The sequence below is a fragment of the Streptomyces sp. NPDC052114 genome, from assembly GCF_040680155.1.
Classification (GTDB): domain Bacteria; phylum Actinomycetota; class Actinomycetes; order Streptomycetales; family Streptomycetaceae; genus Streptomyces.
The window spans coordinates 13,137-128,479 of the sequence record NZ_JBFAWC010000004.1 but is presented as its reverse complement, the minus strand read 5'-3'; the positions used below and the strand labels follow the sequence as shown (position 1 = coordinate 128,479).

Here is a 115,343-nt window from a genome sequence, read left to right as displayed (position 1 = left end):
CGACGACAGCGCTGACGGTTCGCTGGACCGGACGGTGTTCACGCAGGCCGGTCTGTTCGCGGTCGAGGTGGCGCTGTTCCGTCTGGCGGAGTCCTTCGGTGTGCGCCCCGATTTCGTGGCGGGGCATTCGATCGGTGAGATCGTGGCCGCGCATGTGGCGGGTGTGTTCTCCCTGGAGGACGCGGCTCGCCTGGTGGCGGCGCGTGGCCGGTTGATGCAGGCGCTGCCCGAGGGCGGCGCGATGGTGGCCGTACAGGCCTCCGAGGACGAAGTGCGTCCGCTGTTGGCCGAGTTCGACGGCCGGGTGGACATCGCGGCGGTCAACGGGCCGACGTCCGTGGTGGTCTCGGGCGAGGAGGACGCCGCGCTGGCGGTGGCGGACCGGCTGCGCGGGCTGGGCCGCAAGACGAAGCGCCTGGTCGTTTCGCATGCGTTCCACTCGCCGTGCATGGAGCCGATGCTGGCCGAGTTCCGGGCCATCGCGGAGACGATGACGTTCGGCGCGCCGGAGATTCCGGTGGTGTCGAACCTGACCGGTGCGGTCGCGTCGGCGGGTGAGTTGGGTTCGGCGGAGTACTGGGTACGCCATGTCCGCGAGGCCGTGCGTTTCGCCGATGGCGTGGCGTCGCTGACCGGGCAGGGTGTGTCGGTGTTCGTCGAGCTGGGCCCGGACGGTGTGCTCAGCGCGATGGGCGCGGAGACGGCTCCGGAGTCGGCGTTCGTTCCGGTGCTGCGCAACGGCCGCCCCGAGGCTGCCTCGTTCGTGACCGGCCTGGCGCGTGCCTGGGTCCATGGCGCCGCTGTGGACTGGTCGGCGTTCTTCGACGGCACGAACGCCACCCGCGTCGAGCTGCCCACGTACGCCTTCCAGCGCGAGCGCTACTGGCTGGACGCACCGGCCGCTCTCGTCGGTTCGACCGCCGCCACCGGTCTCGGGCTCGGCTCCGCCGAACACCCGCTGCTCGGCGCGGCCGTGGAGCTGGCGGGCGCGGACGGCCTGCTGCTGACCGGCCGGCTCTCCTTGCAGACGCATCCCTGGCTCGCCGACCACGCCGTCGCGGGCGCCGTGCTCTTCCCCGGCACCGCCTTCGTGGAGCTGGCCATCCGCGCCGGTGACCAGGTGGGCTGCGACACGGTCGAGGAGCTGACGCTCCAGGCGCCGCTGATCCTGCCCGAGCGCGGTGGTGTCCAACTGCAGCTCTCGGTGGGGGAGCCCGACGACTCCGGCCGCCGCTCGCTGACCGTCTACTCCCGCGCGGGCGACGCCACCGCCGACGAGCCGTGGACCTGCCACGCCATGGGCGTGCTCGCCGTCGGCGGCCGTACCGAGGCCGCGGCCGGCGGGGACGGCCTCGCCGCCCTCACCGGTGCATGGCCGCCGCCCGGCGCGGTCGCCGTGGACGTCGCGGACCTGTACGAGCGCTTCGAGTCCGCGGGCTACGGCTACGGCCCGGTCTTCCAGGGGGTACGGGCGGCGTGGCGGCGCGGTGACGAGGTCTTCACCGAGGTCGCGCTCGACCAGGACCACCGCGAGGAGGCGGCGCGCTTCGGGGTGCACCCGGCGCTGCTGGACGCGGCGCTGCACGGGGTGCGTCTCGGCGACTTCTTCTCCGACGAGCAGGCACGGCTGCCGTTCGCGTGGCGCGGGGTGTCGCTCAGCGCGGCGGGCGCCTCGATGATTCGGGTCAGGCTGGCCCCGGCGGGCGCGGACACCCTCGCGGTGGCCGTCGCCGACGCCACCGGGCGGCCGGTGGCCGAGGTCGAGTCGCTGGTCTGCATGCCCGTGGACCGCGCGCAGCTCGCCGCGGGCCCGGGCGACCGGGAGCACGACGCGCTGTTCCGCGTCGACTGGACGGCCGTGCCCGCCGCGACCGCGGACGGCGCCACCGGGACGGCCCCGGACGCCGCAGGCATCGCCGGATGGGCGCTCCTCGGCACGGACGACGAGACGATCGGCGCCGACGCCGACGGCTCCCGTACTCCCGAGGCCCCGGCCGCAGACGGTTCCGCCCCGGCAGCCGTTGCCGCCGCCTTCGGTGCCTCCGCCGTCCACGCCGACCTCGGCGCGGCCCTCGACTCCGGCGCCGTCGTCCCTCCGCTCGTCGTGGCCCTCTGCCCGTCGGCCCCGGCCGGCGCGGAGCTGACCGAGGCCGCGCGGGCGGCCACCCACCGGGCCCTTGACCTGGTCCACGCCTGGCTCGCCGACGACCGCTTCGCCGGGTCCCGTCTTGCCGTGGTCACCCGCGGCGCGGTGTCCACCGGTACCGACGAGGACGTGACCGGTCTCGCCGACGCCCCGGTGTGGGGCCTGCTGCGGGCCGCGCAGACCGAGAACCCCGACCGCTTCCTGTTGCTCGACCTCGACGGTACGGACGCCTCCGATCAGGCGCTCCCGGCCGCGCTGGCCTGGGCCGTGGCCCAGGACGAGACGCAGCTGGCGCTGCGTTCGGGCGAGGCACGGGTGCCGCGGATGGCGCGGCTCGCCCAGGGCGACGGGGCGCTGACCCCGCCCGCGGGCGCCTCGGCCTGGCGCCTTGAGGTGCCCACCAAGGGGTCGTTCGCCAACCTCGAACTGCTGGAGAGCCCGGAGGCGGCCGCCCCGCCGGCCCCGGGGCAGGTCAGGGTGCAGGTCCGCGCGGCCGGCATGAACTTCCGCGACGTGGTCCTCGCCCTCGGCGTCGTCCCCGACCAGGAGGTCATGGGCAACGAGGCCGCCGGCGTGGTGATCGACGTCGGCGAAGGCGTCACCGACCTGGCGCCCGGCGACCGCGTGATGGGCGTGTTCTCCGGCGCCTTCGGGCCCGTGGCCGTCACCGACCGGCGGATGCTGGCCCCGATGCCCGACGGCTGGTCCTTCGTCCAGGCCGCCTCCGTGCCTGTGGTCTTCCTCACGGCGTACTACGGACTGCGGGACCTGGCCGGGCTGCGTCCGGGCGAGCGGGTCCTGGTGCACAACGCGGCGGGCGGCGTCGGCATGGCCGCCGTCCAACTGGCCCGCCACTGGGGCGCCGAGGTCTTCGGCACCGCCAGCGAGGGCAAGTGGCACGCGCTGCGCGCCTCCGGCCTGGACGACGCGCGCATCGCCTCCTCCCGGACCCTGGACTTCGAGGACCGCTTCCTCACGGCCACGGACCAGCAGGGCATGGACGTCGTCCTGGACGCGCTGGCCGGCGAGTTCGTCGACGCCTCGCTGCGGCTGCTGCCGCGCGGCGGCCGGTTCCTGGAGATGGGCAAGACCGACAAGCGTGACCCCGAGGAGGTCGCTGCGGCGTACTCCGGCGTCGCCTACCAGGCGTTCGACCTGGGCGAGGCCGGGCTCGACCGCACCCAGGAGATGCTCGTCGAGCTCCTCGGACTCTTCGAGCAGGGCGTGCTGAAGCCGCTTCCGGTGGCCACCTGGGACATCCGGCGGGCACCGGAGGCGTTCCGGTTCCTCAGCCAGGCCAAGCACATCGGCAAGGTCGTCCTCACCGTGCCCGCTCCGCTCGCCGGCGCGGGCGCGGGCACCAGGGGTACGGAGACCGGGGCCGCGGCCACCGGCTCCGGCACGGTCCTCGTCACCGGGGCGACCGGCACCCTCGGCCGACTCGTCGCCCGGCACCTCGTCGAGGAGCACGGCGCACGGCGGCTGCTCCTCGTCAGCCGCCGCGGCCCGGACGCCGAGGGCGCGGCGGAGCTGACGGCCGAGCTGGCCGCGCTCGGCGCGTCGGCGGACGTCGTCGCCTGTGACGTCGCCGACCGGAACGCGGTGGCGGACCTGCTGGCCGCCGTTCCCGCCGCGCATCCGCTGACGGCCGTCGTGCACACCGCCGGCGTCCTGGACGACGGCATGGTCTCCGCGCTCACCCCCGAGCGCGTCGACCGGGTCCTGCGCCCGAAGGTCGACGCCGCCTGGAACCTGCACGAGCTGACCCGCGACCTGGACCTGTCGGCCTTCGTCCTCTTCTCCTCCGTCTCCGGCGCGCTGGGCAACGCCGGACAGGGCAACTACGCGGCCGCCAACGTCTTCCTGGACGCACTCGCCGCCGCCCGCCGCGCCCAGGGCCTGCCGGCCACCTCGCTGGCCTGGGGCTTCTGGGAGCAGCGCAGTGCCATGACCGGTGAGCTCGCCGAGGCCGACCTGGCGCGCATGGCGCGCTCCGGCCTGGTCGCACTCTCCTCCTCGGAGGGCCTGGCGCTGTTCGACACGGCCGTCGCCACCGACGAGCCGATGCTGCTGCCGGTACGGCTGGACACGGCCGTCCTGCGCAACGCGCCCGGCCCGGTGCCCGCGCTCCTGCGCGGCCTGGTGCGCGCCCCTGTGCGCCGTGCCCGAGCCGCCGAGAGCCCCACCGGCGCGGCCGGCTCCACCGGTCTCGCCCAGCAGATCGCCGGACGCCCGGAGAACGAGCGGCTCGGCGTCCTCTCCGAGTTCGTGCGCGGCCATGTCGCGACCGTCCTCGGACACGGCTCGGCGGGCGCCGTCGACGAGAACCGCGCCTTCCGCGAGCTGGGCTTCGACTCGCTGACCTCGGTCGAGCTGCGGAACCGGCTGAACGCGGCCACCGGCCTCCGGCTGCCCGCGACGCTGGTCTTCGACCACCCGACGCCCGCCGCCCTGGCCCGCCACCTGCTCGACGAACTCCTCGGCGCGCAGCCGGACTCCACGACCGCGCCCACGACGACGGCCACCGCACACACCGACGACCCGATCGCGATCGTGGGCATGAGCTGCCGCTACCCCGGCGACGCCGGGACCCCCGAGGAGCTGTGGCAGCTGCTGGTCTCCGGCGGCGACGGCATCAGCGCCTTCCCCACCGACCGCGGCTGGGACATCGAGGACCTCTACGACCCGGACCCGGACCGGCCCGGCACCTCGTACGTCCGCACCGGCGGATTCCTGCGCGACGCCGCCGAGTTCGACCCGGCGTTCTTCGGGATATCGCCGCGCGAGGCGCTGGCGATGGACCCGCAGCAGCGGCTGCTCCTCGAAACCTCCTGGGAGGCCTTCGAGCGCGCCGGGATCGACCCCGCCACCGTCCGCGGCAGCCAGGCGGGCGTCTTCGCCGGCGCGGCGGCCCAGGGCTACGCGTTCGGCATGCAACAGGCCGTCGAAGGCAGCGAGGGCTACTACCTCACCGGCAGCACCACCGCCGCCATCTCCGGACGCGTCGCCTACACGCTGGGCCTGGAGGGCCCGGCGGTCACCGTCGACACCGCGTGCTCGTCGTCGCTGGTCGCGCTGCACCTGGCGGTGCAGGCGCTGCGAGGCGGCGAGTGCTCGCTGGCCCTCGCCGGTGGCGTCGCCGTGATGGCCACGCCCACGGTGTTCGTCGAGTTCAGCCGTCAGCGCGGCCTCGCCGCCGACGGCCACTGCAAGGCGTTCTCCGACGCCGCGGACGGCACGGCCTGGGGCGAGGGCGTCGGCATGCTGCTCCTGGAGCGGCTCTCGGACGCGCGGCGCAACGGTCACCCGGTGCTCGCCGTGATCAAGGGTTCCGCCGTGAACCAGGACGGCGCGAGCAACGGCCTGACGGCGCCGAACGGTCCGTCGCAGCAGCGCGTCATCCGCGCGGCGCTGGCGAACGCGGGCGTTGCCGCCGCTGAGGTCGACGCGGTGGAGGCGCACGGCACGGGTACGACGCTCGGTGACCCGATCGAGGCCCAGGCGCTGTTGGCCACGTACGGCCAGGGGCGGCCGGAGGACCGCCCGCTGCTGCTCGGCTCGCTGAAGTCGAACATCGGTCACACGCAGACCGCCGCCGGTGTGGCCGGCGTGATCAAGATGGTGGAGGCGCTCCGACACGGGGTGCTGCCGCGGACCCTGCACGTCGACGAGCCGTCCTCGAAGGTGGACTGGACCGCGGGCGCGGTGGAGTTGCTGACCGAGCAGCGGGAGTGGCCGGAGACCGGCCGTCCGCGCCGGGCGGGCGTCTCGTCCTTCGGCGTCAGCGGCACCAACGCCCACCTGATCCTGGAGCAGGCGCCCGAGCCGGAGGCCGCGGCAGCGTCCGACGACGCCGCCGAGCCCGCTGTCCCGGCCAACCCGCCGATGGTGCCGTGGGTGCTTTCGGCGCGCGGCGCTGAGGCGCTTCGCGGCCAGGCGGAGCGGCTGCTCTCTCACGTCGAGGGCAACGCCGTGCCGTCGATGACTGATCTCGGCTGGTCGTTGGTTTCCGAGCGGGCGGTGTTCGAGCACCGCGCGGTTGTCCTGGGCGCCGACCAGGACGAACTCACCGACACCCTCAGGGAGTTGGCCTCGGGCGAGTCGGCCGCGCTTCTCGCCACGGGACACGTGGCGGGCACTGGCCGTACTGCGGTGGTGTTCTCGGGTCAGGGCAGTCAGCGGGTTGGTATGGGGCGTGAGTTGTATGCCACGTATCCCGTTTTCGCGCAGGCCTTCGATGAGGCGTGTGCGGTGCTGGACCGTGAGCTGGCCGGGCATGTGTCGCGGTCGGTGCGGGAGGTGGTCTTCGGCGACAGCGCTGACGGTTCGCTGGATCGGACGGTGTTCACGCAGGCGGGTCTGTTCGCGGTCGAGGTGGCGCTGTTCCGTCTGGCGGAGTCGTTCGGTGTGCGGCCGGACTTTGTGGCGGGTCATTCGATCGGTGAGATCGTGGCTGCGCATGTGGCGGGTGTGTTTTCGCTGGAGGATGCGGCTCGTCTGGTGGCGGCTCGGGGTCGTTTGATGCAGGCGCTGCCTGAGGGTGGTGCGATGGTGGCGGTGCAGGCTTCCGAGGAGGAAGTGCGTCCGCTGTTGGCCGAGTTCGTGGGCCGGGTGGACGTCGCGGCGGTGAACGGGCCGACGTCCGTGGTGGTCTCGGGTGATGAGGATGCGGCGCTGGCGGTGGCGGACCGGCTGCGCGGGCTGGGCCGTAAGACGAAGCGCCTGGTGGTTTCGCATGCGTTCCATTCGCCGTGCATGGAGCCGATGCTGGACGACTTCCGGGCCATCACCGAATCCCTCACGTTCGCGGCTCCGCAGATTCCCGTCGTCTCGAATCTGACGGGTTCGGTCGCCTCGGCGGGTGAGTTGGGTTCGCCGGAGTACTGGGTCCGGCACGTCCGTGAGGCGGTGCGCTTCGCGGACGGCGTGGCGTCGCTGACTACCCAGGGTGTGTCGGTGTTCGTCGAGCTGGGCCCGGACGGCGTGTTGAGTGCGATGGGCGCGGAGACGGCTCCGGAGTCGGCGTTCGTGCCCGTGCTGCGCAACGGCCGCCCCGAGGCTGCCTCGTTCGTGTCGGGTCTGGCGCGTGCCTGGGTGCACGGCGCCGACGTGGACTGGTCGGCGTTCTTCGACGGTACGGGCGCGGCCCGCGTCGAGTTGCCGACGTATGCCTTCCAGCGCCAGCGCTACTGGCTCGACACCACGGGCAGCGCGACAGGTTCGGTCTCTGGTCTCGGGCTGGGTTCTGCCGAACACCCGTTGCTGGGTGCGGCGGTGGAGCTGCCGGACTCCGAGGGTGTGGTGTTCACGGGTCGGTTGTCGCTGCGTACGCACGCCTGGCTGGCGGATCACGCGGTGGCGGGAACCGTCCTGCTGCCCGGCACCGCCTTCGTGGAGCTGGCCATCCGCGCGGGCGACGAGGTCGGTTGCGACACGGTGGAGGAGCTGACGCTCCAGGCGCCGCTGGCGCTCCCCGAAGAGGGCGGCGTACAGCTGCGGTTGACCGTCGCCGCGCCCGACGACAGCGGTCGTCGTACCGTCAGCGTCCACTCGCGGCGGGAGGACACCTCCGCGGACCAGGCATGGACTTGCCATGCGACGGGCGTGCTGACGGCGGACGGGGCGCGGAACTCCGTCTCGGATTCGGCCGTGCAGGAATTCGCGGTGTGGCCTCCGGTTGATGCGGTGGCTGTGCCGGTTGATGGTTTGTACGAGGGCTTCGTGGCGGCTGGTTATGGCTACGGGCCGGTGTTCCAGGGGCTGCGTGCTGCGTGGCGGCGTGGGGACGAGGTCTTCGCCGAGGTCGCGTTGCCGGAGGAGGAGCACGAGGAGGCGGGCCGGTTCGGGCTGCACCCGGCGCTCCTCGACGCCGCCCTGCACGGCATCCGCCTGGGTGCGTTCTTCGCGGACGACGACCAGGTACGGCTGCCGTTCAGCTGGAACGGCGTATCGCTGTCGGCATCGGGCGCCTCGGTGCTGCGCGTGGCGCTCGCCCCGGCCGGCGCGGACGCCGTGTCGGTGACGGTCGCGGACGGCACCGGCGCCCCGGTCGCGGCCGTGGAGTCGCTCGTCGTACGGGCCGTCGACGCCGACCAGCTCACCCGCGCGGCACAGGCCGGTGTCCGGCACGACGCGCTCTTCCGGCTCGCCTGGCCGCCGCTGACCGCCGACTCGTCCGGCTCCGCCGACCTGGCGGGCGCGGGCGACTGGGCCGTGCTCGGAACGGCCGACGCGCTGTCCCGTCACGGGATCGGGGACGCGATCACCGCGGGCGGCGCGACGTACCCGGATGTGAGCGCGCTGGGTGACGCCGTCGAGTCGGGCGACGTGCCCGTGCCGTCCGCCGTACTCGTCCCCCTCCCCGTCGGCAGTGGCCAGGAGCCCGAGGGCGCGGCCCTGCCGGAGTCGGTGCGGGAAGCCTTGGGGCAGGCCCTCACCCTCGTAGGGAACTGGCTGGCTGACCAGCGGCTCACCGGAGCACGCCTGGTGCTGGTGACCCGCGGCGCCGTGTCGACGGACCTTCAGGACGACGTGGCGGACCTGGCCACGGCCCCCGTGTGGGGACTGCTGCGCGCGGCGCAGTCGGAGAACCCCGGCCGGTTCGTGCTGCTCGACACCGACGGCACCGAGCTGAGCCGTGACGTGCTGGCGCGCGTACTCGGCTCGGAGGAGCCGCAGTCGGCCCTGCGCGGCGGCGAGCCGCACACCCCCCGCCTGGAGCGGGCCGACGCGGCGAAGGACGCTCCGCGACCGGGCTCTTCGCTGGGCCTGTCGGACGGCCGGGGCACGGTACTGCTGACCGGCGGCACCGGAACGCTGGGCCGCCTGTTCGCCCGGCACCTGGTCACCGAGCACGGGGTACGGCAGCTGCTGCTGGTCAGCCGTCGCGGTGGGCAGGCCGACGGTGCGGCCGAGTCGGTGGCGGAGCTCGCCGAACTGGGCGCCTCGGCGCGCGTGGTGGCCTGCGACGTGTCGGACAGTGAGGCGCTGGCCGCGCTGCTCGCGGACATCCCCGCCGAGCACCCGCTGTCGGCCGTGGTGCACACCGCGGGCATCGTGGACGACGGGCTCGTCTCGGCCCTGACCCCGGACCGTGTCGCGGCGGTGCTGCGTCCCAAGGTGGACGCGGCCTGGAACCTGCACGAGCTGACCCGCGACCTGGACCTGTCCGCCTTCGTGCTGTTCTCCTCCGCTTCCGGCGCGCTGGGCAGTGCCGGGCAGGGCAACTACGCGGCGGCCAACGTCTTCCTCGACGCCCTCGCCCGGCGGCGCCGCGCCGACGGACTGCCCGCCACCTCCCTGGCCTGGGGCTTCTGGGCCGAGCGCAGTGGCGTGACCGGCCACCTGAGCGAGGCCGACCTGGCGCGCGTGGCGCGTTCCGGTCTGGTGCCGCTGGCCTCCGACGAGGGCCTCGCCCTGTTCGATGCCGCGCTCGGCACGGACGAGGCGCTGCTGCTGCCGGTACGCCTGGACCTGGCCGCGCTGCGTGCCGCGGCCGGACCCGTGCCCGCGGTGCTGCGCCGACTCGTACGCGGTCCCGTGGCCCGCACCACCGCGCGCAGCGGTGAGGCGGCCGGGCTGGCACAGCGCCTTGCGGGACTGGGCGAGGCCGAGCGGCTCGAGGCGGTGTCGGAGCTGGTGCGCGGCCATGTGGCGGGCGTGCTCGGCCACGGCTCCGCGGCCGCGGTGGCGGACGACCGGGCGTTCAAGGAGCTGGGCTTCGACTCCCTGACCTCCGTGGAGCTGCGGAACCGGCTCAATGAGGCGACGGGGCTGCGGCTCTCCGCCACCCTCGTCTTCGACTACCCGACCCCCGACGCGCTCGCCCGGCACCTGCTCACCGAGCTGCTGGACGACGGCCGGGCGAACACCGCAGCCGTCGCGACCACTTCGGCCCGGCGGGCGGCGGACGACGACCCCATCGTCATCGTCGGCATGAGCTGCCGCTACCCCGGCGGCGTGCGCTCCCCGGAGGAGCTGTGGGACCTGGTCGCCTCCGGCCGGGACGGGATCTCCGCGTTCCCGGTGGACCGTGGCTGGGGCGAGGACCTGTACGACCCGGACCCGGAGCGGCAGGGCAAGAGCTACACCCGTGAGGGCGGCTTCCTGCACGACGCGGCCGAGTTCGACCCGGCGTTCTTCGGGATATCGCCGCGCGAGGCGCTGGCGATGGACCCGCAGCAGCGGCTGCTCCTGGAGACGAGCTGGGAGGCGTTCGAACGCGCGGGCGTCGACCCCGGCGCCGTACGCGGCACCCAGACGGGCGTCTTCACCGGCGTGATGTACAACGACTACGGCTCGCGGCTGCGGACCGCTCCCGACGGCTTCGAGGGCTACCTCGGCAACGGCAGCGCGGGCAGCGTCGCCTCCGGCCGGGTCGCCTACACCTTCGGTCTGGAGGGCCCGGCAGTCACCGTCGACACGGCGTGCTCGTCGTCGCTGGTGACCCTGCACTTGGCCGCGCAGGCCCTGCGCAACGGCGAGTGCTCGCTGGCGCTCGCCGGCGGCGTCACCGTGATGTCCACGCCGCTGGTGTTCGTGGAGTTCAGCCGCCAGCGCGCGCTCTCCGCGGACGGCCGCTGCAAGGCGTTCTCCGACGCCGCGGACGGCACGGGCTGGGGCGAGGGCGTCGGCATGCTCCTGTTGGAGCGGCTGTCGGACGCGCGCCGCAACGGCCACCCGGTGCTCGCGGTGGTGCGTGGCAGCGCCGTGAACCAGGACGGTGCCAGCAATGGTCTGACGGCGCCGAACGGCCCCTCGCAGCAGCGCGTCATCCGGGCCGCTCTCACCAGCGCAGGGCTTTCGCCGACCGATGTCGACGCGGTGGAGGCGCACGGTACGGGTACGACGCTGGGCGACCCGATCGAGGCGCAGGCGCTGCTGTCGACCTACGGCCAGGGGCGGTCGGAGGACCGTCCGCTGTGGCTGGGCTCGCTGAAGTCGAACATCGGCCACACCCAGGCTGCCGCGGGTGTGGGCGGCGTGATGAAGATGGTGCTGGCGATGCGGCACGGCGTGCTGCCCCGGACCCTGCATGTCGACGAACCGTCGTCGAAGGTGGACTGGTCCGAGGGCGCGGTGGAACTCCTTGCCGAGTCCCGTGAGTGGCCGGAGGCCGAGGGCCGTCCGCGCCGCGCGGGCGTCTCCTCCTTCGGCGTCAGCGGCACCAACGCGCACGTGATCCTGGAGCAGGTCCCGGAGCTGGAGCCGGTGGCCGACCCTGCCGAGGCGGGCGCTCCGGTGGAGCCGGCGACGGTGCCGTGGCTGCTCTCCGCGCGTGGCGCGGAGGCGCTGCGGGACCAGGCCGCACGTCTGCTCTCCCGAGTGGAGTCGGACTCCGAGGTCTCCCCGGTGGACTTGGGCTGGTCGCTGCTCTCCGAGCGCGCCGAGTTCGAGGACCGCGCCGTCGTGACCGGCGACCGGGACGGGCTGCTCGCAGGCCTCAGGTCCCTGGCCCGTGGGGAGAGTGCCCCGGGTGTGGTGACCGGCCCTGCCGGTGGTGCGTCGGCCGGTGCTCGTGGCCGTGTGGTGTTCGTGTTCCCGGGACAGGGCGCGCAATGGGCAGGCATGGGCGTGGAGTTGCTCGATGCTTCCCCGGCCTTCGCCGAGCGGCTTGGCGAGTGTGCGGCGGCTCTGTCGGAGTTCGTGGACTGGTCGCTGGTGGATGTGCTGCGCGGGGTGGAAGGCGCGCCGTCCCTGGACCGGGTGGATGTGGTTCAGCCCGCTTCGTGGGCGGTGATGGTGTCGCTGGCCGAGGTGTGGCGTTCGCTGGGCGTGGAGCCGTCGGCCGTGGTCGGGCACTCGCAGGGAGAGATCGCTGCCGCGTGCGTGGCCGGGGGTCTGTCGCTGCGGGATGGCGCCCGGGTGGTGGCATTGCGCTCGCAGGCCATCGCCGCGGGTCTGGCGGGTCGGGGCGGGATGATGTCGGTGGCGTTGCCGCTGGCCGACGTCGAGTCCCGCCTGGAGAGCTGGACCGGCCGCCTGGAGGTCGCCGCCGTGAACGGCCCGTCCTCCACGGTGGTGGCCGGTGAACCGGATGCCCTGGACGAGCTGCTGGCCGCCTGCGAGGCCGAGGGCGTGCGTGCGCGCAAGGTCCCGGTGGACTACGCCTCGCACACCTCCCACGTGGAGATGATCGAGGACGAACTCGCCCGCGTGCTGGGCGAGATCACTCCGCAGGTGGCCCGTATTCCGTTCTTCTCCTCGGTGGAGGGGGACTGGCTGGGCGAGGGCCTGGTGGACGCCGGGTACTGGTACCGGAACCTGCGTCAGACGGTCCGTTTCGAGGAAGCGATCGGCGCGCTGTCCGGTCAGGGCTTCGGTGCGTTCATCGAGGTGAGTGCCCATCCGGTGCTGACGATGAGCGTGCAGGAGACGCTGGAGCAGCGCGGCGTGGAGCAGACCGTGGCGGTCGGCTCGCTGCGCCGTGACGAAGGCGGCCTGGACCGCTTCCTCACCTCGGCCGCCGAGGCGTGGACGCACGGCGTACGGGTCGACTGGACGCAGCTGTTCGCCGGAACCGGCGCGTCCCGCGTCGAGCTGCCCACGTACGCCTTCCAGCGCCAGCGCTACTGGCTGGAGGAAGCGGCCGAGGCCCGGACCCCTGCCGCAGCCACCGCAGACGCCGCCGTCGACGGGGAGTTCTGGGCCGCGGTGGAGCGCGGTGACCTGGATTCCCTCGCCGGCACGCTGGACGTCGACGCGTCCGACGAGCGGTCCTCGCTGCACGCGGTCCTGCCCGCGCTGTCGTCCTGGCACCGCAGGCGCCGCACCCGCGCGACGCTCGACGGCTGGCGCTACGGCGTCACCTGGCAGCCGCTGTCCGAGCGGCCGGCGGGCGGCGCCGCGACCCTCACAGGGACGTGGCTGCTGGTCACCACGGACGCGACCGACGACGCCGAGTGGGCCGTGGCGGCCGAACGGTCGCTGACCGACGGCGGCGCCACGGTCGTACGGCTCGCCTGGAACCCGGCCGACGCCGGTCGGGCCGAGCTGGCCGAGCGGCTGCGGGCGACGCTGGCGGAGCGCGCGGCGGCCGGTGACGACGTGAGCGGCGTCCTGTCGCTGCTCGCTCTCGACGAAGCACCGCACCCGGCGCACCCCGTCGTTCCCCGCGGTCTGGCCGGCACCCTGCTGCTGGCGCAGGCGCTGGGCGACGTGGAGCTGGAAGCGCCGCTGTGGCTGGCCACGCGGGGCGCGGTGACCATCGGCCGTCCGGGCGGCGCCGCCGTCAGCACGGCACAGGCCCAGCTGTGGGGCCTGGGCCGGATCGTCGGACTGGAGCACCCCCAGCGGTGGGGCGGTCTGATCGACCTGCCGGAGGCGCCCGAGGCGACCGCGCAGGCACGCCTGCGCGCGCTGCTCGCGGGGGCCGCGGCGGGCGACGAGGACCAGCTCGCGCTGCGCGAGTCGGGGCTGTTCGTGCGCAGGCTGGTGCGCGACCCGCTCGGCGACCGGAGCGCGCCCCGGGACTGGAAGCCGCAGGGCACGGTGCTGATCACCGGTGGCACGGGCGCGCTGGGCGGCCAGGTCGCCCGCTGGCTCGCGGCCCGCGGTGCCGAACACCTGGTGCTCACCAGCCGTCGTGGCCCGGACGCGCCGGGCGCGGCCGAGCTGGCGGCCGAGCTCACGGCGGTCGGTACCCGGGTGACGCTGGCGGCGTGCGACGCCGCGGACCGCACCGCGCTGGCCGACCTGCTCGCCGGGCTGAAGTCGGAGGGTTCCCCGGTCCGTTCGGTGATGCACGCGGCGGGCGTGGCCCCGAGCGCGCGCCTGGACGAGACCGACCTGACGGCGCTCGCCGGCGTACTGGAGGCCAAGGTCGCGGGCGCCGCGCACCTGGACGAGCTGCTCGCCGGCGAGGAACTGGACGCCTTCGTGCTCTTCTCCTCGAACTCCGGCGTCTGGGGCGGCGGCGGCCAGGGTGCCTACGCGGCGGCCAACGCCTACCTGGACGCACTGGCCGAACACCGCCGCTCCCGCGGTCTGACCGCCACCTCGGTGGCCTGGGGCGCCTGGGCCGACGGCGGCATGACCACCGACAACGGCGCCGAGGAGCACCTGCGCCGCCTGGGCGTCGTCACGATGGCCCCGGACATGGCCATCGAGGCGCTCCAGCAGGTCCTGGACCACGACGAGACGTTCACCGTGGTCGCCGACGTGGACTGGGCGCGCTTCGTGCCCGGCTTCACCGCCGCCCGGCCGCGTCCGCTGCTGGACGCCCTGCCCGAGGTGCGGGAGCTGCTGCGGGCGGCCGAGGAGGTCACCGCCGGCGGCACCGAGCCGGAATCGTCCCTGACGCGGCGCCTGGCCGGCCTGACCGTGCCGGAACGGCAGTTGGCCCTGCTCGACCTGGTGCGCGCCACCGCCGCCGCCGTGCTGGGGCACACGGGCGGTGACGCGATCGGCCAGGAACAGGCGTTCAAGGAGCTGGGCTTCGACTCGCTGACCTCGGTCGAACTCCGCAACCGGCTCCAGGGCGCCACCGGGCTGCGGCTCCCGGCCGCGCTGGTCTTCGACTACCCCACGCCCACCGCGCTCGCCGACTACCTGCGTACGCACCTGGCGGGCGACGAGGACGGCGCGCCCGGATCCGCCCTGGCGGAACTCGACCGGCTGGAGGCCGCGGTGTTCTCGCTCCTCCCGGACGAGGACGAGGTGCGCTCCACGCTCACCGCGCGGCTCCAGGTGCTGATGTCGAAGCTGGGCGGCGACGAGGCCCGCGACGGCGCGCCGGAAGGCGCCCCCGTCGAGGACCAGCTCCAGTCGGCCACGGACGACGAGATATTCGACTTCATCAACCAGGAGTTCGGAAAGTCCTGAGCCGTCGCCGGGACGCGGCGATCCAGCAGCACAGCAGACAGAGAAGGCACAGCGACATCAGGCGACGGCAGTCGGCGACGACCCCGAAGCAGTAAAGGTCCCAAAGGTCTCACCATGGCGAACGAAGAAAAGCTCCGCGACTATCTGAAGTGGGTCACGGCCGATCTGCACAAGGTCCGGCAGCAGCTGCGGGATCGGGAGGCGGTGGATCGGGAACCGATCGCGATCGTCTCCGTGAGCTGCCGTTTCCCCGGCGGCGCCGATTCTCCGGAGGCGCTGTGGCAGCTCGTCTCCAACGGCACCGACGCCGTCTCGGGCTTCCCCGAAGGACGCGGCTGGGACATCGACGGCCTGTACGACCCGGACCGTGAGTCGGGCCGCAAGGACACCAGCTACGCGAACGAGGGCGGCTTCCTCTACGAGGCGGGCGACTTCGACGCGGCGTTCTTCGGGATATCGCCGCGTGAGGCGCTGGCGATGGACCCGCAGCAGCGGCTGCTGCTCGAGACGGCCTGGGAGGCCGTCGAGCGCGCCGGCATCGACCCGGCCTCGCTCAAGGGCTCGCCCACGGGCGTCTTCGTCGGCGGCACGCCCTCCGGCTACGGCGCCTCACCGGGCCCGGTGCCGGAGGACGTGGCCGGTTACATGCTCACCGGCAGCTCCGGCGCGGTGCTTTCGGGTCGTATCTCGTACTTCCTCGGCCTGGAGGGCCCGGCGGTCACCGTCGACACGGCGTGCTCCTCGTCGCTGGTGGCCCTGCACCAGGCGGCGCACGCGCTGCGCCGCAAGGAGTGCTCGCTGGCCCTGGCCGGCGGCGTCTCGGTGATGTCCACTCCGGTGGCGTTCGTGGAGTTCAGCCGCCAGCGCGGGCTTGCGGCGGACGGCCGGTGCAAGTCCTTCGCCGATGCGGCCGACGGTACGGGCTGGGGCGAGGGCGTCGGCTTCCTGATGCTGGAGCGGCTGTCGGACGCGCGGCGCAACGGTCACCCGGTACTCGCCGTGATCCGGGGCTCCGCCGTGAACCAGGACGGCGCCAGCAACGGCCTGACCGCCCCCAACGGCCCCTCGCAGCAGCGCGTCATCCGCGCCGCCCTCGCCGACGCGCACCTGGCCGCGGCCGAGGTCGACATGGTCGAGGCGCACGGCACGGGTACGACCCTGGGTGACCCGATCGAGGCCGAGGCGCTGTTGGCGACGTACGGTCAGGGGCGGCCGGAGGACCGTCCGCTGTGGCTGGGCTCGCTGAAATCCAACATCGGCCACACCGCGGCCGCCGCGGGCGTCGCGGGCGTCATCAAGGTGGTGCTCGCGATGCGGCACGGCGTGATGCCGAGCACGCTGCACGTGGACGAGCCCTCCGCCGAGATCGACTGGGCCGCGGGCGCGGTCGAGTTGCTGACCCGGCAGCGGCCCTGGCCGGAGACCGGCGAGCCGCGCCGGGCCGGTGTCTCCTCGTTCGGCGTCAGCGGAACCAACGCGCACGTCATCCTCGAACAGGCCCCGGCGGAAGAGGAGCCGGAGCCGACGTCCCAGGAGCCGGCCGCGAGCCCGGAGTCCGGCCCGGACGCCACGCCGGCCGTCGCTCTCCCCGTGCTGCCCTGGGTGGTGTCGGGCCGTGGCCGGACCGCGCTGCGCGCGCAGTCCGAGCGGCTCGTCGACCGACTCGCGGAAAGCCCGGAAACGTCACCGCTCGACCTGGCCTACTCGCTCACCTCGACGCGGGCGGCGCTGGAGCACCGCGCCGTCGTCATCGGCACGGGCGACCGCGACGGCGGTGCCGAACTGCTCGCGGGCGTCCGGGCGCTGGCGCGGGGCGAGTCGGCACCGGGACTGGTGGAGGGCCCCGCCGAGGGTGTCGCCAAGGCCGGTCGTACTGCGGTGGTGTTCTCGGGTCAGGGCAGTCAGCGGGTGGGTATGGGGCGTGAGTTGTATGCCGCGTATCCCGTTTTCGCGCGGGCCTTCGATGAGGCGTGTGCGGTGTTGGACCGTGAGCTGGCCGGGTATGTGTCGCGGTCGGTGCGGGAGGTGGTCTTCGACGACAGCGCTGACGGTGCCGTTGATGGTCTGCTGGATCGGACGGTGTTCACGCAGGCGGGCCTGTTTGCGGTCGAGGTGGCGCTGTTCCGTCTGGCGGAGTCCTTCGGTGTGCGCCCCGACTTCGTGGCCGGTCATTCGATCGGTGAGATCGTGGCCGCGCATGTGGCGGGCGTGTTCTCCCTGGAGGACGCGGCTCGTCTGGTAGCGGCTCGGGGTCGTTTGATGCAGGCGCTGCCCGAGGGCGGCGCGATGTTGGCCGTGCAGGCTTCCGAGGAGGAAGTGCGGCCGCTGTTGGGCGAGTTCGTGGGCCGGGTGGACATTGCGGCGGTGAACGGGCCGACGTCCGTGGTGGTCTCGGGCGAGGAGGACGCCGCGCTGGCGGTGGCGGAGCGGCTGCGGGAGTCGGGCCGGAAGACGAAGCGGTTGGTGGTTTCGCATGCGTTCCACTCGCCGTGCATGGAGCCGATGCTGGCCGAGTTCCGCGCGGTCGCGGAGACGATGACGTTCGCGGCTCCGCGTGTGCCCGTCGTCTCGAATTTGACTGGTGCGGTTGCGTCGGCTGCGGAGTTGGGCTCGCCGGAGTACTGGGTGCGCCATGTCCGTGAGGCGGTGCGCTTTGCCGATGGTGTGGCGTCGCTGACCGCGCAGGGTGTGTCCGTGTTCGTCGAGCTGGGCCCGGACGGCGTGCTCAGCGCGATGGGCGCGGAGACCGCGCCCGACTCGGCGTTCGTCCCGGTGCTGCGCAACGGCCGCCCCGAGGCGGAGACGTTCGTGACCGGCCTGGCGCGTGCCTGGGTGCAGGGCGCGGGTGTGGACTGGTCGGCGTTCTTCGACGGTACGGGCGCGGCCCGCGTCGAGTTGCCGACGTATGCCTTCCAGCGCCAGCGCTACTGGCTCGACACCTCGGGTGTCGCGACCGGTTCGGTCTCTGGTCTCGGGCTGGGTTCTGCCGAGCACCCGTTGCTGGGTGCAGCGGTGGAGCTGCCGGACTCCGAGGGCGTGGTGTTCACGGGTCGGTTGTCGCTGCGTACCCACGCCTGGTTGGCGGATCACGCGGTGGCGGGAACCGTCCTGCTGCCCGGCACTGCCTTCGTGGAGCTGGCCATCCGTGCGGGCGACGAGGTCGGTTGCGACACGGTGGAGGAGCTGACGCTCCAGGCGCCGCTGGTGATGCCCGAAGAGGGCGGCGTACAGCTGCGGTTGACCATCGCCGCGCCCGACGACACCGGTCGTCGTACCGTCAGCGTCCACTCGCGGCGGGAGGACACCTCCGTTGACGAGGTGTGGACCTGCCATGCGACGGGCGTACTCGTGGCCGAGGCGGGTCGGACTTCTGTCCTGGATTCCGCCGATGGTGAGCTCGCGGTGTGGCCTCCGGCTGATGCGGTGGCTGTGCCGGTCGAGGGTCTGTACGACGGGTTCGTGGCGGCTGGTTATGGCTACGGGCCGGTGTTCCAGGGGCTGCGTGCTGCGTGGCGGCGTGGGGACGAGGTCTTTGCTGAGGTTGCGTTGCCGGAGGAGGTGCACGAGGAGGCGGGCCGGTTCGGGCTGCACCCGGCGCTCCTCGACGCCGCCCTGCACGCCGTGGGCCTGGAAGTCATCGACGACGCGGACGGTGTGACGGCACGGCTTCCCTTCGCCTGGCGCGGTGTGTCGCTCCAGGCGGCGGGCGCGACCGCGCTGCGCGTCCGGGTGTCTCCCACGGACGGCGCCGACGGCGTTTCCGTGGTGCTGGCCGACGGCACGGGGCAGACCGTGGCCGCGGTCGACACCCTCGTCATGCGGCCCGTCGACACGACCCAGCTGGGCACCGCGACCAGGCAAGGCGCAGCGTACGACGCGCTGTTCCGGGTCGCCTGGAGCGAGTCCGCCGCCGCTGCCGACGCCGACCGGGCGGTCCACCTCGCGGAAGAGGCCGTATGGGCATTCCTCGGCGACGACCGGCTCGGACTCACGGCGACCCCGGCCACCGCGCCGACGGCCGTGAAGCCCTATGAGGACCTGGCCGCGCTGGAGGACAGCCTCGCCCACGACGGTTCCCTTCCGCAGCTGGTCCTGACCAGCTGCGTGGCCGGGGCCGGGGCCGAGGCCGAGGCCGAGGCGAGCGCGGGGGAGCCGGGAGTCACGGCGACCGCCGCGCGCAGAACGCTGCGTGAGGTCCTTCCTCTGGTGAAGGCCTGGCTGGAGACGGAGCGGTTCACCGAGCTGCCGCTGGTCCTCGTGACACGCGGCGCGGTGTCGACCGGGCCCGACGAGGACGTGACCGACCTGGCGACGGCTCCGGTCTGGGGGCTGCTGCGGTCCGCCCAGACCGAGCACCCGGGCCGGTTCGTGCTGGTCGACACCGACGACAGCGAGGAGTCGCGCGCGGCCCTGCCGGCGGCCCTGTCCTGGGCGCTGGCGCAGGACGAGAGCCAACTCGCGCTGCGCGCGGGCGCGGTACGGGTGCCGCGGGTGGAGGCAGTCACCGTCCCGACTCCGGCCACCACCGAGCCCGGTCCCGACCCGGCGGCGCCCGACGGCTCCGCGGGGGCGTACGGCGGAGACACGGGCACGGTGCTGATCACGGGCGCGACGGGGACGCTGGGCGGCCTGGTCGCGCGGCACCTGGTCGCCGAGCACGGGGTACGGCAGCTGCTGCTGGTCAGCCGTCGCGGTCAGCAGGCCGACGGTGCGGCCGAGTTGGTGGCGGAGCTGGCCGAACTGGGCGCTTCGGCGCGCGCGGTGGCGTGTGACGTGGCGGACCGCGAGGCCCTGGCGGCGCTGCTGGCGGACCTTCCCGCCGAGCACCCGCTGACCGCCGTGGTGCACGCCGCCGGTGTGCTCGACGACGGGTTGATCACGGCACTCACGCCCGATGGCCTGGACCGGGTGCTGCGGCCCAAGCTCGACGCGGCCGTGCACCTGGACGAGTTGACGCGTGACCTCGGCCTGTCCGCCTTCGTGCTCTTCTCCTCCGCCTCTGCCACCTTCGGCAGTGCCGGCCAGGCCAACTACGCCGCGGCCAACGCCTTCCTCGACGCGCTGGCGCACCGTCGCAGGACGCTCGGCCTGCCCGCCGTCTCGCTCGGCTGGGGCTTCTGGGCGGAGGCCAGCGGCATGACCGGGGACCTGGCGCGCGCCGACGTCCGGCGCATGGCACGCGGCGGCATGACCCCGCTGCCCACGGCCAAGGCGCTGGCGCTGCTGGACGCGGCGCAGGGCCTGGGCGAACCGCTCCTGCTGCCCATGCAGTTGGACGGTGCCGCGCTGCGCCGCTCGACCGCCGACGGCTCCGGCACGGTCCCGGTGATGTTGCGCGGGATGGTCCGCACCGGAACCCGGCGCACGGCCGCCGCCGCGGCGCCCGCCGGTGAAGTCGCCCTGGCGCAGCGCCTGGCGGGGCTGCCGGAGGAGGAGCGGGAACGGACCCTGCTGGATCTCGTGCGCGCGCACACCGCCGCCGTACTGGGCCACGGCACCGCAAATGGCGTCGAACCAGGGCGCGGATTCCAGGAAATCGGATTCGACTCCTTGACCGCGGTCGAATTCCGTAATCGAATGAATGTGGCCACCGGACTTCGACTTCCGGCCACGCTCATCTTCGACTACCCCACGCCCGCCGCCGTCGCGAAACACCTCCACGAAGAGGTGCGCGTCGACGGATCCGCGGCCGAGACCACGGTGTCCGAAGAGTTCGAGCGGCTGGAGAAGACGCTCACCGCGCTCGCCGCCCACGAGGGCAAGCGGGTCGAAATCATGGTGCGGATGAAGGATTTCCTCGCGAAGCTGGGCGACGCCGACGGAACGTCCAACGATGCGCACGGCGACAGCGACCTCGACGAGGCCAGCGATGACGAGCTGTTCAGCGCCCTCGAGAACGAGCTGAGGAAGAACTGACCGAATGAACAACGAAGACCGCCGTTTTCGTGGGGGACTGAGCTCGCATGTCTAACGAAGAGAAGCTTCGGTCCTATCTGAAGCTGGCAACGACCGACCTCCGGCAGACGCGCCGCCGACTGGAGGAGCTGGAGGCCAAGGACTCGGAGCCGATCGCGATCGTCGCGATGAGCTGCCGCTATCCGGGCGGCGTGGCGTCCCCCGAGGAGCTGTGGGACCTCATCGCCTCGGGCACCGACGCGGTGTCCCCGTTCCCCGCGGACCGTGGCTGGGACGAGGACCTGTACGACCCGGACCCCGAGCGACAGGGCAGGAGCTACGTACGGGAAGGCGGCTTCCTGCACTCGGCCGCCGAATTCGACCCCGGCTTCTTCGGCATGTCGCCCCGCGAGGCGCTGGCGACCGACCCGCAGCAGCGCCTGCTCCTGGAGACCTCCTGGGAAGCCGTCGAGCGGGCCGGGATCGACCCCACGTCCCTGCGGGGCAGCCGTACGGGCGTCTTCGCCGGTGTGATGTACAACGACTACGCCTCCCGGATGCGCGTCGCGCCCGACGGGTTCGAGGGCCACATAGGCAACGGCAGCGCCGCGAGCGTCGCCTCCGGCCGGGTCTCCTACACGCTCGGTCTGGAGGGCCCGGCGGTCACCGTCGACACGGCGTGCTCGTCGTCGCTGGTGACCCTGCATCTGGCCGCGCAGGCGCTGCGCAACGGCGAGTGCTCGCTGGCGCTCGCCGGCGGCGTCACGGTGATGTCCACCCCCACCGTCTTCGTGGAGTTCAGCCGCATGCGCGGCCTCGCCGTCGACGGCCGCTGCAAGGCGTTCTCCGACGCGGCCGACGGCGCCGCGTGGGCCGAGGGCGCGGGCATGCTGCTGTTGGAGCGCCTGTCGGACGCGCGTCGCAACGGCCACCCCGTACTCGCGATCGTCCGTGGTTCCGCCCTCAACCAGGACGGCGCCAGCAGTGGTCTGACGGCGCCGAACGGTCCTTCGCAGCAGCGTGTGATCCGCGCGGCGTTGGCGAATGCGGGTGTTTCCGCGGCTGACGTGGATGTGGTGGAGGCGCACGGTACGGGTACGACGCTGGGTGACCCGATCGAGGCGCAGGCCCTGCTTTCCACCTACGGCCAGGAACGGTCGGAAGGCCGTCCGCTGTGGCTCGGCTCGCTGAAGTCCAACATCGGTCATACGCAGGCTGCGGCCGGTGTGGCGGGTGTGATGAAGATGGTGCTGGCGATGCGGAACGGGGTGCTGCCCCGGACCCTGCATGTCGACGAACCGTCGTCGAAGGTGGACTGGTCGGCCGGTTCGGTCGAGTTGCTGACGGAGTCGCGTGAGTGGGAGTTGGAGGAGGGGCGTCCGCGTCGTGCGGGTGTGTCGTCCTTCGGTGTGAGTGGCACGAACGCGCACGTGATCCTGGAGCAGGCGCCGGAGACGGAGCCTGAGCCTGAGCCGACGGAGGGGGCTGAGCCCGCGGAGTCTGCGGCGCCTGCTCCCGTCGACCCGGCGGTGCTGCCTTGGGTGCTGTCCGGGCGCGACGGCGCGGCGCTGCGTGGTCAGGCGGCGCGTTTGCTGTCCCGCGTGGAGTCGGATGGCGAGATCTCCCCGGTGGATGTGGGTTGGTCGTTGGCGGCTGGGCGTGCGGGGTTCGAGGACCGTGCGGTGGTGGTTGCCGCTGATCGGGCCGGTCTGGTGTCCGGGCTGGGCGCGCTGGCGCGTGGTGAGGAGGCGCCGGGTGTGATCGCGGGTGTGTCCGCGGGTGTGGGCGACCGGGTGACGTTTGTGTTCCCGGGTCAGGGTGCGCAGTGGGCGGGCATGGGTGTGGAGTTGCTGGATGCTTCCCCGGTGTTCGCCGAGCGTGTGCGTGAGTGTGCGGCGGCTCTGGCGGAGTTCGTGGACTGGTCGTTGGTGGATGTGCTGCGTGGGGTGGAAGGTGCGCCGTCCCTGGATCGTGTCGACGTGGTTCAGCCCGCTTCGTGGGCGGTGATGGTGTCGCTGGCGGAGGTGTGGCGTTCGCTGGGTGTGGAGCCCTCGGCGGTGGTCGGGCACTCGCAGGGTGAGATCGCGGCTGCGTGTGTGGCGGGTGGTCTGTCGTTGCGTGATGGTGCGCGGGTGGTGGCCCTGCGCTCGCAGGCCATTGCGAAGGATCTGGCGGGCCGGGGCGGGATGATGTCGGTGGCGTTGCCGCTGGCCGAGGTGCAGTCCCGCCTGGAGAGCTGGACCGGCCGCCTGGAGATCGCCGCGGTCAACGGCCCGTCGTCCACCGTGGTGGCGGGCGAGCCGGACGCCTTGGACGAACTCCTGGCCGCGTGTGAGGCCGAGGGCGTGCGGGCGCGGAAGGTCCCGGTGGACTACGCCTCGCACACCTCCCACGTGGAGCGGATCGAGGACGAACTGGCCCGCGTCCTGGCGGACATCAGTCCTCAGGCGGCCCGGGTGCCGTTCTACTCGTCGGTGACCGGTCAGCCGCTGGAGACCGCCGGTCTGGACGCGGGCTACTGGTACCGCAATCTGCGTCAGACGGTCCGCTTCGAGGAGACGGTCGGCGCGCTGGCCGACGCCGGCTTCGGCGCGTTCATCGAGGTGAGCGCCCATCCGGTGCTGACGATGAGCGTGCAGGAGACGCTGGAGGCGCGCGGCGTGGAGCAGACCGTGGCGGTCGGCTCGCTCCGCCGCGACGAAGGTGGCCTGGACCGCTTCCTCACCTCGGCCGCCGAGGCGTGGACGCACGGCGTACGCGTCGACTGGACGCAGCTGTTCACCGGAACCGGCGCGTCCCGCGTCGAGCTGCCCACGTACGCCTTCCAGCGCCAGCGCTACTGGCTGGAGAGCCCGGCCGAGGAGCCGGCCCTCTCCCTGCCCGCCGACCGCGTAGACGCCGAGTTCTGGGACGCGGTCGAGCGCGCGGACCTGGACACGCTCGCCGCGACGCTGGACCTTCCGGGCGGAGAGCCGCTGGGCGAGGTCGTTCCCGCGCTCGCGGCCTGGCGTCGGCAGCGTCAGGAGCAGGTGCGGCTCGACGGTTGGCAGTACGGCATCACCTGGCAGCCGCTGAGTCTCGACTCCTCGGCGGCGCTCTCGGGCACTTGGCTGCTCCTGGTGCCCGAGAGCCACACGGGCACCGGCACGGGCACGGGCACGGACTCGGCCGCGCTCGCCGCCGAAGCGCTGTCCGCTCGCGGGGCCCGGGTGGTCACCGTCGAGCTGGACGGGCGCAACCCCGACCGGGAGAGCTGGGGCAAGGCCCTGGCCTCGGCGGTCGAGGACGGCTCGCCGATCGCGGGCGCGGTCTCGCTGCTGGCTCCGGCCTATGCCGATGCCGAGGGCGACGCTGCCGCTGCTCTCGGCACGGCACCCGGGGCGGTCGGCGTTCCGGACGGCGTCGCTGCGGCCCTGGCCCTGGTGCAGGCGATCGGTGACGCCGGAGTCGACGCGCCGCTGTGGTGCGTGACGCGCGGCGCGGTCGCCGTCGACCGCGGCGAGGCCGTGACCGACCCCGTGCAGAACGAGGTCTGGGGTCTGGGCCGGGTGGTCGCGCTGGAGCACCCCGAGCGCTGGGGCGGCCTGATCGACCTCCCGGAGACGCTCGACGCCCGCGCGGCCGAGCGCTTCGCCGCCGTGCTGGCGGCGGAGGGCGCCGAGGACCAGGTGGCGGTGCGTGCCACCGGCGTCTTCGGCCGTCGGCTCGCGCCGGTCGGCGGTGCGGCCGACCCCGTCGCCGACGACGCGGCATGGCAGCCGGGCGGCTCCGGCTCCGTCCTTGTGACCGGCGGCACGGGCGCCCTGGGCGGCCACGTCGCCCGCTGGCTCGCCCGGAACGGCGCCGCGCACCTGATCCTCACCAGCCGTCGTGGCCCGGACGCGCCCGGCGCGGCCGAACTGGCGGCCGAACTGCGGGAGATCGGTGCCGAGGTCACGGTCGCGGCATGCGACGTCGCCGACCGGGACGCGGTGGCCGGCCTGCTCGCCTCGGTCCCCGCCGAACACCCGCTGACCGCGGTGGTGCACACCGCCGGAGTGCTCGACGACGGGGTCATCGACGCACTCACGCCGGAGCGGTTCGCGCGTGTACGGGGCCCGAAGGTGGACGCCGCCGTGCACCTGGACGAACTGACCCGCGAGCTGGACCTCTCCGCGTTCGTCGTCTTCTCCTCCATGTCCGGCACCGTCGGCGCGGCCGGCCAGGCCAACTACGCCGCCGCCAACGCCTTCCTCGACGCGCTGGTGCACCGCCGCCGCGCCCTGGGCCTGCCGGGCACCTCCCTCGCCTGGGGGACCTGGGCGGGCGGTGGCCTCGCCGAGGGGGAGACGCGGGAGAAGTGGACGCACCGCAGCGGACTCGACCCGATGGACCCGCTGGACGCGGTCGCCGTCATGGGCCGGATCCTCGCGCGGGGGGACGCGTTCGCCGTGGTGGCGGACGTGAGCTGGGACCGTTTCGCCCCGTCCTTCGCCGCCGTGCGCCCCTCGCCGCTGCTGCACGGAATCCCGGAGGCCCGCAGGGTCCTTGAGGCCGCCGCGGCCACCGCCACCGCAGGTGGGGAGCCGGGCGCGGGTTCGGGCACGGGCCTGCGGGAGCGGCTGACGGGCCTCCCCGCCGCCGAGCGCAAGCGCGTCGTGAGGGAGTTGATCCTGACGCACGCCGCCGCGGTTCTCGGACACCCCGACACCGCGTCGATCGCGGGAGGGCGCCCCTTCAAGGACCTGGGCTTCGATTCGCTGACCGCGGTGGAACTGCGCAATCGGATCAAGGCCGCGACCGGCCTGCCCCTGCCGCCCACGTTGATCTTCGACTTCCCCACGCCCGCGGACCTGGCGGAGACCGTCCTGACCCGGATCCTCCCGGAGAGCGAGAGCGCGGACGACGCCGGAACGCCGTACGAGACACGGGTGCGCGAGGCCCTGACGTCGATTCCGCTGGCGCGGATCCGCGACGCGGGTCTGCTGGACGTCCTGCTGCAACTCGCCGAATTCCAGGACGAGAACGGGACGGAAGACGAGAACGACCACGAGCCGGTCGACGAGGAGTCGATCGACTCGATGGATGCCGAGAGCTTGCTCCGCATGGCATTCGACAGCACCGATTCCTGAAGCGCCCGAGAACCACCGAGCGCCGAGCGCCAGAAATGTGGAGTTAGTTCCGATGAGTAACACGTCTCCGGAGAAGATCCTCGACGCCCTGCGCGTCTCCCTCAAAGAAACCGAACGGCTGCGCAAGGAGAACCGGAAGCTCGCTGCCGCCTCGCGGGAGCCGATCGCGATCGTGGGAATGGGCTGCCGCTTTCCCGGAGGCGTGCGCACGCCCGAACAGCTGTGGGAGCTCCTGGCCACCGGCACCGACGCGGTCTCGGAATTCCCCGGGGACCGCGGCTGGGGCGAGGACATCTACGACCCGGATCCCGAGCGGCAGGGCAAGAGCTACGTCCGCGAGGGTGCCTTCCTCGACGGGGTCGCCGACTTCGACCCGGCGTTCTTCGGGATATCGCCGCGCGAGGCGCTGGCGATGGACCCGCAGCACCGGCTGCTGCTCGAAACGAGCTGGGAGGCCTTCGAGCGGGCCGGAATCGACCCCTCGTCGCTGAAGGGCAGCCGTACCGGCGTCTTCGCCGGTACGAACGGCCACGACTACGGGGCGCTGCTGCGGGAGACCCCCGAGGGGCTCGAGGGCTACCTGGGTACGGGCCGTTCCGGTGCGGTGCTGTCGGGTCGCGTCTCGTACTTCCTCGGTCTGGAGGGCCCGGCCGTCACGGTGGACACCGCGTGCTCGGCGTCGCTGGTCACCCTGCACCTGGCGGCGCAGGCGCTGCGGGGCGGCGAGTGCTCGCTCGCCCTGGCGGGCGGCGTGACGGTGATGACCACTCCCGGTCTCTTCGTGGAGTTCAGCAGGCAGCGGGTGCTGTCGCCCGACAGCCGCTGCAAGGCGTTCGCCGACGCGGCCAACGGAACCGGCTGGGCCGAGGGCGCGGGCATGGTGCTGCTGGAGCGGCTGTCGGACGCGCGGCGCAACGGTCACCCGGTGCTTGCCGTGATCAAGGGTTCCGCCGTGAACCAGGACGGCGCGAGCAATGGTCTGACGGCGCCGAACGGTCCGTCGCAGCAGCGCGTCATCCGCGCGGCGCTCGCCAACGCGCGCCTCACGTCGGCCGACGTGGACGCGGTGGAGGCGCACGGTACGGGTACGACGCTGGGCGACCCGATCGAGGCGCAGGCGCTGCTGTCGACCTACGGCCAGGGGCGGTCGGAGGACCGTCCGCTGTGGCTGGGCTCGATGAAGTCCAACATCGGTCACACGCAGGCCGCGGCCGGTATCGCCGGTGTGATGAAGATGGTGCTCGCCATGCGGAACGGGGTGCTGCCCCAGACCCTGCATGTCGATGAGCCGTCGTCGAAGGTGGACTGGTCCGAGGGCGCGGTGGAGCTCCTTACCGAGCAGCGGGAGTGGCCCGAGGCCGACCGTCCGCGCCGGGCGGGCGTCTCGTCCTTCGGCGTCAGCGGCACCAACGCACACGTCATCCTCGAACAGGCCCCGGAAGAGGACCCGGAGGCCGAGGCCGAGGCACACGTGTCGGCCGAGCCCGCGACCCCGCCGGCGATCGTGCCGTGGGTGTTGTCGGGTCGTGGTGTGGAGGCTTTGGGGGCTCAGGCCGGGCGGTTGCTCTCGCGTGTTGAGGGTGTTGCGGGGTTGTCGCCGGTGGATGTGGGCTGGTCGTTGGCTTCGGGGCGGGCGGTGTTCGAGCACCGTGCTGTGGTGGTTGGTGAGGGTGTTGAGGGGTTGGTCGCGGGTGCTCGGGCGTTGGCGGGTGGTGGGCTTGCTGCTGGTGTGGTGACGGGGCCTGTGGGTGGTGTGGTTCCTGGTTCGCTGGCGGTGGTGTTCTCGGGTCAGGGCAGTCAGCGGGTTGGTATGGGGCGTGAGTTGTATGCCGCGTATCCCGTTTTCGCGCGGGCCTTTGATGAGGCGTGTGGGGTGCTGGACCGTGAGCTGGCCGGGCATGTGTCGCGGTCGGTGCGGGAGGTGGTCTTCGGCGACAGCGCTGACGGTGCCGTTGATGGTCTGCTGGATCGGACGGTGTTCACGCAGGCGGGCCTGTTTGCGGTCGAGGTGGCGTTGTTCCGTCTGGCGGAGTCGTTCGGTGTGCGGCCGGACTTTGTGGCGGGTCATTCGATCGGTGAGATCGTGGCTGCGCATGTGGCGGGTGTGTTCTCGCTGGAGGACGCGGCTCGTCTGGTGGCTGCGCGTGGCCGGTTGATGCAGGCGCTGCCCGAGGGCGGCGCGATGGTGGCGGTGCAGGCCTCCGAGGAGGAAGTGCGTCCGCTGTTGGCCGAGTTCGACGGCCGGGTGGACATCGCGGCGGTCAACGGGCCGACGTCCGTGGTGGTCTCGGGTGATGAGGACGCTGCGCTGGCGGTGGCGGACCGGCTGCGCGAGTCGGGCCGTAAGACGAAGCGCCTGGTCGTTTCGCATGCGTTCCACTCGCCGTGCATGGAGCCGATGCTGGACGACTTCCGGGCCATCGCCGGATCCCTCACGTTCGCCGCGCCGCAGATTCCCGTCGTCTCGAACCTGACCGGTGCGGTCGCGTCGGCTGCGGAGTTGGGTTCGGCGGAGTACTGGGTCCGGCATGTCCGTGAGGCGGTGCGTTTCGCGGATGGTGTGGCGTCGCTGACGGCGCAGGGTGTGTCGGTGTTCGTCGAGCTGGGCCCCGATGGTGTGCTCAGCGCGATGGGTGCCGAGACGGCGCCGGAGTCGGCGTTCGTTCCGGTGCTGCGCAACGGCCGCCCCGAGGCTGCCTCGTTCGTGTCGGGTCTGGCGCGTGCCTGGGTGCACGGCGCTGCTGTGGACTGGTCGACGATGTTCGACGGTACGGGCGCGGCCCGCGTCGAGTTGCCGACGTATGCCTTCCAGCGCCAGCGCTACTGGCTGGAGGACCACGCCCGTACGGCGGCCGAGCCCGGCTCGGCCCTCGACGGGCCGGCGACGCGCCAAGAGGCTCTGTACGAGACCGCCTGGGTGCCGACCGACAGCGCCGACGTCTCGGCGGACTGGGTGTCCTACGCCGAGTGGCGCGAGCTGAGTGAACAAGGCGAACCGCGCGAGAGCGACGGCGAGATACCGCGTTTCGTCGTGTTCACGCTGGGCGGCGACTCCGAGCCGTCCGAGCTGTCCGTCCCCGAGCGCGTCCACGCCCTCGGTGAGCGAGTCCTGGGCACGCTCCAGGCGTGGCTGTCCGATCCGCGGGCGGCTTCGGCTCAGCTGGTCGTGGCGACCGACGCCCCCGACCTGGTGGCCGAGCCGATCCGCGGCCTGGTGCGCTCCGCGCAATCGGAGAACCCCGGCCGGTTCGTCCTCCTCACCGCCGACCGGCTGGACGAGGAAGCCGTACGCATCGGCCTGGGGGCGGCGGCGGACGAGCCGCAGATCCGGGTCAGCGACGGACGTGCGCACGTCGCGCGTCTCCAGCACGTGGAGATGCCTGCGGACGTACCCACGGACGTACCCACGGAGATGCCCGCGGACGTACCCACGGAGATGTCCACGAAGGAGCCCGCGGAGTCGGCCGCCCGCCTCGACCTGACCGACGGCGTGGTCCTGGTGACCGGTGCCACCGGTGGTCTGGGGCGGCTGGTCACCCGCCATCTGGCCACGGCGCACGGCGTCACCGACATGGTGCTGGTCTCGCGCTCGGGGCCGGACCCCGACTGGTCCGACGAGCTCTCGGCGCTCGGCGTGTCCGTGCGCATGGTCGCCGCCGACGTCGCCGACCGCGCGGCCATGGCGGACCTCGTCGACTCGGTCAGGGATCGGCTGACCGGCGTCGTCCACACGGCCGGAGTCGTCGACGACGGCCTCGTGGCGACCCTCGACCCCCAGCAGTGGCACACCGTGCTGCGCCCCAAGGTGGACGCCGCCTGGCAGCTCCACGAGCTGACGGCCGACCTCGATCTGCGGGCCTTCGTGCTCTTCTCCGCCGCGGCCGGCACCTTCGGTGGCGCGGGCCAGGGCAACTACGCGGCGGGCAACGCCTTCCTCGACGCCCTGGCCGAGCACCGCCGCTCCCAGGGCCTGTCCGCGGTCTCGCTGGCCTGGGGACTGTGGGCCGAACGCCGCGGCATGGGCGGACAGCTCAGCGACACCGACCTCGCCCGGATGGCCCGCGGCGGCGTCCTGCCGCTCTCCGCCGAGCAGGGCCTCGCGCTGTTCGACGCGGCGTTGGCGGTCGACCGCCCCGCCCTGATCCCCGTACGGCTGGACCTCGCCGTGCTGCGCGCGGCGGGCGAAACCCCGGCGCTGCTGCGCGGCCTCTTGCCCGCGCTTCCCGAGAGCGCGGCCTCCGCCTCCTCCGCCGCCGCGGCCGGCCACGACACGGCCGCCCCCGGCTCGGCCCTGGCCGAGCGACTGCGCGAGCTCTCCGAGGCCGACCGGGAGCAGTTCCTCCTGGACCTGGTCCGCGACCACGCGGCCGCGGTGCTCGGCTACGCCACCGCCGACGCGGTGGACAGCCAGCGCTCGTTCAAGGACGTCGGTTTCGACTCCCTGACGGCGGTCGAGCTGCGCAACGGGCTCGTCTCCGCCACCGGCCTCGCCCTGCCCGCGACGCTGGTCTTCGACTACGCGACGCCGGCCGCCCTCGCCCGCCACCTCGGGAGCGAACTCACGGGAGCCGGACAGGAACCCGCGGGGACGGACGCGGGCGGTGCCGCCTTCGCGAACGCCGCGAGCACCGCGACCGACGACGACCCCATCGCCATCGTGGGGATGGGCTGCCGCTTCCCCGGAGGCGCCGACACCCCCGACGCGCTGTGGCAGTTGCTCGCCTCGGGCGGCGACGCCGTCGCGGAGTTCCCCTCGGACCGCGGCTGGGACGTGGAGCGCCTCTACGACGCCGACCCCGACCGCATCGGCAAGAGCTATGTACGCGAGGGCTCCTTCCTGCCGGACGCCTCGGACTTCGACCCCGCCTTCTTCGGGATCGCGCCGCGCGAGGCGCTGGCGATGGACCCGCAGCAGCGGCTGCTGCTCGAAACGGCCTGGGAGGCGGTCGAGCGCGCGGGCGTCGATCCCTGGTCGCTGAAGGGCAGCCGGACCGGTGTCTTCGCGGGCACCAACGGCCAGGACTACGGAGCGCTGCTCCAGCGCGCCCCGAAGGAGTCCGACGGATACCTGGCGACCGGCAGCGCGGCCAGCGTCGTCTCCGGTCGGCTCTCCTACACCTTCGGTTGGGAAGGGCCCGCCGTCTCCGTCGACACGGCCTGCTCGTCGTCCCTGGTCGCGCTGCACCTGGCGGTGCAGGCGCTGCGAGGCGGCGAGTGCTCGCTCGCCCTGGCCGGCGGCGTCACGGTGATGTCCACCCCCGGCCTCTTCGTGGAGTTCAGCCGCCAGCGCGCGCTGTCCCCGGACGGCCGCTGCCGCGCCTTCTCGGACACGGCGGACGGTACGGGCTGGGGCGAGGGCGCGGGCATGCTGCTGTTGGAGCGGCTGTCGGACGCGCGCCGCAACGGTCATCCGGTGCTGGCGGTGGTACGTGGCAGCGCCGTGAACCAGGACGGCGCGAGCAACGGTCTGACCGCGCCCAACGGCCCCTCGCAGCAGCGGGTGATCAGGGCTGCCCTGGCCGACGCGCGGCTCTCCACCACCGACGTGGACGCCGTCGAGGCGCACGGCACCGCGACGACCCTGGGTGACCCGATCGAGGCGCAGGCGCTGCTGGCGACGTACGGCCAGGGCCGCCCCGAGGACCGTCCGCTGTGGCTCGGCTCGGTGAAGTCCAACGTCGGTCATACGCAGGCTGCGGCCGGTGTGGCGGGCGTGATGAAGATGGTGCTCGCGATGCGCCACGGCGTGCTGCCTCAGACCCTGCATGTGGATGAGCCGTCGTCGAAGGTGGACTGGTCGGCTGGCTCGGTGGAGCTGCTGACGGAGTCGCGTGAGTGGGAGTTGGAGGAGGGGCGTCCGCGTCGTGCGGGTGTGTCGTCCTTCGGTGTGAGTGGCACCAACGCGCACGTGATCCTGGAGCAGGCGCCGGAGACGGAGCCTGTGGAGGTTGCCGAGGCCGAGGCGGCAGCTCCGGCGGAGCCGGCGGCGGTGCCGTGGCCGCTCTCCGGCCGTAGCGCGGAGGCCCTGCGCGACCAGGCCTCGCGCCTGCTCTCGCACCTCCAGGCCGCCCCGGCCCTGACCCCGGCCGACGTGGGTTGGTCGCTGGCGTCCGGACGTACGGAGTTCGGCCACCGCGCCACTCTCGTCGCCGAGAACCGCGACGGTCTGATCTCCTGCCTGGAGGCGCTGGCCCGTGGGGAGAGTGCCCCGGGTGTGGTGACCGGTCCTGCCGGTGGTGCGTCGGCCGGTGCTCGTGGCCGTGTGGTGTTCGTGTTCCCGGGTCAGGGTGCGCAGTGGGCGGGCATGGGTGTGGAGTTGCTGGATGCTTCCCCGGTGTTTGCCGAGCGGCTTGGCGAGTGTGCGGCGGCTCTGTCGGAGTTCGTGGACTGGTCGTTGGTGGATGTGCTGCGCGGGGTGGAAGGCGCGCCGTCCCTGGACCGGGTGGATGTGGTTCAGACCGCTTCGTGGGCGGTGATGGTGTCGCTGGCCGAGGTGTGGCGTTCGCTGGGCGTGGAGCCGTCGGCCGTGGTCGGGCACTCGCAGGGCGAGATCGCCGCCGCATGTGTCGCGGGTGGCCTGTCGCTGCGGGATGGCGCCCGGGTGGTCGCCCTGCGCTCGCAGGCCATCGCGAAGGACCTTGCGGGTCGGGGCGGGATGATGTCGGTGGCGTTGCCGCTGGCGGATGTGGAGTCCCGCCTGGAGCGCTGGGCTGACCGTCTGGAGATCGCCGCCGTCAACGGCCCGTCCTCCACCGTGGTGGCCGGTGAGCCCGGCGCCCTGGACGAACTCCTCGCCGCCTGCGAGGCCGAGGGCGTGCGTGCGCGGAAGGTCCCGGTGGACTACGCCTCGCACACCTCCCACGTGGAGCGCATCGAGGACGAACTCGCCCGTGTTCTCAGGGATGTCCGTCCCCAGGCGGCCCGAGTGCCGTTCTACTCGTCGGTGACCGGTCAGCCGCTGGAGACCACTGGTCTGGACGCGGGCTACTGGTACCGCAATCTGCGTCAGACGGTCCGTTTCGAGGAGACGGTCGGCGCGTTGGCCGATGCCGGTTTCGGTGCGTTCATCGAGGTGAGTGCCCATCCGGTGCTGACGATGAGCGTGCAGGAGACGCTGGAGGCGCGCGGCGTGGAGCAGACCGTGGCGGTCGGCTCGCTGCGCCGTGACGAAGGTGGCCTGGACCGTTTCCTCACCTCGGTGGCCGAGGCGTGGACGCACGGCGTACGCGTCGACTGGACGCGCGCGTTCGCCGGAACCGGCGCGTCCCGCGTCGAGCTGCCCACGTACGCCTTCCAGCGCAGCCGCTACTGGCTGGAGGTCGACCCCGCGGCAGCCGGTGATCTCAACGCGGTGGGTCTGCTTCCGACCGAGCACCCGCTGCTCGGCGCGGCGGTCGAGCTGCCCGACTCCGACGAGGTCGTCTTCACCGGTCGTCTCTCGGCGTCGGCACACTCCTGGCTCGCCGAGCTGTCGGTGGGCGAGGACGGGGCCGTACTGGTGCCCGGCACCGCCTTCGTGGAGCTGGCGATCCGTGCCGGTGACGAGGTGGGCAGCCAGGCGCTGGAGGAACTGACGCTCGGCACCCCGCTCGTCCTGCCCGCACAGGGCGCCGTCCAGCTGCGCGTGCGGGTCACCGGGCCGGATGCCGCAGGGCGCCGGGCGGTCAGCGTCTTCGCGCGCCCCGAGCACGCCGACGACGCGGCCCGAGCCGTCTGGACGCGGCACGCCACCGGGGTCCTGGCCGCCGACGCCGCGTCCCCCGCGGCGCACGACGCGTCCACGGCCGGGGACGCCGCCCCGGCGGCCGACGCGACCGCCTGGCCCCCGGCCGGCGCCGTCGCGGTCCCTGCGGGGACGCTGCCCGTCGAGACGACCGGGGCGCTCCAGGCGGTGTGGCGCGGCGACGACGAGGTGTTCGCCGAGGTGGCCCTGCCGGAGGAGCGGGAGGCGGAGGCCGCGGGCTTCGGCCTCCACCCCGCGCTGCTGGACGCCGCGCTCGACGCGGCCCGGTTCGCCGCCCGTGCCGCCTTCGGTGACTCCGAGGACGGCACGCAGGGGGAGTCCGAGGACGGCACGCAGGGGGAGAGCGACGCCGGGCGTGACGTGGAGTCCCTGTGGCTGCCGTCCTCCTGGCGCGGTGTCGCCCTGCACGCCGTCGGCGCCACTTCGCTGCGCGTACGGATCGCGGGAGCCAAGCCCGACGCGCTCGCCGTCACCCTCGCCGATGCCACGGGCGCGCCGGTGGCACGGGTGGAGACGCTGGCGCTGACGCGCCGGGACGTCGCCGGCCTGGTGGCGGAGTCCGGAGCGGTGGCCGAGGCGGGTGAGGGCGTACGGGTCGCCGTGCGCCGCGCTCCGGCCCGGCGGACGGCCGCCGCGGGTGGCGGCGCCCCCGTCGGCCCGGACCTGGCCCGGCGCCTTGCGGGGCTCCCGGCCGCGGAGCGGACCGCCGTCGTCGCCGACCTGGTGCGCGCCGAGACCGCCACGGTCCTGGGGCACACCGCACCGGACACGGTCGAACTGGACCGCGGGTTCTTCGAGTCGGGGTTCAACTCGCTGATGTCGGTGGACCTCCGCAACCGGCTCAGCGTGGCCACCGGACTGCGGCTCCCGACGGCGTTCCTCTTCGAGTACACCGTGCCCTCGGCCGTCGTCTCCTACCTGCTGCGGGAGTTGGCCGAGTCCGGTGCGGCGGACGCGGACGGCGGCGCGGACGGCGCGGGCACCGGGCGTGCCCGGAGCGCCGAACAGGGCGGCGTCACCGCGCTGTTCCGGCAGGCACACGCCGAGGGACGGCACGCCGCGGGCAACGAGCTGATCACGGCCGCGTCGGTGCTGCGTCCGACGTTCGACGCCGCGACCGCCGCCGACCACGTCCCGGCCGCCGTACGGCTTGCGGTCGGGGAGGCCCGTCCCCGGCTGCTCTGCCTGCCGGCGGTCGTGGCCACGGCGGGGCCCCAGCAGTACACGCGCTTCGCCGACCACTTCCGTGGCCGGCGCGACGTGACCGTGCTGCCGCAGCCGGGGTTCCTGCACGGCGAGCACCTTCCCGCCGACATGCCGGCGCTCGCGGAGCTGCACGCCGAGGCCGTGCGCCGGGCCGCCGGCGAGGACCCGTTCGTCCTCGTGGGGCACTCCGCCGGCGGCCAGATCGCGCACGCCGCCACGGCCCGGCTCGAACGTCTCGGACTGCGTCCCGCCGCGCTGGTGCTGCTGGACGTGCCCTGGCCGGAGGACACGGCCGAGGACGAGGTGGCGGCGGCCATGCTCGATGTGGTCTTCGACCGCGAGGCGAAGCTCGGCGGGGACATCATGAACGAGAACCGGCTCACCGCCATGGGCGGGTACCACCGCATCCTCGGCCCCTGGCGGCCGGAGCCCATCGCGACGCCGACCCTGCTGGTGCGTGCCACCGAATCGATGCCGGGTCCGTCCGGGACCACGGCGGACGGCGCGATGCTGCGCGCCACCTGGAAGTTGGACCACGCGGTGCGGGACGTACCCGGAAACCACTTCACCATCGTCGAGGAATGCGCCGGATCGACGGCACGTGCCGTCGAGGAATGGCTCACCGAAACGGTCTGACCGGACCCGACGGCACCCGGCGGCCAGGAAGAACTCGGCCGCCTTGAAACACCTGAAAGAGGAGTACGTCTCAGTGAAGCACCACATCGCGTTCTTCGGCTCGCCCTATCAAGGGCATGTGAACCCCACCCTGTCCGTCGTCGCCGACCTGGTGGAGCGAGGCCACCGGGTGACGTACGTGACCACGGACCAGTACGCCGAACGCGTCGCCGCCACCGGCGCCGAGACCGTGCGCTACACCTCCGTATGGCCCGCGGACCGCGGTGCGCCGGCCGAGATGTCGGCCGACGAGCTGGCCCAGGGGCCGGTGCAGCACCTGCGCGAGAACATCGCGGCGGCGACCGCCGCCGCGGCACAACTCGCCGCGGACCTGCCGGACCTGGTGGTGTACGACGCGCTCATGAACTTCGCGGGCCGCGCGCTCGCCGAGAAGTGGGAGCGCCCGGCGGCCCAGTCGGTGCCGATGTTCGCGTCCAACGAGCACTTCTCCGTGCTCCAGGCGCTCGCCGAGGAGTTCCCGGCCCTCGACCCGCAGCATCCGGCGCTGATCCGGTTCGGCACGGAGCTCGCGGAGTTCCGGCTGGGGCAGGGGCTTTCCGCACCCGGCCCCGGTGACTTCCTCGCCGCGGCCGAGGACCTCAACGTCGTGTTCCTGGCCGAGGAGTTCCAGCCCGCCGCGGACAGCTTCGACGACCGGTACGTGTTCGTCGGCCCCGGCCTGGCCGACCCCGCGACCCAGAAGCCCTGGAGCCCGCCGGCCGACGGCCGGCCCGTGCTGCTGATCGCCCTGGGCACGGTCTTCAACGAGCGCCCCGACTTCTTCCGTGCCTGCGCCGAGGCGTTCGCCGACCTGCCCTGGCACGTGGTGATGGCCACCGGCCACCGGGTCGACCCCGCCGAACTGGGCTCGCTCCCCGACCACTTCGAGGTCCATCGCGAGGTGCCGCAGCAGGCCGTCCTCGAGCACGCACAGGTCTTCGTGACCCATGCCGGGATCCGCGGTGCGATGGAGTCGCTCTACCACGACACCCCGATGGTGGCCGTACCGCAGTCCGTGGAGCTGGACTTCACCGCCCGCAGGATCGCCGAACTGGGCCTGGGGCTGCGGATCGCCCGCACCGAGGTCACCCCCGAGGCGCTGCGCGCCGCCGTCCTGGAGGCCGCCGAGGACCCGGAGATCCGTCGGCGGGTGACGGAGATGGGGCGGCAGGTCCGCGCGGGCGGCGGCGCCCGGCGGGCCGCCGACGCCATCGAGGCGTACCTGGGGCGTGGCTGACATGGCGTCGGACCACTGGGCCGGCCGCACCGTCCTCGTGACCGGTGGGCTCGGCTTCGTCGGCTCCCACTTCGTCGAGGAGCTGCTGGACAGGGGCGCGGAGGTGCTCTGCCTGTACCGGGGCGAGCGGCCCGAGACCCTCGCCGAACTCCCCGACGTCCCGGCGCTGCGGCCGCTGCGCGTGGACCTGCTGGACTACGAGGCGCTGGTCGCCGCCACCGAGGCCGTGCCGCGCATCGACGCCGTCGTCAACTGCGCCACTCTCGACGGCAACATGGAGTTCCTGCTTCAGCAGGCGGGCCGGATGCTGGACGAGAACATGCGCATGCTGTCCCATGTGCTGAACCTCGCCCGGCACCGGCGGATCGCCGATGTGGTGCTGCTCAGTTCGGCCGAGATCTACTCGTACCAGAGCACGTCCCCCGTACGTGAGGACGAGGACCACCGCCGGCACATGCAGTACACGCCGAACGGCTACCGGCTGTCGAAGATGTTCACCGAGGTGCTGGCGGACCTGTACCGCGAGCAGTACGGCATGAAGATCTATACACCGCGCCCGACCAATGTGTATGGTCCCCGTGACGATTTCGGTACGACCACGAATCACGTCATCCCCAACATGCTCGGCAGGCTCGCCTCCGGGCAGGACATCGAGATCTGGGGAGACGGCAGCCAGACCCGGACCTTCATCCACGTGAAGGACCTGGTGCTCGCCGTGTTGAAGATGGTCGAAGACGGCCGGTTCCAGACGCTGAACGTCGGGACCGATGAGTCGGTCTCCATCCTCGACCTCGCCCATCTCGTGGCGGAGGCCGCCGGATGTGACGCCGGCAGGGTCAGGATCGATCCGGACAAGCCCGTCGGGGCGTCCCGGCGCGCACTGGATCTCGACGCCTTCCATTCCCTGGTGGACTTCGCACCGAGATCCCTGAAGGACGGTCTGCGCGAAACCGCGCAGTGGTACCACAAGCACTTGCAGAGGGCGAAATGAAGGTTTCACTGCAGACGTTCGGAACGCGCGGCGACGTGCACCCCTTTGTCGCGCTGGGGGCGGGGCTCCGGGCCCGCGGCCACGACGTCGACCTGGCCACCTCGGTGGACTTCAAGGCCATGGTGGAGGAGGCCGGGCTCAACTTCCGTGAGATACCCGGCAGCGGCGCCGACTACTTCGCCGCGCCCGCGGTCGTGAAGTCCATCCGGAAGAGCCCCTCGTCGATCCGCACCGCGATGGTCATGCCCCGCCCCAGCGTCGACGAGGTCGCCGACTCGCTGGAGCGGATGCACGAGATCGCCCAGGGCTCCGACTTCATGCTCAGCAACCTGATCACCCGCGGCGCCGGCTACGCCGACCCGGGCGTGCCGTGGGGCACCGTCTCGTGGTGGCCCATCACCCCCACCCGGGAGTTCCGCGCCTACAAGACCCCCGACCTGCCGCTGGGCCCGGCCTACACCCGGTTCACCCACGGCATGGCCGCCCAGATGGAATGGGCGTTCAACCGCCCCGCCGTCAACCGGTTCCGCGGCCGCAAGGGGCTCCCCAAGGTGTCCAAGTCGCCGGTCGGCCGACTGGGCCACCAGCAGCCGGTGCTCTACCCGTACAGCCCGCACTTCCTGCCCCCGGCGTCCGACTGGCCCGAGCGCGTCCACGTGACCGGCTACTGGACCTGGCAGCGGCCGGAGCAGCAGCCCCCGGCCGATCTGGTGGACTTCCTCGCCGCCGGCTCGAAGCCGTTCGTGCTGGCGCTGGGCAGCGCCTGGCCGGTGTACGGCGAGGAGACCCTCGCCCTGGTCCGGGAGGCCGTCCGGCACACCCGGCGCCGGCTCGTCGTCATCGGCGGACCCGAGGGCGACCGCACCGACGACGAACTGCGCGTGCGGGAGGTCGACTACGGCTGGCTCTTCCCGCAGGTCGCCGCGGTCATCCACGGCGCGACCTTCGGCACCACCGCGGACGCGCTGCGCTCCGGGGTGCCCCAGGTGACCATCCCCTGCTGGGCCGACGGCCCTTACTGGGCGGCTCGGACCGCCCAGGTCGGAGTGGGCACCAGGCCCATCCCGTTCCAGAAGCTCACCGGGGCGCAGCTGCGCGCCGCACTCGACGAGGTCGTCACCGACCCGGGGTACGCCGAGCGCGCCGCCGAACTCGGTGCCCGGGTGCGCGCCGACCGCGGTGTGGACACCGCCTGCGACCTGATCGAGTCGTGGGTGTCGGACACCACCGCCTGACCCGTCGACCCCTCTCGCGAGCGGCGCCCGCCCTCGCCGGCTGACCGCGGCCGTCCCACGGCGCCCTCGCACGCCCTTTTCCGCACCACTTCTTCCGGCCGGAGCCTTCAGGTTCCACTCCGCATGACCTTGGAGGTTCCCACCCCATGACCACGTACGTCTGGAACTACCTCACCGAGTACGAGAACGAGCGCAAGGACATCCTCGACGCGGTCGAGACGGTCTTCGACTCCGGGCAGCTGGTGCTCGGCGCCAGTGTGCGCGGCTTCGAGGAGGAGTTCGCGGCCTACCACGGCCTCCGCCACTGCGCGGGCGTGGACAACGGCACCAACGCCATCAAGCTGGCGCTGCAGGCCGTCGGCGTCGGCCCCGGTGACGAGGTGATCACGGTGTCCAACACCGCGGCCCCCACCGTCCTCGCCATCGACGGCACCGGCGCCACCCCGGTCTTCGTCGACGTCAGGGCCGAGGACTTCCTGATGGACACCGACCAGGTCGCCGCCGCGATCACCCCCCGCACCAAGGCCCTGCTGCCGGTCCACCTGTACGGGCAGTGCGTCGACATGGCCCCCCTCAAGGCCCTCGCCGAGCAGCACGGGCTGGCGATCGTCGAGGACTGCGCCCAGGCGCACGGCGCCCGTCACCACGGCCGGCTCGCCGGCACCATGGGCGACGTCGCCGCCTTCTCCTTCTACCCCACCAAGGTGCTTGGCGCCTACGGCGACGGCGGCGGTGTCGTCACCGACAGCGAGGAGGTCGACGCCGCCCTGCGCCGACTGCGCTACTACGGCATGGAGAAGGTCTACTACGTCGTCCAGACCCCCGGCCACAACAGCCGCCTGGACGAGGTGCAGGCCGAGATCCTGCGCCGCAAGCTGACCCGCCTCGACGCCTACGTCGACGGCCGGCGCGCCGTCGCACGCCGCTACGAGGAGGGCCTGGGCGACCTCACCGACCTGAAGCTGCCCACCACCAACGACGGCAACGAGCACGTCTATTACGTCTACGTGGTGCGCCACCCCCGGCGCGACGAGATCATCGAGCGCCTCAAGGCGTACGACATCTCGCTGAACATCAGCTACCCGTGGCCGGTGCACACCATGACCGGCTTCGCCCACCTCGGGTACGCCAAGGGATCCCTGCCGGTCACCGAGGCGCTCGCCGAGGAGATCTTCTCCCTGCCCATGTACCCCTCGCTGCCCCTGGACGTCCAGGACAAGGTGATCGCCGCGCTGCGCGACGTCCTGTCCACCCTGTCCTGAACCACCCTCTGAGGAGCAATCTCCGATGAAAGCACTGGTGCTGTCCGGGGGCATGGGCCTCCGCCTGCGGCCCTTCAGCCATTCCCGGCCCAAGCAGCTGATCCCGCTGGCCAACAAGCCCGTCCTGGTCCATGTGATCGAGGAGCTGCGGGCCATGGACGTCACCGACATCGGCATCGTGGTGGGCGACCGTCCGGAGAAGATCGCCGATCTCCTCGGCGACGGCTCCGAACTGGGGGTCGAGCTCACCTACATCCCCCAGGAGGCCCCGTGCGGTCTCGCCCACTGCGTGGCCATCGCCCGGGACTTCCTGGCCGATGACGACTTCGTGATGTACCTGGGGGACAACGTCCTCACCTCGGGCGTCGCGGACATCGCCGCGGAGTTCCGGAACAACCGGCCCGCCGCCGAGCTGGTGGTGCACAAGGTGGCCGACCCGCGGGCGTTCGGCGTCGCCGAGGTCGACGCCGAGGGCCGGGTGCTCAGGCTCGTGGAGAAGCCGGAACACCCCGTCAGCGACCTGGCCGTGGTCGGCGTCTACTTCTTCACGCCCGCCATCCACGAGGCCGTCGCCGCGATCGAGGCCAGCGCCCGCGGCGAACTGGAGATCACCGACGCCATCCAGTGGCTGGTGGCCCAGGGGGAGGAGGTCACCGCCCGTACCTACCAGGGCTTCTGGAAGGACGCCGGGCGGATCGACGACGTGCTGGCGTGCAACCGCGAGCTCCTGGACCGGCTGAAGCCGTCCGTGGCCGGCGAGGTCGACGCCGACAGCGAGCTGATCGGCGCCGTGGTGATCGAGGAGGGCGCGCGGGTCGTGCGCTCCCGGATCGTCGGCCCGGCCGTGGTGGGCGCCGGGGCACTGGTGGAGGACAGCTCCGTCGGCCCGCACACCGCCATCGGCCGCGACTGCCTGCTGAGCGGTGCGGGCGTCAGCGACACGATCGTGCTGGAGGGCGCCAGCCTGCGCGACGTCGGCCCGGTGCACGCCTCCGTCATCGGGCGCGAGGCCAGCGTCGGACGGTCCGCCGCGGCCGACGGCCCGCACCGGCTCATCGTGGGCGACCACAGCCGGATCGAGGTGGCCGCATGAGGATCCTGGTCACCGGGGGTGCCGGATTCATCGGCTCCGCCTACGTCCGCACCCTGCTCGACGGCGGCTACCGCGGCTACGAGCAGGCGCGCGTGACCGTGCTCGACAAGCTCACCTACGCCGGCAACCGCGACAACCTCCCCGCCCGCCACGAGCGGCTGGAGTTCGTCCACGGCGACATCTGCGACCTGCCGCTGCTCCTTGAGCTGCTCCCCGGCCACGACGCCGTGGTGCACTTCGCGGCCGAGTCGCACGTGGACCGCTCCATCGACGACCCGACCGCCTTCATGACGACCAACGTCACCGGCACCCAGGTGCTGCTGGAGGCATGCCTGCGCACGGGCGTGCAGCGAGTGGTGCACATCTCCACCGACGAGGTGTACGGCTCCATCTCCAGCGGCTCGTGGACCGAGCAGTGGCCGCTGGCGCCCAACTCGCCGTACGCGGCGTCCAAGGCGGGCGGCGACCTGATCGCACGGGCCTACTGGCGCACCCACGGTCTGGACGTGTCCATCACCCGCTGCTCCAACAACTACGGGCCGTACCAGCACCCGGAGAAGCTGATACCGCTGTTCGCCACCAACCTGCTCGCGGGCGAGTCGGTGCCGCTGTACGGCGACGGCTCCAACATCCGCGAGTGGCTGCACGTGACCGACCACTGCGCCGCGATCCAGCTGGTCCTCGCCGACGGCCGGGCCGGCGAGGTCTACAACGTCGGCGGCGGCAACGAGCGGACCAACCGGCAGATCGCCGAAGCCCTGTTGGAGCTGTGCGACGCACCCGCGGCGCTGCTGCGGCAGGTCACCGACCGCAAGGGCCACGACCTGCGCTACGCCCTGGACGACAGCAAGATCAGGGAGGAACTCGGGTACGCCCCCGCGGTGTCCTTCGAGAGCGGGCTCGCCGACACCGTGGCGTGGTACCGGGACAACCCCGGCTGGTGGAAGCCCCTGAAGGAGCGGACGGGGGACGCCGTATGACCACGGTGCTCGGGCCCGAGGCGCTGCGCCCGGCCGACGACCCCGCGCTGCCCGGACGGCTCATGGCCTCGGCACGGGCCCGCGACGGTGGGCTGCTGCCGACCGAGGAGTTCGACGCATGGCTCGAAGGGCGGCGCCGGGCACACCCCTTCCGGGTCGAACGCGTGCCGTTCGAGGAAGCCGACGGCTGGAGCTTCGCGCCCGGCACCGGCAGCCTCGTCCACTCCAGCGGCCGCTTCTTCAGCGTCGACGGGCTCCGGGTGGCCTCGGCCGAGGGCCCCTACGAGAAGTGGGACCAGCCCATCATCCGGCAGCCGGAAGTCGGCATCCTGGGCATCCTGGTCAAGGACTTCGGCGGGGTGCCGCACTTCCTGATGCAGGCCAAGATGGAGCCGGGCAATCCGAACCTGCTCCAGCTCTCGCCGACGGTGCAGGCCACGCGCAGCAACTACACGCGGGTGCACCGCGGTTCGGCGGTCCGCTACATCGAGCACTTCGTCGGTCCCGGCCGCGGCCGGGTGATCGCCGATGTGCTCCAGTCGGAGCACGGCGCCTGGTTCTACCACAAGAACAACCGCAACATGCTCGTGGAGACCGACGAGGACGTGCCGCTGGGCGACGACTTCCAGTGGCTCACGCTGGGCCAGCTCAGCGAACTGCTGGGCCGGGACAACGTGGTCAACATGGACGCGCGGACGGTGCTGTCCTGCCTGACCCCCTTCCTGCCCCGCGAGGGGGGCGGCGAGGGAGCGCTGCACCCCAGCCCGGAGCTCCAGAGCTGGTTCACCGGGCAGCGCAGCGACCAGGACATCGAGGTGTCCAGGATCCCGCTGCGCGACACGGAGGGCTGGCATCGCGACGCCGAGCAGATCGCGCGTCCGGACGGCCGCTTCTTCCGCGTGGTGGCCGTCTCGGTCCAGGCCGGGAGCCGCGAGGTGGCGCGCTGGAGCCAGCCGCTGTTCGAGCCAACGGGACCGGGCGTGGTCGCCTTCGTGGTGCGGGAGTTCGGCGGAGTGACGCATGTGCTGATGCGGGCCCGTGCCGAGCCCGGCTTCCGGCAGACGGTGGAGCTGGGGCCGACGGTGCAGTGCGTGCCGGAGAACCACACCGTCGAACCGCCGCTGCTGGACTACGTGCTCGCCGCGGACCGCTCCCGGATCCGCTACGACGCGGTGCACTCGGAGGAGGGCGGACGGTTCCTGAACGCGGTGTCGCGGCACCTGGTGGTCGAGGTGGACGACGACCATCCGGTGCAACCGCCCGCGGACTGCGCGTGGTTCACGATGACGCAGCTGGGCGAGCTGCTCCGGCACGGCAACTACCTGAGTGTGCAGGCACGTACGCTGCTCGCCTGCATGAACACCCTGCCGCGCCGGTAGCTCAGCCGGAGGTGTCGTCCCGGTGCAGCGCACCGTCCCGTTCCGTGTAGCCCTCGCCCGTCTCCGGGCAGCGGAACCTGCCCTCGCCCTGGTCCTCCAGCGGTACTCCGGCGCGTCCGACCCAGCCGATGCGGCGGGCCGGCACTCCGGCGACCAGGGCGTGGTCGGGGACGTCCCGGGTGACCACCGCACCGGCCGCGACGGTGGCCCAGCTGCCGATGGTCACCGGGGCCACGCAGACCGCACGAGCGCCTATGGAGGCACCGTGATGGACCGTCACACCGACGGGCGTCCAGTCCTCGGCACGCTTGTGCCGCCCGTCGGGCGTGACGGCGCGCGGGTGGGTGTCGTTGGTGAACACCGCGGCGGGGCCGATGAATACGCCGTCCGCGACCTGTGCGGGCTCGTAGACCAGGGCGTGGTTCTGGACCTTGCAGTCGTCGCCGAGCGTCACTCCGGGGCCGATGTAGACGCCGCGTCCGATGTTGCAGTTCCGTCCCACCGAGGCGTGCTCGCGGATAGCGGACAGGCCCCATACCGATGTTCCGTCGCCGACCAACGCTTTGCCGTCCACCTCCGCGTCGGGGTGAATGTACGAAGCCAACGTTCCTCCTCAACTCGGGAGCGCCAGAGCGTACCCGCCCATGGTTTGTGATTGACATCACAGGGGGGTGCGGTTTGCTGAGGGGGCTTGTAAATGATCACTGAGGGTAAGGGTGTCACTGTGCTGGTGGGTGTGGAATTCGGGGTGTGGCCGCTCTTGTCGTCGGTGTGTCGGTCACGGTCTGTGGTCGATTTCGTTGCATGGTCGCAGCGGCCGTCGTCCGGGCGTTCGCGCCGCTTCCGTCAGCCCTTGACACGAAGGTCTTACTACTATTTAGCTGGGCGATAGTCGCCGACGTATTCGGGCACGGGGGAACATTTTCTGGAGACGGGGCAGGGGTTTCACTACGGGGTCTGATCCGGCCTTCCGTATGCGTAAAATCCTTTCGTGGTGCCGCGCCGAAGTCTATTTCTCTCTTTCTTCCAAGCGACCGTATCGAAAGGATTCCGGAATGCGGGTTGAGGATGTCTACATCGACTCGATCGGGACGTACCTGCCCACCTGGGTGGCCACTGAGGACGCTCCGGGCATCGGCGAGTACCAGCTCGGCGAGTTCACCGCCGCCGGCCTCGTCGGGACGTATGTCGCCGGTGATGAACCCGCCGTTGACATGGCAGTTCGCGCGGCGCGCAACGCCATCGAGAGGTCGGCGACCGACCTCGCCGCGATCGACGCGCACGTTCACGGCAGCGTCTACTACCAGGTTCCCGAAGGGGCCTACGCGCCTGGTTACATCCTCCGTGAACTGGGCGCCGGCAACATTCCCTCCTTCGACGTCCACCAGGGCTGCAACGGACTCCTGGGTGCCCTCGAGGTGGGAATCGGACAGCTGACCGGTGCGGCCCGCCGGAAGAATGTGCTGCTGACCACCGCGTCGAACTTCACCACCCCGCTCTTCAACCGGTGGAACGACTTCGGCACGTCGTCCATCTACTCCGACGGCGCCGCGGCCGCAGTGGCGAGCAGCACCGGTGGATTCGCGAAGGTGCGCTCCCTGAACTCCGGCACCCTGCATGAGATCGAGAAGTGGCACCGCGGCGACGAATCGCTTCTCCCGCCGCGCGGAGAAGCCGCGAAGCATTTCAACATGGGTGAGCGGTCGCAGCATTTCGTCGACCATGTGATGGATTTCCCGCAGCTTTTCCAGACTTTCTTCAAATTTGATCTGGAAGTCATCAACCAGTCACTTTCCGATGCCGATGTGACCGCTGCCGACATATCCAAGGTCATCACCATCAACGTCGACAGCCGCATGGTCGACCAGGCCCTTCTGCGGCCCCTGGGAATTCCCGCCGAGCGGCTGTGCGCGGAGTACGGGAAGAAGGTCGGCCACTCCGGCGGCGCGGACATCTTCCTGACCCTGGACCACCTGGCCCGGACCGGTGAGCTGCGGCCCGGCGACAACATCCTCATGACCTCCCAGGGCCCCGGCTGGATCTGCTCCGCCACCGTCCTCACGGTCACGGACCTCCCCTCCTGGGGCGAGGCGTGATGGGGACGGAGCACAAGGACGTCGCCGAGACGGTCAAGGCCATCGTCGTCGCCGAGGCCCGCGCCGACCTCGCACCGGCCCAACTGCCCGACGACGAGCCGCTCGACGGCGAGCGGCTGAAGGTCAGCTCCATGGGGCTGCTGGGCATCCTGACGCGGTTGGAGGACGAGTTCGGCGCGGCGATGCCGGACGACCTCTTCACCGGCCGCAGCCTGAAGACGGTTCAGGACCTCGTCGACCTGGTGAACGAGGGTTCCGAGGGGGCCCGATGACCGAGCGCGCCCCCGGCAGCCCGTCCGCCGACGCCGGTGCTCCCGCCCTCGCCGGACCCACCGCCGTGTCCGGGGCTCCGGCCGTGCCCGAACCCGCCGTCCACGCCGAGCTGTTGGACTGCCTTCAGGTCAACCTCGCCCTGCTCGCCGACCGTCACCACGGCGCCGGCACGCACCTCAGGCTGGGCGCGCGGCCGCGCTTCGCGCCCCGTCAGGGAGAGGGCGCCCTGCCGAGCACCGAGCCCACCCTCGCCGAACACCTCGCGGACGCCGAGGACCTGCTGGGCCTGGTGGTCACCGACCACCGCCGGCGCGTGCCCGGAGCGGAACTCGCGTCCGTGACCGAGGCCGTCTACGTGGTCGCCGACGCCTACTACCTGCCCTGGGTGCCGTACCACGGCACCAAGCACGTCGAGCACAGCTTCCTCGTCGGACCCGACGGCGACGGGCTCGCCGTCGAGGACGCGTACCACAACGACACCCAGTGGGGCCGGGCCCGCCCGCAGCGGCTGCGCTACGGACGCGAAGAGCTGGCGGACCTCGTGGACTCCCTGCCCGAGGGCGCCGAAGTGGTGTGGCTCGGTCCCAAGCCGCCGGGCCCCGCGCCCGAACCGGTGGCGCCGGGCGCCGGGGACGCCGCGGACCACGCGCGGCGGTGCGAGGAGTACGTACGGCACTTCACCGAACACCCCGACCGCGTCGAGGCGTTGGACCGCTTCACCCTGGAGACCTGGCTGCTGGCCCGCGCCCGTCGCCTGCACGCGCGGTACCGCTTCGGCGACGCGGAGCTCCCGCCGGCGGTCGCCGAGCACCTGGCCCGCTGGGACGGCGTCGTGGAGCACGCCTACCTGGCCTACCGGCGGGTCGCCCGCGGCCGTGCCGAACCGCCCGAGCTGCTCGCCAGGGCCGCGGACGCGCTCCGCGCCGACGCCGAACTCCTCGCCGCCGCCCCGGGCCCGGCGCCCTCGGCGGGGCTCGGCGACGGCGACGAAGCGCAGGCGCTCCACGCCGCCGTGCGCGCCACCGTCGCCGCCGTCCTCGGCACGACGGCGGAACACCTGCCCGACGACGACCTCACCGCACTGCCGGCGTTCACCTCGCTGCGCATGGTCGAGATCGTCGAGCAGCTGGAGACCGCGTACGAGGTGGAGTTCGCCGCCTCCGACCTGGTGCCCGAAAAGCTGCACCGCCTCGCCGACCTCACCGAACTGGTGCGCCGCGCCCAGCGCGACGCCTAGCCGAAACCTCCCTTGCGAAAGGCGCCAGACCTCCCGTGGACCCGCGATTCATCGAACTGCTCACCCCGTTCCTCCCGTACCTCCATGACCGCCCCCTCACGGACGAGACCCCGCTGCGTACCTACGGCCTCGACTCCATGCAGGCCATCGAGCTGATGTTCGCGGTGGAGGACACCTTCGGCGTCCAGCTGCCGGACGAACTGCTCACCGAGGAGACCTTCAGCACCGCGGGCAAGCTGTGGAACGCCGTCCACTCCGCGACGGGAGAACAGTCCGGTTCGGCGGTGGACGCCTGATGACCGCCGTCGTGTCGGCTCCCCAGGGCGTGCGTCCTGAGCTGGCCGAGGCCGTCGAACAGGTCAGGGCCCTGGCGGAGAAGCACGCGGACGCCACGGACGAGGCGGCCGAGTTCCCGGTCGCCGTCCTGGACGAGCTGCGCACCACCGGACTCCTCGGGCTCATGGTGCCCAAGGAGCACGGCGGACTCGGCGGCAGCCTGGACGACATGCTCGACGTCAGCATGGCCCTCGGCCGGGCCGACATGTCGGTGGCGATGATCTTCTCGATGCACTGCCAGCAGGTGGCGGGCATCGTCGACCACGCCGACGAGCGGCTGGCCGGTGAGCTGCTGCCGCGGATCGCCGCCGGCCGTGCCTACCTCGCGTCGGTGACCACCGAGGCCGGCAAGGGCGGTCACCTGCTGACGGCGGAGGCCGAACTCACCGCGGAGCCGGGCTGGCTGGACATCGACCGGTTCGCGCCGATCGTGACCGGCGGGATGTACGCCGACGGGTTCCTCGTCACCATGCGCAGCCCCGAGTCCCGGTCGCCCAACGAGGTCTCCCTGGTCTACGCGCACCGCGACCAGCTCGACATCAAGCCGTCGGGGGAGTGGAACCCGCTCGGCATGCGGGCCAGCCACAGCACCGCGCTCCACCTCACCGGCCGGGTGCCGGAGCATCAGGTGATCGGCGAGCACGGCCAGTTCCGCCACATCGTCCTCGACACCTTCGGTCCCCTGGCGCACCTGGGCTGGGCGGCGAGCTGGCTGGGCACCGCGAGCGGCGCCCTGTCCCGGGTGCTGCACATGCTGCGCAGCCCCGCCGGGCGCAAGAGCGCCGACCTCGGCTCCGAGCTGCTGCTGACCCGGCTGTCCCGGGCCCGCCAGCGCCTGGACACCGTGCACGCCCTGATGCGGCACACCGCCGCCACGTACCTCCAGGTGCGGGCGGACGGCGACGACCTGTCCCGTCCGCGCTACCAGCTCCAGATCAACGCGCTGAAGATCACCGCGTCGGAGGAGTGCCACCGGGCCGTCGAGGACCTGATCGACGCGGTCGGGCTGCGCCACGGCTACCTCAAGGGCGGCCCCACGGGCCTGGAGCGCTCGCTGCGCGACCTGCGGTCGGCCGCCCTGAACTACAACAACGACCGGCTCCACCAAGCGGGGGGCAAGCTCGCCCTGCTCGACGCGGAGGTCCGCCTTGTCTGACGTGCTCGTCGGGCTGCCAGCCGAGGCCGGAGCCAGGGAGGCCCTCGCCGCCCTGGCCGAGGCGGGCCTGCTCACCGAGCTCTACGGCGAGCGGCCCACCGGCCGGCTCGACCCGCTGACGCTGCGCCGGCTGCTCGCCGCGGCCGACGCCCGCGGCCCTCAGGGGCTGGTCCTGGCGCTGCTGGTGCAGCTGGCCACGGCCGTGCCGCTGCTCGCCGAGAACGCCACCACCCCGCTGGCGGAGCGGACGCTGGCCGAGGCGGCCGACGGCACGACGCTGCTGGCGCTCGCCGCCACCGACGAGGCGGCGGGCTCGGACCTCGCCGGGCTCTCCACCACCGTCGAGCTCGGCGACGGCAGCGGCGACCTGGTCGTGGACGGGACCAAGCGCTGGGTGACCTCCGCGCTGTCCGCCGACTACGCCCTGGTGCTCGCCCGCCACCGCCCCGGACGGCACTTCACCTCCTTCACCTGGGTGCTGGTGCCGCTGGCCGCACCCGGCGTCACCGTGGAAGCAGCCGACACCGCGCTGTTCCAGGGCTCCGGGGTCGGCCATGTCCACTTCTCGCGGGTGACCCTCTCCCGCGACCACCTGCTGGGGCGCCCCGGCCGCGCGCTGGCCATGTTCGCCCGGCACATCTCCGTCGAGCGGCTGGCCTCGGCCGCCTGGGCCATCGCGCTGTGCCGCAGGGTGCTCGCCGACACCGAACGGCGCCTGCGCGCACGGCTGGTGGACGAGGTCCCGCTGAACCGCTCGGCGAGCGTGCGCCAGCGACTGGCCGAGTGCGCCGTCCACATCAGCGCCCTCCACGCACTGTGGACGACCTCGTCCGCCGCGATCGCCACCGACCGCGATGCCACCGCCGCCGCGGTACTGAAGGCCGCCTCGGGCGCCACCGTCGAACGGGTGCTCGCCACCTGCGCCCAACTCCAGGGCGCCGACGGCTTCGGCCGCGGGGGAGTGCAGGAACTCCGCGCGGAGGCAGCCGTCTTCGGCATCGGCGGCGGCACCACGGAGACCGTCCTGGACACGGTCGCCGACCGGCTCGACGCCGTACTGAACGGTCTTGCGCCATGACCGGTACGCCCTCCGAACCCCTCCAGGCCGCCCCCGGCGTCTACGTCGCCACGCAGACGGGCGAGCCCGACCCCGGACTGCTCACCGCGCACGACCGGGCCGGCGCCGCGCGGCTGCCCGCCTGGCGGGCCCGCCACCGTCTGCTCGGCCGGTCCGCCCTGCGCCGCGTGCTGGCCGCGCGGTTCCCCGAGGCCGCCGCCGCGGACGTGGTCCACGGGCACCACGGCAGGCCCGAGCTGGCGGGCTGGCCGCGGATCGGCATCAGCGTCTCCCACGACCAGGACACCGGCGCGGCCTGCGCCGCCCGGGGCCACGCGGTCGGCGTCGACGTCCAGTACCCGCCCGACCGCCTCTCCGACTCCCTGCTGCGCCGCTGCCTGGGCGACCACGCCGCGGCGCTCGACCCGATGCCGCGACGCTCGCGTGCCACCGAGTTCGCCTGGGTGTGGACCGTCCAGGAATCCTGCGTCAAGGCCGCGGGCACCGGGATGTCCGGCCGCCCCTGGACCATCGGGGTGCCCCCCTTCACCCGACGCGGGACCTGGGACGGCTACCGCTGGGTCAGTCTTCGCGAGCAGTCCCCCTTACCACTGAGCTGCGCGTTCGCCGAACTGCCCGCAGCACCAACCCATCAGGAGGCCCCGTGAGCGAGCCCATGGAGCTGAGCTGCTACACCGCGAGCCTGGTGGCCTACCTCGAAGCGGGAAACCCGGGCATCGCCCGGGACCTCGCGGCCGCGGTCCGGCTGTCGGTCCGCGTCGACCCGCCGGAGGGCGGCCTGGCCTTCTCGCACCACACCCGTGTGGACCGCGACGGCGCCGGCCGCGCCCTGGCGTACCGGGGCGCCCCCGACTGGAGCGAGGCGAAGGCCGCGCTGGCAGCCGAGATCGACCGGCACGGCCGGGTCCTGGTCGTCGGCAACACCCGCCACCTGGCCTGGTCCCCCGCCTACGAGCGCGGTGAGACCCCGCACTGGCTGCTGGTGGAGCGCGACGCGGACGGCATGTGGACCGTCCGCGACGACTTCGCGGCCCTGACCCCGCACGGCGAACAGGCCCCCTACTCCGGCCGGTTCGACGACGAGGGGCTGCGCCGCCTGGCCACGCCGTTGGGGGAGATCACCCCCGAGGCCGCCAACCGCGACCGCTACGCACTGGGCCTGCCCGTCGAACTGCCCTCGGCGACCGGCTACCGCTGGCTGGTCCGCACCGACGCGGACGCCGACGCGGACGCCGAGCAGGGCACCTGGGTGCACGGCACGGCCCCCGCGCTGCGCCGCGTCGCCGAGCTGCTGTGCGCGGACGACGCCGCGCTGGCCCGGCACGCGGACGACATATGGACGGCCTCCCGCCACCAGCGGCACCGCCTGGCGCTGCTGCCCACCGCCGGGGACAAGGAGTCCGTGGCCGTGGCCGAGGCCGCCGCCGCATGGGGCGAACTGCCCCGTGCCGTGCGGTTCGCCATCGCGTCCGCCGAGCGCGGCCGTCCCCGGCGCGCCCTGGTCGAGAAGGCGTTCACCGCGGTACTCGACGCGGTCGAGCGCCTGGAGGACACGAAAGGCGGCACCACCCATGACGGCTGACGGCACGCCCCGCCACCTGTACCAGTGGTTCGCCGAGACGGCGCGGCGCCACCCCGACGCGGTCGCCCTGGAGGTGGCGGGCGAGTCCCGCACCTACGCGGACCTCGACGCCCTCTCCGGTCAGCTGGCGGCGGCACTGCTCGCCGCCGCCGGTGCCACCCCGCCGGCCCGCGTGGGCCTGCTGGCCGCCCGTAACCTCACCGCGTACGCGGGCTACCTCGCCGCCCAGCGGATCGGCGCCACGGTGGTGCCCCTCAACCCGGCCTTCCCGGCCGCGCGCAACGCCGCCGTCACCGCCGCGGCGGGGCTCGACCTGGTGCTGGCCCAGCCCGACGGCGCCGATGCCGAACTGCCCGTGCCGGTCTGCGCGCTCGACGCGGCCGACCCGGCGTTCGCGGCCGGGGGCGCCGAGGTGCCCCCGCCGGCCGATCCGGACCCGGCGGACGTCGCGTACATCCTCTTCACCTCCGGATCGACCGGTACGCCCAAGGGCGTGCCGATCCGGCACCGCAACGTCGGCGCCTATCTGGACCATGTGATTCCGCGGTACGGGCTGGGCGTCGGATCCCGCCTTTCGCAGACCTTCGACCTCACCTTCGACCTGTCGGTATTCGACCTCTTCGCGGCCTGGGGCTCGGGCGCCACCCTCGTCGTCCCCGAGGCCAGCGACGTGCTGGCACCGGTCCGGTACGTCAACTGCGCCCGGCTCACCCACTGGTTCTCCGTACCGTCGGTGATCTCCTTCGCGATGCGGCTGCGCGGGCTTGCTCCCGACTCCATGCCGACCCTGCGCTGGAGCCTGTTCTGCGGAGAGCCGCTGACCGCCGCCCAGGCCGCGGCATGGGCCGCGGCCGCCTCCGGCAGCGTGCTGGAGAACCTGTACGGGCCCACCGAACTCACCCTCAGCTGCACCCAGTACCGGCTGCCCGACGGCGCCGGACCCGGGGAGGAGGCGGGGGAGACCGTGCCCATCGGGGACCTCTACCCCGGCCTGGAGCAACTGGTCGTCGACGAGGACGGCCGCCCCGCGGCGGAGGGCGAGCTGTGCGTCCGAGGCGTCCAGCGGTTCCCCGGCTATCTGGCGCCCGAGGACAACGCGGGCCGCTTCCTGCGCTACGACGGTGAGCGGGCCACGGTGGTCGGTGAACCGGCGCCGCCGGACGAGCGGCTCTGGTACCGCACCGGGGACCGGGTCCGTACCGACGAACGCGGCCTGGTCCATCTGGGCCGGCTCGACCAGCAGGTCAAGGTGCGCGGCTACCGGGTCGAACTCGGCGAGATCGAGACGGTGCTGCGCGCCCAGCCCGGGGTGCGCGACGCGGTCGTGGTGGCGATCCCCAAGCCCCGGGGCGACAGCGCTCTCGCCGCCGCCTGCACGGGCGAGGACTGCGACCCCGAGCGGCTGCTCGCGGCGGTGCGCGCCGCCCTGCCCTCGTACATGGTGCCGGACGTGCTCACTCCGCTCGACCGCTTCCCGCTCAACGCCAACGGCAAGATCGACCGCCGGGCCCTCGCCCAGGCCCTCGCGCCGGCGAACGGGGCCGTGCGATGAACGGGGACGGTGCCCCGGTCCTCCCCGGCCCGGCCCTCCAGGAGCCGGTCTCCCGCGAGGACTTCAAGGAGGCCATGACGCGGTTCGCCACCTGCGTGACGGTGGTGACCGCCAGCACGTCGGGCACCCCCGTCGGCTGCACGGTGACCGCCGTGTTCTCCCTCACGGACGACCCGCCCACCATGGCCGTGTCCCTGCGCACCGCGAGCCGGACGCTGCGCGACATCCGCGCCGCCGGGACCTTCGCGGTCAACGTCCTGCCGTGGCACCGGCGGGAGTTGGCGCAGCGGTTCGCCACCGCCGACCCCGCGGTGCGGTTCGACGGCGTCGGCCATGTGCTGCGGGACGGCGCTCCGGTGCTCACCGACGCCGAGGCCGTGGTGGTGTGCCGCACCGCGCAGGAAGTGCCGCTCCTGGACCACACCCTGCTGGTCGGCACGGTGCTGAGCGCCGAGACCGCGGCCGACGGGCAGCCGTTCGTGCTCTACCAGCGGGACGCGCACCGGCTCGGAGCGCACTGACGAAGGCACCCCGACCACCCGTCCCCGCCCCCGACATCCCTTCCCGACACCCTCACAGTGAGAGAGCACGTTGGACAGCCACTCCGATTCGATCCGCCACGACGCCACCGGGGACGCCGGGACGGCACCCGAGGACGGGCTCGTCCACGCCCTGCTGGACGAGGCCGCGGCGGAGGTGCCCGACGCCTCCGCGATCCGGGACGCCAACGGCGCGTGGAGCTACCGGCGGCTGGCCGCCTTCAGCCACGCCTTCGCCGACTGGCTGCGCGCCCACGGCGTGGGCCGGGGCGACCGCGTACTGGTGCAGCTCCCGAGCAGCCGTGAACTGGTCGCCATGTTCTACGGCACGTCCCGCGCCGGCGCGGTCTTCGTCTCGCTCAACCCGGTCATGAAGCCGTTCCACCTCAGGTCGGTCGCGGAGAACGCCGAACCCGCGCTGATCATCGGGGACGAGCGGACGGCGGGACCGCTGCGCGACCTGAAGGCCGCCCCGGTGCACGAACTCGCCGACGTCCTGGCCGACGTCACCCGGCGGTGCGCGGACCTGGAGAGCGCGCAGGGACAGGAGCCGGCCCCGTCGCGGTCGGTGGCCGAGCCCGCGCACCCCGACGACGTGGCCGCCCTGATCTACACGTCCGGTTCCACGGCCGCCCCCAAGGCAGTCGTCAGCCCGCACCGCCAGGTGGTCTTCGCCACCCGGGCCCTGACCCGGGCCCTCGGCTACCGGCGCGACGACGTCGTCTTCTGCCGCTTCCCGCTGTCCTGGGACTACGGCCTCTACAAGGTCCTGATGACGTGCGTGGCCCGCTGTGAGGTCGTGCTGGCCGACGGGGAGTCCGACTTCGTCCTCCTCAAGCGGATGCGCGAGACCGGCGCGACGGTCGTGCCGATCGTCCCCTCCCTGGCCACGATCATCACCCAACTCGCCCGCCGCGACCGCGACGAGCCGCCCCCGGTGCGGATGTTCACCAACACCGGCGCCGCACTGCCCCAGAGCACCATCGACGCGCTGCGCAAGCACTTCCCCGGCGCGCGCGTGGTGCGCCAGTACGGACAGACCGAGGCCAAGCGCATCACCGTGATGCCCCCGGAGCAGGACACGGAGCGCCCCACCGCGGTGGGCCTGCCGCTGCCCGGCACCCGCGTGCTGATCCTCGACCCCGACGGCGCGCCCGTCCCCACCGGGCAGACCGGTGAGATCGTCGCCGAGGGCCCGCACGTGATGAGCGGCTACTGGCGCAACCCCGAGGTCAGCGAGCGCACCTTCCGCACCGACCCGGCCACCGGCGCCCGGCGCCTGCATACGGGCGACTACGGAAGCCTGGACGAGGACGGCTACCTGTACTTCGAGGGCCGCCGCGACGACATGTTCAAGCGCAAGGGCCTGCGGATGTCCACGCTGGAGATCGAGAGCGCCGCCATGGACATCCCCGGCGTCCGGGCCGCCGCCGCGCTCGCGCCCACCGACCGGCACGACCTCGCGCTCTTCGTCGAGGCCGACCTCGACGTCCCCACCATCACCGACGAACTGATCGCGCGCCTGGAGCCGGCGAAGATCCCGGCCGTCGTCCGGGTGCTGTCCGAGTTCCCCTTCACCCTGCACGGCAAGAACGCGCGCCAGGAGCTGGCCGCCCTGCTGGACGGAGAGAACCAGTGAGCGCCCGCACCTCCCTGGAGGAGCTGGCCCGGCACTACGGGACCCCGTGCTACGTCTACGACCTGGACCGGGTCGAGGCGGCACGGCGGGACCTCGCCGCCCAGCTGCCCGAGGGCACCGAGATCTTCTACGCCTTCAAGGCCAACCCCCATGTGGACCTCGTACGCGCCCTGCGCGCCGGACCCGGTCCTGCCTGCAAGGCCGAGATCAGCTCCACCGGCGAGCTGGCGGCGGCACTCGAGGCCGGGTACCCCGCGTCGGACATTCTCTACACCGGCCCCGGCAAGACGCCCGGTGAACTGAACGAGGCGATGGCCGCCGGGGTGCGGATGTACTCCGCCGAGTCCCTCACGGACCTGGAGCACATCGGCGAGGCCGCCACCGCGCACGCGACGGTCGCCGACTGCCTGCTGCGCATCAACAGCGCGACGGCGAGCGCCAGCACCGGGATCCGGATGACCGGCAAGCCCACCCAGTTCGGCATCGACAGCGAGACGCTGGCGTCGACCGCGGACAAGCTGCGCGCGGTCCCTGGCACCTCCGTCGTCGGCCTGCACCTGTTCTCCCAGAGCAACGCCAAGGACGAAGAGGCGCTGATCGGGGAGTTCCGGCACACGCTGGAGGTGGCCGTCCAGGCACAGCACGACCTCGGCGTCCCGCTGCGGCTGCTGGACATCGGCGGTGGCTTCGCCGTGCCGTACGGGCAGCGCGGGGAGCGGGCCGCCTACCCCCGGCTGCGCGCCGCGCTCGAAGCCGCGCTCGACGAGCACTTCCCCCAATGGCGCGACGGCGCGCCCCGGGTGGCCGTGGAGTCCGGCCGCTATCTCGTCGGCGACAGCGGCACCCTGCTCGCCACGGTCAGCAACGTCAAGGTCAGCCGGGGGCGGAAGTTCGTCATCCTCGACGCGGGCATCAACACCTTCGGCGGGATGTCGGGCCTCGGCCGGATCCTTCCCGTCTCCGTGACGGTCGAGGGCCGGAGCACGGACGGGGAGGCGGAGACGGAGAAGGCCAGCCTGGCCGGGCCGCTCTGCACCCCGGGCGACCTGCTGGCCCGAGAGGTCGAGGTGCCCGCCCTGGCCCCCGGGGACGTGGTGGCCGTGCCCAACACCGGTGCCTATGGCCCGACCGCCAGCCTGCTCATGTTCCTGGGCCGGCCCGCCCCCACGGAGGTCGTCGTCCGCGGCGACGAGGTCATATCCGTCTCCCGCATCGAACACGTGCGTACCTATGGGCCGGTGGGGCGCGATGGGTGAGGCGCTCGTACCCCGGGGCGGGGCGCCGGACCGGCGCGACTTCACCGTCGTGGTCACCTCGATGGCCTCCGACGCCCACACCTGGAACCTGGTCTTCCTGCAACTGCTCATCGAGGAGCTCGGGTACCACGTGGTGAACCTCGGCCCGTGCGTCCCCGACGAGCTGCTGCTCGCGGAGGTCCAGGCCATCGACCCGGCGGTGGTGGTCATCAGCAGTGTCAACGGCCACGGCCACCAGGACGGGATGCGGGTGATCCGGCAACTGCGCGACCTGCGGGGGCTGTCCGCCACGCCCGTCGTGATCGGCGGGAAGCTGGGCGTCACCGACGACATGGCGGGCGCCCGCGCCCGCGAGCTGATGGCCGCCGGCTTCGACGCGGTCTTCGAGGACAGCGGCGACCCGGTGGCCGCCCTGCGGAACTTCATCGGCGCGCTGCCCGGAGCGGCGCCCGCCGTCGCGGGGCAGCCGTCGGCCGGTCCGGCACAGCCGGTGCGGGCCGCGGAGCAGACGCCGGCGATCTCAGGACGGGCACGAGGGGTATGACCGCTGATTTCGGTGCGTTCGTACGGGCGAGGGGCGGCAACGGCCGGCTGGTGGTCCAGCCGCGCATGGGGTTCAGTGGCCCGCAGGCGATGCGGGAGGGACTGCTGGCGACCAAGAGGGCCGATGCCGTCACCACCGGCACCATCACCTTGGACGCCCATACGCGCGTCGGTCACCTGGAGGCGGTGCGGACCGCGCTGCGCGAGGGCATCGACCTCAACGGCTACCCGATCGTCAGCCATGATCCGGAGACCACCGCCTGGGTGCTCGCCGACTCCTGGGGCCCCGACTTCCCGGTCCAGATCCGGCACGGCTCGGCCGCGCCGCTGGACATCTTCCGGGCCCTGGCCACGCTGCGGCTCGGCGCCAGTGAAGGGGGACCGGTCTCCTACTGCCTGCCCTACGGACGCACTCCGCTCGCCGAGTCCGTCACCAACTGGCGGGACAGCGTCCGGCTCTTCGCGCAACTGCGGGACAGCGAGGTCGAACCGCACCTGGAGACCTTCGGCGGCTGCATGCTCGGGCAGCTCTGCCCGCCGAGCCAACTGGTCGCCATCAGCGTGCTGGAGGCCCTGTTCTTCCTTCAGCACGGCGTGCGCAGCGTCTCGGTCAGCTACGCGCAGCAGACCCACGCCGAACAGGACAGGGAAGCGGTCGCCGCGCTGCGCCGGCTCTGCGCCGAGCTGCTGCCCACCGACGACTGGCACGTCGTGGTGTACGCCTACATGGGGCTGTATCCGCAGACGGCCGAGGGCGCGTACCGGCTGCTCGGCCTGGCGGCGGAGCTGGCGGTGACCAGCGGCGCCGAACGGCTCATCGTCAAGACGGAGGCCGAGTCGCGCCGCATCCCGACGATCGAGGAGAACGTGCGCGCCCTGGAGCACGCGGGCCGGGCCGCGCGGCACGCCTCGCCCCGCACCCCGGACGTCCCCGCCGACAACCAGACGTACCAGGAGGCGGCGGCCCTGGTCGAGGCGGTCCTGAACCTCGACGGAGACATCGGCAAGGCGCTGCTGCGGGCCTTCCGGTCCGGCTACCTCGACATCCCCTACTGCCTGCACCCCGACAACCGCGGCGAGACCCGCAGCTACATCGACCCCACCGGCCGCCTGCGGTGGGACCGGACCGGATCCCTGCCCATCGGACACCTGGTACGGGGCGAGGGCCCACGCCGGGTGACTTCCACCGGCCTGCTGGCCGACCTCTCCTACGTGAGACGCCGCTTCGACACCGCCCCGCTGGGCCACGAGGCGCCCACGGAGATCTCGCCCTCACGCTGATCCGCCGCGTCAGCCGCGGGCTGGTCTCATCCGGATGAGCCTTGCACGGGGGGAGACAGACGTGGGGGACTTCCGACGGTGGGCTGAAAAGCTGGGACGGGACGGTCAAGGTCAGCGGGATTTCCCCTCTCTCTGGATGTCGCCCTCGGCTCCCGGACTTGACTGACGCTTAGCGGGAACGGACAGCGCGGTACGGCGTGGGTTCGCGCTACCGGGTGGCTGGAATCGGGGTGCGGGACAGGTCTTTCAAAACGCTGGAGGAAGCCAAGACCTGGCTCAGCGCCGCCATCACGGACCAGACGTGTGGAGAGCCCGCCGATCCCATGGCTGGTTCGATCACGCTTGCGGACTATGTGGCGTCTCTCTGGCAGCCGGGTGTGCGTGGTGCCGCCAGCGCTCCGCAGGGAGTGGAGCGGAGCGTGCGGCTGCATACTCTGCCGCGCCTGGGCACCCTTCCGCCTCACCGAGGCGCATCGCCGCTGCGGCAACTCCTCGGCACGGCCGCCACGTTGCCGATTCCGACCGCGTTCTTGATCTGTTCGCATTGCGTATGTCGACCATCGTTCAACGGATCATTTCCGGCCAACATCCAGTCAAAATGCTGACATGTACCTGGTTGAAATGACACGCTCCCCCGCAACACGCTGCACGTACAGCAACACGCTGCACGCCCGCATCGCGTCTTTCTCTGCTTCGGGCGGCCCTCCATGCCTCCCGGGCCCCCACAGATGGAGCACGCGTGACCTCTCACATATCCCGTAAGCGTTCGACGCTCGCGATCGCCACCGCCGTCGCGGCCGGAGCGCTGCTCACCGCCGGCCTGACTACCGGCGCCTCCGCCCAGCCGGACAACGGCACCGAGCCGTCCGGTTCGCCCGTCGCCCTCTCGGCGTCGGCCCGCGCGGACCTTCTCCAGGACGCGAACGCCGACAGATCGGCGACTGCCGAGAAGATCGGCCTGGGCGCCAAGGAGAAGCTCGTCGTCCGTGACGTCGTCAAGGACGCCGACGGCACCACCCACACCCGCTACGAGCGCACCTACGACGGCCTGCCCGTCCTCGGCGGCGACCTCGTCGTGCACACTGCCAAGAGCGGCAAGGTGAAGAGCGTCACCAAGGCGACCGAGGCCACCGTGAAGGTCGCCTCCACGGACGCGAAGCTCGCCGAGTCCTCCGTCGCCAAGTCCGCCGAGTCGACCGCCGCGAAGGCGAAGACCGCCAAGGCCGACGCGCAGTCGCCGCGCAAGGTGATCTGGGCCGCCTCCGGCAAGCCCGTCCTCGCGTACGAGACCGTCGTCACCGGTGTGCAGGAGGACGGTACGCCCAGCAGGCTCCATGTCATCACGGACGCCGCGACGGGCAAGAAGCTGTACGAGTACCAGGCCATCGAGAACGGCACCGGCAACAGCCAGTACAGCGGCAAGGTGACGGTCGGCTCCAAGAAGGGCACGAGCGGCTACGAGCTGACCGACAAGGCCCGAGGCGGCCACCGCACCTTCGACCTGAAGCACGCGGAGAGCGGTGGCGGCAAGCTCTTCAAGGACGCCAACGACGTCTGGGGCAACGGCAAGCCCTCGAACGCGCAGACCGCCGCTGTCGACGCCGCCTACGGTGCCCAGCTCACCTGGGACTACTACAAGGACGTGCACGGCCGCAAGGGCATCAACGGCGACGGCAAGGGCGCGACCTCCCGGGTCCACTACGGCAACGGCTACGTCAACGCCTTCTGGGACGACAGCTGCTTCTGCATGACGTACGGCGACGGCGAGGGCGACAAGAAGCCCCTCACCGAGATCGACGTCGCGGCCCACGAGATGACGCACGGTGTCACCTCGGCGACCGGCAACATGGAGTACAGCGGCGAGTCCGGTGGCCTGAACGAGGCCACCTCCGACATCTTCGCGGCGGCCGTCGAGTTCAAGGCCAAGAACCCCAAGGACGTCGGCGACTACCTCATCGGCGAGAAGATCGACATCAACGGCGACGGCACCCCGCTGCGTTACATGGACAAGCCGAGCAAGGACGGCGACTCCCTGGACAAGTGGAGCGCCAACGCCGGGAACGTCGACGTCCACTACTCCTCGGGCATCGCCAACCACTTCTTCTACCTGCTGTCCGAGGGCAGCGGCAAGAAGCGGATCAATGGCGTCCAGTACAACTCGCCGACCGCCGACGGCTCCAAGGTGCTGGGCATCGGACGCGGCAAGGCCGAGAAGATCTGGTTCAAGGCCCTGACGACGTACTTCACGTCGACCACCGACTACAAGGCGGCCCGTAAGGGCACGCTCAGCGCCGCGAAGGACCTGTACGGCGCGAATTCCACCGAGTACAAGCGCGTGGCCGCTGCCTGGACCGGCGTCAACGTCAAGTAGCCCCCGGTCAGTGACGTAACGGGCGGCGTCCGAAACGGACGCCGCCCGTTACTCCTCGGACTCACATGATCACGAACCGGACATCGGGCAACTTTGCCGAAGCCCTGCAACCGTGGCCGGTGGCTCCCGTCCATGAGCCCGGTGAACGCCCAGCGCTCCCTGGGTGTGAAGAGGTTCTGAACCGTGCTACCTCTGTGTCATCGTTTATGCCCTACGGAACGCCGAGCAGTTCCCTGACGCGTTCCCTCACGCGGAAGGTCAAGATCTGCGGCTCACCTGCTAAAGCCAGTCCCGCCGCTTGAAGATGAAATACAGACTCACGCACACCACAGCCATCAGCAGAATCGCGAACGGATAACCACCCGCCCACTTCAGCTCCGGCATCGTCTCGAAGTTCATCCCATAGATCGTGCCGACCAGCGTCGGTGCGAACAGAATCGCCGCCCAAGAAGAGATCTTCTTGATCTCCTCGTTCTGTTCGAACCCCGCTTCCGCCAACGCCCGCATCTCCGCGTTCTGTTGCTGCGTGACCAGCGTCGCGTTGACCGTGAGGATGTCCGCCAGGGCCTGGCGGAATCCGTCGACTCGTTCGCTGGTGTGGGTGACGTGGTCGGCCACGTCGCGGAGGTAGCGCTGGAGTTCCTCGTCCGTGCCGTATTTCGCGAAGCCTGCCATCAGGGCGTGCAGCATGCCGACCAGGGGGCGGGTGGCGCGTTGGAACTCGACCATTTCGCGGGAGAGTTCGTAGATGCGGCGGGAGACCGCGGGGTCGCCGCCGAAGACCTCGGTCTCGATCTCGTCGATGTCGTTCTGGACGCCGGCGACGACCGGGGCGTAGCCGTCGACCACCGCGTCCAGGATCGCGTACAGCACCGCCTCGGGGCCCAGTTTGAGGAGGTCGGGGGTCTCCTCCATGCGGCGGCGTACCCCGGACAGGTCGGGGGCCGCGCCGTGGCGGACCGTGATGAGGAAGTCGGGGCCCACGAAGACGTGCAGCTCGCCGAAGTCGACCTCCTCGGGTGCGTCGAGGTAGCGCGCGGCGCGCAGGACGACGAAGAGCGTCTTGCCGTAGCGCTCCAGCTTCGGGCGCTGATGGGCCTCCATCGCGTCCTCGACGGCGAGTTCGTGCAGGTCGAACTCGGAGGCCAGGGACAGGAGTTCCTGCTCCGTCGGGCGGGCGAGCCCGATCCACGCCATGCCGTCCGGCTGCTTGCCCAGCTCGCGGTAGGTGTCCGCCAGGGACGCCGGCGTCGCCACCCGCACGCCGTCCCGGTACAGGGCGGCCTCCACGACGCTGTCCGCCTCCTCGCGGTCCGGCGCGGGGGCGCGCGCCTCGTCCTCGGGCGGCGGGGTCACCGGGGGCGGCGTCGCGCGCCGCCACGTGTGCTTCCGCCCGTTCGGTGCGGGACGGGCTCGGCGCTCCGCCATGCTGGCCGCCTTCCATGTCGAAACGTCGTCTCGATCGAATGTTGTCGAACGTTTGTCTAGATGGGCACGGAGCAGGATATACGTCCTAAATGGCCCGAGTGCGGCCGTGGCGCGGCCGAGTTGCGGACCGTACGTGTCCGCGACTCCCGTTACCGTGCCGGACATGACCAAGACGACCAGGGTTCCGGCCGCGGCGGGCGCCGCCCCCGTGCTGGGGACACGTGCCCTCAACCGTGCCACCCTCGACCGGCAGCTCCTCCTGCGCCGTGACCGCGACCTGTCCGTCACGGGCGCCGTCGACCACCTCGTCGGTCTCCAGGCGCAGAACGTCAAGCCGCCCTACTACGCCCTCGCCGCCCGCCTGGAGCACTTCGACCCCGCCGAACTCTCCGCGCTCCTGGACTCCCGCCACCTGGTCCGCATGGTCACCCTGCGCTCCACCATCCATCTGCACACCGCCGCCGACGCCCGCACCCTGCGCACCCTCGCACAGGGCGCGCTGGAGAGTGAACTGGCCCTGTTCCGAAAGGGACTGGCCGGCGTGGACCTCGCGGAGCTCGCCGACCTCGCCCGCGAGGCCGTCGAGGCCGGGCCGCGCACGATGAAGCAGCTGCGCGAGCTCCTCGGCGCCCGGTGGCCGGACGCCGACCCGCAGTCCCTCGGCATCGCGGCCCGGTGCGCGCTGCCGCTCGTCCAGGTAACCCCGCGCGGGCTGTGGCGGCGCAGCGGGCAGGTCGCCCTCACGACGGTCGACACCTGGCTCGGGCCCGATGCCGGACGGCCGCCCGCGCCGGACGCCGGGTCCCTGCCCGCCCTCGACGCCACCGCCCTGCGCTACCTCGCCGCCTTCGGGCCCGCCTCCGTCAAGGACATGCAGACCTGGGCCCGGCGCACCCGGCTGCGCGAGGTCTTCGAGCGGCTCCGGCCCCGGCTGCGTACGTTCCGCGACGAGAACGGCGTCGAGCTCTTCGACCTGCCCGACGCGCCGCGCCCCGACCCGGACACCCCGGCCCCGCCCCGCTTCCTGCCCGAGTACGACAACCTCCTCCTCTCGCACGCCGACCGCGCCCGCGTCGTGCCCGCCGCGTACAAGGGGCGCACGTGGAAGGGGAACATGCCGTACTGCGTCTTCCTCCTCGACGGGTTCCTCGCCGGGGTGTGGAGACTGGTGGAGGACCCGAAGGGCGGGGCGGCCGTGCTCACCATCGAGCCGTTCGGGAAGCCGGGCCGCGCCCAGCGGGACGAGCTGATCTCGGAGGCCGAGCGGATGCTGACGCGGATCGCCGAGACGTCCTCCTCGTACGACATCCGTTTCGGGACCGTCGTCGACGCCTGAGGCGGGCTGCCCCGCCTCACCGGGCTGCCCCCGCCTCACCGGGCGGGGCCGGGCGAGCCGCCCCGCATAGGCTGCCGACCATGGAACTGCGGCAGCTCAGCTACTTCGTGACCGTCGCCGACGAACTGCACTTCGGGCGCGCGGCCGAGCGGCTGCACATCGTCCAGTCCGCCGTCAGCCAGCAGATACGCCGCCTGGAAAGGGAGTTGGGCGCCGACCTCTTCGACCGATCGCCCCGCCATGTGCGGCTCACCGGGGCGGGGGAGCGGCTGCTGCCCGAGGCGCGGGCGGTGCTCGCCGCCGCCGAGCGGGCGCGCGCCGCGGTCGCCCGGCCCGCCGGACTGCGCCTGGCCACGAGCACGGGGCTCGGCGAGCACCTGGACCGGGTCCTCGCGGGCTTCGCCGCGCGGGCGCCCGGTGTGCCGGTGGAGCTGGTGTCGGGCACCGCGCGCGAGCGGCTGGAGGCCGTCGTCGACGGGCGGGTCGACGCCGCGTTCGTCCGCGCGCCGGAGCCCTTCCCCGGCGTACGGATCGTGCCCCTGTGGGACGACCCGCTGGTCGCCGCGCTCCCGGCCGCGCACCCGCTGGCCGCACGGCCCGACGTGGCGCTCGGCGAGCTGGCCGGGCTGCCGCTGACGCTCACCGCGCGGCGCGCCAACCCCGCGCTCGTGGACCTGGTCGTCGGGGCCTGCCGCGACGCGGGGTTCACGCCGGTGCCGGGTCCCGTCGGCGGTTCGCTGCACGACACGCTCGCCACGATCGGGGCGGGGGCCGTGCCGCAGTGGACGGTCGTGTACGCCTCGCACGCGCGGCTGCTGCACAGCCCTCGGGTGGCCTTCCTGCCCTTCCGCGCGCCGGGGCTCGCGCTCGCCACGGGGCTGGCCGTGCGGGACGGCGAACCGGCGGGGGACCTCGCCGACTTCCTCGCCGTCTGCGCCGCCGCCAGGGCTCTCACCAGCGACGATCACGAAAGATGATCGCTGTGGTCGCGGGCTGCTTCTTGGTCGCGGGGCGCGGCTCGGCTGGACTGGGGGCGCACCGAGAGACCGGCGACAGGCCGGGATTCCGGTCCTGATCAAGGGAGTTCGGCCATGCCCGTCGTCACCGTCCAGCAGGGGCCCCGCGACATCGAGCTCAAGCGGGAGCTCGTCAGGCAGATCACCGACGCGTTCGTGGACGCGTACGGGATCCCGGCCGAGACCGTGCACGTCTGGATCCACGAGACACCGGCCGACAGCTGGGGTGTCGCGGGCAGGCTCACCGCCGACAAGTAGCCCTCCGGGCAGGGCCGCCCCGCGGGCGGGGCCGAAGCCGAGGGGCTAAGGCAGCAGTCCCGCCCGCCGCGCCGCCACCACCGCCTCCAGGCGCGTGTGCGCGCCCAGCTTCCGCATCGCCGAGCGCAGATAGCCCTTCACGGTCTCCGGGCGCAGCCCGAGGCGCTCGGCCGCCGCCGCGTTCGTCACGCCCGCGGCGACGCAGGACAGCACGTCGACCTCGCGGGGGGCGAGGGAGACGGGGCGGTCCCGATCGCGCTCGGGGACCGTCACCGCCGACGCCAGCCGGCCGCACACCGCGAGGAGTTCGGCCCGCAGCGCCGGGTCGACGACCCGCGGGGCCAGGGCGCGCAGCGCGCCGTGCGCCTCGCGGACCTGCTCCCACGCCCCGGGGCCCGCCACCGGCTCCCGGGCCGCCGCGAGCAGCGCGCGCACCTCGTCGCGTACGACGAGGGACTGCTCCACGTCCCGCGCCGCGGCCACCGCCGCCGCCAGCGTCCGGTCGCCGAGCGGCTGGGCCGCGCGCAGCGCGCCGTACAGCACCCCGCGCACCCGGCGGCGCACCACGACCGGCACCGCGAGCACCGAGCGCAGGCCCTCGGCCGCCACCGCCGCGTCGTACTCGTGGCTGATGTGCCGCGAGACGTGGTAGTCGGTGACCGCGCACGGCCGGGACAGGGCGACCGCCTTGCCGCCGAGGCCGTTGCCCGAGGAGATCGCGAGGCCGCTCAGGGCGCACGTCCCCGTGCCGCTCAGCTCGCCGATCCGCACCTGGCGCGACCCTTCGAGGAGTCCGCCGAAGGCCACCGGGAGGCCCGTGCCGCGGCGCAGCCGCAGCAGAGCGGCCCGCATCTCCACCGTCTCGCCGCCGTCAGCCGACACGCGCTCGTCCCTTCACCTCGCGATACCCCCGTCCGGGGGTAGTGAGACCCGCATCACGAATTACACGATGTTACGTAGCGTCCGGCAATGTGCGCGGCGGTACGCGCGACCCGGAGTTCGGTGGTCGTGAGTTCGATGGCCGCGGGCGTGGCGGGCGACGGCAAGAGCGGGAATCGAGTAGGGGTGCACATGACGACGACCGGGACGAGTGCCACGGAGCAGTTCCGTACCGCACGGGACTTCCTCCTGCGGCACCGAGAGGACTACGCCGCCGCGTACGAGGGCTTCGCCTGGCCCCGGCCGGAGCGGTTCAACTGGGCGCTCGACTGGTTCGACGTCATCGCCGACGGCAACGAGAGGACCGCGCTGCACATCGTCGAGGAGGACGGCACGGAGGGCCGCTTCTCCTTCGCGCGGCTGTCCGCGCGCTCGAACCGGGCCGCCAACTGGCTGCGCGCGCAGGGCGTCCGGGCCGGCGACCGCATCGTCGTGATGCTCGGTAACCAGGTGGAGCTGTGGGAGCTGGCGCTCGCCGCGATGAAGCTGCGCGCCGTCGTCATCCCGGCGACGCCGCTGCTCGGCCCCGTCGACCTGCGCGACCGCATCGAGCGGGGCCGCGCCCGGCACGTGGTCGTGCGCCCCGAGGACGCCGCGAAGTTCGACGACGTGCCCGGCGCCTACACCCGGATCGTCGTCGGCGGCGGCGACCTCGCGGGCTGGCTCTCCTACGACGGCGTCGACGAGGCCTCCGAGGTCTTCGAGCCCGAGGGGATCACCCTCGCCGACGACCCGCTGATGCTCTACTTCACCTCCGGCACCACCGCGCGCCCCAAGCTCGTCGAGCACACCCATGTGTCGTACCCGGTCGGCCACTTGGCGACGATGTACTGGATCGGGCTCAAGCCCGGCGACGTCCATCTGAACATCTCCTCGCCCGGCTGGGCCAAGCACGCCTGGTCGAACCTCTTCGCCCCGTGGAACGCCGAGGCCACCGTCTTCATCCACAACTACACCCGCTTCGACGCGGGACGGCTGATGGCGGAGATGGACCGCGCCGGGGTGACGTCGTTCTGTGCGCCGCCCACCGTGTGGCGCATGCTCATCCAGGCCGACCTGACCCAGCTGCGCACCCCGCCGCGCGAGGTCGTCGCCGCGGGCGAGCCGCTGAACCCCGAGGTCATCGAGCAGGTGCGGCGCGACTGGGGCGTCACCATCCGCGACGGCTTCGGCCAGACGGAGACCGCCGTGCAGGTCGCCAACTCGCCCGGCCAGCAGCTGAAGCCGGGCTCCATGGGCCGGCCCACGCCCGGTTTCGTCGTCGAGCTGCTCGACCCGGTGACCGGCGCGCCGGGCGCGCCGGAGGGCGAGATCTCCCTCGACCTGGGCGTGAACCCCGTCGGCCTGATGGTCGGCTACCACGGCGACCTGGAGCGCACCGCCGAGGCCATGGCGGGCGGCTACTACCGCACCGGCGACATCGGCTCGCGCGACGCCGACGGCTACATCACGTACGTGGGCCGCGCCGACGACGTCTTCAAGGCCTCCGACTACAAGATCTCCCCGTTCGAGCTGGAGAGCGCCCTCCTGGAGCACGAGGCGGTCGCGGAGGCGGCGGTCGTGCCCGCGCCGGACACGCTGCGGCTCGCCGTGCCGAAGGCGTACGTGGTGCTCGCCGAAGGCTATGAACCGGGCCCGGACACGGCGAAGTTGCTCTTCGAGCACTCGCGCGCGGTGCTCGCCCCCTACAAGCGGCTGCGCCGCATCGAGTTCGGCGCGCTCCCCAAGACGGTGTCGGGCAAGATCCGCCGCATCGAGCTGCGCGAGGCGACCGCCAAGGGCTCCGACGCCGAGTACCGCGAGGAGGACTACCGATGAGCGCCTCACCCGAGACGGTTCCGGCGGGCGCGCCACGAGAAGGGCATGCGGCGGGCGCCTCACGCGAAGGGCTGGTGGCGAGCGGACTGTCGTACGCGCACGGGACGAGCACCACCCCGCTGCTCGGCGACACCATCGGCCGGAACCTCGACCGGGCCGTCGCCGCCTGGCCCGACCGCGACGCCTTGGTCGACGTGCCCACCGGCGCTCGCTGGACGTACGCCGAATTCGACCGGGCCGTACGGCAGTTGGCGCGGGGATTCCTGGGGTCGGGCGTCGCCAAGGGCGACCGCGTGGGGATCTGGGCGGTGAACTGCGCCGAGTGGGTGCTCGTGCAGTACGCCACCGCCCGCATCGGCGCCGTCATGGTGAACATCAACCCGGCCTACCGCGCCCACGAGCTGGAGTTCGTCCTCAAGCAGGCCGGTGTCTCCGTGCTCGTCGCCACCCCGGCCCACAAGAGCAGCGACTACCGCGCGCTCGTCGACGAGGTCCGGCCGCGCTGCCCCGAGCTGCGCGCCGTCCACTACATCGGCGACGGTTCGTGGGACGTGCTCCTGGACGCCGCCAGGGCCGTGGACGACGACGAACTGGGCGCGCGTGAGGCCGAGTTGAGCTGCGACGACCCGGTGAACATCCAGTACACCTCGGGCACCACCGGCTTCCCCAAGGGAGCCACGCTCTCCCACCACAACATCCTCAACAACGGCTACTGGGTGGGCCGCACGGTCGGCTACACCGAGCAGGACCGGGTCTGTCTGCCCGTGCCCTTCTACCACTGCTTCGGCATGGTGATGGGCAACCTCGGTGCCACCTCGCACGGCGCGTGCATCGTCATCCCCGCGCCGTCCTTCGACCCCGTCGCCACGCTGCACGCCGTCGAGCGGGAGCGGTGCACCTCGCTGTACGGCGTGCCGACGATGTTCATCGCGGAGCTGAACCTCGCCGACTTCGCGACGTACGACCTCAGTTCCCTGCGCACCGGCATCATGGCGGGCTCGCCCTGTCCGGTGGAGGTGATGAAGCGGGTCGTCGCCGAGATGCACATGGAGGAGGTCTCCATCTGCTACGGCATGACCGAGACCTCGCCCGTCTCCACGCAGACGCGCCGCGAGGACGACCTGGAGCGCCGCACGGGCACCGTCGGCCGGGTCCTGCCGCACATCGAGGTGAAGATCGTCGACCCGGTGACCGGGGTGACGCTGCCGCGCGGCGCCTCCGGCGAGCTGCGCACCCGCGGCTACAGTGTGATGCTCGGCTACTGGAGCGAGCCCGAGCGCACCGCCGAGGTCATCGACGACGGCCGCTGGATGCACACGGGCGACCTCGCGGTCATGCGGGAGGACGGCTACGTCCAGATCGTCGGCCGCATCAAGGACATGATCATCCGGGGTGGCGAGAACATCTACCCCCGCGAGATCGAGGAGTTCCTCTACGGCCACCCGGGGATCGCGGACGTCCAGGTGGTGGGCGTGCCCGACGAGCGGTACGGAGAGGTGCCGCTCGCCTGCGTGATCCTGCGGGACCCCGGCGACGTACTGACGCTGGAGGACCTCCAGGCCTACTGCAAGGGGCAGTTGGCCCACTACAAGATCCCGGCCGCCCTGCGGATCCTCGAGTCCTTCCCGATGACGGTCTCCGGGAAGGTCCGCAAGATCGAGCTCAGGGAGCGGTTCGGGGCGTGACGTCCCCCGTCAGGGGGCGGCGCATGCACAGGCGGGGCCACCGGTCGAGGCCGAGCTCCGCCTCGTGCGCGCGGATCCTCCGCAGGGCCGGGGTCAGCTCGTCCTCCGCCAGCGGACGGAAGCCGATCCGGGCGTAGTACGGCGCGTTCCACGGGACGTCGGCGAACGTCGTCAGGGTCAGCGCGGTCCGCCCCTCGCCGCGCGCGAGCGTCGCCACGTGCTCGATCAGGGCGCGTCCGACGCCGCGGCGGGCGGCGCGCGGATGGACGGTGACCTGCTCGATGTGCTCGGCGTCCGCGTCCTCGACGGGTTCGCTGACGAGGTAGGCGATCGGCGCGTCGTCCGCGTCGACGGCGACCCACGCCCGGCCCGCCCGCCGGAACCGCTCCAACTCCTCGACCGCCGGCGGCTCGTCGTCCGCGATGGCGGCCATGCCGAGGGCACGGAAGGGTTCGCCCGCGGCGCGCTCGATGTCCTGGAGCACGGGGAGTTCACCGGCGGTGGCGGGGCGGACGCGGGGCGGGGCCGGGCACGTGGGGATCGTGGGCATGGGGCGAGTATGCACGGGCCAAAACCTGTTGTGCGGGGGCGGGTGAGTGGGTGATCGTGGGGCGGCCCGTCCGCGGCTCGACGGGGCGGGCGGCGTGTCCGTCCGCCGGCGGCAGGGGCGGCCCGTCCGCCGAACCCATGAGGTGAGAGTGCACCCGACCGAGCCCGCGACCCCGGAAGCCGACAGAGCGGCCGGACCGCCCGCCGCGGAGGCACCTCCTGTCCCGTCGGCCCCGTCGGCCCCGTCGGCCCCGTCAGCCCCGACCGGTCCGTCGGCCCCGTCAGCCCCGACCGGTCTCGGCCGCGGCATGGTCCTGCTGCTCGCCGTCGTCTGTGGCGTGGCCGTCGGCAACGTCTACTTCCCGCAGGCCCTCATCCCGCTGGTCGCCGACGGGCTGCGGGTCCCGGCCGACACCGCCGCGTTCGTGGTGACGGCGACCCAGTTCGGTTACGCGGCCGGCATCTTCCTGCTCGTCCCGCTCGGCGACCGCGTCCCGCACCGGACGCTCATCGCCACCCTCCTCGCGCTCGCCGGACTCGGCCTGCTCGGCGCGGGCGCCGCGCCGGGCCTGGAGTCCCTCGTCGCCGCGAGCTTCCTCATCGGCGTCACCACCGTGATCGCCCCGATCGTGGCGCCCATGGCGGTGGGCCTCGTCCCCGCGGACCGGCGCGGCGCCGTCACCGGCACGCTGCTGAGCGGCTCGATCGGCGGCATGCTGCTCTCCCGTGCCTTCGGCGGCAGCGTGGGGGAGTGGCTTGGCTGGCGCGCCCCCTACCTGCTGACGGCGGCCGTCGCCCTGGTCATGGCGTGTGTCCTGCTCCGCGCGCTGCCGCGGACGACCGCGCCGACCCGGCAGCGCTACCCCGCGCTCGTCGCCGAGTCCCTGCGGCTGCTGCGCACCGAGCCGGAGCTGCGCCGCTCCGGCTTCTACCAGGCGATGATCTTCGGCGGGTTCTCCGCGCTGTGGACCGGCGTCGCGCTCCTGCTGACCGGCCCCGAGTACGGCCTGGGCGCCTCGGCGGTCGGCGCGCTCGCCCTGGTCAACGCGGGGACCATGCTCTGTACGCCGCTGGCGGGACGCCAGGTGGACCGGCGGGGGCCCGACGCGGTCAACCTCGTCTGCCTGGTCGCGGTCCTCGTGGCGGCGGCGGTCCTCTTCCTCGGGGGCCTCGGCGGGACGCCGGGCATCGTCGCCCTCGCGGTGGGGTCGCTGCTCCTGGACGTGGCGATGCAGGCGGGCTCGGTCGCCAGCCAGGTACGGATCTTCGCGCTGAGCGACGAGGCGCGGGCGCGGCTCAACACGGCGTACATGACGTGCGCCTACGTCGGCGGCGGTGTCGGGTCGTGGCTCGGGGTGCGGGCGTACGGGGCCTTCGGCTGGCCGGGGGTGTGCGGCCTCGTCGCGCTCCTGGCGGCGCTGGCCCTGGCCCGGCACCTGCTGCACCTGCGCGGACGCGCCCCGCGGTAGGGCGGGCGGTCCTTCGCGTGGGCCCCGGTCTCACGCCCCCGTGGCGACCAGCTCGTCCGCCGCGCTGTTGATCGGCTGGGGCGTGCCCGTGAGGTCCATGGTGAACAGCGGCATGGCCAGTGAGTCCGCGCAGGCGCGGGCCTCTGGCGTATAGCCGGAGAGGCTGAAGTAGGCGCAGGTGACGGGGGTGTCGCCGGCGTCGTTCATGGCGGTCAGCCACAGGCACTCGACGTCGCGGAGCGTGGTGGGCCGCAGCGCGGGCTCGACCTGGGCGAGCAGCCCGCGCGCGGCGATGCGGGTGCCCGAGGTGGGGCGTCCGGCGGCGCTGCGGGTGTTGAGGTAGCCGAGCCACCGCAGATAGAGCGCGGCCACGGTCACGGCGTCCCGCGCGTCGCGGATGGTCACCGGCCGGAACGCGGGACGGGGCCGCGGGGCCGTGCGGGGCAGCGGGATGTGGGAGGGGACGGTGGGCCCGTGGGGCTCGCCGTCGCCGGGATCCCCGTCGTCCGGTCCGTGGGCGCCCCGCTCCGTCGCGCCCGTCGTCCCCGCAGCCCCCGTCGGCTCCGTCGCGGAAAGGTCCCCGGCGACCGGCCCCTCGGTACGAGAGACAGGCCCCTCGGCACGGGAGACAGGCCCCTCGGCACGGGCGACCGGCCCCTCCGCGTGGGATTCCCCCGCGACCGACCCTCTCGCCACGACCGGGATCCGCAGGGTCGTCCCGCAGTCGCAGCCCAGCTCCGGCTGGGGCCACTGGCCCTGCCGGCCGCAGGCCCAGCAGCGCACCGTGATCCAGTCGTCCGCCCAGGTCGGGTCGGTCACCGGCACCGGCGCCGCGCCCCGCACCACCGTCGGGGCCACGGGGGCGCCGCACGCACAGGGGAAGCAGGGCGGCGCGTACAGATGCTCGCGTCGGCAGTCCGGACACCGTATCGACACGCCGCTGTCCGCCATGGTCGTCACCGCCCGCCGTACGCCGTCCCGTCGCGCGCCTCGCTCACCGGGGTGCCGTCGACCCCTCGCGCCGTCCTCTCCCATCCTCCACCCAAGGCGTGCCCGGCGGCGGCAAGTTGCGACAACGGCCAGGAGGCGGCCCCACCTCGGCCGGATCCCGGATGTCTCTTGACGGTCTCCGGCGCACCCGCTTACATTGCTTCCATATAGCAGAACAAACTTTCCACAATGCGGAAACTGAAGCTCACCGCGGGGCGCGACGGGAGCCGAAACCGCCAGCCGTACTCGTCGGCCGTCAAGGCCGCCGAAGCTGTCGAAGCCGTTGTCGAAGCAGGAGAACTCCCATGGCACGTATGACCGCTGCCCGCGCGGCAGTCGAGATCCTCAAGCGCGAAGGCGTCGTCAACGCGTTCGGAGTGCCGGGCGCCGCGATCAACCCCTTCTACAAGGCGCTCAAGGAGGGCGGTGGCATCGACCACACCCTCGCCCGCCACGTCGAGGGCGCCTCGCACATGGCCGAGGGCTACACCCGGACCAACCCGGGCAACATCGGTGTCTGCATCGGCACGTCCGGCCCGGCCGGCACCGACATGATCACCGGTCTGTACTCCGCGATCGGCGACTCCATCCCGATCCTCTGCATCACCGGGCAGGCGCCGAGCCACCTGCTCGCCAAGGAGGACTTCCAGGCCGTCGACATCGCGTCGATCGCCAAGCCGGTCACGAAGATGGCCGTCACCGTCCTGGAGGCCGCGCAGGTCCCCGGCGTCTTCCAGCAGGCCTTCCACCTGATGCGCTCGGGCCGTCCGGGCCCGGTCCTCATCGACCTGCCCATCGACGTCCAGCTGGCCGAGATCGAGTTCGACCCGGAGACGTACGAGCCGCTGCCGGTCTACAAGCCGGCCGCGACCCGCGCGCAGATCGAGAAGGCGATCGGCTTCCTCCTGGAGTCCGAGCGTCCGCTGATCATCGCGGGCGGCGGCATCATCAACGCCGACGCCTCCGACCTGCTGGTCGAGTTCGCCGAGATCACCAACACCCCTGTCGTGCCGACCCTGATGGGCTGGGGCACCATCCCCGACGACCACGACCTGAACGCCGGCATGGTGGGCCAGCAGACCGGCCACCGCTACGGCAACGCGACGTTCCTGGAGTCGGACTTCGTCCTCGGCATCGGCAACCGCTGGGCCAACCGTCACACCGGCTACAAGCTGGACGTGTACACCAAGGACCGCAAGTTCGTGCACGTCGACATCGAGCCGACGCAGATCGGCAAGATCTTCGCGCCGGACTACGGCATCGCGTCCGACGCCAAGGCCGCGCTGGAGCTCTTCGTCGAGGTCGCGAAGGAGCTGAAGGCCGCGGGCAAGCTGCCCGACCGTTCGGAGTGGGTCGCCTCGCACCTGGAGCGCAAGTCCACGCTCCAGCGCCGCACGCACTTCGACAACGTGCCGATGAAGCCGCAGCGCGTCTACGAGGAGATGAACAAGGCCTTCGGCCCGGAGACGCGCTACGTCACCACCATCGGCCTCTCGCAGATCGCGGGCGCGCAGATGCTGCACGTCTACAAGCCGCGCCACTGGATCAACTGCGGCCAGGCGGGTCCGCTGGGCTGGACCATCCCGGCCGCGCTCGGCGTCGCGAAGGCCGACCCGGAGACCCCGGTCGTCGCCCTCTCCGGCGACTACGACTTCCAGTTCATGATCGAGGAGCTGGCGGTCGGTGCGCAGCACCGCATCCCGTACGTCCACGTCCTGGTCAACAACGCCTACCTCGGCCTGATCCGCCAGGCCCAGATCGGTCTGGACATCAACTTCCAGGTCAACCTGGAGTTCGAGAACCAGAACAGCCCGGAGCTGGGCGTCTACGGCGTCGACCACGTCAAGGTCGCCGAGGGCCTGGGCTGCAAGGCGATCCGCGTCACCGAGCCCGACGAGCTGCTGCCGGCCTTCGAGCAGGCCAAGAAGCTCGCGGCCGAGCACCGCGTGCCGGTCGTCGTCGAGGCCATCCTGGAGCGCATCACGAACATCGCGATGAGCAAGACGGCCGACATCTCGGACGTCTCGGAGTTCGAGGAGCTGGCCACGGAGCCGGGTCACGCGCCGACGGCGATCCGGCCGCTGAAGGTCTGACGCACGGCTGAACACTGAAGGGGCGGTCCACCCGGCGGGGTGGACCGCCCCTTCGGCGTGCGCGGGCCGCTGCCGTGCCGAGGCGTGTGCCGGTCGCCGCCGTGCTGAGACGCGCACCGGTCTCTCCCGTACCGAGGCGTGCGGCGGTCTCCGCTGTGCTGAAGCGTGCGGCGGTCTCCGCTGTGCTGAGGCGCGCGGCGGCGGTCTCCACCGGGCTGACGCACCCGCACAGGGGGGGCGGCCGCGAGCGGCCGAGCGGCACGGCTCCGTGCGCCTGCTCGCCCTGGCGCGCGAGACCGCCCGGCGCGCGGGGGATGGGGAGGCCGTTCGGCGGCTCCACGGCTCCGTCGCCCGTGCGCAGGGCCCGTATCCTCCGGTGCCCAGGGCCGTACCGCGGCGCACGGGACGGGGGCGGCCGGTTCCCGAGGGCCCGCACGGCAGGCCCGGACGCCCGCACACACACAGAAGAGCGCCGAGCACGGGACCGTCCGTGCTCGGCGCTCTGGCCTGATGGGGATGAACGTGGTTGCCGCCCGACGGCGCGCGACTGGCGGAACATGCATGCGCGCTGCCGGGCGGAGTCTGTGGGACCTCCGGGGCGAGTGGAGGATTCGGCTGGGACCGCGGCGGCCGCGACGGAACCGTCGGTTTCCCTCCCTCAGGTCGAGAGGAGAGCCGTCGGACCTTGACCACCGCACTGGCTCGCGAAGCCGCCGCGGACCCGTGCCTGCCCGCTGTTCCACGGGACCACCCCTCATCCGGGTCCGTGGCGGTGCGGGCTCAGCACCGGTGGGTCGACCTCCCGTCAACCCACCGATGCAGCCTGGGAGTTGCTGCTCGCTCAGTCCTCGCGCAGGGCGCGGACGGCCTCTTCGACGCGCTTGCCGTAGTCGGCGTCGGCGGCGTGGAAGTGGGCGAGGTTCTTCTCGATGACGTCGTCGCGGGAGACCTGCGAGAGGCCGCCGGCGATGTTCGCCACCAGACGCGACTTCTCGTCCTCCGACATCAGGCGGTAGAGCTCGCCCGCCTGGAAGAAGTCGTCGTCCTTGGTGTGGGCCGGGGCCTCGTGCGTACCGGTGTGGCCGTTGACGGCCAGCGGCGCGGACAGCGGCTTGCCGGTCTCGGCGGGGCCGTCGTACGAGTTGGGCTCGTAGTTCTTGCGGTCGCGGCCGTAGGCGTTGGACGCCATCAGACCGTCGCGGCCGTAGTTGTCGGCCTTGGCCGCCTTGGGGGCGTTCACCGCGAGCTGGGTGTGGTTGACGCCCAGGCGGTAGCGGTGCGCGTCCGCGTAGGCGAACAGGCGGCCCTGGAGCATCTTGTCCGGCGAGGGGCCGATGCCCGGCACGAAGTTGTTCGGGGAGAACGCGGCCTGCTCGACCTCGGCGAAGACGTTGTCCGGGTTGCGGTCGAGGACCAGGCGGCCCACGCGCTGCAGCGGGTAGTCCTTGTGCGGCCACACCTTGGTGAGGTCGAACGGGTTGAAGCGGTAGTCCGCCGCGTCCGCCGCCGGCATGATCTGCACGTGCAGGGTCCAGGACGGGTTCACGCCGCGCTCGATGGCCTGGAGCAGGTCCGTCTGGTGCGAGTTCGGGTCCTTGCCCGCGATCTCGGCGCCCTGCTCGGCGGAGAGGCTGCGGATGCCCTGGTTCGTCTTGAAGTGGTACTTGACGAAGAAGGCCTCGCCCTGGGCGTTGGTCCACTGGTAGGTGTGGGAGCCATAGCCGTTCATGTGGCGGTACGAGGCGGGGATGCCGCGGTCGCCCATCAGCCAGGTGATCTGGTGCGTGGCCTCGGGGGCGTGCGCCCAGAAGTCCCAGACGTTGTCCGGCTCCTGCTTGCCCGTGAAGGGGTCGCGCTTCTGGGAGTGGATGAAGTCGGGGAACTTGATCGGGTCCTTGATGAAGAACACCGGGGTGTTGTTGCCGACGAGGTCGTAGTTGCCCTCTTCGGTGTAGAACTTCAGCGCGAAGCCGCGCGGGTCGCGGACGGCGTCCGCACCGCCGAGGTTGTCCGCCACGGTGGAGAAGCGGAGGAAGACCTCGGTGCGCTTGCCGATCTCGCTGAGGAAGTCGGCGTGGGTGAAGCCGGTGACGTCGTCGGTCACCTCGAAGTAGCCGTACGCGCCGGAGCCGCGGGCGTGGACGACGCGCTCCGGGATGCGCTCACGGTTGAAGCGGGCGAGCTTCTCCAGGAGGTGCTGGTCCTGGAGCAGGATCGGGCCACCGACGCCGGCGGTGGCGGAGTTCTGGTTGTCGGCGACGGGGGCGCCGGACTCGGTCGTAAGCACGCGCTTCGACATCGTGACCTTCCGTGCTGTGACTGCTGAGCTGCTGAGGTGTTCGGAGCGTAAGGACCCCTGAACAGCTACGTCAACAGTTTGTTGAAGTTGATGATGTGGTTCCGGGCCGCGGCGACGCCTGGGCGCGACAGGACAGGTGTCAGCGCCGCCGCGGCCCGGAAGACTGGGTGCTCCGGGGCCGGTGAGGCCTTAGAGCTGGGCGCCGGAGAGGCGCTCGACGGCGCGGAGCAGCGCCGAGTGGTCGAGGCCGCCGTCGCCCTGGGTGCGCAGCGAGGCGACCAGCTGGGCGACCACGGCGCCGACGGGCAGGGCGGCACCGACGTTGCGGGCGGCGTCGGTGACGATGCCCATGTCCTTGTGGTGCAGGTCGATCCGGAAGCCGGGCTTGAAGTCCCGGTTCAGGAAGTTGTCCTTCTTGCGGGTCAGCACGGTCGAGCCCGCGAGTCCGCCGTTCAGGACGTCGAGCGCGGCCTGCAGGTCCACACCGGACTTCTCCAGGAAGACCACGGCCTCGGCGCACGCCTGGATGTTCACGGCGACGATCAGCTGGTTGGCGGCCTTCACGGTCTGGCCCGAGCCGTGCGGACCGCACAGCACGATGGTCTTGCCGAGGGCCTCCAGGAGCGGCTTGGCCTCGTCGAAGTCGGCCTGCTCACCGCCGACCATGATGGAGAGCACGGCCTCGATGGCACCGGCCTCGCCGCCGGACACCGGGGCGTCCAGGACGCGGATGCCCTTGTCCTTGGCGGCCTTGGCCAGGTCCACCGAGGTCTGCGGCGTGATCGACGACATGTCGATGAGCAGGGCGCCCGACTTCGCGTTCTCCAGGATGCCGTCGGCACCGTACGCGATGGCCTCGACCTGCGGCGACGCGGGCACCATCGTGACGACGACGTCGGCATCCTTGACGGCTTCGGCGATGGACTTCGCCACGGTGCCGCCGGCGGCGGAGAGCCGGTCCAGCTTGTCCTGCTCCAGGGTGAAGCCGGTGACGGAGTAACCCGCCTTGATCAGGTTCTCGGACATGGGGGAGCCCATGATGCCGAGGCCGATCCACGCGATCTTGGGAAGGTTGCTCATGAGGGTGCCTCTCTAACTGCTTTGGTACGTCGGTGAGTTGGCGCTCAGCGCGCGGCGCGGGCCTCGGCGGGCAGCCAGTCGAAGGCCTCGGCGCTCGGACGGTCGCCCGCCTTGTACTCCAGGCCGACCCAGCCCTCGTAACCGGCCTTCTTGAGCTGGTCGAGAAGGGCCTCGAGGGGGAGTGAGCCGGTGCCGGGGGCGCCGCGGCCGGGGTTGTCGGCGATCTGCACGTGGCCGGTCCTGGCGACGTACTGCTCGATGACCGAGGGGAGGTCCTCGCCGTTCATGGACAGGTGGTAGAGGTCCATGAGGAACTTCGCGTTGCCGAGTCCGGTCGCGGCGTTCACCTTGTCGACGATCTCGATCGCCTTGGGCGCGCTCACGATCGGGCAGAGCGGGGACTCCGGCTTGTTCAGCGCCTCGATCAGGAGGATCGCGCCGACGCGGTCGGCCTCGCGGGCGGCCAGCGTCAGGTTCTCCAGCGCGAGCGCGTCCTGGACGGCCTCGTCGACGCCGTCCACGCGGTTGCCGTACAGCGCGTTCAGGGCCTTGCAGCCGAGCGACTGCGCGAAGTCCGCCGCCACCGAGAGGTTGGCGCGGAACTTCTCGCTCTCCTCGCCGGGGATCGACAGGGCGCCGCGGTCGGGGCCCGGCAGCTGTCCGGCGTAGAAGTTCAGCCCCACCAGCTGGACGCCGGCGTCCTCGATCGCCTTCTTCAGGGCGTCGAGCTCGGACTGCTCGGGGGTGGGGGCGTCGACCCAGGGCCACCACAGCTCGACCGCGGTGAAGCCCGCCTTCGCGGCGGCCGCGGGGCGCTCCAGGAGCGGGAGCTCGGTGAAGAGGATCGACAGGTTCACATTGAAGCGCTGGTCGGAGTATCCCATGGGGCTTCCGCGCTCCTTCCGTATTGCGGAAGTTCATTTCTGTCTGGTGGAAGACTGCCTCCGATCTGCGGAAGCTGTCAAGAGGGGGCTGCCGAAATTTCGCGTGGCCGGGCTAGGTTGGCCGCGTGCGATTGAGAGTGGAGTTCACGACCGAACCCTTCGACCTCGACGAGGCCCCGGCGCATGCGCTCGTCGCCCGCGAGGTCATCCAGGGGGCCCCGCTGGACGCGGTGGACGTAGGACCGTTCGGCAATACGGCGGAGGGTGACGTCGACGCGGTGCTGACCGCCGTCGACGCGATGCTGCGCAAGTCCCTCGGGGCGGGCGCCACCCGGGTCTCGCTGCAGGTCAACGTGATCGGCGAGCCGGGGCGGGCGTCGGAGTCGGGGGAGGGGGATAAGTGACCGGTCTGGGGGACGACCCGTTCGTCACCGCGGTGAAGCCGCTGGTGGACGCCATGGGCGGCGTGATGATGCCGCCGGAGCAGGCGGGGGCCGACGACGTGGTCCTGGCCTGGGAGGGCGAGGACGTGGTGGCCGTGCGGCTGCCGCAGCTCGCCGACTCGCTGGACCACATCCTGCTGGCCCTGGAGCGCAAGCAGGGCCGGCCGCTCGCCGAGCTCGACCGCAAGGCCAAGCAGGAGGTCGTGCGCATATTGGAGGCGCGCGGGGCCTTCTCCGTGCGGCACGGTGTCGAGACTGTGGCAGGGGCCCTAGGGGTCAGCCGCTTCACCGTGTACAACTACCTGAACAGGGAGAACGCCGCGAAGGGCGAATAATCCCCCCTGCCGGGGTACCCCTGAGTCACGCTGCGCAGCCGAGCCGTCACCCGTATTGCCGGGTGGCGGCTTCTTTGTTCAAGTTATTTCAACAAACTGTTGACGCGGTGTTGTTGAAGGTCTTAGCTGTTCCGCAGCCCGTCCAGCACAAGGCCACGGAGGCTCCCGTGACTTCGAGTACGACACCGGGCATCGCCCGGTTCAACGCCTTGGAGGAGGCCGCGGCCACCGCCGCCCTCCACGAGGCATGTGCCTCTTCGGCCTGGGGAAGCAAGCTGCTTGCCCAGCGCCCCTTCACCACCGCCGACGCCCTCTTCGCCGCGAGCGACGCCGCCATGGCCGAGCTCACCGCGGAGGACCTCGCCGAAGCGATGGCGGGGCACCCGCCGATCGGCCGCCCGAAGCCGGGAGACCCGACGTCCGCCCGCGAGCAGCGCGGGATGGCCGGGGCCTCCGAGGAGCTCAAGGCCGAACTGCTCGAACTGAACCTGGCCTACCAGGAGAGGTTCGGACACGTCTTCCTCATCTGCGCGACCGGCGCCACCGCCGAGTTCATGCTCGGCCAGCTCAAGATCCGGATCGAGAACCGGGCGGAGGAGGAGCGGGAGATCGTGCGCGGTGAACTGGGCAAGATCAACCGCATCCGGCTGACCCGTCTCGTAGAAGAAGGAAACGACGCATGAGCACCGACACCACCGCTTCGGTGTCCACCCACATCCTGGACACCAGCCTCGGACGCCCCGCCGAGGGCGTCGCCATCTCGCTGTCGGCCCGCGGTGGCGCCGGCGAGGAGTGGAAGGCGCTCGGCGGCAGCGCGACCGACGCGGACGGGCGCTGCAAGGACCTCCCGGCCCTGCCGGAGGGCACCACCCACGTGCGTCTCGACTTCGAGACCGAGGCGTACTTCCTGACCAAGCAGAACAAGCAAGCCGAGGCGCAGCAGGACGCCCCCGCGAATCGGGACAGCGGTGCGACCGGAGCGTTCTTCCCGGAGGTGGCGATCACGTTCGCCGTCACGCCGGGCGAGCACTACCACGTACCGCTGCTGCTCAACCCGTTCGGCTACTCCGTTTACCGAGGGAGCTAGCAGACATGCCCACCATTCTGGGACAGAACCAGTACGGCAAGGCTGAGAACCGGGTCGTAAAGATCACGCGGGACGGCGACACCCACCACATCAAGGACCTGAACGTCTCCGTCGCCCTCTCCGGCGACCTGGACGACGTCCACTACAACGGCTCGAACGCCAACTGCCTGCCGACGGACACGACGAAGAACACCTGCTTCGCGTTCGCCAAGGAATACGGCATCGAGTCCGCCGAGCAGTACGGCATCCACCTCGCGCGGCACTTCGTCGACAGCCAGCCCTCGATCCACCGGGCGCGCATCCGCATCGAGGAGTACAGCTGGGAGCGCATCGGCGGCTCCGACAGCAACGCCAAGTTCATCGGCGCCGACGAGGTCAAGCACTCCTTCGTCCGCAAGGGTCAGGAGACGCGGCTCGCCCAGATCACCTACGACGGCGAGAACTTCGAGGTCCTCTCGGGTCTGAAGGACCTCACCGTGATGAACTCCACGAACTCCGAGTTCTGGGGCTACATCAAGGACAAGTACACGACCCTCCAAGAGGACTACGACCGCATCCTCGCCACCTCCCTGTCCACCTGGTGGCGGCACAACTGGACCAGCGACGAGCAGCGCATGCCGAGCTGGGAGCGTTCGTACGAGCAGGCCAAGAAGCACATCCTGCACGCCTTCGTGGAGACGTACTCCCTCTCGCTCCAGCAGACGCTGTACCAAATGGGTTCGCGGGTCATCAACAACCGCAGCGAGATCGACGAGATCCGCTTCTCCGCGCCCAACAAGCACCACTTCCGTCAGGACCTCTCCGCCTTCGGACTCGACAACGAGGCCAAGGACGGGGCCGTCTACTACGCCGCCGACCGCCCCTACGGCCTCATCGAGGCCACCATCCTGCGGGACGGCGTCGAGCCGAAGATCCCGGTCGACATGACCAACCTCTGACGCGGGACGCGCGCCCCCGCCCCACCGCAGTGGGCGGGGGCGCGCCACACCGGAGGGAACAGCAATGGCACAGCCTGCATCGGGGCCGGCAGAAGGCCCGTGTTCCACCCCACCGATGAACAGTGACAGTTCCGACGGAGCGTCGACTCCCGGCTGTCACCCGGTGGATGAGAAGCTCCACCCCTCGCGGCTCGTCCCCGCCGCGCTCCAGCACATCGCCGCCATGTACGCGGGTGTCGTCACCCCTCCGCTCATCATCGGACAGGCCTGCGGCCTGGACACCGTGGCCCAGACCCGGCTCATCGCCGCCGGTCTGCTGATCGCCGGTCTCGCCACCATCCTGCAGACCCTCGGCGTCAAGGGCTTCGTCGGCAACCGCCTGCCGTTCGTGAACGCCGCCTCCTCGGCGGGCATCGCGCCCATCCTCGCCATCGCCGAGACCAACGCCAAGGGCGACCAGCTACCGGCGATCTACGGCGCGGTGATGGTCGCGGGTGTCTTCTGCCTCGCCGTCGGACCCTTCTTCGGCAAGCTGCTCCGCTTCTTCCCGCCGCTGGTCACCGGGGTCGTCATCACCCTCATCGGCGTCACGCTGATGCCCGTGCCCGTGAAATGGGCCCAGGGCGGCGACGACACCGACCCGACGTTCGGCGACATGAAGTACCTGGCGCTCGCCGCCTTCACGCTCGTCGTGATCCTCCTCTTCCAGCGCTTCGGACGCGGCTTCCTCAAGCAAGTCGCCCTGCTGGCGGGCATGTTCATCGGTACGCTCGCCGCGATCCCCTTCGGCATGGCGGACTTCACCTCCGTGCAGTCGGCGCCGCTGGCCGCGCTGCCCACGCCGTTCGCCGCGGGCGCGCCCACCTTCCAGCCCGCCGCGATCCTCTCGCTCTGCATCGTGATGCTGGTCCTGATGACCGAGTCGGCCGCCGGCATGCTCGCCCTCGGCGAGATCTGCGACCGCAGGACCGACGGGAAGACCATCACCCGCGGCCTGCGCACCGACGGCATCGCCACCCTGGTGGGCCCCGTCTTCGGTGGCTTCCCGACCTCCGCCTTCGCGCAGAACGTCGGCGTGGTCTCGCTGACCCGCGTCCGCAGCCGTTATGTCGTCGCCGTCGCGGGCGGAGCGCTCATCGTGCTCGGCGCCTTCCCGGTGCTCGGCGCGGTCGTCAACGTGGTCCCCATGCCGGTCCTCGGCGGCGCGGGCATCGTCCTCTTCGGCTCCATCGCGGTCAGCGGCATCCGTACGCTCTCCGAGGCAGGCCTGGACGACAGCTCCAACATCATCCTGGTGGCCGTGTCGCTGGGCGCGGGCATCATCCCGCTCGCCGCACCCACCTTCTACGCGGAGTTCCCCGCCTGGGCGCAGACCGTCCTCGGCTCCGGCATCAGCGCCGGCGCACTCGTCGCGGTCACGCTCAACCTCTTCTTCCACCATCTCGGCACCCGTAGCAGCGTCGAAGCGGCTGCGGCACTCAAATCCTCCTAGGGTCCTGCCGTGCCCAATCGCCACTCACGAAATGAAGGAAGCACCATGGCACCTTCTTCGGCAGACCGCATCGTCATCGAGAACGTCGCCATCGCGACGGTCGACGCCAACGACACCGAGTACGCCTCCGGGTACATCGTCGTCGCGGGCAACAAGATCGAGTCCATCGGCGCGGGCAAGGCGCCCGAGGGCCTGGAGAACGTCGTGCGCCGCGTCGACGGCACCGGCCACCTCGCCACGCCCGGCCTGGTCAACACGCACCACCACTTCTACCAGTGGATCACCCGGGGCCTGGCCACCGACCACAACCTCTTCAACTGGCTGGTGGCGCTGTACCCGACGTGGGCGCGCATCGACGAGCAGATGACGTACGCGGCGGCGCAGGGCTCGCTGGCGATGATGGCCCGCGGCGGTGTCACCACCGCCATGGACCACCACTACGTCTTCCCGCAGGGCTCCGGGGACCTCTCCGGTTCGATCATCCGTGCCGCCTCCGAGATGGGCGTCCGCTTCACCCTGGCCCGCGGCTCGATGGACCGCAGCGAGAAGGACGGCGGCCTGCCGCCGGACTTCGCCGTCGAGACGCTTGAGGGCGCCCTCGCCGCCACCGAGGAGACCGTCAAGAAGCACCACGACGCCTCCTTCGACGCGATGACGCAGGTGGCCGTCGCGCCCTGCTCGCCGTTCTCCGTATCCACCGAACTCATGCAGCAGGGCGCCGAGTTGGCCCGCCGTCTCGGTGTACGCCTGCACACCCACGGCAGCGAGACGGTCGAGGAGGAGAAGTTCTGCCACGAGCTCTTCGGCAAGGGCCCGACCGAGTACTTCGAGTCGACCGGCTGGCTGGGTGAGGACGTGTGGATGGCGCACTGCGTCCACATGAACGACTCCGACATCGCCGCGTTCGCCCGCACCGGCACCGGCGTCGCCCACTGCCCGTCCTCCAACGCCCGACTCGCCGCCGGCATCGCCCGCGTGCCCGACATGCTCAGGGCGGGCGTCCCCGTCGGCCTCGGCGTCGACGGCACCGCCTCCAACGAGTCCGGCGAGCTGCACACCGAGCTGCGCAACGCCCTGCTCATCAACCGTCTCGGTGCCCACCGGGAGGCCGCGCTCAACGCCCGCCAGGCGCTGCGCCTGGGCACCTACGGCGGCGCACAGGTCCTCGGCCGGGCCACGCAGATCGGCTCGCTGGAGGCCGGCAAGCTCGCCGACCTCGTGCTCTGGAAGATCGACGGCATCGGGCACGCCTCGATCGCCGACCCGGTGACCGCGATCGTCTTCGGCGCGGCGGCCCCGGTCACCCTCTCCCTCGTCAACGGCAAGCCGGTCGTCGAGGACGGCCGTCTGCTGCACGCCGACGAGGACGCCATCGCCCGCTCCACGCGGGACGAGGCACAGCGTCTCGCGCGGATCGCCGCCGAGGCCTGACACCTGGAACTCCGGTCGGGGGGGACGGCCCCCGGCCGGACTTGAGCAGCCGAGCGGGCTGCTCAAGTGCCGCCCCGGAACGCGGCCCAAAGCCTCGCGTTCCCGGGGCGGTCAGCACTACCTGGGCGCAACACCACCGGCCACGCCGGTACCTCTCAGCACCACCCACAACTTCACATCGAGCAAGCCCTTGCACCACGCATCACCTCCCAGAAGCGAAAAGTGCCGGCCGCGGGCCGGGACTGGAAAACAACAGGAGGAGCCACAGTGGCCACCAAGCCCAGGTTCACCAAGCAAGGCACCACCCCGGACCCCGAGTCGGACGAGGGATCCATACAGGCCGTACACCCGGTCGACGAGAAACTCCCACCCCTGAAGATGGCCACCACGGGCCTCCAGCACGTGGCCGCCATGTACGCGGGCGTCGTCGCCCCGCCCCTGATCGTCGGCGCGGCCATCGGCCTGTCCGCCAAGGAGCTCACGTTCCTGACCGGCGCCTGTCTGTTCACCGCGGGTCTCGCGACCTTCCTGCAGACCCTCGGCATCTGGAAGATCGGCGCCCGCCTGCCCTTCGTCAACGGCGTCACCTTCGCCGGTGTCGCACCCATGCTCGCGGTCGTCGACTCGACCAAGGACAAGGACGACGCGCTGCCGATCATCTTCGGCGCGGTGATCGTCGCGGGCATCCTCGGCTTCATCGCCGCGCCGTTCTTCTCCAAGATGGTGCGGTTCTTCCCGCCGGTCGTCACCGGCACCGTCATCACCCTCATCGGCATCTCGCTGATGCCGGTCGCCTTCGGCTGGGCCCAGGGGCCCGCGCCGGACGCCGACGACTACGGCTCGACGAAGAACCTCGCCCTGGCCGGCATCACGCTCGTCATCGTGCTGCTGCTGCGCCGCTTCACCACCGGCTTCGTCAAGCAGATCGCGGTCCTGCTCGGCCTGGTCATCGGCACGCTCGTCGCGATCCCCTTCGGCGTCACGGACTTCAGCCCGGTCGGCGACGCGGACATCGTCGGCTTCCCCACGCCGTTCCACTTCGGTGCCCCGCAGTTCGCGGCCGCCGCGATCGTCTCGCTCTGCGTCGTCATGGTCGTCTCCATGACCGAGTCCACCGCGGACATGCTGGCGCTCGGTGAGATCGTGGACCGCCCCGCCGACGAGAAGACGATCGCCGCCGGTCTGCGCGCCGACACCCTCGGCTCGGCGATCAGCCCGATCTTCAACGGCTTCATGTGCAGCGCCTTCGCGCAGAACATCGGTCTCGTCGCGATGACGAAGATCCGCAGCCGCTATGTGGTCGCCGCGGGGGGCGGCTTCCTGGTCCTGATGGGTCTGTGCCCGATGGCCGCCTCGCTGATCGCGGTCGTGCCGCGCCCGGTGCTCGGCGGCGCGGGCGTGGTCCTGTTCGGCTCGGTCGCGGCGAGCGGCATCCAGACGCTGGTCAAGGCGAACCTGGAGCGCGACAACAACGTCCTGATCGTGGCCGTCTCGCTGGCCGTCGGCCTGATCCCGATCGCGGCGCCGGAGTTCTACCACGCGTTCCCGGAGACCGCGAAGATCATCCTCGACTCGGGCATCTCGACGGGCTGCGTGGCGGCCGTGCTCCTGAACCTGGTCTTCAACCACATCGGCAAGGGCCGCGACGACGACGACGTCACGGCGCCGATGGAGCCGGGCGGCGAGATCGCCGAGACGCGGGTGCCGGGGCAGGCGGTCGCGCACTGAGCCGACGGCCCCAGGGCCACCAGGTTGCTCCGGCGGCCTCCCGCACGGTCAGGTTCCGTGCGGGAGGCCGCCCTTCGAGTCTTCGGGGCCCGGCGCTCCTTCGGGGCCCTCAGCCGTCGACGTCCATGGCGTCGCCCTGGCCCGCCGCGCCCCCGCCCCCACGGGGGATGACCTTGATGACCTTGCCGTTCTTGTCGCACAGCTCCGCGCGGAGGATGTGTCCCGGCTGGATGCCCTTCCAGAAGATGACCTCCTGCTGCTGGACGAAGGACGTGGTGCCCAGGGTGTCCACCAGGTCGATGCCGCCGGGCGCGTCGATCACGTAGCGGTAGCCGCTGCCGTCCGGCTGGCGCGCCCAGTCGGGCACGTAGCCGCCGGGGGAGCGGGTGGTGCTGACGAAACCGGTCTTCTGGAGCAGCTTCTGGTAGTGCCGCAGGCTCGCGGGCAGCTTCTCGTTCCAGGGCTTGAACCCGGAGCCGAGGATCTGGTCGGGCGTCCTGCCGTCCCAGCGGTACAGCAGCTCGCTGTCCTTGCGGTAGCGCAGCGGCGGGAGGGGGCGCCCGCCGCCCGCCTTGTCCTCGCGCATCGACTTCACCTTGGCCGGGTCGATGCCGTAGGTGCTCTCGCCGAATCCCGCCGCGGGCTGGGGCGTCGGTGTGGTCGAGCGCGGGTGGGTGTCCCGCTCGGCCATGAACGTGGGGTAGTCGTACTCGTTCGCCTCGGAGTCGTAGCCCCCGTCCGAGATCTCCTCGGCGTCGGAGAAGTCCCGCTTGTCGATGTCCATGGTGTCCCCGTCGGACGCCCGCTGGACAGGGGTCCGACCGGTCGCCGCCCGCTGCACGGCGGGCAGTTCGCCCTGGCCGAGCATCCGGACGACGGCGGCGTTGCCCGCGGTGCTCTGCAGGGCGAGGAGGCGCTGCATCGGGGTGCCGTCTCCCGCCGTGGCTCTGCGGGCGGCGGCTCGTGACGTCGCGGGTTCGGTCGTCCTGGCGTGCTCGTGTTCGCGCAACGGGGGGCTCCTCGGTGACAGAGGCACCCAGTCTTCCCGGTGGGGCCTCTGCCGTGCCAGAAGCGGAAGGGCAGCGTCAGGTGCCCGAACGGGCAGGTGGATGCGCCCGCGGCGGGCGATGCGGGCGGCCCCGAGGTCTTCCGCAGCCGGGGTGCGCTGACGTAACGTCGTGGCGCCGCCGATCGCATGGCGGAAGTTACTTTCCAGTCGGTTACGTCTGCCCTGTTCCGCGTCTCATGAACTCCCACGGAACAGGGGCGACTTCCGGCGTCTCGCAACGGAAGAAGCGCCACCCATGAGTTCTGAAACGAAGTCCGCCGACGCGCGTGCCGGCGCCCCCGAAGTCCACCCGGTCGACGAGGTCCTGCCGCCGGGCCGCATGCTCATGGCGAGCCTCCAGCACGTCGCCTCCATGTACGCCGGCGCCGTCTCCGTCCCGCTCGTCGTCGCCGTCGCGGCGAAGATGTCCCCGGGCGACACGGCCGTGCTCATGGGCGGCAGCCTCCTGATGGCGGGCATCGCGACCCTGCTCCAGACCCTCGGCATCGGCAACTTCATCGGTTCGCGGCTGCCGTTCGTCAACGGCGTCTCGTTCGCGGGCGTCGGCGTGATGCTGACGATCATCGCCACGCAGGGCGGCGTCGAGGCGGGCATGCCGGTCGTCTTCGGCGCGATCATCGTGTCGAGCCTCTTCGGGTTCCTGGTCAGTTCGTACTTCTCGCGCCTGGTCCGCTTCTTCCCGCCGGTCGTCACCGGCTCGGTCATCACCCTGATCGGCGTCTCGCTCATCCCCGTCGCGTACGACTGGATCGTCGACGACTCCACGACCGGGACCCCGGAGCCCAGGAGCATCGGCCTCGCGGGCGCCACCGTCCTGATGATGCTGCTGCTCCAGCGGTTCACGCGCGGCTTCCTGAAGCAGATCAGCATGCTCTTCGCGATGGTCTTCGGCACGCTGCTCGCGATACCGATGGGCCTCGCCGACTTCTCCAAGCTGGACGGCGCCGCCCTGGTCGGCATCCCCTCGCCGCTGCACTTCGGCGCCCCGGAGTTCAACCTCCCCGCGATCATCTCGATGTGCGTCGTCATGCTGGTGATCCTCACCGAGTCGACCGCCGACATGATCGCCCTCGGCAAGATCGTCGAGAAGGACGTCGACGAGAAGACCATCGCCCGCGGGCTGCGCGCCGACGCCCTCGGCTCCGCGCTCAGCCCCCTCTTCAACGCCTTCCACGCCAGCGCGTTCGCGCAGAACATCGGCCTGGTCGTCATCTCCAAGGTGCGCAGCCGCTTCGTCGTCGCGCTGAGCGGCGCGATCCTCGTCCTGATCGGCCTCAGCCCGGCCGCGGCGGCGCTCATCTCCGTCGTCCCGATGCCGGTCCTCGCCGCCGTCAGCCTCTTCCTCTTCGGGTCCATCGCGGTCAGCGGCATCCAGACCCTGCTCCAGGCCGACCTGCACCGCGGCGACAACGCCCTCATCGTGGTCGTCACCCTCGGCGCGGGCCTCGCCCCGGCCCTCTCGGACGGCTTCTACGCCGCGTTCCCGGACTGGGCGCAGATCGTCCTCGGCTCCGGCATCTCGACCGGCTGCATCCTCGCCGTGGCGCTGAACCTGGTCTTCAACCACCTCGGAGCGAAGGCGGGTTCGGCCTCGGGGCCGACGCCCGCGGAGTCGGAGCCCGTGGTCACGCACTGACTCCTCCCGGGCCGGACCGCCCCCGCCCGGCGTGCCACGTCCAGGCGTTGCGCACACTGTGCGCATCTGTGTACGGTGTTCGCAACGCGAGCGCGCCGGGCGCTCCGTCAGGGGAGGAACCATGGCGAGGAACGGGAGTCGGGGTCGGCAGGGCACTCAGGGCGGGGGCCTGTCCGAGGCGCGCCTCGGACAGATGCGCGAGGTGCTCGCCGGGCACGTCGAGTCCGGGGCGATCCCCGGACTCGTCGCACTGGTCGCCCGCCGGGGCGAGGTCCACGTCGAGGCGCTCGGCACCCACGAGGCGGGCGGCGCGGGCACGCCGATGCGCCGCGACACCATCTTCCGCATGGCGTCCGTGACCAAGCCCGTCACGACGGCGGCCGTGATGATCCTCGTCGAGGAGTGCCGGCTGCGGCTCGACGACCCGGTCGACCCCTGGCTCCCCGAGCTCGCGGACCGGCGGGTCCTCAAGCGCCTCGACGGCCCGGTCGACGACACCGTTCCCGCCGAACGGCCCATCACCGTAAGGGACTTGCTCACCTTCACCAACGGCTTCGGCATGGTGGTCGCCGCGCCCGGCACTTACCCGGTCCAGGACCTCATCGCCGAGTCGGGCATCGGGGCCTTCGGCCAGGTGCCGACCTGTGGGCCCGACGAGTGGATGGCGCACCTCGGCAGGCTTCCGCTGATCTGTCAGCCCGGGGAGCGCTGGCTCTACAACACCGGATCCGACGTGCTCGGCGTACTCGTCGCCCGGGTCACGGGCCGGTCGTTCGGGGCGTTCCTCCAGGAGCGCGTCTTCGGCCCGCTGGGCATGCGCGACACCGGCTTCCACGTACCCGCCGACAAACTCCACCGCCTGCCCACGAGTTACGCCCACGACCCGGAGACCGGCGAGCTGGAGGTGTGGGACGAGGCGGCCGGCGGGCGCTACAGCCGGCCCCCGAAGTTCGAGTCGGGCGGCACCGGCCTGGTGTCGACCGTCGACGACTTCAACGCCTTCTACCAGATGCTCCTGAACAAGGGGACGTACGCCGGCGAGAGCATCCTCTCCCGCCCCTCCGTCGAGCTGATGACGATGAATCACCTCACCCCGGAGCAGGCGGCGGAGAAGAACGGCCTGCCCGAGTACTTCGGCGCGCACGGCGGCTTCGGCTTCGGCATGGCGGTCCGCACCCACCGGCGCGACCTCGCGTCCGTCGGCCAGTTCGGCTGGGACGGCGGCCTCGGCACGACCGCGTACGCGGACCCGGCCGAGCAACTCACCGGAATCCTCCTGTCCCAGACGGCGATCGACACCCTCGACACCCCGCGCCTGCACCGGGACTTCTGGACGACGGCGTACCAGGCGATCGACGACCGGGCAGGCGACGATCAGGCGGGCGCGGACCGGCCATGAGGTCGGCCCGTCGGGGTGCGGCACCGATGAATCCGGCGCGCCGCTGCGCCCTGTCGGCGGACGTGACCGATCCGCGACGCCGAGGCGGCCAAGTGCCGGATCTCCGGCACTGAGGCACCGTGGGGGAGGGGCGCGGCAGAGGACAAGGCATCGACGTTGACGTCGGATTCATGCCGGACCCGGACGGGCCCCCGCTGCTGGAATCGGAGTCATGTCCTCGCCCACTCCCTTCCCCACCGCCACCCGCGCCACGGCGGCCCCGCACCTCGACGGCGCGCCCGGCGCCGGGGAGCGGCCGGCTCTCGTCTCCTGGCTCGCCGTCCTCTCCCTCGCCCTCGGGATCTTCTCGATCGTCACCACCGAGATCCTCCCCATCGGCCTCCTCACCCCCATCGGTGACACCTTCGCCACCTCGGACGGCACGTCCGGGCTGATGATGATGCTGCCGGGCCTGCTCGCCGCCGTCGCCGCGCCGGCGGTGACCGTCACCACCGCACGCGTCGACCGGCGCCGCATGCTCGCCCTCCTGATGGCGGTGCTCGCGCTCGCGAACCTCCTCGCCGCCTGGGCGCCCGTGTACGGGGTGATGATGGTCTCCCGCGTCCTCGTCGGCTTCGTCATCGGCGCGTTCTGGTCCATCGGTGTGGGGCTCGCGTCCCGTCTGGTGCCGCCGGAGCAGGTGGGCCGGGCGACCGCCGTGATCTTCTCCGCCGTCCCGCTCGGCTCCGTCCTCGGCGTGCCCGCCGGTACGCTTCTCGCCCAACTGGCAGGCTGGCGCTGGGTGTTCGTCGCGATGGGGCTCCTCACGCTGACGGTCCTCGTCGCGCTCCTCATGACCCTGCCGCCGCTGCCGCCGCAGCAGGTCACCCGGCTCACCGTGCTGCGCGACCTGCTCCGCACGGGCCGCGTCCGGGCCGGGATCGCGGTGACGTTCCTGATCGTGACGGCGCACTTCGGTACGTACACGTACGTCACCCCGTTCCTCGCGGAGGTGACGCACGCGGGCCCCGGGCTCGTCACCGGGTTCCTGCTCGCCTACGGCGGCGCGGGCGTCGTCGGCAACTTCCTCGGGGGCGCGTGGGTCCGGCGCGCGCTGCGGACCACCTTCGCGGTGGCGGCGGCACTCCTCGCCTCGGCGACGCTCCTCCTGCCGCTCCTGGGCACGAGCCGCTCCGCGGCGCTCGTACTGCTCCTGGTCTGGGGCCTCGCGTACGGCGCGGTGCCGGTCTGCTCGCAGACGTGGTTCGCGACCGCCGCGCCGGGCGCCCCCGAGGCGGCGTCCGTCCTGTTCACGTCGTCGTTCCAGGCGACGATGGCCGTCGGTGCGCTGGCGGGCGGCACGGTCGTGGACGCGACGTCGGTCTCCGTGGTCATGGTCCTCGGAGGCATCGCGGCGGTCCTGGCGGCATCGGCGATCGCGGCCGTACGCAAGCCCCTGGACCTCAAGGCGAGTTGAGGCCCCGGAACTCCCGGCCCTCCGGACGGCCCCGCTCCTGCCCCGACCTGATCAGGGCGCGTCGTACCAGGAGTACGCGGCGATCCGCCAGCCCTGCGGGGTGCGGACGAACTGGAAGGTGTGCGTGCCGCCGCCCTCGAAGGGCTCGCCGTCCAGGACGCCGGACTTGCCGTACGTGCCGAACCGCGAGGCGATGTCGCCGACGATGTCGGTGCGTTCGGAGGTCTCCCACTCGCTGAACTCCGCGAGGCGCCCGCCGGACAGCAGTTCCAGGCGGGGCGCGATGAACTCGTCGACGGTGCAGGCGGCGTACCCGGGGCCGGTCCTGCAGATCACGCCGCCCGGCACCAGCAGGTCGCGGACGCGGTCCAGACCGGCGGCCCTGCCGTCCCGTGTGTCGAGGGTGCCGAAGAACTCGGCGGTCAGCGCGTCGATCTCGGCCTTGGACATGCGGGGACAGTAACACCGGTGCCTTCGCGGGCTCCCGGGACACCGGTGCCTCCACGGGCTCCCGGCGCCGCTACCTCCCGCACACCGCAGCCGAGTTGACGGACCCGCCGCCGTTCTCGTCGTCCGTGCCGAGGACGGCGGTCCGGGTGCCGGGCACGCACTCCACCGCCTCGATCTTGTGGCCCTTGAACGTCGCCAGGACATCGGGGGACGTGTCGACGGAGAGCCGCACCCCGCCCGAGCGGCTCACCGACACCTTCCCCGCGTCGAGGACGGCGGAGTCGAAGGGGCCGTCGTCGCCCGCGTCGGATGCCGCGCCGACCAGCAGGCGGCCCGCGTCCGTGACGGAGAGGTCGGAGGCGTGCCGGACGTCCCCGGTCGGGTAGGGCGCGCGGAAGCGGGCGGTCGTGACCGGGCCGAAGTCGGCCTCGCCGTACTTGTTGAAGGAGAAGGGCGCCGCGTGCACCGTCGCGGGGCGGTCCTCGCCCGCGCCGCGGTCGGCCCAGACGGCGGCCATCCTCCCGTGCCGGGAGGTCAGCGCGAAGCTCTCGTAGTCGTCGCCGTCGGCGATCGAGGGGAGCGGGGAGGTGTCGAGGACCTCGGCCTCGGAGCCGGTGACCTTGAGGTGGTAGACGAGGCCGCGGCTGGCGAGCGCCACGTACTCGTCGGGGGCGCCCGGCACCGCCTCGATCGCCTCCAGGTCGACCGGCTCGCCGCCGCCCGCCCAGGCGAGCGGTTCGACCACGGCGGAGCGGCCGGGGCGGTAGGTGAGGTCGGCGACGCGGTTCTGGCCGGGCTTCTTGTTGTCGCGTACGACGAGCGCGTGGGTGGCGCCGCCCGCGCGGGCGGCGAGGGCGAGGCCGCTGATCCCTGAGGTGATGTCGTTCCCGGCCCGCTGCCAGCCGTCGCCGGCCCGTTGCCCGCCGTCCCCGGCCCGCTGTCCGCCCTCGCCCGCCGCGTGCGGGGCCGCCGCGGCGCCCGGGGTGACGAGAGCGGCAAGGACGACGGGGGTCAGCACGGCCGTACGAAGGAACATGGGGGTCTCTCACCTCGGTGCAGGTTGACGCGCGTAGACGGGGAGTTGGCGGGGACCGTATCCGTTTCAACCTGTGAGTGGCAAGAGGTGGGCGCGGGTGCGCGGAGCGCCGACGGCGCTCCGCGCGAGGGAGTCGCCCCGCACCGGGGCGGCGACTACCCGATGTGGTACGGGTCCCCGTAGACCTTCCAGTCCAGCGGGGTGTTGAGGTTGAGATTCCCCTTCTTCAGGAAGACCCGCTGCGCGGTGTCGACCCGGCTGGTGTCCTCGTGCGCCTCCTCCTGCTTCATCGCCCAGACGCGCGCGTCGAGGAAGGCGTTCAGGTACGCCACCTCGTCGCCGCCCTGCGCCGGCGGCTTGGCCGAACGCAGCGCGCGCTTGCGGATGTTGCGGAAGCTGGTGGAGTCGCCGCCGTCGCCGTGCATGACGATCGCGTCGTAGTAGCAGAACTGGCCGAGCACGCCGATGCCGTCCGCCTTGCCCTGCTTGACCGCGGGGTTGAAGTAGACGCGGTCGCGCTCGTCGTTCTGCGCCTTGCGGAACTCCTCGTCGGAGTCGGCGGCCCGCTCCCAGTCGGGCTTGAACGTCGGGTCGAGCCCCTCGTGCGAGTCGGTGCCGTCGACCCGGCGCAGGGCGGGGAGGTACTTGGCGAGGATGTTGCCCGGCTTGCGCTGGGTGTAGAGCTCGACCAGGTCGAGCATGTCGCCGGTGCCGGAACAGAAGCCGATGATGCCCGCGGTGTAGCCGCGGCCGTCGTCGATGTCCTCGCAGTATCGATACTGCTTCTTCCATTCCAGCGAGGAGTTCTCCGCGCTGCAGACGATCTGCATCGCGATCTCCTTCTTCGCCGGGTCGTCGAGCCCGCCGGCCCTGGCCCCGGAGGAGGTCTGGGTCGCGGTGGCGGTCTGTGTGGCGAGGAGCGGTCCGGCCACGGCCGCGGCGCCGATGAAGGCGAGCAGCTTGCGGCGCGAGGTGTGCGGCATGCGCGGGGGTATGTGGGGGGTCTCCACGAGGGCCTCCAGGAGGGGGAGTTCATGGTTCCGCGTTCTGTTAGGAAGGTTTCCTACCAGAGATTCGGCATGACGTATACCCGTCAAGACACAATCCGTCGGCGGCGGGGAATGGCCGGACCTCACCCTGGCCCCCGGCCCCACCCGTCCGTACGCTCCCCTCGCTCACGCAATCCGCTCCAGGCACCCGCAATGCGTTCCACGCACCACAGGCACTTCTCCCACCCCCCTCCTCCGTCATGGATCGGAGAATCATGGCTGGTGCACTGCTGCTGAGCGGCGCCGTCGCGGCGCTGTTCGGAACGACTCTCCCCGCGCACGACGCGACCGCGATCCTGCAGCCTCCCCCTGACAAGATCGTGATCGAGGTCGCCACGGTGAACGGCTCCGGCTGCCCCCTGGGCACCGCCGCCGTCGCCGTCTCCGAGGACAACACGGCGTTCACGGTCACCTACAGCGACTACATCGCCAAGACGGGCGGCGGCGCGGACCCCACCGCGTTCCGCAGGAACTGCCAGCTCAACCTCATCGTCCACGTCCCCCAGGGCTTCACGTACGCGATCGCCAGCGCGGACTACCGCGGCTACGCCTCCCTCCAGCAGGGCGCCAAGGGCACGGAGAAGGCGTCGTACTACTTCCAGGGCTCGCCCAACACGGCCTCGATCAGCCATGAGTTCAAGGGCACCTACAACGACAACTGGCAGGCCACCGACACCACGGACTGGGCCCAGCTGGTCTGGGCGCCGTGCGGGGTGCGGCGCAACTTCAACATCAACACGGAGCTTCGGCTCGACGCGGGGACCTCGGATCCCGCGAAGACGAGCTTCATGACGATGGACTCGACGGACGGCGACATCAGCACCGTCTACCACCTCGCGTGGAAGGAGTGCCCGCGCGCCTGAATGAGGGGCGGCGCCCCCTCGCCCCGCACGGGGCAGGGGGCGCCGCGCCTCCTGGCTAGAGGGCGCTCAACCTGGTCCGCACCTGCCCGGCGATCGCGTGCACGTCCCCCGTCGGGCGGGTCGCGAGCCGTCCGGGATCACGGATCCACCGGTCCTCCATCGCGAACCAGTCGATCTTCCCGGGCTCGCGGCCCTCCGCGAGGGCGGCCCGCAGCTCCTTGAAGTACCGCTCCCAGCGCAGCCGGTAGAGTCCGCCGACCAGCCCCGCCCACTCGCGGTTGGCGTAGTCGCGCAGCCCGGCGTCCGCGCCGGACCGGTTGCCCCACACGGTCACCAACGACAGCTGGTCGTAGGCCAGTTGTTCCTTCTCCCGCTCGTCCGCGCCCCAGGCCCTCGCGTCGGCGACCCAGCGCCCCAGCAGATGCCGCGCGTCGGTGGCGACGAGGCGTTCGAGCAGGTCCATCAGGCCGAGCCAGTCGCGGGTGAGCCGGTCGAAGAGCGGTACGTCCTTCTTCTCGTACGCGTCCTTGACGCGCGGCAGCAGGACGCGGCTGCGGTTGGAGATGGCCTGACGGGCGACGTCGAGGAGATCGCGCCGGTAGGCGGACGAGCCCCGCAAGTCCGCCCGCACGGCCAGCAGTTCACCGAGCGCGGGTTCGAACTCGGCCGCGTCGTACCGCAGCTTCTTCGGTGACCAGGCGGCGGCCGAGGTCACCGCGAGGTCGGGCCGCGCCCCGAACAGCCCGTCGGCGCCCTCGGCCCACTCGTCGGCACGGGTGGTGCCGTAGGCGGTACGGCGCAGGACGTCCCAGGCCGCGGCGGCATGCGGATCGGCGCCCCCGTACCGGGCCACGGCCCACTCGGCGAACCACGCCTTCAGGTCCAGGTCGCCGACGCGCCAGGCGAGCTCCGAGAAGAGGGCGAAGGCGGCGGGGTTGTTGTCGGCGGCCTCCGGCATGAGCGAGATGCCGCTCAGCGCGCTGCCCTCCTTCGTGCGCCAGGCCTCGAACAGCGCGGCCCAGTCAGGGGTGTTGGCGCCGAGCGTGGTGTGGCCGCCGAAGTTCCAGATGGAGCCGAAGGTGTACGGGGTGGAGCCCCAGTCGGACTCGCGGTCGGTGACGTCCGGGAAGCGGTCGGAGAGCCCGTCGACGACGAGCATCCTTTCCTTGTCCACGGCATCGGTGATGGCCTTGGGCGGGTTGTGCTGCCAGCCGAGGATGACCCAGGTCGCGCCCGGATGGGCGGTGCGCAGAGCCTTCTCTACCCCCTTGGCGGCGTCGCCGACGGGGACGTCACCGGGCTTTCCGCCCTCGTGGAGCAGGTCCATCTTGTACATCGTGGACGGTCCGAACAGGGCGTCCTGGGCGCGGTAGAACGCGCCGGCCACGCGCGCGAAGTGGCCGGTGCGCGGATCCAGCCAGTCCGGTCGCGCGAACCCCACCCAGTCGCCCTGCGGGACGGTTCTCGCGCCCGGGTTCCGCTCCTCGAAGCCGGGCGGCACGGTGCCGAAGTAGCCGGGCAGGACCGGCGTCATGCCCAGCTCCCGCAGCCGGTCGCAGATGCGGCGGCCGAGGCGGGCGCGGGCGTCGAGGAGGCGGCGCGACACGGGGTGGGGGAAGCCGGACATGTTCTGCAGGAGCCACCAGGGCTGGTGGGCGGGGGCGGGAATCCACGCCCGCAGCTCCTCGTCCGAGTACCCGAACTCCTGGAAGGCGCGGTGGTAGACGGCGTCGGCGCCCGCGTAGACGAGGACCTCGTTGTAGCCGTGGAGCGCGAGGACGTCGATCTCGCGCTGCCAGTAGTCCCAGTCGTGATACGCGCCGGTGTAGCCGTCGTTGGTGTCGTTGAGGACGAAGCGGTGCGGGGTGTTGGCGCGGCCGGTGAGGGGTTCGGCGGGGGCGGGGAGGAGGTCGGGCAGGTCGACGCAGCTGCCGGCCCAGGTGAGGGTGGCGTGGGTGACGGTCTTCAGGTAGTGCCGCAGGCCCGTGAGGTGGGTGGCGGGGCTGGTCGCGGTGATCGTGAGGTGTCCCCGGCGGCCGGTGACCTCGAAGAAATCCAGGTTGTCGCCCCGGGGCGGGGCGGTGTGGAAGGTGAGCTGGTCGCCGTGGTGAGGGAGGAGGCGCCGGGCGGCGTCGTACGCGGGCCGCTCGCGCGGGGCGTTGGCGGTGGCGTTGGCGGGGGTGCCGGTTCCGGTGCCGGTGCAGGCTGCGGCGGTGCCGGCGAGGCCGGTGAGGAAGGTGCGGCGGGGCAGTGGCATGCGGGCTCCGTTGTTCGGAGTGGGGGCGCGGGTGCGGGAATCTCTTCCCCCGTGTGGCCCGTCCTGCAACCGGGCCCGTGCCCGTGCCTTGACCACGCCGGGGCGGCTGCCTGCTTCATCGCTGCCCGGCCCCGGGGTTCTTCCCCGCCTGCGCGAGGGCGGGGGCCACCTTCATCGCGGCCCGGCCCCGGGTGCCCCGAACGGGGCGGGTGCCACCTTTGCCGCTGCCCGGCACGGTCCGCTTCCCGGCGCTCCGCGCCGGGTCTTCCCCACCCACCCGCCCGTTTACCCCGCACCGCCCTGCGGGACCGGCTGCGCCGGGGCTGGAGCCACACTTCCCGCTGCCCAGCACCGGGGGCTGTGCCCACCCGTTCCGCCCTGCGGAACGCCTGCCCACAGCGGGGACGGCTGGTTCGCCACCGCGCCGCTGCCCACAGCGGGAGCGGCAGGGGCCCGCCCACCGCAGCACCGGCACAACGGCCCCCACCGGCCGGCAGGCGCACGCGCTCCCGAGGGGACGTGGGGGTATGTGCGAACGGAGCACCGAGCACACGCTGGCGTCTTTGTCCGTTGGGCGGGGCGTAGGGATGGCGAGTACGCACATACCCCCGCGGCCCCGCCCCACAGGCGGACAACAGGCGCAGACCGCCAAGGCGCAGACGCCCACGCACCCGCGCCCAGGACGGGCGGCAGGCGGCCCCGTCCAAGGGCGCCCCGCCAGACCCCGGACCCCTACGACTCCGTCGAGCCCGGCTTCCATTCCTCTGCCAAGAGGCCCAGCAGGACCTCGTCCAGGAACTCGCCCATCACCCACGCCGAGGACCGCAGTACGCCCTCGCGGACGAACCCGTTGCGTTCCGCCGAGCGCAGCATCGCCGTGTTGTCCGCCAGCGTCTCGATCTGCAGCCGCCGCAGGCCCCGCACCACGAAGCCGTAGGTGCACAGCGCCCCGACCACATCCGTGCCGTACCCCTTGCCCCGGGCACTCGGCAGCAGCCCGAGGCCGATGTGCGCGCACCGGTTGTGGGTGTCGATGCCCCACAGCGTCGCGGTGCCGACGAGGGTCCCGCCCTCCAGCTCCACCACGGAGAACGGAACGCTGCCCTGCTGCGTCTCGTCCACCACGAGACGAGGGTCCTTCGTGCCGGGCGGAATCGGCCGCCACGGCCCGCCCTCGGCCCGTGCCGCGTTGACCACGTCGTTGTAGAGCTCGGTCCGCAGGATCGGGACGTCGTCCTCGTGCCGGGCCCTGAGCCCGACCTTGCCGCCTTTAAGCATGCGAGCTTCCTATCCGACCGCCCCGACCTGCGGCAACCCCATTTCCACCGACCCCGCGAGCGCGTCGGTCAGCCACAGATACGTCGTGCCGACCGTCACCGCGGACCCGCCCGCCTCGGCGGCCAGCCGCCAGTACCGCCGCATGCGGGGCGAGCGGTCCACCGCCACGTACTCCGCCAGCCGCCCCCGGAACCCCGCCGTGTCCCGAGCGCCCCGCACCGACGCGTGCGCCGCCACGAACGCGTCGAGGGCGGGACCCGCACCGGGCGCCCCGCCCGCCCGCACCAACGGCTCCGCCAGCGCGCACGCCTCGCCGATTCCGGCCACCAACTCGTCCTCGTCCAGCAGCAGATGACCATGGGTACGCGCCCGGTCCAGGAGACCGCGCGCCAACGCACGGTCCCCGGCCAGCGCGAACAGTTCGGCGAACGCCACGACGTGCCGAGGCGAAGGGTCCGTCGGCGGGTCCGGCACGGCGATGGACACGAACGCGCGGAGCATCGCCTCGGACACCGGGGCCACCATCGTGCGGCGCCAGAAGTCGACGAGCGCGTCGTGCGCGGCGGTGCCGTTCTCCACGGCGGCCAGGAGGTCGAGGCGCGCGTCCCGTTCGGCGGGGCCCGCAGCCTCCTCGACGGCGCGCAACGAGGCGCGGCGCCAGGCCAGTTCGGCGATCCGGGCATCGAGCGAGGACCGCTCGGCCGCGACGGCCTCGCCCACGGAACGCTCGCCGTCGAGTACGTCCCGTACGGCGGACAGCCCGAGGCCCAGCCGGCGCAGCCGCCTCACCAGCATGAGCCGCTCGACGGCCGCCGGGCCGAACCTGCGGTGCCCGCCCGTGCTGCGCACCGAGCCGACGACGCCCTCGTCGCAGTAGAAGCGGATGGTCCGCACCGGCAGACCGGTCAGCCGCGCCAGGTCACCGATCCCGAGCGTCTCAGCGAGCAACGGACGCAACCTCCACCAGCGCAACCTCCGCCAACGCAACGCCCACCAATGCAATGCCCCAAGGGGACTTGAATCTCCAGTGGACTGGAGTTCCTACCGTACCGACGTCACCCCGCGAGAGGAGCTTCACCATGGCGATGGCAACGAGAACGACACCGACACCGACACCGGACACCGCCCGCCTCCTGGAGGGACTTCGGGAGCAGACCGGCGGACTTGCCGACACGGTCGTCGGCCAGGACCCGGACACCCCGGTCCCCACCTGCCCGGACTGGCCGCTGCGCACGCTCGTGGGACACGTCGGCCAGGAACACCGCTGGGCGGCCGACATCCTGCGCAGCCGGGGGCAGTTGCCGGTCCCTGACCCGTGGGAGGCGGACCCCGGTGCCCCCGACACCTGGGCCGCCTGGCTGCGCGAGGGCGCCGACGAACTGATCGATGCGGTAAGGGACATCGGCGCGGACACCGCTCTCGACACGTTCCTCGGCCCCCGGCCCGCCCTCTTCTGGCTGCGCAGGATGCTGGGCGACACCTGCGTCCACCACTACGACGCCGCGTCCGCGACGGGCGCGCCCTTCGAGGTCGCCGCCGACCTCGCGGCCGAGGTGATCACCGAGAACCTCACCCTCCTGGCCACGCCCGCCTTCGCCGCGCTCCGGCCCGCCGTCACCGAACTGCGCGGCGACGGCGAGCGGCTCGGATTCCAGCCGAGCCAACACGACCCGAGCCAACACGACCCGAGCCAACACGGCGCCGCACCCGGCTGGTTGATCACCAGGACCCCGGAAGGCCCCCGCTGGAAGCGCGGCCCGGCCGCGGAGGCCGACGTGGTCGCCTCGGGCGAGGCGGCCCACCTGATGCTCCTGCTGACCCGCCGCATCCCGCAGGAGGACGACCGCGTCACGGTGAAGGGCGACGCGGCCCTCCCGACGGACTGGCTGACGGCCTGTGAACGTGCCTGGAGTTGATGTCTTCTGGACCGGTGAGCGGTTGATGGGCCGCCCGTCGGGCGGGCAGTGGGTAGGTCACGCCGGTGAGCTGTTCCGAGAGCGCCCACAAGTGGTGGGCCGTGAGCGTGTCGCGGGCGGCACGCTCCTTGGTGCGAAGGACGGGTTCGCCTCGGAGCTGGAGCGGCCCGTCGGGCACCACATAGCTGCCTCCGGGAAGGCCGGGCGAGGTCGAGGCGTAGAGGGAGGTCTTGGCACCCTCCAGCGCGGGGCGGAACGCGATGCGTACGAGTGAACTCGTGAGGGCGCCGTACACGCGGCCTCTCGTGCTGTTGGCGCCGCCGGTGAGTACGTTGGAGCGGGTGAGCCCGGGGGCGACAGCCATGCTGCGCAGCCCCAGCCCGGCCGCTTCTGCCCTGCGCTGGAGCTCCATGGCGAAGTGGAGATTGGCCCGCTTGGACTGCACGTAGGCGAATGCCGCTCGGTAGCGGCGCTCCGCGTTGAGGTTGCTCATGTCGAACCGGGCGAATCGTTGGCCTTCGCTGCTGACGGTGACCACGCGAGGGTCGGCGGCGGCGAGCAGATGGGGCATGAGCAGGCCCGTGAGGGCGAAGGTGCCGAGGTGGTTGGTGCCGAACTGCGACTCGAAGCCGTCGACGGTCCGGGAGAAGGGGACCATCGCGATGCCGGCGTTGTTGACCAGGAGGTCCAGTCGGCCGTGGTTCCAGTCCTGGGCGAAGCGGCGGATGGACTCCAGGTCGGCGAGGTCCAGGCTGCGCAGCTCGGCCTGGGCGTCCGGCACTTCGGACCGCAGCCGTTGTAACGCGTGCCGTCCGCGCTCGTGGTGGCGGCAGGCGAGGACGATGTGGGCGCCGCGGCGGGCGAGTTCGCGGGCGGTGACGTATCCGATGCCGCTGTTGGCGCCGGTGACCACGGCCAGCCGTCCGGTCTGGTCGGGAATGGAGTCCAGCGTCCACCTCGGATCAGGGACCGCCTGTGGCGCCGAGTGCCGGGAACGGCAACAGGCGGGGCGAGGACGGCGGGCGGCTCTGTTCGTGGCCGCGCAGCCGTGGGCGCGGAGCGAGAGATGAGCGGATGTACGGAGATCGCGGGGCATGGAGCCTCAATCCGTGGCGGGTACGCGTACCTGCTGCGCCAGAGAGCACAGCCATATTGCAACTCTCAGTTGCGATAGATTGGAGGCTGTCATACGCCCGCCATTAACGCAACCAGGAGTTGCAATGGAGTCATCCGTGTCGCCCTCGGATCCCGGCCGTCCCGTGGGGCGGGGCAAGAGGATGCGTGCGGCCGTGCTGGAAGCGGCCGTCACCGAACTGACGGAGGTCGGCTATGCGGCGCTGACCGTCGAAGGTGTCGCCCAACGCGCCGGGGTCCACAAGACGACGATCTACCGGAACTGGACGGACTCCGACAGCCTTGTCGCCGACGCGATCGCCAGGCACTTCGCCGAGGACATCCCGGTCCCCGACACCGGTGCGGTGGAGGGCGACCTGCGCGAGCTGGCCCGCACGCTGATCGCCACCATGGCCACGCAGGCGGGGCAGGCCCTGCTCGCCACCGTCCTGTCGGACGCCGTCCGCATCCCGCGGCTGGCCGAGGTGAAGAACGGCGTCTTCGTCGACCGGTTCCGGCGGGCGGCCGTCGTCGTCACCCGCGCTGTCGAGCGCGGCGAACTGCCCATGGGCACCGATCCGGCCGAACTCCTGAAGGCCCTCGCCGCGCCGATCTACTTCCGGCTGGTATTCACCGGCGAGCCGGTCGACGAGTCGACCGCGGAGTACGCGGTCCGGATCGCGCTGGCCGCCGCGCATGCCCGCGTCCTGGTGCCGCCTGCCTGAGCGGAGACGCGTGAGGGCCGCGGCGCTGACCGCGCCGCACCTGATTCATCGGACCGGTAGTCGCCCTCACGTCTCCATGGACCCTCAACTACCCACCACAGCGCCAAAGTTGCCCCCACCAACCCCCATTGACATCCGATGTATTCATCCCTACGTTCCCGAGCGACCCCCCAATCCAGGGAACCCCGGGAGCCGCCCCATGCGCCACAGAGCCACTGGAATCGCCCTGCTCCTCGCCGCGACCCTCGCGGGCACCGCCGTCCCCTCCGCCACCGCGGAAGAAGCCGCGGCCCGGACCGAGCGGCCGAACACGTCCGAGCCGGCCGCAGGCCCCGGCACGGACCACGCCTCCGACGACCCCTTCACCGCCGACCGCACCAACTGGTTCCGTCAGGACCGCTTCGGCATGTTCATCCACTTCGGCGCCTACTCGAACCTGGAGGGGGAGTACCGGCGCCCCGACGGCACCGTCTGCCGCGACGCCGAGTGGATCAAGCGTCAGTGCGACATCCCCATGGACGCGTACGAGAAGCAGGCGCAGTCCTTCAACCCCGCGGACTTCGACGCGAAGGCCGTCGTCAAGGCGGCCAAGGACGCCGGGATGCGCTACATCGTCATCACGTCCAAGCATCACGAGGGCTACGCGATGTGGCCGACGAAGGTGAACGACTGGAACCTGCGCGACCACTCCTCCTTCGACAAGAACCGCGACATCCTCGCGGAGCTGAAGAAGGCGTCCGACGACGCCGGGATCAAACTCGGCTTCTACTACTCGATCTGGGACTGGCACGACAAGGACTTCCCGGACCCGGCCACCTTCCCGAAGTACGAGAAGCGCATGTACGCCCAGCTCAAGGAGCTGGTCGACACCTACGACCCGGCGCTGCTCTGGTTCGACGGCGAGTGGGACACCGACAACCCCCACAACCCCTGGACGGCGAAGGACGGCGAGCGCCTTGAGGCCTACCTGCGCGGCCTCGACCCCGACCTCGTCATCAACAACCGCGTCGGCAAGCGCCGAGTCGTCGACGGCGACTACGGCACCCCCGAGCAGGAGATCCCCGGCGCCCCCGTCGACGGCCAGCTCTGGGAGTCGTGCATGACCCTCAACGGCCACTGGGGGTACGCGCGTTACGACGAGAACTGGAAGTCGGCCCAGACCCTGACCCGCAACCTCCTCTCCACCACCTCCCGCAGCGGCAACTACCTCCTGAACGTCGGCCCCGACGCCCGCGGTCGCGTCCCGCGGCCCTCCGTCGACCGCCTCCGGCAGATGGGCGACTGGCTGCGGAAGGACGGCCAGGGCGAGGCCGTCTTCGGCGCCCGCTACGGCGGCCTCGTCGAGGAGCCCGGCTGGGGCCACGTGAGCCGCAAGGGCGACAAGCTCTACGCCGCCGTCACCCAGTGGCCGGCCGCCGGCGGTTCCCTGCACCTGAAGGCGCGTACGGACTTCGCCGTGAAGGGCGCCCGGGTGCTCGGCAGCGACCAGAAGGTGACGGTCGCCAAGTCCGGCGACGGCTACGACCTCACTCCGTCGGGCGCCGCCACCAACGACACGGCGACCGTGATCGAGCTGAGGGTCGACCCCGGCCCGACGGCCCGCCCCGGCAAGGGCAAGGGCCTCAAGCAGGAGATCTTCGACAACGCGGCGCTCGACGGCGCGCCGAAGGTCACCCGCACCGACGCCACCCTCAACCACGCCTGGAAGTACACCGGTTCGCCGGCCGCCTCGATCCCCGCGGACGACTTCGGCGTCCGCTGGACCGGCTCGATCGAGCCCCGCCGCTCGGAGACGTACACCCTGACGACCGTCTCCGACGACATGGCCCGCGTCTGGATCGATGGCAAGCTGGTCATCGACTCCTGGTCGCCGCACGAGCCGAGACTCGACAAGGCGCAGGTCGCCCTCACCGCAGGGAAGCGGCACTCCATCAAGGTCGAGTACGCGGAACAGACCGGCGAGGCACACCTGAAGCTGCTGTGGTCCAGCCCCGGCCAGGAGCAGCAGATCGTCCCGAAGAGCCAGTTGTACCCGCGCTGACCGGCACCGACCCGTCCTGACAGGTCGGTTTGTCGCGAATCGGGCCCCAAGTCCCCTGCCGCAGGGGACTTGGGGCCCTTGTCGTAAGGACCATTGGCGGGCACTTTCCCGTCACCCGGCTTGGCAGTGTTGATCGACGTCTGATCAGGTCCCAGCACGTACGACAGGAAGAGACGAACGACCCGTGAGCGCGCCCGAAGCCCCCGAAACACCGGCACAGCCCGCGCCGGAGGCGGTGGCCCGGCACCGCACGCTGTTCCGCGCGATCCACCGCCGCAAGAACCCGCGCCTGCGCCGCTCGGACATCACGGTCACCGAAGAGGCCCAGGTCAAGCGGGCGGTCAAGGCGACCGCGCTGGGCAACGCCATGGAGTGGTACGACTTCGGCGTCTACGCCTACCTCGCCGTGATCATCGGCAAGGAGTTCTTCCCCTCCGGCAACGACACCGCCCAGACCCTCTCCTCGCTCGCCACCTTCGCCGCGGCCTTCCTCGTGCGCCCGATCGGCGGCATGTTCTTCGGCCCGCTCGGCGACCGCGTCGGCCGCAAGAAGATCCTCGCGCTCACCATGATCATGATGTCGACGGCGACGCTCGCGATCGGTCTGATCCCCAGCTACGCCACGATCGGCTTCTGGGCGCCGGTGCTGCTCGTCCTGTGCCGCATGGTCCAGGGCTTCTCGACCGGCGGCGAGTACGGCGGCGCGGCGACGTTCATCGCCGAGTACGCCCCCGACAAGCGCCGCGGCTTCTGGGGTTCCTTCCTGGAGTTCGGCACCCTCATCGGCTACACGGTCGCCGCCGTCCTGGTCACCGCCCTGACCGTGGGCCTCAGCGACGACGCCATGCAGTCCTGGGGCTGGCGCATCCCGTTCCTGGTGGCGGCCCCGCTCGGCCTCATCGGCCTCTACCTGCGGATGAAGCTCGACGAGTCGCCCGCCTTCCAGAAGATGGAGGAGGGCGGCCCGGCCGCGGAACGCCAGAAGAAGTCCTTCGCGGAGTCCTTCTTCGGCCAGTGGCGGGCGATGCTGCTGTGCATCGCGCTCGTCGCCGCGTTCAACATCACCGACTACATGCTGCTGTCGTACATGCCGACGTATCTCACGCAGCTCGGCTTCGGCGAGACCGGCGGCCTGATGTCGATCGTCATCGTCATGCTGATCCTGATGGCCCTCATCAACTCGGTGGGCCGCCTCTCCGACCGCATCGGCCGCAAGCCGGTCCTGATGGCGGGCTCCATCGCCTTCTTCGTGCTGTCCCTGCCGGCCTTCCTCCTGATCAAGCAGGGCGGCACGGTCGCCGTCTTCACGGGCCTGCTGATCCTCGGCCTCTCCCTGGTCTGCTACCTCGGCGTCATGTCCTCCGCGCTCCCCGCGCTCTTCCCGACGGACGTCCGCTACGGCTCGCTCTCCATCGGCTTCAACATCTCGGTCTCGCTCTTCGGCGGTACGACGCCACTCGTCGTCGCGGCGCTGATCGGCGCCACGGGGAACGACCTGATGCCCGCGTTCTACACGATGCTCGCCGGTCTCGTCGGCATCGTCGCGGTCGCCGCGATGAAGGAGACGGCGCGGCAGCCCCTGGAGGGCTCCCCGCCGTCGGTGGCGACGGACGAGGAGGCCCAGGAACTGGTGGAGTCCCAGCGTCAGCAGTGAGGGTGGGCTCCGCGCCCGGCGTGCGCCACGAACGCCGCCCAGGCGCGGGGCGCGAGCGCGAGCCGCGGCCCTTCGGGGTTCTTTGAGTCGCGGATGTGGATGGCGGCGGGGCAGGGGGCGACCTCTACGCAGTCGCCGCTGTCATCGCCGCTGTAGCTGGACTTGCGCCAGGTGAGGGCGACTTCTACGCAATCCCCGCTGGAGTCGCCGCTGTAGCTGCTCTTGAACCAGGCCAGTCCCGCGGTGTTCATAGCGCTCCTCGCAGTTGCTCCAGCAGACCCACGGACTGTGAGGGGCGGAGGGCCTGCGAGCGCAGTTTCGCATACCGCGTCTGAAGGGTGCTGATCACCTTCGGGTCGGAGACGAACTGGCCGCTTTCCTGGCCCTCGCAGTATCCGAACCAGCGGTTGTCCGGGGTCTCCAGGAGCTGAATGGGCCCGTTCAGCCCAGCATGCACGTCTTGTGAGAGCGGCATGATCTGGAGGTCGATGTTCCTCGGAGCGGTCAGTTCCAGGACGTGGTCGATGAGCTCTCGGGTGACCTCCGTGCCGCCGGTACGCCGCAGGAAGACGTGTTCGTCGATGATGAAGCTGAACGCCGTGTTCGGTCGCTCCCGCAGCAGTGCCTGCCGTGCCATGCGGGCCGCCACCTGGTCTTCCAGCGCCTCGTCCGTAAGGATCGGCACCCGGGCCTCGAAGAGCGTCCTGGCGTACGCCTCGGTCTGCAACAAGCCCGGAATCAACCGGCACTCATACGTATAAAGAGCGATCGCCTCCCGCTCCAACTGAGCCCACCGGCGGAACCAAGACGCCAGGCCCCGCTGCTTCGACAGCTGATTGGCTGTCACCCGCAGCGTCCCGAACGCATCCAGCGAGGCCTCGCACCGGTCGACGAACACCGGCGGCGGAAACCGTCTGCCCTGCTCGATCGAGGCGAGGAAATGCGTGGAGTAGCCGATCTCCGGCGCCAGGGACTCCTGCGTGTACCCGGCGCGTTTGCGAAAGCTCTTCAGGACCGCTCCGAAAGCCTTGAGACCTTCGGTCGGTTCGGGCTCGTTGCTGCCCGTCGTGCTGGACGACATCACGGGTATCCCCTGACGCTCGCTTACCGTTCCCCGCCAACGCGCCCATGGTCACGGTCCGTTACGCGTACTGTCCACTGTTCGCACTCGTACAATTACCGAGCGTACGAGTTCGGTGTCTGGCGAGTCGCGCGGGGCAGGGGTCACCTTGGGTGCATGCCGATCCAAGCCCGACCAGAGACATCCGTACGAAACTTCACCCAGCGTCTCAGTGCCACACCCCGGGGCGCGCGGCTCGCGCGCAGGCTGGCCAGGTATCACTTGGACGGCTGGGGCATCGCGTACGACACCGAACTGTCGGACGCGGCCGAGGCGGTCGTCGGCGAGCTGGCGGCGAACGCGGTGACGCACGGCCGCGTGCCGGGCCGCGACTTCGAGCTCGTCCTGACGCTGGACGCGGACACGCTCCGTATCGAGGTGGCGGACACGCGCGCCGAACGCGTACCGCCCCGCGAGCCCGAACCCCCGGTGCCCGACGGGGAGTCGGGCCGGGGGCTCGTGATCGTGGCGGCGCTGGCGGCCGAGTGGGGCGTGGCGGGGCGGGAGGTCGGCAAGACGGTCTGGGCCCGGCTGGCCGTGCCGGACGGGGCGGGCCGCGGGACGGCCGCCGCGAGGGCGAGGCCGGTCGCGGGGTCGATGGGCGGGTAGGGCGGGATTCCGGCGCCGCGCGGGACGGCCTCGCTTGTCCGAAAGCAGAGGTTTGTGCCCGGGCGGTCGTGCCGAGGAATGATCCATGGCTGACGACACCGCGGCTCGGACCGCTGATGTGGCACGCGCGTACTACAACACCGATGACGTCGACGGCTTCTACGCCCACGCCTGGGGCGGGGAGGACATCCACGTCGGGGTGTACGAGGACGCGGACGAACCGATCGACCGGGCGGCCGGGCGAACCGTCGAGCGGCTGGCCGCGACGGCGGGCCGTGCGCTGGGCGAGGGCGCCGCGGTGCTCGACCTGGGTTCGGGGTACGGGGGCGCGGCCCGCAGGCTCGCCAGGAGCTTCGGCTGCCGCGTCGTGGCCCTCAACATCAGCGAGGTCCAGAACCACCGCCACCGCGAACTCAACGCGGCCCACGGTCTTGACGACCGCATCGAGGTGGTGACCGGGTCCTTCCACGACATCCCCTTCCCCGACGGGGAGTTCGACGTCGTGTGGTCCCAGGAGGCCCTCTGTCACAGCGGGGACAGGCCCAGGGCGCTGGGGGAGGCGCGGCGCGTCCTCAGGGCCGGCGGCCGTCTCGTCTTCACCGACATCATGGCCGCCGACGACGCCCCCCAGGACGAGGTGCGGCCCCTCGCGGAGCGCCTGAACATCACCGATCTCGCCACACCGGGCCGCTACGAAAGTCAGTTGAAGGCGCTCGGGTTCGCCGACGCGGCCTTCGACGACCTCGGCGACCACCTGCTGACCCACTACGAACGCCTCGTCGAGGAGGTCCGCAGGCCGTCACCGGAACTCGTGGCCGCCGTGAGCGCCGAGTACCTGGACCGCCTGCGGACCAATCTGCCCCTGGTGGCCTCCGCGTGCCGCAAGGGGCACCTCAAGTGGGGCTTCTTCCACGCCACGGCGTAGCGCGGGGAAGGCCGTCCGCCGAAGCCGCCGAAGCCGCCGGGCCCGTGGGCACGCGCCTACGGCTTGCGGCCCACGGCTCCGTACGCGTCGACCGGGGTCGGGTCCTCCGACTCCGCGCGCCAGCGGGTGACCTGGGCGACGCCCGGGTCCGCGAGCTCCAGGCCGTCGAAGAAGCCGCCGATCTCGTCGACGCTGCGGACGTAGTACGGGATCGCGCCGCTCTTGTTGTACTCGTCGGACGCCGCGATCATGCCCTCGCTCGTCGAGGTGGAGTCGCTGATCACCAGGTAACTGCCCGACGGCAGGCCCGCCATGAGGCGCGAGATCAGGTCCCTCGCCTGGTCGTAGTCGGCGACGTGGCCGAGCGTGTTCAGGATCATCAGAGCGACCGGCTCGGAGAGGTCCAGCGTCTTGCCGGCCTCTGCCAGGATCGCCTCCGGCTCGTAGAGGTTGGCGTCGATGTACGCCGTCTCGCCCTCGGCCGTGCTCGTCAGCAGGGCGCGGGCGTGGGCGAGGACCAGCGGGTCGTTGTCGACGTAGACGATGCGCGAGTCAGGGGCCACGCGCTGCGCGACCTCGTGCGTGTTGTCCGCCGTCGGCAGGCCCGTGCCGATGTCCAGGAACTGCCGCACGCCCTGGTCGACCGCCAGGTGCCGCACCGCGCGGCCCAGGAAGTGCCGGCTGGTGCGGGCCACGTCCACCAGGCCCGGGAAGATCTCCTTGATGTGGTCGCCGAGCTCCCGGTCCTTCTCGTAGTTGTCCTTGCCGCCCACGAAGTAGTTCCAAAAGCGCGCCGAATGCGGCTTGCTGGTGTCGATGCGCGCGCGGATCTCCGCCGCGTCGGCGGCCTCGGCGGCGTCGATGGGGCCGAGCTGGGGGTCTTGGTCTGACACGGGAGCCTCCTGGAACGTGCGGAGCACGGCGGGTGCGGCGCGGTCGCGGCACGCGTACTTCGATGACCGAAACGGGTAGTTCGATGATCAAGTAGATCGCGCATCAATCTAGCCGGTCCCATGCCGCCGTCAATTGCCTGCCCCACCCCACGTCCCGGAATCCAACTCGGCGGCCCGCAGCCCCGCTTGGAAACGGGACGTCGCCCCGAGCACCGCCATCAGCTCCGCGACCCGTCTGCGGTACGTACGCAGGGACATGCCGAGCTCCCGCGCCGTCACCTCGTCCGTGTGCCCCGCGCCGAGCGCCCGCAGGATCCGCCGCGCCTCCGCGTCCAGCGCGGGCGGCCTGGTGCGCCGGTACTCGGCCAGGTCGGTCGCCGTCTCCCAGGCCGCGTGCACCAGCGCCCTGACGCCCTCGACGGCGACGGGCGACCGGATCACCGTGAACGTCCGCACGCCACGGACCGGCGCCCCCGCGAGGATCGCCACGCGCCGGTCGATGACGATCGCCTCATGGGCGAGCGGCGCGGCCGAGATCCGCACCTGTGCTCCTGAACCGGCGATCCTGACGAGCCGCCGCTCCGCCGCGTCGTCCGCCAGCGCCCGCGGCGTGTACAGCTTGCGCATCACCAGGCCGCCCGGCTCCAGCGGGGGCCGCCTGCCCCCGGCGAACGCGGCGTTCACCCCGGGCGAGAAGGTCGCCAGGTCCGCCGCCGCGCACAGGAACTCCTCGCGGGCCCCGGTGAACAGGGCGCCCGCCCGGCGCACCAGCTCGCGCTCGCCGCGCAGGGACACGATCCGGTCGGTGTGATCCGTGCGGTCGGAGTGCACCGTGCGGTCGGTGTCGTTCGCTGTGGTCGGCATGGTGCGCACAGTGTGCGACGAGGTGCCCGTGGGGTCAATGGCAGCAAGCTGCCACGTGATCGCGCCCGACGGGCGTACGGCAGAGGATCTCGGCCATGGCACTCACGAAGCACACCGACGACACGCCGGCCGCCGCGGCCGGCCGGTTCCGCATCGGCGGCGATCTCGCCGTCCACCGCATGGGATTCGGCGCGATGCGGCTGCCCGCGGCGACCTGGGACGGACCGGCCCACGACCCCGCGCGGGGCATCGAGGTCCTGCGCCGCGCGAACGACCTCGGCGTGAACCACATCGACACGGCCGCGTTCTACTTCCACGGGGACATCGCGGCCAACGACCTCATCCGCAAGGCCCTGCACCCCTACTCCGACGACCTGGTCATCGCCACCAAGGTCGGTCCCGGCCGCTTCCCGGACGGCAGCTGGATGGACCCGGCCGACCCCGCCGAGCTGCGCGCGGCCGTGCACCGCAACCTCCGCGAGCTGGGCCGCGACCACCTCGACCTGGTCTATCTGCGCTTCCTGCGGACCGACGGCCCCGGCGGCGACCGCTTCGCCACGCTGGCCGCCCTGCGCGAGGAGGGCCTCATCCGGCACCTCGGCGTCAGCAGCGCCACGCCGCGGCAGCTCGCCGAGGCGCAGGAGATCGCCCCGGTCGCCGCCGTCCAGAACCGGTTCAGCCCGCTGACGCGCGAGCACGACGAGCTGCTGGAGCGGTGTGCCGCGCAGGACATCGCGTACGTGCCCTACTTCCCGTTCGGCGGCGCCGGAGCGCCCGATCTCGGGGCGCTGCGACGGGTGGCCGACCGGCACGGTGCCACGCCCGCGCAGGTCACGCTGGCGTGGCTGCTCGCCCTCTCCCCGGCGATGCTGGCCATCCCGGGGACGTCGTCCCCGGACCACCTGGAGGAGAACGTGACGGCGGCCGCGCTCCGCCTGGACGCGGCCGACATCACCGAACTCACCGAACTCACCGGGCCGGCCGGGACGGCCTAGCCCGGTTCACCAGATCTCGTTCACCCACTCCGGGTGATCGATGAACGGGTTCCGGTTGTGCTGGAACTTGTCGAATATGACCTGGTTGCGGTTCTTCTCGAAGTCGTCCGGCGGGTCCTCGTCGCTCCACTGCTTCAGGACCGAGAGGCGGCCGATGGCGGGCGCGCTGCCGTTGTCGACCTTGTCGTTGGGCTCCAGGTCGGGGAAGCCGCTCTCGCCGTCGTACCGCACGGCCATGTAGAGGATCATGCGGGCCACATCGCCCTTGACCGCGTCGCGGGGCTCGAAGGAGTCGCCGTCGGTGAGGTTGCCGGGGGCGCCCTCGACCTCGCTGCCGCCGTTGTCGAAGTCCTTGTTGCCGCGGATGCTGTTGACCCCGACGTCCTCGGGACGCAGGTGGTGGATGTCGGTGCCGGGACCGGTCGCCGTGCCGAAGTCCCCGTGGGACTTGGCCCAGACGTGCTCGCGGTTCCAGTCGCCCTGGTCACCGCCGCTGCTCGCCTTGGCCCGCGAGGTCCCGCTGTAGAGCAGGATCACGTTCGAGCTGTTGGCGGGGTCCTCGTCGGTGCTCTTGAGGGCGTCCCAGACCTGGTCGTACGACAGCTTGGTCTGGTCGCTGATGATCGTGTGGAGCGCGGCCTTGAGTTCGGGGCCCGTCTTGCCGAGCGCGTCCTTGTAGTACGTGTCGTCGTAGGTGCCGACGGACGCGGGGGCCGGAGCGGGTGTGGGGGAGGTGGTGGCCGTGGCGGTGGCCGGCACGGTGATGCCGGCGAGTACCGCGGCGGCGGTCAGGGCCAGGGGTTTCCAGCGGCGTACGCGCGGGACGGGCATGTGGGGTGTGTCCTTTCCCGGAGGCCTCGCGCGCCGCGCGCCCGCTTGATGAGCGTGCGGTCTACGCGAGTTGACTAATCAACCACCGGGAGAGTGGCACGGATGTACGGGTGGCCGTGTGAACGTCCTGGGACCATTGGGTAACGATGTCATGCACACGGCCGATAGGCCGTGGAGAGGGCGCCCCTGTCGGTCCGCCGCGGGCCGCTACAGGCCGAGCACCGCCGGGTCCGCCGCCAGCGCCCGGAAGTACTCCCGCGGATCCGCCACCAGGCGCCGCTCCTTGAGGTCGAGCAGCCCGCCCACCGAGGTGACCGTCGCGGCGACCATGCCGTCCGCCCTGGTGACCGTCTGCTCGACACCGAAGGTCTTGCGCTCACCCCAGACGAACGCGCAGCTCACCGTCGTCTCGTCGCCCGCGCGCAGTTCACGGAGATAGCGGACGGTGTTCTCCAGGACCACCGGGCCGACTCCCTTGTCCAGGAGGTCGGTCTGCTCGATGCCGGCCGCGCGCAGCAGGGACCAGCGGGCGTGCTCGGCGTACTGGAGGTAGACGGCCTGGTTCAGGTGTCCCTGCGAGTCCGTCTCGTATCCACGGACGCCGACGCGCACGGAAAACGGCTCTGCCACGGTGTTTCCTCCGGTGATCTCGGGGTGGTGCTCGGTGCGTTCAACTCTGCGGCGGGACACGCCATTCCGTGACGCCGGACACCCTTCCCGGCGTGCTCACACCCTCCTCGGCGAGGCCAGCAGATAGCGGCCGCGCCCGCGCGGGGCGGTGTGCTCGCCGACCTGCCACCCCGCCCGCTCCAGCGCCGCGGCGCAGGCGCGCAGCCCCTCCGGCGAGGGCTCGCGCACCTCGACCGCCTCCGGCTGCGGGGTGTCCGCCACGCGGTAGCCGTCGCGCCCCGGCCGCGCGGGCGGCAGGCCCGCCGCCTCCAGGGCGAGCGCCGCCGCCCGCACCAGGTGGGTCCGCTCCCAGGCGCAGGGCCGGTCGCGGGCGCCGTCGGCGTTCGTCATGCGGCGCAGCTCGACCAGGCCCTCCCAGGCGCCGCGGACCTCCCGCAGGCGGGCGGGACCCTCGCTCCCGGCGTCGGTCTCCGCGCCGGTGCGCGCGGCGAAGACGCCGCCCGGCGCGGGGGCGGGCGGCGGTGGCGGGGCGGCTTCCGCCGGAGAGGCGGCGCCCACGGCCCCGTCCCGTATGCGATGACCGGCCGGGGTGAGGAAGTACGCGTGCGGGGGCCGCGGGTGGCGGAAGGCGAGCCGGGCCCGCACCAGGCCCGCCAACTGGGCCTCGGTGCCACTCAGGCGTCCCGTCCCCGGGTCCGCGGCCTCGATGATCCGTCGCTGGACGGCTGTCGGGTCCTTCACCGCACGCACCCCTTCCCGGCCGGTTCTGTCAGCTGGTTCCGATGGTGCCCTGTGCCACTGACATCACCAGCTCCAGGACCCGCCGGTCCTCGTCCGCGTCCGCCCGCTCGTCGGGCGTGCCGGGGTAGGTGTCCAGGAGCACGTCCGTGGCGCCGAGACCGGCCAGCGTCTCCAGGTCGCCGCGGATCTGGTCGACGCTGCCGTGCCCGAGGGGGCGCTCGGCGGTGTCCTGCCGCTCGCCGATCCTGAGCTGGAGGCGGGGCGCGAGGTCCGGCACGGGACGCCCCGCGGCCTCTGCCTCGGCGGCGATGCGGGGGAGGGCCGCGCCGAGCAGGTCGCGGGTCGGCATGAACGGGTGCCAGGCCTCGCCGAGCCGGGCCGCGCGGCGCTGCGCCGCGGGGGAGTTGCCGCCGACCCAGACGGGCAGCCCCGGGCGGGACGCGGGGGCGGGGGCGGTGCGGACACCGTCGTACGAGACGTACCTGCCGTGGAACGACGTCGGGTCCTCGCGCCAGGCGGCGCGGATCGCCGTGAGGTACTCGTCGGTGATCGCGCCGCGCTCGCGGAAGGGGACGCCGAGCACCTCGTACTCGGCGGCGGACCAGCCCACTCCGGCACCGAGGATGAACCCGGCGTCGTTGAGCCGGTCGATGTTGGCGGCGAGGCGGGCGGTCTGGAGGGGGTGGCGGTAGGGGATGACGGTGATGGTGGTGCCGAGCCGCAGCCCCGGCACCCGGCCCGCGAGGTGCGCGGCGAGCACGAACTGGTCGTAGAACGGCGCCGGATAGACCTCGTGGACGTCCGGGGTCACCGCGATGTGGTCGGAGATCATCGCGAACTCGAAGCCGAGCTCGCGGGCGTCGGTCGCCTGTCGCACGAGGGAGTCGGGGGTGGTGCCGGAACCGAAGTTGAGGAGGTTAACGCCGTATCGCATGCGCGCCAGTCTTGATGATCAAGCCAGGGGCTGTCGAACTGGGGTACGGGGTGAACCGGTTGTGGGACACCGGGCGCGCGGATCGCCGCGGAGGGGACCCGACGAACGTCCCCGTACCCCCGCCCCCTACGGACGAAGGTTCCAGCTCGCCACCACCGGGCGCCCGTGCTCCGTGCTCAGGCGGCTCACCGTGCCGGTGGCCAGGAGGAACATCGAGCCGCCCGACGGGGGCAGACCGAGGCGCCGGGCCGCGAGGACGCGCAGGAAGTGGCTGTGCGCGAAGAGGACCACACTGCCCTCGTTGTTCGCGAGGGCGGCGTCCACCTTCGCCAGCATGCGGTCGGCCCGCTCGCCGACCTGCTCCGGACTCTCCCCGGGATGCGCCGGCGGGCCGGGGGCCACGCCGTGCGTGAAGAGGTACCAGTCCGGGCGCGTCCGGTGGATCTCGACGGTCGTGACGCCCTCGTACGCGCCGTACTCCCACTCGCTCAGATCGGGGTCGACCCGCGCGTCGCCGAACCCGGCGAGCTCCGCCGTCTCCCGCGCGCGCCCGCGCGGGCTGGTGAACGCCGCGCCGATCCGGAACCCGCCGATGAGCGGCGCCAGCGAGCGGGCCTGCGCCCGGCCGTTGTCCGTGAGGGGGATCTCCGTCCAGCTGGTGTGCTGCCCGGAGAGCGCCCATTCGGTCTCGCCGTGCCGTACGAGGAGCAGATCACCCATGGTCGCGCCATTCCTGTTCAACGGTTGTTCCCGGTGGTGGGGGGGGGCCGGCCGCCCCCCCCCCCCCCCGCCGCCCCCCCCCCCCCCCCCCCCCCCCCCCCCCCCCCCCCCCCCCACACCACCCGC

General features: G+C 72.0%; 76 protein-coding genes and 1 pseudogene (1 of these 77 only partly in view). 52 read left to right on the top strand and 25 right to left on the bottom strand.

The window, feature by feature from the left end; all coding sequences use genetic code 11:
* From AB0L89_RS10440 to AB0L89_RS10390, 11 genes and pseudogenes are all read left to right on the top strand, one after another.
* A pseudogene (locus tag AB0L89_RS10440) lies at positions 1 to 14,968 on the top strand (type I polyketide synthase); its annotated part reaches 1,856 nt to the left of the window's first position; the annotation flags it as partial.
* Between the two features lie 114 nt (positions 14,969 to 15,082).
* On the top strand, positions 15,083 to 20,884 hold the full coding sequence (locus AB0L89_RS10435) for a type I polyketide synthase (RefSeq protein WP_365137482.1): 5,802 nt from the start codon (positions 15,083 to 15,085) through the stop codon (positions 20,882 to 20,884).
* Between the two features lie 47 nt (positions 20,885 to 20,931).
* A complete protein-coding gene (locus AB0L89_RS10430; RefSeq protein ID WP_365137479.1) occupies positions 20,932 to 25,974 on the top strand; it encodes a type I polyketide synthase in 5,043 nt (1,680 codons plus the stop codon).
* Between the two features lie 52 nt (positions 25,975 to 26,026).
* Positions 26,027 to 35,560, top strand: a complete 9,534-nt coding sequence (locus AB0L89_RS10425) for an SDR family NAD(P)-dependent oxidoreductase (protein ID WP_365137476.1) — start codon at positions 26,027 to 26,029, stop codon at positions 35,558 to 35,560.
* Positions 35,561 to 35,633: 73 nt separating this feature from the next.
* Entirely contained in the window at positions 35,634 to 36,836 is a 1,203-nt protein-coding gene (locus tag AB0L89_RS10420; protein WP_365137473.1) for a macrolide family glycosyltransferase, read from the top strand.
* A gap of 1 nt (position 36,837) precedes the next feature.
* The gene (locus AB0L89_RS10415) at positions 36,838 to 37,827 is read left to right on the top strand and encodes an SDR family NAD(P)-dependent oxidoreductase (protein ID WP_365138549.1); all 990 of its coding nucleotides are present in this window, start codon (positions 36,838 to 36,840) and stop codon (positions 37,825 to 37,827) included.
* Positions 37,824 to 39,062 (top strand): glycosyltransferase, encoded by a 1,239-nt coding sequence (locus AB0L89_RS10410; protein WP_365137470.1) that lies wholly within the window; start codon positions 37,824 to 37,826, stop codon positions 39,060 to 39,062. The genes AB0L89_RS10415 and AB0L89_RS10410 overlap by 4 nt, the downstream gene beginning before the upstream one ends.
* A gap of 146 nt (positions 39,063 to 39,208) precedes the next feature.
* Positions 39,209 to 40,324, top strand: a complete 1,116-nt coding sequence (locus AB0L89_RS10405) for a DegT/DnrJ/EryC1/StrS family aminotransferase (RefSeq protein WP_365137467.1) — start codon at positions 39,209 to 39,211, stop codon at positions 40,322 to 40,324.
* A gap of 25 nt (positions 40,325 to 40,349) precedes the next feature.
* Positions 40,350 to 41,417: a glucose-1-phosphate thymidylyltransferase gene (locus AB0L89_RS10400; protein ID WP_365137464.1), complete on the top strand. Its 1,068-nt coding sequence runs from the start codon at positions 40,350 to 40,352 to the stop codon at positions 41,415 to 41,417.
* Positions 41,414 to 42,397, top strand: coding sequence for a dTDP-glucose 4,6-dehydratase (gene rfbB / locus AB0L89_RS10395; RefSeq protein WP_365137461.1), 984 nt, complete (start codon positions 41,414 to 41,416; stop codon positions 42,395 to 42,397). The genes AB0L89_RS10400 and rfbB overlap by 4 nt, the downstream gene beginning before the upstream one ends.
* Positions 42,394 to 43,776: an NDP-hexose 2,3-dehydratase family protein gene (locus tag AB0L89_RS10390; RefSeq protein ID WP_365137458.1), complete on the top strand. Its 1,383-nt coding sequence runs from the start codon at positions 42,394 to 42,396 to the stop codon at positions 43,774 to 43,776. Before rfbB ends, AB0L89_RS10390 begins: the two co-directional genes overlap by 4 nt.
* Before the next feature lies 1 nt (position 43,777).
* Here AB0L89_RS10390 and AB0L89_RS10385 read toward each other — a convergent pair whose 3' ends face one another.
* Positions 43,778 to 44,380: an acyltransferase gene (locus tag AB0L89_RS10385; protein ID WP_365137455.1), complete on the bottom strand. Its 603-nt coding sequence runs from the start codon at positions 44,378 to 44,380 to the stop codon at positions 43,778 to 43,780.
* 451 nt (positions 44,381 to 44,831) lie between these two features.
* Here AB0L89_RS10385 and AB0L89_RS10380 point away from each other — a divergent pair, with 451 nt between their 5' ends.
* From AB0L89_RS10380 to AB0L89_RS10310, 15 genes are all read left to right on the top strand, one after another.
* Positions 44,832 to 45,872 (top strand): ketoacyl-ACP synthase III family protein, encoded by a 1,041-nt coding sequence (locus tag AB0L89_RS10380; protein WP_365137452.1) that lies wholly within the window; start codon positions 44,832 to 44,834, stop codon positions 45,870 to 45,872.
* On the top strand, positions 45,872 to 46,144 hold the full coding sequence (locus AB0L89_RS10375) for an acyl carrier protein (RefSeq protein ID WP_365137449.1): 273 nt from the start codon (positions 45,872 to 45,874) through the stop codon (positions 46,142 to 46,144). Before AB0L89_RS10380 ends, AB0L89_RS10375 begins: the two co-directional genes overlap by 1 nt.
* Positions 46,141 to 47,382 (top strand): phosphopantetheine-binding protein, encoded by a 1,242-nt coding sequence (locus tag AB0L89_RS10370; protein WP_365137446.1) that lies wholly within the window; start codon positions 46,141 to 46,143, stop codon positions 47,380 to 47,382. Before AB0L89_RS10375 ends, AB0L89_RS10370 begins: the two co-directional genes overlap by 4 nt.
* A 35-nt stretch (positions 47,383 to 47,417) precedes the next feature.
* The gene (locus tag AB0L89_RS10365) at positions 47,418 to 47,678 is read left to right on the top strand and encodes an acyl carrier protein (protein WP_365137443.1); all 261 of its coding nucleotides are present in this window, start codon (positions 47,418 to 47,420) and stop codon (positions 47,676 to 47,678) included.
* Positions 47,678 to 48,874 (top strand): acyl-CoA dehydrogenase family protein, encoded by a 1,197-nt coding sequence (locus AB0L89_RS10360; RefSeq protein ID WP_365137440.1) that lies wholly within the window; start codon positions 47,678 to 47,680, stop codon positions 48,872 to 48,874. The genes AB0L89_RS10365 and AB0L89_RS10360 overlap by 1 nt, the downstream gene beginning before the upstream one ends.
* Before the next feature lies 1 nt (position 48,875).
* The gene (locus AB0L89_RS10355) at positions 48,876 to 49,952 is read left to right on the top strand and encodes an acyl-CoA dehydrogenase family protein (protein ID WP_365138546.1); all 1,077 of its coding nucleotides are present in this window, start codon (positions 48,876 to 48,878) and stop codon (positions 49,950 to 49,952) included.
* Positions 49,949 to 50,599, top strand: coding sequence for a 4'-phosphopantetheinyl transferase superfamily protein (locus tag AB0L89_RS10350; protein ID WP_365137437.1), 651 nt, complete (start codon positions 49,949 to 49,951; stop codon positions 50,597 to 50,599). The genes AB0L89_RS10355 and AB0L89_RS10350 overlap by 4 nt, the downstream gene beginning before the upstream one ends.
* Positions 50,596 to 51,534: a hypothetical protein gene (locus AB0L89_RS10345; RefSeq protein WP_365137434.1), complete on the top strand. Its 939-nt coding sequence runs from the start codon at positions 50,596 to 50,598 to the stop codon at positions 51,532 to 51,534. The genes AB0L89_RS10350 and AB0L89_RS10345 overlap by 4 nt, the downstream gene beginning before the upstream one ends.
* The gene (locus AB0L89_RS10340) at positions 51,524 to 53,086 is read left to right on the top strand and encodes an amino acid adenylation domain-containing protein (RefSeq protein WP_365137431.1); all 1,563 of its coding nucleotides are present in this window, start codon (positions 51,524 to 51,526) and stop codon (positions 53,084 to 53,086) included. The genes AB0L89_RS10345 and AB0L89_RS10340 overlap by 11 nt, the downstream gene beginning before the upstream one ends.
* Positions 53,083 to 53,607, top strand: a complete 525-nt coding sequence (locus AB0L89_RS10335) for a flavin reductase family protein (RefSeq protein WP_365137428.1) — start codon at positions 53,083 to 53,085, stop codon at positions 53,605 to 53,607. The genes AB0L89_RS10340 and AB0L89_RS10335 overlap by 4 nt, the downstream gene beginning before the upstream one ends.
* 151 nt (positions 53,608 to 53,758) lie before the next feature.
* Complete coding sequence (locus AB0L89_RS10330; protein WP_365138543.1) at positions 53,759 to 55,264, top strand: AMP-binding protein; 1,506 nt, start codon at positions 53,759 to 53,761, stop codon at positions 55,262 to 55,264.
* Positions 55,261 to 56,520 (top strand): type III PLP-dependent enzyme, encoded by a 1,260-nt coding sequence (locus AB0L89_RS10325; protein ID WP_365137425.1) that lies wholly within the window; start codon positions 55,261 to 55,263, stop codon positions 56,518 to 56,520. The genes AB0L89_RS10330 and AB0L89_RS10325 overlap by 4 nt, the downstream gene beginning before the upstream one ends.
* Positions 56,513 to 57,064: a cobalamin-dependent protein gene (locus AB0L89_RS10320; protein WP_365137422.1), complete on the top strand. Its 552-nt coding sequence runs from the start codon at positions 56,513 to 56,515 to the stop codon at positions 57,062 to 57,064. The genes AB0L89_RS10325 and AB0L89_RS10320 overlap by 8 nt, the downstream gene beginning before the upstream one ends.
* Complete coding sequence (locus AB0L89_RS10315) at positions 57,061 to 58,344, top strand: methylaspartate mutase (RefSeq protein ID WP_365137419.1); 1,284 nt, start codon at positions 57,061 to 57,063, stop codon at positions 58,342 to 58,344. The genes AB0L89_RS10320 and AB0L89_RS10315 overlap by 4 nt, the downstream gene beginning before the upstream one ends.
* 739 nt (positions 58,345 to 59,083) lie before the next feature.
* Entirely contained in the window at positions 59,084 to 60,715 is a 1,632-nt protein-coding gene (locus tag AB0L89_RS10310) for a M4 family metallopeptidase (protein ID WP_365137417.1), read from the top strand.
* Between the two features lie 279 nt (positions 60,716 to 60,994).
* On the opposite strand, the gene AB0L89_RS10305 is transcribed toward AB0L89_RS10310, so the two are convergent.
* Positions 60,995 to 62,143 carry a magnesium and cobalt transport protein CorA gene (locus AB0L89_RS10305; protein ID WP_365137414.1) on the bottom strand — a complete coding sequence of 383 codons (1,149 nt, stop codon included), beginning with the start codon at positions 62,141 to 62,143 and terminating at the stop codon, positions 60,995 to 60,997.
* Between the two features lie 163 nt (positions 62,144 to 62,306).
* Here AB0L89_RS10305 and AB0L89_RS10300 point away from each other — a divergent pair, with 163 nt between their 5' ends.
* From AB0L89_RS10300 to dmpI, 3 genes are all read left to right on the top strand, one after another.
* Positions 62,307 to 63,479, top strand: a complete 1,173-nt coding sequence (locus tag AB0L89_RS10300) for a winged helix DNA-binding domain-containing protein (protein ID WP_365137411.1) — start codon at positions 62,307 to 62,309, stop codon at positions 63,477 to 63,479.
* Positions 63,480 to 63,559: 80 nt separating this feature from the next.
* Positions 63,560 to 64,456: a LysR family transcriptional regulator gene (locus AB0L89_RS10295; protein ID WP_365137408.1), complete on the top strand. Its 897-nt coding sequence runs from the start codon at positions 63,560 to 63,562 to the stop codon at positions 64,454 to 64,456.
* Between the two features lie 114 nt (positions 64,457 to 64,570).
* Positions 64,571 to 64,753 carry a 4-oxalocrotonate tautomerase DmpI gene (dmpI, locus tag AB0L89_RS10290; RefSeq protein ID WP_365137405.1) on the top strand — a complete coding sequence of 61 codons (183 nt, stop codon included), beginning with the start codon at positions 64,571 to 64,573 and terminating at the stop codon, positions 64,751 to 64,753.
* Between the two features lie 45 nt (positions 64,754 to 64,798).
* Here dmpI and AB0L89_RS10285 read toward each other — a convergent pair whose 3' ends face one another.
* Positions 64,799 to 65,605: a helix-turn-helix transcriptional regulator gene (locus tag AB0L89_RS10285; protein WP_365138540.1), complete on the bottom strand. Its 807-nt coding sequence runs from the start codon at positions 65,603 to 65,605 to the stop codon at positions 64,799 to 64,801.
* A 219-nt stretch (positions 65,606 to 65,824) separates the two neighbouring features.
* Here AB0L89_RS10285 and AB0L89_RS10280 point away from each other — a divergent pair, with 219 nt between their 5' ends.
* Together AB0L89_RS10280 and AB0L89_RS10275 are read left to right on the top strand one after the other, a co-directional pair.
* Positions 65,825 to 67,510, top strand: a complete 1,686-nt coding sequence (locus AB0L89_RS10280) for an AMP-binding protein (RefSeq protein WP_365138537.1) — start codon at positions 65,825 to 65,827, stop codon at positions 67,508 to 67,510.
* Entirely contained in the window at positions 67,507 to 69,195 is a 1,689-nt protein-coding gene (locus AB0L89_RS10275) for an AMP-binding protein (RefSeq protein WP_365137402.1), read from the top strand. The genes AB0L89_RS10280 and AB0L89_RS10275 overlap by 4 nt, the downstream gene beginning before the upstream one ends.
* Here AB0L89_RS10275 and AB0L89_RS10270 read toward each other — a convergent pair.
* A complete protein-coding gene (locus AB0L89_RS10270) occupies positions 69,173 to 69,745 on the bottom strand; it encodes a GNAT family N-acetyltransferase (protein WP_365137399.1) in 573 nt (190 codons plus the stop codon). The genes AB0L89_RS10275 and AB0L89_RS10270 overlap by 23 nt on opposite strands.
* Positions 69,746 to 70,052: 307 nt before the next feature.
* Here AB0L89_RS10270 and AB0L89_RS10265 point away from each other — a divergent pair, with 307 nt between their 5' ends.
* A complete protein-coding gene (locus tag AB0L89_RS10265) occupies positions 70,053 to 71,213 on the top strand; it encodes an MFS transporter (protein WP_365137396.1) in 1,161 nt (386 codons plus the stop codon).
* A gap of 30 nt (positions 71,214 to 71,243) precedes the next feature.
* Here AB0L89_RS10265 and AB0L89_RS10260 read toward each other — a convergent pair whose 3' ends face one another.
* Positions 71,244 to 72,071, bottom strand: coding sequence for a hypothetical protein (locus AB0L89_RS10260; protein WP_365137393.1), 828 nt, complete (start codon positions 72,069 to 72,071; stop codon positions 71,244 to 71,246).
* 437 nt (positions 72,072 to 72,508) lie between these two features.
* Here AB0L89_RS10260 and gcl point away from each other — a divergent pair, with 437 nt between their 5' ends.
* Positions 72,509 to 74,296, top strand: coding sequence for a glyoxylate carboligase (gene gcl, locus AB0L89_RS10255; RefSeq protein WP_365137390.1), 1,788 nt, complete (start codon positions 72,509 to 72,511; stop codon positions 74,294 to 74,296).
* An 841-nt stretch (positions 74,297 to 75,137) separates the two neighbouring features.
* Here gcl and AB0L89_RS10250 read toward each other — a convergent pair.
* The 3 genes from AB0L89_RS10250 to AB0L89_RS10240 all read right to left on the bottom strand — a co-directional run bounded on the left by AB0L89_RS10250 (position 75,138) and on the right by AB0L89_RS10240 (position 78,559).
* Positions 75,138 to 76,595, bottom strand: a complete 1,458-nt coding sequence (locus AB0L89_RS10250) for a catalase (RefSeq protein ID WP_365137387.1) — start codon at positions 76,593 to 76,595, stop codon at positions 75,138 to 75,140.
* A gap of 189 nt (positions 76,596 to 76,784) precedes the next feature.
* Positions 76,785 to 77,675: a 2-hydroxy-3-oxopropionate reductase gene (locus AB0L89_RS10245; RefSeq protein WP_365137384.1), complete on the bottom strand. Its 891-nt coding sequence runs from the start codon at positions 77,673 to 77,675 to the stop codon at positions 76,785 to 76,787.
* 44 nt (positions 77,676 to 77,719) lie between these two features.
* Entirely contained in the window at positions 77,720 to 78,559 is an 840-nt protein-coding gene (locus AB0L89_RS10240) for a TIM barrel protein (RefSeq protein ID WP_365137381.1), read from the bottom strand.
* 125 nt (positions 78,560 to 78,684) lie between these two features.
* Between AB0L89_RS10240 and AB0L89_RS10235 the strand changes: the two genes are divergently transcribed.
* From AB0L89_RS10235 to AB0L89_RS10200, 8 genes are all read left to right on the top strand, one after another.
* Positions 78,685 to 78,963, top strand: a complete 279-nt coding sequence (locus tag AB0L89_RS10235) for a hypothetical protein (protein WP_365137379.1) — start codon at positions 78,685 to 78,687, stop codon at positions 78,961 to 78,963.
* The gene (locus AB0L89_RS10230; protein ID WP_365137376.1) at positions 78,960 to 79,337 is read left to right on the top strand and encodes a helix-turn-helix domain-containing protein; all 378 of its coding nucleotides are present in this window, start codon (positions 78,960 to 78,962) and stop codon (positions 79,335 to 79,337) included. Before AB0L89_RS10235 ends, AB0L89_RS10230 begins: the two co-directional genes overlap by 4 nt.
* Positions 79,338 to 79,504: 167 nt before the next feature.
* Complete coding sequence (gene uraD / locus AB0L89_RS10225) at positions 79,505 to 80,020, top strand: 2-oxo-4-hydroxy-4-carboxy-5-ureidoimidazoline decarboxylase (RefSeq protein ID WP_365137373.1); 516 nt, start codon at positions 79,505 to 79,507, stop codon at positions 80,018 to 80,020.
* On the top strand, positions 80,017 to 80,424 hold the full coding sequence (gene uraH / locus AB0L89_RS10220; protein WP_365137370.1) for a hydroxyisourate hydrolase: 408 nt from the start codon (positions 80,017 to 80,019) through the stop codon (positions 80,422 to 80,424). The genes uraD and uraH overlap by 4 nt, the downstream gene beginning before the upstream one ends.
* 5 nt (positions 80,425 to 80,429) lie before the next feature.
* Positions 80,430 to 81,362: a factor-independent urate hydroxylase gene (gene pucL, locus AB0L89_RS10215; RefSeq protein ID WP_365137367.1), complete on the top strand. Its 933-nt coding sequence runs from the start codon at positions 80,430 to 80,432 to the stop codon at positions 81,360 to 81,362.
* Between the two features lie 64 nt (positions 81,363 to 81,426).
* Positions 81,427 to 82,854, top strand: coding sequence for a nucleobase:cation symporter-2 family protein (locus tag AB0L89_RS10210; RefSeq protein WP_365137364.1), 1,428 nt, complete (start codon positions 81,427 to 81,429; stop codon positions 82,852 to 82,854).
* 45 nt (positions 82,855 to 82,899) lie between these two features.
* Positions 82,900 to 84,285: an 8-oxoguanine deaminase gene (locus tag AB0L89_RS10205; RefSeq protein WP_365137361.1), complete on the top strand. Its 1,386-nt coding sequence runs from the start codon at positions 82,900 to 82,902 to the stop codon at positions 84,283 to 84,285.
* A 378-nt stretch (positions 84,286 to 84,663) separates the two neighbouring features.
* Entirely contained in the window at positions 84,664 to 86,013 is a 1,350-nt protein-coding gene (locus AB0L89_RS10200; RefSeq protein WP_365138535.1) for a nucleobase:cation symporter-2 family protein, read from the top strand.
* Between the two features lie 109 nt (positions 86,014 to 86,122).
* Here AB0L89_RS10200 and AB0L89_RS10195 read toward each other — a convergent pair whose 3' ends face one another.
* Positions 86,123 to 87,022 (bottom strand): hypothetical protein, encoded by a 900-nt coding sequence (locus AB0L89_RS10195; protein ID WP_365137358.1) that lies wholly within the window; start codon positions 87,020 to 87,022, stop codon positions 86,123 to 86,125.
* A gap of 295 nt (positions 87,023 to 87,317) precedes the next feature.
* Between AB0L89_RS10195 and AB0L89_RS10190 the strand changes: the two genes are divergently transcribed.
* The 3 genes from AB0L89_RS10190 (at position 87,318) to AB0L89_RS10180 (ending at position 91,573) form a co-directional block, all read left to right on the top strand.
* Entirely contained in the window at positions 87,318 to 88,718 is a 1,401-nt protein-coding gene (locus AB0L89_RS10190; protein WP_365137355.1) for a nucleobase:cation symporter-2 family protein, read from the top strand.
* 121 nt (positions 88,719 to 88,839) lie between these two features.
* Positions 88,840 to 90,117: a serine hydrolase domain-containing protein gene (locus AB0L89_RS10185; RefSeq protein ID WP_365137352.1), complete on the top strand. Its 1,278-nt coding sequence runs from the start codon at positions 88,840 to 88,842 to the stop codon at positions 90,115 to 90,117.
* Positions 90,118 to 90,328: 211 nt separating this feature from the next.
* Positions 90,329 to 91,573, top strand: a complete 1,245-nt coding sequence (locus tag AB0L89_RS10180; RefSeq protein WP_365137349.1) for an MFS transporter — start codon at positions 90,329 to 90,331, stop codon at positions 91,571 to 91,573.
* Between the two features lie 51 nt (positions 91,574 to 91,624).
* On the opposite strand, the gene AB0L89_RS10175 is transcribed toward AB0L89_RS10180, so the two are convergent.
* The 3 genes from AB0L89_RS10175 to AB0L89_RS10165 all read right to left on the bottom strand — a co-directional run bounded on the left by AB0L89_RS10175 (position 91,625) and on the right by AB0L89_RS10165 (position 94,042).
* Positions 91,625 to 92,023, bottom strand: coding sequence for a DUF4440 domain-containing protein (locus AB0L89_RS10175; protein WP_365137346.1), 399 nt, complete (start codon positions 92,021 to 92,023; stop codon positions 91,625 to 91,627).
* A gap of 70 nt (positions 92,024 to 92,093) precedes the next feature.
* A complete protein-coding gene (locus AB0L89_RS10170; protein ID WP_365137343.1) occupies positions 92,094 to 93,059 on the bottom strand; it encodes a hypothetical protein in 966 nt (321 codons plus the stop codon).
* Positions 93,060 to 93,214: 155 nt separating this feature from the next.
* Positions 93,215 to 94,042, bottom strand: coding sequence for a chitosanase (locus AB0L89_RS10165; protein WP_365138532.1), 828 nt, complete (start codon positions 94,040 to 94,042; stop codon positions 93,215 to 93,217).
* 281 nt (positions 94,043 to 94,323) lie between these two features.
* Between AB0L89_RS10165 and AB0L89_RS10160 the strand changes: the two genes are divergently transcribed.
* Positions 94,324 to 94,971, top strand: a complete 648-nt coding sequence (locus AB0L89_RS10160; RefSeq protein ID WP_365137340.1) for a DUF4360 domain-containing protein — start codon at positions 94,324 to 94,326, stop codon at positions 94,969 to 94,971.
* Between the two features lie 55 nt (positions 94,972 to 95,026).
* On the opposite strand, the gene AB0L89_RS10155 is transcribed toward AB0L89_RS10160, so the two are convergent.
* The 3 genes from AB0L89_RS10155 to AB0L89_RS10145 all read right to left on the bottom strand — a co-directional run bounded on the left by AB0L89_RS10155 (position 95,027) and on the right by AB0L89_RS10145 (position 99,454).
* The gene (locus AB0L89_RS10155) at positions 95,027 to 97,228 is read right to left on the bottom strand and encodes an alpha-N-acetylglucosaminidase (RefSeq protein ID WP_365137337.1); all 2,202 of its coding nucleotides are present in this window, start codon (positions 97,226 to 97,228) and stop codon (positions 95,027 to 95,029) included.
* Between the two features lie 732 nt (positions 97,229 to 97,960).
* Positions 97,961 to 98,506, bottom strand: coding sequence for a GNAT family protein (locus AB0L89_RS10150; protein WP_365137334.1), 546 nt, complete (start codon positions 98,504 to 98,506; stop codon positions 97,961 to 97,963).
* A gap of 9 nt (positions 98,507 to 98,515) precedes the next feature.
* Positions 98,516 to 99,454 carry a MerR family transcriptional regulator gene (locus AB0L89_RS10145; RefSeq protein WP_365137331.1) on the bottom strand — a complete coding sequence of 313 codons (939 nt, stop codon included), beginning with the start codon at positions 99,452 to 99,454 and terminating at the stop codon, positions 98,516 to 98,518.
* 131 nt (positions 99,455 to 99,585) lie between these two features.
* On the opposite strand from AB0L89_RS10145, the gene AB0L89_RS10140 reads away from it, so the two are divergent.
* A complete protein-coding gene (locus tag AB0L89_RS10140) occupies positions 99,586 to 100,422 on the top strand; it encodes a maleylpyruvate isomerase family mycothiol-dependent enzyme (RefSeq protein WP_365137328.1) in 837 nt (278 codons plus the stop codon).
* Here AB0L89_RS10140 and AB0L89_RS10135 read toward each other — a convergent pair.
* Positions 100,355 to 101,518, bottom strand: a complete 1,164-nt coding sequence (locus tag AB0L89_RS10135) for an oxidoreductase (RefSeq protein ID WP_365137325.1) — start codon at positions 101,516 to 101,518, stop codon at positions 100,355 to 100,357. The two genes, AB0L89_RS10140 and AB0L89_RS10135, sit on opposite strands and share 68 nt — an antisense overlap.
* Positions 101,519 to 101,642: 124 nt before the next feature.
* Here AB0L89_RS10135 and AB0L89_RS10130 point away from each other — a divergent pair, with 124 nt between their 5' ends.
* The 3 genes from AB0L89_RS10130 (at position 101,643) to proP (ending at position 105,955) form a co-directional block, all read left to right on the top strand.
* On the top strand, positions 101,643 to 102,260 hold the full coding sequence (locus AB0L89_RS10130) for a TetR/AcrR family transcriptional regulator (protein WP_365137322.1): 618 nt from the start codon (positions 101,643 to 101,645) through the stop codon (positions 102,258 to 102,260).
* A 199-nt stretch (positions 102,261 to 102,459) separates the two neighbouring features.
* Positions 102,460 to 104,301: an alpha-L-fucosidase gene (locus AB0L89_RS10125; protein WP_365137319.1), complete on the top strand. Its 1,842-nt coding sequence runs from the start codon at positions 102,460 to 102,462 to the stop codon at positions 104,299 to 104,301.
* A gap of 184 nt (positions 104,302 to 104,485) precedes the next feature.
* A complete protein-coding gene (gene proP, locus AB0L89_RS10120; RefSeq protein ID WP_365137316.1) occupies positions 104,486 to 105,955 on the top strand; it encodes a glycine betaine/L-proline transporter ProP in 1,470 nt (489 codons plus the stop codon).
* Here the strand turns inward: proP and AB0L89_RS10115 are convergent.
* Together AB0L89_RS10115 and AB0L89_RS10110 are read right to left on the bottom strand one after the other, a co-directional pair.
* Positions 105,946 to 106,206, bottom strand: coding sequence for a DUF397 domain-containing protein (locus AB0L89_RS10115; RefSeq protein ID WP_365137313.1), 261 nt, complete (start codon positions 106,204 to 106,206; stop codon positions 105,946 to 105,948). The genes proP and AB0L89_RS10115 overlap by 10 nt on opposite strands.
* Complete coding sequence (locus AB0L89_RS10110; RefSeq protein WP_365137310.1) at positions 106,203 to 107,036, bottom strand: helix-turn-helix transcriptional regulator; 834 nt, start codon at positions 107,034 to 107,036, stop codon at positions 106,203 to 106,205. Before AB0L89_RS10110 ends, AB0L89_RS10115 begins: the two co-directional genes overlap by 4 nt.
* 156 nt (positions 107,037 to 107,192) lie before the next feature.
* Here AB0L89_RS10110 and AB0L89_RS10105 point away from each other — a divergent pair, with 156 nt between their 5' ends.
* Together AB0L89_RS10105 and AB0L89_RS10100 are read left to right on the top strand one after the other, a co-directional pair.
* Entirely contained in the window at positions 107,193 to 107,684 is a 492-nt protein-coding gene (locus tag AB0L89_RS10105; RefSeq protein ID WP_365137307.1) for an ATP-binding protein, read from the top strand.
* An 85-nt stretch (positions 107,685 to 107,769) separates the two neighbouring features.
* Positions 107,770 to 108,609 carry a methyltransferase domain-containing protein gene (locus tag AB0L89_RS10100; RefSeq protein WP_365137304.1) on the top strand — a complete coding sequence of 280 codons (840 nt, stop codon included), beginning with the start codon at positions 107,770 to 107,772 and terminating at the stop codon, positions 108,607 to 108,609.
* A 56-nt stretch (positions 108,610 to 108,665) separates the two neighbouring features.
* Here AB0L89_RS10100 and AB0L89_RS10095 read toward each other — a convergent pair whose 3' ends face one another.
* Positions 108,666 to 109,472 (bottom strand): SAM-dependent methyltransferase, encoded by an 807-nt coding sequence (locus tag AB0L89_RS10095; RefSeq protein ID WP_365138530.1) that lies wholly within the window; start codon positions 109,470 to 109,472, stop codon positions 108,666 to 108,668.
* Positions 109,473 to 109,631: 159 nt separating this feature from the next.
* Positions 109,632 to 110,366: a DNA-binding response regulator gene (locus AB0L89_RS10090; RefSeq protein ID WP_365137301.1), complete on the bottom strand. Its 735-nt coding sequence runs from the start codon at positions 110,364 to 110,366 to the stop codon at positions 109,632 to 109,634.
* A 95-nt stretch (positions 110,367 to 110,461) separates the two neighbouring features.
* Here AB0L89_RS10090 and AB0L89_RS10085 point away from each other — a divergent pair, with 95 nt between their 5' ends.
* On the top strand, positions 110,462 to 111,361 hold the full coding sequence (locus AB0L89_RS10085) for an aldo/keto reductase (RefSeq protein ID WP_365137298.1): 900 nt from the start codon (positions 110,462 to 110,464) through the stop codon (positions 111,359 to 111,361).
* Positions 111,362 to 111,367: 6 nt separating this feature from the next.
* Here AB0L89_RS10085 and AB0L89_RS10080 read toward each other — a convergent pair whose 3' ends face one another.
* From AB0L89_RS10080 to AB0L89_RS10060, 5 genes are all read right to left on the bottom strand, one after another.
* Entirely contained in the window at positions 111,368 to 112,192 is an 825-nt protein-coding gene (locus AB0L89_RS10080) for an endonuclease (RefSeq protein ID WP_365137295.1), read from the bottom strand.
* A 207-nt stretch (positions 112,193 to 112,399) separates the two neighbouring features.
* The gene (locus tag AB0L89_RS10075) at positions 112,400 to 112,822 is read right to left on the bottom strand and encodes a thioesterase family protein (RefSeq protein WP_365137292.1); all 423 of its coding nucleotides are present in this window, start codon (positions 112,820 to 112,822) and stop codon (positions 112,400 to 112,402) included.
* A gap of 96 nt (positions 112,823 to 112,918) precedes the next feature.
* Positions 112,919 to 113,563: a hypothetical protein gene (locus tag AB0L89_RS10070; protein WP_365137289.1), complete on the bottom strand. Its 645-nt coding sequence runs from the start codon at positions 113,561 to 113,563 to the stop codon at positions 112,919 to 112,921.
* A gap of 28 nt (positions 113,564 to 113,591) precedes the next feature.
* On the bottom strand, positions 113,592 to 114,497 hold the full coding sequence (locus AB0L89_RS10065; protein ID WP_365137286.1) for a TIGR03619 family F420-dependent LLM class oxidoreductase: 906 nt from the start codon (positions 114,495 to 114,497) through the stop codon (positions 113,592 to 113,594).
* Between the two features lie 126 nt (positions 114,498 to 114,623).
* Entirely contained in the window at positions 114,624 to 115,217 is a 594-nt protein-coding gene (locus AB0L89_RS10060) for a histidine phosphatase family protein (RefSeq protein WP_365137283.1), read from the bottom strand.
* Positions 115,218 to 115,343 lie beyond the last annotated feature (126 nt).

Bases quoted from the DNA above. Each gene is read 5' to 3' on its own strand.
- AB0L89_RS10400 (WP_365137464.1), top strand. From the start codon at position 40,350: ATGAAAGCACTGGTGCTGTCCGGGGGCATGGGCCTCCGCCTGCGGCCC.
- AB0L89_RS10360 (WP_365137440.1), top strand. From the start codon at position 47,678: ATGACCGCCGTCGTGTCGGCTCCCCAGGGCGTGCGTCCTGAGCTGGCC.
- dmpI (WP_365137405.1), top strand. From the start codon at position 64,571: ATGCCCGTCGTCACCGTCCAGCAGGGGCCCCGCGACATCGAGCTCAAG.
- uraH (WP_365137370.1), top strand. From the start codon at position 80,017: ATGAGCACCGACACCACCGCTTCGGTGTCCACCCACATCCTGGACACC.
- AB0L89_RS10140 (WP_365137328.1), top strand. From the start codon at position 99,586: ATGGCGATGGCAACGAGAACGACACCGACACCGACACCGGACACCGCC.
- AB0L89_RS10370 (WP_365137446.1), top strand. From the start codon at position 46,141: ATGACCGAGCGCGCCCCCGGCAGCCCGTCCGCCGACGCCGGTGCTCCC.
- pucL (WP_365137367.1), top strand. From the start codon at position 80,430: ATGCCCACCATTCTGGGACAGAACCAGTACGGCAAGGCTGAGAACCGG.
- AB0L89_RS10240 (WP_365137381.1), bottom strand. From the start codon at position 78,559: ATGGGATACTCCGACCAGCGCTTCAATGTGAACCTGTCGATCCTCTTC.
- AB0L89_RS10285 (WP_365138540.1), bottom strand. From the start codon at position 65,605: ATGCGGGCCGCTCTGCTGCGGCTGCGCCGCGGCACGGGCCTCCCGGTG.
- AB0L89_RS10350 (WP_365137437.1), top strand. From the start codon at position 49,949: ATGACCGGTACGCCCTCCGAACCCCTCCAGGCCGCCCCCGGCGTCTAC.
- AB0L89_RS10105 (WP_365137307.1), top strand. From the start codon at position 107,193: ATGCCGATCCAAGCCCGACCAGAGACATCCGTACGAAACTTCACCCAG.
- AB0L89_RS10315 (WP_365137419.1), top strand. From the start codon at position 57,061: ATGACCGCTGATTTCGGTGCGTTCGTACGGGCGAGGGGCGGCAACGGC.
- AB0L89_RS10435 (WP_365137482.1), top strand. From the start codon at position 15,083: ATGGCGAACGAAGAAAAGCTCCGCGACTATCTGAAGTGGGTCACGGCC.
- AB0L89_RS10275 (WP_365137402.1), top strand. From the start codon at position 67,507: ATGAGCGCCTCACCCGAGACGGTTCCGGCGGGCGCGCCACGAGAAGGG.
- AB0L89_RS10155 (WP_365137337.1), bottom strand. From the start codon at position 97,228: ATGCCACTGCCCCGCCGCACCTTCCTCACCGGCCTCGCCGGCACCGCC.
- AB0L89_RS10425 (WP_365137476.1), top strand. From the start codon at position 26,027: ATGAGTAACACGTCTCCGGAGAAGATCCTCGACGCCCTGCGCGTCTCC.
- AB0L89_RS10305 (WP_365137414.1), bottom strand. From the start codon at position 62,143: ATGGCGGAGCGCCGAGCCCGTCCCGCACCGAACGGGCGGAAGCACACG.
- AB0L89_RS10410 (WP_365137470.1), top strand. From the start codon at position 37,824: ATGAAGGTTTCACTGCAGACGTTCGGAACGCGCGGCGACGTGCACCCC.
- AB0L89_RS10210 (WP_365137364.1), top strand. From the start codon at position 81,427: ATGGCACAGCCTGCATCGGGGCCGGCAGAAGGCCCGTGTTCCACCCCA.
- AB0L89_RS10170 (WP_365137343.1), bottom strand. From the start codon at position 93,059: ATGTTCCTTCGTACGGCCGTGCTGACCCCCGTCGTCCTTGCCGCTCTC.
- AB0L89_RS10335 (WP_365137428.1), top strand. From the start codon at position 53,083: ATGAACGGGGACGGTGCCCCGGTCCTCCCCGGCCCGGCCCTCCAGGAG.
- AB0L89_RS10165 (WP_365138532.1), bottom strand. From the start codon at position 94,042: ATGCCGCACACCTCGCGCCGCAAGCTGCTCGCCTTCATCGGCGCCGCG.
- AB0L89_RS10150 (WP_365137334.1), bottom strand. From the start codon at position 98,506: ATGCTTAAAGGCGGCAAGGTCGGGCTCAGGGCCCGGCACGAGGACGAC.
- AB0L89_RS10390 (WP_365137458.1), top strand. From the start codon at position 42,394: ATGACCACGGTGCTCGGGCCCGAGGCGCTGCGCCCGGCCGACGACCCC.
- AB0L89_RS10380 (WP_365137452.1), top strand. From the start codon at position 44,832: ATGCGGGTTGAGGATGTCTACATCGACTCGATCGGGACGTACCTGCCC.
- AB0L89_RS10430 (WP_365137479.1), top strand. From the start codon at position 20,932: ATGTCTAACGAAGAGAAGCTTCGGTCCTATCTGAAGCTGGCAACGACC.
- AB0L89_RS10080 (WP_365137295.1), bottom strand. From the start codon at position 112,192: ATGCCCGTCCCGCGCGTACGCCGCTGGAAACCCCTGGCCCTGACCGCC.
- AB0L89_RS10200 (WP_365138535.1), top strand. From the start codon at position 84,664: ATGGCCACCACGGGCCTCCAGCACGTGGCCGCCATGTACGCGGGCGTC.
- AB0L89_RS10270 (WP_365137399.1), bottom strand. From the start codon at position 69,745: ATGCCCACGATCCCCACGTGCCCGGCCCCGCCCCGCGTCCGCCCCGCC.
- AB0L89_RS10125 (WP_365137319.1), top strand. From the start codon at position 102,460: ATGCGCCACAGAGCCACTGGAATCGCCCTGCTCCTCGCCGCGACCCTC.
- AB0L89_RS10190 (WP_365137355.1), top strand. From the start codon at position 87,318: ATGAGTTCTGAAACGAAGTCCGCCGACGCGCGTGCCGGCGCCCCCGAA.
- AB0L89_RS10340 (WP_365137431.1), top strand. From the start codon at position 51,524: ATGACGGCTGACGGCACGCCCCGCCACCTGTACCAGTGGTTCGCCGAG.
- AB0L89_RS10135 (WP_365137325.1), bottom strand. From the start codon at position 101,518: ATGCCCCGCGATCTCCGTACATCCGCTCATCTCTCGCTCCGCGCCCAC.
- AB0L89_RS10090 (WP_365137301.1), bottom strand. From the start codon at position 110,366: ATGCCGACCACAGCGAACGACACCGACCGCACGGTGCACTCCGACCGC.
- AB0L89_RS10280 (WP_365138537.1), top strand. From the start codon at position 65,825: ATGACGACGACCGGGACGAGTGCCACGGAGCAGTTCCGTACCGCACGG.
- AB0L89_RS10180 (WP_365137349.1), top strand. From the start codon at position 90,329: ATGTCCTCGCCCACTCCCTTCCCCACCGCCACCCGCGCCACGGCGGCC.
- AB0L89_RS10060 (WP_365137283.1), bottom strand. From the start codon at position 115,217: ATGGGTGATCTGCTCCTCGTACGGCACGGCGAGACCGAATGGGCGCTC.
- AB0L89_RS10160 (WP_365137340.1), top strand. From the start codon at position 94,324: ATGGCTGGTGCACTGCTGCTGAGCGGCGCCGTCGCGGCGCTGTTCGGA.
- AB0L89_RS10110 (WP_365137310.1), bottom strand. From the start codon at position 107,036: ATGTCGTCCAGCACGACGGGCAGCAACGAGCCCGAACCGACCGAAGGT.
- AB0L89_RS10115 (WP_365137313.1), bottom strand. From the start codon at position 106,206: ATGAACACCGCGGGACTGGCCTGGTTCAAGAGCAGCTACAGCGGCGAC.
- AB0L89_RS10205 (WP_365137361.1), top strand. From the start codon at position 82,900: ATGGCACCTTCTTCGGCAGACCGCATCGTCATCGAGAACGTCGCCATC.
- rfbB (WP_365137461.1), top strand. From the start codon at position 41,414: ATGAGGATCCTGGTCACCGGGGGTGCCGGATTCATCGGCTCCGCCTAC.
- AB0L89_RS10300 (WP_365137411.1), top strand. From the start codon at position 62,307: ATGACCAAGACGACCAGGGTTCCGGCCGCGGCGGGCGCCGCCCCCGTG.
- AB0L89_RS10320 (WP_365137422.1), top strand. From the start codon at position 56,513: ATGGGTGAGGCGCTCGTACCCCGGGGCGGGGCGCCGGACCGGCGCGAC.
- AB0L89_RS10185 (WP_365137352.1), top strand. From the start codon at position 88,840: ATGGCGAGGAACGGGAGTCGGGGTCGGCAGGGCACTCAGGGCGGGGGC.
- AB0L89_RS10085 (WP_365137298.1), top strand. From the start codon at position 110,462: ATGGCACTCACGAAGCACACCGACGACACGCCGGCCGCCGCGGCCGGC.
- AB0L89_RS10175 (WP_365137346.1), bottom strand. From the start codon at position 92,023: ATGTCCAAGGCCGAGATCGACGCGCTGACCGCCGAGTTCTTCGGCACC.
- AB0L89_RS10295 (WP_365137408.1), top strand. From the start codon at position 63,560: ATGGAACTGCGGCAGCTCAGCTACTTCGTGACCGTCGCCGACGAACTG.
- AB0L89_RS10415 (WP_365138549.1), top strand. From the start codon at position 36,838: ATGGCGTCGGACCACTGGGCCGGCCGCACCGTCCTCGTGACCGGTGGG.
- AB0L89_RS10130 (WP_365137322.1), top strand. From the start codon at position 101,643: ATGGAGTCATCCGTGTCGCCCTCGGATCCCGGCCGTCCCGTGGGGCGG.
- AB0L89_RS10100 (WP_365137304.1), top strand. From the start codon at position 107,770: ATGGCTGACGACACCGCGGCTCGGACCGCTGATGTGGCACGCGCGTAC.
- AB0L89_RS10245 (WP_365137384.1), bottom strand. From the start codon at position 77,675: ATGAGCAACCTTCCCAAGATCGCGTGGATCGGCCTCGGCATCATGGGC.
- AB0L89_RS10065 (WP_365137286.1), bottom strand. From the start codon at position 114,497: ATGCGATACGGCGTTAACCTCCTCAACTTCGGTTCCGGCACCACCCCC.
- AB0L89_RS10405 (WP_365137467.1), top strand. From the start codon at position 39,209: ATGACCACGTACGTCTGGAACTACCTCACCGAGTACGAGAACGAGCGC.
- AB0L89_RS10375 (WP_365137449.1), top strand. From the start codon at position 45,872: ATGGGGACGGAGCACAAGGACGTCGCCGAGACGGTCAAGGCCATCGTC.
- AB0L89_RS10265 (WP_365137396.1), top strand. From the start codon at position 70,053: ATGGTCCTGCTGCTCGCCGTCGTCTGTGGCGTGGCCGTCGGCAACGTC.
- AB0L89_RS10250 (WP_365137387.1), bottom strand. From the start codon at position 76,595: ATGTCGAAGCGCGTGCTTACGACCGAGTCCGGCGCCCCCGTCGCCGAC.
- gcl (WP_365137390.1), top strand. From the start codon at position 72,509: ATGGCACGTATGACCGCTGCCCGCGCGGCAGTCGAGATCCTCAAGCGC.